Origin of the sequence: Acetitomaculum ruminis DSM 5522 (genome assembly GCF_900112085.1) — a bacterium.
In the GTDB taxonomy this organism is placed as follows: domain Bacteria; phylum Bacillota; class Clostridia; order Lachnospirales; family Lachnospiraceae; genus Acetitomaculum; species Acetitomaculum ruminis.
In genome coordinates this window covers 57672-173014 of the sequence record NZ_FOJY01000004.1, presented here as the reverse complement: position 1 = coordinate 173014, position 115343 = coordinate 57672, and the positions used below count along the sequence as shown (strand labels likewise).

Here is a 115343-nt window from a genome sequence, read left to right as displayed (position 1 = left end):
TATCCGTTACCCTTTTAATGTTTGGTTTAAGCTCTATATCCGCAGGTGATGCTGCCAGGGTAATGGCAGAAAAGGTTTATAATCACCCTACACAAAAGCAAATTGAAGAAATAAGACATGAGAATGGATTAGATTTGCCCCTTGCCCTTCAGTATGCGAACTGGCTGAAAAAAGCTGTAAAAGGTGACTTTGGTAAGTCTTTATCCACAGGAAATCCTGCATTTTATGAATTAAAAAGACATTTTCCCGTCACTGGAAAGCTGGCATTAATGTCCATAATACTTTTGCTTATATTATCAGTACCCTTGGGTATTTTATCAGCAGTTTTTAAAAATTCCATTTTGGATAAAATAATAGAGGTTTTCTCATTTATAAGTGTGTCCATGCCTAATTTCTGGATAGGATTAATGCTTTTATATCTGTTTGGAGTAAAGTTTAAACTTATTTCTGTTATAGGAGGAACCCATGGAGATGTACCCTGGATAGCAGCTTTCGCCATGGATGTTGGATATTTTGGAATACTCATAAGACTAATAAGAACAAATTTAAGTGAAGTACTTTTAAGTGATTTTGTAAAAGCATTAAAAGCAAAGGGACTTTCATCTTTAAATATTATTTTAAAACACGGAATGAAAAATTCCATGCTTCCGGTTATGACCAGGATTGTCAGCATGATAATAGGAGTATTATGCGGTTCTGCAGTTATAGAATCTATTTTTTCTTTAAATGGAATCGGAGCCTTGGCTCTTGAGGCCGTTATAAGTAAGGACCTTCCTGTTTTACAGTGTTTTATTGTAATCTTATCGGCTTTTGTGGTAGTAATGAATCTTTTAGTGGACATTTCATATTCTGTTATTGACAGAAGAATAGAGCTTAAGTAGGTGAATAAAATGGTGAAAAAAGTAATAGATATAGAAAATGTATTTTTTTATAACAGGAAAAGTAAAGTAGAAAAATTAGAAAATAAAGTCATATCAAATTTTGGTTTAAAGAGATTTTTAGAAAAAACAAGCACAAAAGCAGGATTTTTAATAATAATTATTTTTATAACAGTAGCGTTATTTGCACCTGTACTAGCACCTCATGATCCCCTTTTGGTAGATGTAACAAACAAACTAAAAAATCCTTCCCTTAGTTATCCCTTCGGAACAGATCAGCTGGGAAGATGTGTTTTGTCAAGACTTATATGGGGAGCCAGAAATTCCCTTTTGTATAGTTTTACTGTACTATTTGCAACCTTAATGATAGGCGTACCTATAGGACTTGTATCAGGGTATCTTGGAGGTAAGGTTGACAGTGTAATAATGAGGATAATAGATATTTTTATGGCAATGCCTTCATTTATAGTGGCTCTTGCTATTGCAGGAACATTAGGTGCCAGTGGGAAAAATCTGGTATTTTCCATGTCTTTGGTTTACTGGGCAGAGTATGCAAGATTATCAAGGGCTCTTACTATGCAGATAAAAGAACAAAGTTATGTAATGGCTTTAAAAGCTGGGGGATGTAATGATTTTCAGATTTTATTTAAACATGTGTTAAGAAACATTGCTTCCTCCATAATAGCCCTGGCAACCATGGAAATAGGTTCGATTATTTTATCAATAGCTGGATTTTCCTTTATAGGCTTGGGAGTTCAGGCGCCTACACCGGAATGGGGAATTCTATTAAGTGACAGTAAGGAATATATTCAGACATTTCCAAGTCTTATGATATACCCTGGTGTGGCAATTGTTATTGTAGTAATGGCATTTAATCTTGTGGGAGGAGGTATCCAGGATGGACTCTCAGCAAAAAAAAGATAGGCCTAAAAAAATTGTGGTGAAAAACTTAAGTATAGATTTTGATTGTGAACAGGGAAAAATACATGCCGTTAAAAATGTGAGTTTTGAGATTTTAAAGGGTTCTATAACAGCACTTGTAGGAGAAAGCGGAAGTGGAAAATCCGTTACCTCCATGTCATTAATGGGACTTTTGGATTCTAATGGAAAAGTTACCGGGGGAAATGTATTCTGGGAAAAAAATGACCTTTTAAAGATGAAACCAAAAAAAAGAATGGCTTTAAACGGAAATCTTTTTGGAATGATTTTTCAAGATCCCATGACCTCTTTAGATCCCCTGTTTAGTATTGAAACACAAATGGTTGAAGGAATCAGATATCATAGCAGATGCTCAAAAAAAGAGGCATATGAAAAAGCAGTTAAAAACTTATTTGACATGGGATTTGATGAACCGGAAAAGTTAATGAAAAAAAGACCTTTTGAACTTTCCGGAGGAATGTGTCAAAGGGTAATGATAGCTATGATGATTGCCTTAGAACCTCAGTTTTTGATAGCGGATGAGCCCACAACGGCTTTGGATGTTACAGTTCAAAAGCAGATACTTAAAAAGATATATAGGATTTGCCATGAAAAAAATGTAGGAGTATTATTTATTACCCATGACTTAGGTGTTGTTGGGGAAATCGCTGACAAGGTCTATATTATGCAAAAGGGTGAGATCGTTGATAAGGGCAATGCTTTTGATATATTTGATAGACCCAACCATTCCTATACCAAAAAACTCATAGCTTCAATTATCAATTAAAAGGGTGCAGTATGAAATATTTATTAAAGACTGAAAATTTAAAAAAATACTATGGAAAAAAAGAAGTGGTTAAGGCATTAGACGATGTCAGCCTGGCCATTGAAGAGGGAAAATCCTTAGGACTTATAGGAGAAAGCGGAAGTGGAAAATCCACCCTGGGAAGAATTATTTCCTGCCTTGAAAAACCCACTTTTGGAAAAATATCTTTTATGGATCAAAGAATAGATAATCTTTCTGAAAAGCAGTTTAGATCTTTAAGAAAGGATATGCAGATTATTTTTCAAAGTAGTAAAGGGGTTTTTGACCCCACATATACCATTGGTGATTCCATAAAAGAAGTTTTAAAAAATTTTGAAAAATTATCAGAAAGAGAGTATGAGGAAAGGATAGATGAAACCCTAAAAAGTGTGGGACTTGATCCTGACTTAAAATACAGAAATGTAAATCAGCTTTCCGGAGGACAGTGTCAGCGGGCAAATATCGCCAGAGCTCTTATATTAAGACCTAAATTTGTAATATGTGATGAACCGGTTTCAAGTCTTGATTATTCTATTAGAAAGCAGATTTTAAATCTTTTAAATGAAATTAAGGAAAAATATGGTATCACCTATCTCTTAATTACGCATGATCTTTCAAATGTATCTTATGTGTGTCAGGCTGTAGCCATAATGTATAAGGGGAAAATAGTAGAATACCTTGATGACACAGAAAAAATAGGTGAAAAAGTAATTCATCCTTACTCAAAAATACTTTATGCTTCTATACCCAAGGCTAATCCCCATAATAGGAGTATTGTTTATGATAAAGACAATGAAAGAGTAAGTGAATTAAATCAAATAATAAAAGGCTGCTCTTTTTGGGACAGATGTGAAAAGTGCAGTGAAATTTGTAAGAAAAATATACCGGATTTGAAAGAAATATACCCGGGACATAAAGTGGCATGTCATTTAGTATAAAAATACGAGAAAACATGTAAAGTTTTTTGACAACAGGCTTTACAGTTAAAAATTTTTTAAACACAGGAGGAGTGAAAATATGAACTATAAAAAAACAGTGAAAAAATTTCTGGCAGCGGGACTTATAATGTCCATGCTTTTAACAGGATGTGGAGCTGGGGAAAATAAAGGGGCTTCATCTGCATCTGAGGGACAAAAAACACAAAGCACAAGCAAAGAAAGCACAAAGGAAGATACCATAACAGTTCTAACAGCATCTAACATTGATCCGGAAATCGCAGACACAATTGATACTTCTACAAATGCCTTTCAGCTTTATGAAATGGTATATGACCCATTGGTTCGTTACGGAGAAAATGGTGAAATTGAACCTGCTTTGGCTGAGTCTTATGACGTTAGCGAAGATGGAAAAGTTTATACTTTCCATTTAAGAAAAGATGTTCAATTTTCAGATGGAACAAACTTTAATGCAGACAGCGTAATTTATAATACCAACCGTTGGGATGACAAGGTAAAAGGTAATTTTTCTGCAAAACTGGAAAAAGTTGAAAAAGTGGATGATTATACAGTTTCCTTTACCTTTGACCATGCAGCTTATCCTATAATAATAGAATTTACATATCCAAGACCTTTTAGAATGTGTGCTCCAAGCAGTCTTGATAAAGATGGCAAATTTGTTTTGGGAGTAGGAACAGGTCAATGGAAAATCGAAAGTTATGAAGAAGGACAGGAGGCAGTCCTTGTAAAAAACGAATATTATTACGGAAAACAGCCATCTTATGAAAAAGTTGTTCTTAAATTTGTAGATGATGGACAATCAAGAGTAATGGCATTACAAAGTGGAGATGCGGATATCTGCCTTGCTGATGTACCTGTAGAGTCTGCCGGTGTATTAGAAGATGACACAGATGTTTCTAGTGTAAAGGATGTATCTACACTATCATTTTTCTTTGGATTAAATTATGATAACAAGATTTTTTCAGATATAAAAGTCAGACAGGCTCTTAACTATGCTACAAACAAAAAAAGCATGGTGGAAGACATAATGAATAATGATGCAACTGCAGCAACCGGTATATTTTCATCATCTGTTCCTTTCGTAACAAAAGAAAACAGTAAAGGTTATGACTATAATCTTGAAAAAGCAAAGGAATTATTAAAAGAAGCAGGATATGAGGATACAAACGGTGACGGAATTGTTGAAAAAGACGGAAAAGACCTTACTTTAAATCTTGTATTTCAGACAGAAGAATATTCAAACTGGAAAACAATCTGTGAGTTTATACAGTCAGAATATTTAAAGATTGGCGTAAATATAGAGCTTAAAGAAATGGAAACAGCAGCATATTATGATGCAATCTGGACTACAAGGGATTACGATATTATAATTTATCGTTCCTATGAAGATTCCTGGAATCCACATGGTTTTCTTTCAAGTGTATTTTATCAAAGTAAAGATCAGCCTTCCGTATTCTGGTATGACGAAAAACTCAACACAATGATTGGGGATGTAATTGCACAACCTGACATAACAAATGTTCAGGAAAAATATGATGAAATATTTAAGTATATGGATGAAAATGCATTTACAATTCCTCTTTATTATCCAAACCAGACTTACTACTATAATGCTAGATTGAGCGGTGTAGATAAAGCTGCTACAAGCTATCAGGGAATAGTCTGGGAAGATATAAGTATTAATTAATAAAAATTTTTGGAGAGAATATCAATGTACAAAGAACTTGCAAAAACCTGGACAGAAGATTCAAAAGATTATGATGACATAATAAAAAAGCAGCTTTTGGATAAGAAAAGCGTTGACTACTGGATGCGTGAATTAGAAGAAATTTGCGGAAAAGAAAAACTAAACATACTAGATGTAGGATGCGGTCCCGGATTTTTAACAATAATGTTAAATCGCCTGGGGCATAATGTAAAACCTATAGATGCAGCCATAGGAATGGTGGAAAAAGCCAATGCAAATTTTAAAGCTGAAGGAATTGATGTAACAGCAAAAGTAGAAGATGCAGTTTTACTGCCTGAGGAAGAAATTAACAGCTATGATTTGATTATTTCAAGGGATGTAGTATGGACTCTTTACGACCCGGAAGAAGCCTTTCAAAGATGGAATGATGTATTAAAAGATAATGGAAAAATAGTATATTATGACAGTATTTTTAGGGATTATAAAAAATCCTTAAGGCTTGGAATCTGGCATAAAATAAGTGTAGGGCTAATCTGGCTTACAGAACACAAAGTCTATAGACAAGACATCGACAGGCCTGTGGGAGCATTTGCCAATCTTCCATTTTTTTCGGGAGACAGGCCTGAACTTGATAAAAAAGCTATCCAAAATGCTGGTTTTAAAAGGATGAATTTTACAAAAGACCGTTTCAGAAACAGTTTAAGAAGAATGGAACGGTGGAAATATGGCTATTCGGGAGTATCTTTCAGAATTATAGCCTATAAAAATTAATAAGAATCTTAACCTCTCTATTAGGATTACTCAAAATACTCTTTAATAAGAGTTTGCTTAAAAAACTAATTTTTAAGCCCAAATTTTGTACCGCCCCAAAAAGTTAGACCAAAATTCTAACGATTAGGGGGCGGTATTTTTATGGCAAAATATTCTTTTTAACAGCTTGATTACAATGGTCAAAATTACGAGAATATGTTATTATTTAGATGTTTTTTTATTAAAAAATGATTTGTTAATCTACATTAGATTAGTATTAATAATGTTTTTAGGAGAAAGAAATGAATTTTGATAATATTATGTTCGCCCTTGAAATAATAGGAACCATAGCCTTTGCTATTTCAGGGGTAATGGTTGCAAAAGAGGGGAAAATGGATATTTTTGGCGCCATAGTTTTAGGCTGTGCAACAGCAGTAGGGGGAGGGGTTATAAGAGATTTAATATTGGGAAAAACTCCTCCGGATATGTTTAAGGATCCAATTTATGTAATAGTGGCGGTAGTGACTTGTGTAATGGATTTCATTATAGAAAAAATAAGAATAAAAAAGGGCAAAACAGATTCAGGATATAAACTTAACGAAATCAACAATACAATTTTAAATATTGCAGATTCTGTGGGACTTGCAGCTTTTGTGGTAGTGGGATGCCAGGCTGCAATCCGGGTAGGTTTTAATGACAATTATCTTTTAATAAGTTTTGTCGGTGTAGTAACAGGTATAGGTGGTGGGATTTTTAGAGATATGTTGGCAGGGCAGATGCCTTTGATAATGCGTAGGAGAATATATGCAATGGCTGCCATAGCAGGTGCCGTAATATACTGTTTTGCCACAGCGTATTTTTCAGAAATCCTATCAGCCGTAGTATCCATGGCAGTAGTAATAATTATAAGATTTTTGGCAATATATTTTAAATGGAATCTCCCGTCATTTTAAGAATTTTTATTCAATAGTAAAAAACAGCTAAAAAGGTAGGATTTTGTAAAAAAATATGACACGAAATAAATAATACCTTTTGTCAATAATTTTTTTCTTGTAAAATTATATAAAATTTTTAAAGAAAATGAAAAAAAGTCTAGCAATATTTGAAAAAAACATTTATAATGTATTCAGGACGTAAATTATATTCAGATGATGGCATGAAAGTTCATACCGTGACCCCTTAGGCGGATGTGATAATGTATCAGCTATGACACCTGCCCAAGGAGATAAACTTTTATATTTATAAGATTAAAACAGAGCAGTGGATGCTCTGTTTTTTATGCAAGAAATAAGCTATTTTTTACATAATGATAATAAATTAACAAATAAAAAACGTTAGTTGTGCATGGTTTTAAGAAAATAAGAATAAAATCACAAAATAGCAAAAGAAATAATTTATTTGCAAATTAATTCTTGAAATATTCAGTCAAAATATTATAATTAATGTATAATGATTAAAAAGACTTTTCAAAGAATGGAGGAATCTAAAAAATGAAGAAAAATCTTGGAGTATTACCTGCAGTATTTCCTATGCCTGTACTTATGATTGGAACCTATAATGAAGACGGAAGCATTGATGTAATGAATGCTGCATGGGGAATGATTTGTGGACAAAACAAAATTGCACTTTTTATTAACAAGGCCCACAGGACTACAGAAAATATCTTAAGAAACAAAGCATTCACAGTAAGTATTGCTGACAAATCTCATGAAAAAGTAGCTGATTATTTTGGAATTGCATCAGCTAAGAAGTTTGCAGACAAATTTGAGCGTTCAAACTTTAATGTAATGAGGTCGCCAATTGTAAATGCACCAATAATTGATGAATTTCCGGTATGTATGGAATGTGATTTGGCAGAAGAAGTTCAGACTGACAGTTTTTACTGCATAGTAGGAACAATCCGCAATACATCAGCTGATGAGAGAGTTCTTACAGAAGATGGAAAAATTGATACTGTTAAGGTTGAAGCTTTAGTATTTGACCCATATCAGGCAGGATACTATGAAGTAGGCGCAAAAGTTGGTCAGGCATTTAGCGATGGAAAAGAACTTTTAAAATAGTTTAATTTTAAAAATAAAATTTATGAAAGATTATTTAAGGTCTCTGAGACAATCGGAGACCTTATTTTTTGGAATATTTTGATAATTTAAAATATTTTAGTCAAAAATTTTCGTATATGCTATAATTTTATCATTGGTAAAGTTGTTAAAATTTATAGTAGAAAAGGAGAATGCGAATTATGACAAGTACAGAAATCTGTTTGCTAATCGCAATCATCGCCTACCTGGGGCTTACTGTTTTAATCGGGGTTTATTACAGTAAAAAAGGCAGTGCTTCAAGTACGGCAAACTTTTATCTGGGAGGCAGAGGGCTTCATCCTGTTGTAACAGCCATGAGTGCTGAAGCATCGGATATGAGTTCATATCTTTTAATGGGCCTTCCGGGACTGGCATACCTTTGCGGTGTGGCAGAAGTAGGCTGGACTGTTTTAGGTCTGGCAGTTGGAACATATTTAAACTTTTTATTGGTGGCAAAAAGGCTTAGAATTTATTCAGAAAAAATCGGGGCAACCACCATACCAGATTTTTTTGCCAAAAGATATGAGGATAAAAAACATACTTTATCCTTTATAGCTGCCATGGCTATTTTGATTTTTTTCATTCCTTATACTGCTTCTGGATTTAAGGCAGTGGGAACTTTGTTTAACAGTCTTTTTGGCTGGGATTATCATATGGCAATGATAGTGGGTGCCATAGTTATTATAGGTTACACTGTTTTAGGAGGATTTTTAGCAGTTTCCACCACTGATTTAATTCAATCAGTAGTTATGTCAATTGCCTTATTGATTATTATTTTATTTGGTATAGGTCAGGCAGGAGGTCTTTCATCAGTGATTGAAAATGCCGGTAATCTTCCGGGTTACTTAGACCTGACAAAGGGCTATGACATAAGTACAAATTCTGCAGGAAGTTTTGGAATATTATCTATTGTTTCAACCCTGGCATGGGGACTTGGATATTTTGGAATGCCTCATATTCTTTTAAGATTTATGGCAATTAGAAATCCTAAAGAGATTAAAGTGTCAAGGCGTATTGCAGCAGTATGGGTTGTATTATCCATGGCCATTGCGGTATTTATTGGAATTATCGGATTAAGTATTTCAATTGTAGGAAAAGTTCCTACATTTCAGACAAGTGCCGAATCAGAGACAATAATTGTTTCCATAGCCCACTTAATGAGTCAGAATGGAATATTTTTTGCAATAGTGGCAGGAGTAATTATGTCAGGGATTTTGGCGGCAACCATGTCCACAGCGGATTCACAGCTTTTGGCAGCTGCTTCAAGTATGTCAGAAGATATTTTGCATGAATTTTTTGGAATTAATCTGGATCAGAAAAAATCTATGCTTGTGGCCAGACTTACTGTAATAGCCATTGCAATAATTGGTATTTTACTTGCCTGGAACCCACAAAGCAGTGTATTCAGGGTAGTTTCCTTTGCATGGGCAGGTTTTGGAGCAGCCTTTGGCCCGGTAATGCTTTTGGCTCTTTTTTGGAAAAGAAGTAATCGTCAGGGGGCAGTTGCAGGTATGATAACCGGGGTACTTATGGTATTTGTCTGGAAATATCTTATAGCTCCAATGGGAGGTGTTTTCTCAATTTATGAACTCCTTCCTGCATTTATTATTGCACTTCTTGTTAATGTTACGGTTTCACTTTTAACCAAGGTTCCGTCAGAAAGCATAAATAGTATTTACGACGAAGTAAAAAGTGAATGTGAAAAAAAGGACGAAGATAATATTGAAAAAAAGGCTGCCTGATTAAAATATTTTAAATTAAAACACTGTTTATTTGGGATGTATATAAGAGGAGAAGAAAAAAAGCTTTTCTTCTTATACATCCCTTTTTTAAAGAAATATATATATTATTAAAAATGCAAGTACAATCAAAAAAAGAATTCATTGGAAGATAGAAAAAAGAATACTAAACTAAAGAGGCAAAAAATGAAAGAATATATAGAAAAAAATATAAGAAAAGATTATGAAAAACTCACAAAACTTTTAATTGAAAAAAACTGGACTATAACCACCATGGAAAGTGCTACTTCAGGACAGATAGCCAGCCTTATTACTGATACAAGCGGGGCATCTGCTATATTTAAGGGAGCCTTTATAACTTATTCAAATGAAGCTAAAATCTTAAATGGGGTGGATGCAAAAGTTATAGAAAAATATTCAGTATATTCAAAAGAAACAGCTATAGAAATGGCAAAGGCCTGTAAAAAAGCCTATAATTCAAAAATTGGAATTGGAGTAACAGGCACAATGGGAAATATAGATCCTGCAAATAAAGAGGCATCTATACCAGGTGAAGTGGATTTTGCATTTGATATTGATGGGAAAATTACAAATTATCATATAAGCCTTAAGCCCCAGCCTACAAGACTTTTATATAAAATGGCCGTGGCAAAAGAAGTATACGATAGCCTAATGACAGATTTAGGAAAACTTATCTAGATGATTTTTTACTTTTTTTCCCAGGTCAAAGACTGCCCAGACACCACTCATGCCCAAAGTTAAGCCAAGGGCAGTTACAAAGGCAGCTTTCCCATAATCTGATGCAAGTTTTTCATTGCTGTTTACAATGTTTATCATGCACCTGTAAAGCATGGCTCCGGGGATTAAAGGGATAACGGCAGGCAGGGAAAAAATGCTGGCAGGAGCCTTTAAAAGCCTTGCCATTATTTCTGAATAAAGAGCACATATAAGACCTGCCATTAAATTTGAAATAAACAGGGATTTTGGGGTAAAAATATTATTAAATACTGAAAAAACAAGCCAGCCGATTAAACCTCCGGCAACAGCTAAAAACATAAATTTATGTCTTATATGAAAAATCAAAGCAAAACCGGCAGTACCGATTATAGCTGTAAAGGTTTGTATAATAAGTGTTTCCATTTTAAATACTCCATTTTATAAGATTATCCCTATCAGCCAGATGGCAAAAATAAATCCTATACATAAGAAAAAGGTTTGTAATACGGCTTCCACAAGTCGCATGGAACCTGAGATGGTATCTCCAAGTAACAAATCCCTAAGGGCATTGGTAAACATAATACCGGGGATTAAAAGCATAATATCACCGATAATAATGTAATCCCTGTTGATAAAGAAAAGAAATTTTGCTAAAAAGCATATTATTATTCCTGTTATAAATGCGGATAAAAACTGATAAACCAGGGTATTCATACACAAAGGAAAAAGATAAAGGGACATTAACCAGATTAAAACCCCTATTAAACCGGCTACAAGGGCATCATAAAAAGAGCCACCAAAAAAAATGGAAAAGGCGGAGGCACCTAAAATATAGCCTATAAGAGTTTCTTTCCTACTTGCTTTCTTTTTTGATATGTCTTGTACTTTTTTATCCAACTCATCCAAAGGAATGGGATGGTAGCAAACCTCCCTGCTTAATGAGTTTAGCTTTTCCAATTTGTGAAAGTCGGTAGAAGAGCCTTCCCTAAGTCGTCTGGTCTGGGTAATATGCTCATCTCCAGGAAGTTCAATGGTGATTACAATACTGGAGGTTATTACAAAAACATTCATATTTGTAGCACCGTAGGCATAACCAATACGATTTAAAGTGTCTTCGATTCTATAAACTTCCGCACCTGCTTTAAAAAGAGCTTCTCCCATATGCAAAAGCGTCGAAACTAATTTATTTTTTGTGAAAATTTCAAAATACATATGGACTCCCTTCGAAAGTATGTCTGAATGTAGTTTTTATCCTTCTAACCTAAAGTATAATTCATAGTAAGACTTTAAACAAGCCGATAAAAAAGTCCCGGAAATAAATCCGGGACAGTTATTTCATTTTTATTTATTTAAAAAATCAACAAACCAGAGAGGAACGCTTGGAACTACATAACCTTCTTTTTCAGTTGTTTTAATCTTAATAAAAGGTCTGAATGTTTTGTATTCAAAATCTTCCTTTAACTCAAATAAAGCTTCAAAAACACTTGTCTTGCTTTCATCCTCTGTTAATGGATTTGTCTTATCAACTTTGGTGTTTTTTATAAAGTCCATCTTATCAGAATATTCTAAAGAAATCTCCTGGATAGCTTTGCCGTTATTTTCTAATGCGTAAGTTGCACTGGCAGTGGAATCTTCGGATACTTGAGAAAAAAATGCTGAGCTTGTTACTGAAAATTCATCTTCTGTGAAAGTCTCTTTTTCCTCTAAGATATAGTTATCAAAAGAATATTCCTTTTGTGAATCGCTTGTTTTAATAGTGATATCTGATATATTTGTAGGACCATCTAAATTTAAAGCCCCAACATCTGGCTGCAATTCAATGTTTATATCGTATTTATTCTTATCATTCTTTCCTACAGAAATAATAGGTTCTTTTTCTACATATAATTCCTTACTGTCACTTTTCATAGAAATAGACTTAATTGAATTATATAATGATTCTTCAACATCTTTTTCGTCTAAGTCCTCTTTACTTTCATAAGAAAAGAAGAAAAATATCCATCTGTTGTAGCCCTTTTTTTCGTTTTTACTTATAGCCATATAGGTATTACTTTGAGTAAGCTTTAAGTTTTCAAGATCAAATGCTTCTTCTTTAGTAGTTTTAGCATTTTTGTTATCACTGGACTTAGAATCACTATTTCCAGAACAGCCCACACATACCAAAATGACAACCGTTAGAAGAATAATTATTTTCTTTATCATTTTTTTTAGTTCCTTTCCTTCTAAATAAGATGTATTTTTTGTAAGCGCTTACTCTTTATAAACATTATAGAATAAGATAAATATTCTGCATAGTAAAAAAAATTTGCAGGGGGTGTAAAAAAATTTTGCACCCCCTGCAAATTTTGTCTCCTCAATTATTCATTTTTAATCTTTTCTTTCAGATAATTACCAAACTTCATACAGATATCCTTGTTATAAGCCTTATTATTCCCGATAAGAGAAATGTGCCAAGCAACCCCTTTTAATTTAATGGCTTTTAAATATTCGTATTCAGCAGGAATATCTATAGCTAGTGTACTTAAATGAATAGCATCTTCATTTGTGATTAGAAAATGATGTGCTTTAAAAATTTGTGGTTCCACGAAGGCATGGATTTTTTTGTTTAATCTTTTTAAAATATCATAAAAAGGTTTGTAAAAACAATTAATATCTCCATTAAAAATGATTGGATATTTTAATAATTTTTCAATATCTAATTCATCATAAGAAGCCAAAGGATGGGTCTTTGATAAAATTGCATAAACAGGTATCTTAAAAAAAGGAACAGACCAAAATCCCGGTATTTCATTTAAAAACATGGCAAAACCACAATCAATATCCCCGGAACTTAAATCTGTTTTTATTTTATTTTGATTATCAGTATGTTTAAGTTTAAAGGAAATATTTGTATCTTCTTTAATATAACTAAAAAACATTTTTTTTAATTCTGGAAACAAATGAAAAATAATACTGTTAATACCTAAAGATATATCTTCTGATATGTTGTTATTAATTTCATCCATAAATTTATCAAATGAATGTATTAAATCTTTGGCACCGATGTAAAATTTCTCTCCTTTTGGAGTAAGTTGAAGCGTTTTAGTGCCATCGTTATATGAAAATATGAGTTTGGTATTTAGCTTTGTTTCTATTTTATTTAAGGTATAGGAAAGGGTTTGCCTAGAGATGAATAACTTTTCAGCAGCACTTGAGAGATTTCTACAGTTTACTGCTTCAACAAAGTAGAGCAATTCTTTGTAATCAATCATATCTACCTCCCGATTTTATTTTTAGAAAAAGGAAACAATCAACTAAGTTGGAGAAATAAAACCTAAGTTTACATTATATTATGCACATCTAAGGTTTTATTTCTCCGACTTATGTAAATTTATAAATTTTTTGCTTGCTGATTATTTAGCGTGAGCCTTGTCATGTACAGACATTTTTACATGTTCCATGGATTTTGCAATGCCTACCATCATTGCAGTAAGGATAGGAACCATAATAAGTTCTTTTGGTAAACGACCGATTAAAAGTGCTGTATAAGTCTTTGTTCCATACAAAAGTGTAAGCCAATAGGAATTTATTAAAAGATTTACAACAATGGTATTTACTGCCTGAGCCAGTAAAACTCTCTTCCAGGTCAAAGCTTTCTTGTATAAAAAGATTCCAAAAATAATACCGGTTATAATACCGCTAATTGTAAAACCGGGAAAATACGGACCGGTAGGTCTTACAATAAATCCACCAATGTCTGAAAAGGCACCGATAACTGCAGCTATGCCAGGACCAAATAATGCCCCCCCGATACAAATCGGCAATGATGCAAATCGAATCTCAATAAATTGATTTATTGGCAATTTAAAAAGACCTAATAATATGCCTAATGCTAAAAGCATGGCAGCGGTTGTTAATGTGAATGTGTTTTTGAGTTTACTCATGAAATGTACCTCCTTTGAAGCCCCTAACTACAGCGGAGATGTAAATCTGCATCTATAGGTGTAGCAGCGGGATGCGATTTCGAAATCGTAGATTAACCTTTGTACCATCGACAACTCCCTGTTCAATGGGCACTTGACGCTTCGAAACCTACTCTGCTTTTTTTATTGAGTTTTTACCCTCTTTCCACCAAATATAGTACAGGAATTTTATTGTATAATCAATAGATTTTATTTTGTGAATATATAAAAAATTTATATTTTGATTAGTTAATTTTAATAAATTATTTGTGTTAAGTGACCAATTGACTGTTTAGACAATTGAAAAAAACAAGCCTTTTTTTAGAAAAAACAAAATATTTAAAGGGCAGAAGAAGCAAATGATTATTAATCAACAAGTTTTACAAAAAAATCGCTATTTTATCTTTTTTTTATGGAATATTTTCTTAAAAAATGTTATTATCAATAAAATATTACTAAAAAGACTTATACATTTTAAAGGAGGAAGTTTATATGGCTGACAATAAGTATAAGGGAACAAAAACCGAGAAAAATCTTTTAGAGGCATTTGCAGGAGAGTCTCAGGCGAGAAATAAGTACACTTATTTTGCTTCAGTAGCAAAAAAAGCAGGCTACGAGCAGATAGCAGAGCTGTTTTTAAAAACTGCTGAAAATGAAAAAGAGCATGCAAAACTTTGGTTTAAAGCTCTTGGAGGAATAGGCGATACAGTTGAAAATCTTACAGCTGCAGCAGAAGGTGAAAACCATGAGTGGACAGATATGTATGTAAGAATGGCTAAAGAAGCTGAGGAAGAAGGATTTACAGCTTTAGCAGAGCAGTTTAGAGGCGTTGCTGAGATTGAAAAGAAACACGAAGAAAGATATCGTGCACTTCTTAAAAACATTGAAACCATGGAAGTATTTAAAAAGAGTGGTGTTACTATCTGGGAATGCAGAAACTGTGGACATATTGTTGTTGGTACAGAGGCTCCAAAGGTCTGTCCAGTATGTAAACATCCACAAAGCTATTTTGAAGTAAGAGCAGAAAATTATTAATAGAAAATTATTTTTGTAAATAAAATTAAAAGCAGGTTATGATAATTGTTTCAGGATCTGCTTTTTTTATGGGACAAATAAGTGAATAAATAGATAATGTATAGTTATATTACTGTTAATTAGCTGATATTTGCTAAAATTATAAGGAAAATCTTAAAAATACCTCAAAATATTTTTACACTTGCTTAAATAAATATTTATGGTATAATTTGAGAATACCAATTAATTGTGCAAAATATAACTTTGCAAATCATTTATTATTTTAAGAAAGGAAGTTGTAAAATGAATGAAGTTATTAAGGCCATGAAAGAAAGAAGAAGTATCAGAAAATTCAAATCAGATATGGTTCCTTTAGAGGAAATAGATAAAATTATTGAGGCAGGCTTATATGCAGCTAATGGAATGGGAAAACAGGCAGTAAAAATAATTGCAGTTACAAATAAAAAAGTTCGTGACGAATTAAGTGATTTGAATCGTCAAATTGGTGGATGGAAAGCTGGATTTGACCCGTTTTATGGTGGTCCTGTAGTACTAATCGTACTAGGAAACAAGGACGTTGCTACACAAGTTTATGATGGTAGCCTTGTAATGGGAAATCTGATGTTAGCAGCAGACAGTCTTGGCATAGGAAGCATCTGGATTCACAGGGCAAAAGAAGAATTTGAACATGAATATGGAAAAAATCTTTTAAAAGATTTAGGAATAGAGGGAGAATGGGAAGGAATAGGACATTGCGTTTTAGGTTATGCTGATGGAGAAAAACCAAAAGCCCATGAAAGAAAACCGGACAGAGTGCATTATATCAAATAAATTATAATCGTAAAGCGGACATTCGGAATCCGCTTCGCTACTTCCTCATGAACGCAGTGGCACTTTGTGCCACTGCGTTCAAAATATGTTTTAGCACAACTTTTTTGATAGTGTAGTAAAAGTTAGATAATTGCATGAAAAAAAGACAGATAATTCATTTTATGTAATTAAAACACTCTTGGAATAAAAAAAATATAAAAAAATGAAAAATTGTGTTATTTGTTATTTCAAAAATCAATAAATCTTTAACATGATGATACTTTACTACTTTAATTCATCAATTTTGAAATTGTTTCTGCTTGTGTTTAGTGTTATAATGAAGCAGTTGTGTGAAAGTAGTGTTCATAAAGAAACATCAAAACATATTCTGAATGAATGCTCTACTAAAAAGGCGTCTGAACCCTTAGTTTTAAAGGATTTAAACGCCTTGAACGTATTTTGGAGGAAAAAAAATTGAGTGAAAAAAAGAGGAGTAACTTTTCAGGCAAACTGGGCTTTGTTCTGGCAGCTGCCGGTGCCTCAGTAGGTCTTGGAAACATATGGAGATTTCCATATTTGGCAGCTGAGTACGGAGGAGGTATTTTTCTTCTGGTTTACATTATCCTGGCTTTAACTTTTGGTTATACCATGATAATTTCAGAGACTGCCATTGGTCGTATGACCAAGAAAAGCCCGGTTGGTGCATTTAAGCATTTTGGAAATTCAGCAGGATTTAAATTCGGAGGCTGGATAAATGCCATTATTCCAATACTGATTGTACCTTATTACGCAGTAATCGGAGGATGGGTTATCAGATACCTGTATGAATATCTTGTAAGCGGAACTAAAAATCAGGCAACAGATGAGTTTTTTACATCATTTATTACAGACGGTGCTTCATCTGAGATATGCTTTATTGTATTTGTTTTAGCTACAGTTATTGTTATTTATATGGGTGTTCAAAACGGTATTGAAAGAGTTTCAAAAATTATGATGCCTATTCTTGTGGTTTTGGCTTTCGTAATTACTATTTATTCAATTACCCGTCCGGGAGCAATAGAAGGAGTTAAGTATATGCTTATTCCTAACTTTAAAAAGTTTTCCTGGATGACAGTTGTAAGTGCCATGGGACAGATGTTTTATTCTTTATCCATTGCCATGGGTATTCTTATTACTTTTGGTTCTTACATGAAAAAAGACAGCTCAATAGAAGAAAGTACGGAGCAGGTTGAAATATTTGATACCGGTATTGCCATTATGGCAGGTCTTATGATTATCCCGGCAGTGTTTGCTTTTTCAGGTTCTGAAGCAGGACAAAACTTAAATGCAGGCCCGTCACTTATGTTTATTACAATGCCTAAGATTTTTGATTCAATGGGTATAGGAAGAATTATAGGAATTCTCTTTTTCCTACTAGTATTATTTGCAGCTATTACATCCTCAATAGCCCTTGCAGAAAGTGCAGTTTGTACCCTGGAAGATGAGCTTAAATGGGATAGAAAAAAGGCTACTGTTCTTGCAGGTATTTTCATAATTGCCATTGGTTCACTTTCAGCTTTAGGTTATGGTCCTTTGGCAAATGTTACTATTTTTAATATGCAGTTTTTGGATTTCTTTGATTTCATTACAAATTCCGTAATGATGCCTATCGCAGCTATGGCGATATGTATTTTGGTAACAAGAGTTATCACAGTTGAAGAAATAACAAAAGAAGTTACAGTTGACGGACATAAGTTTTCCCGTAGATTTGTTTACTATTTTATGATTAAGTATCTTTGCCCGTTTTTTGTAGCAATTATTCTTATTTCAAGTGTAGCAAATGTATTAGGATTTATTTCCATGTAAAATTAAAATTTAACTAAGGCCTCTTTGTTAGATATTAACTATCTGACAAGGAGGTTTTTTTATGTGTTTTTCCTTTGCAAAAGCCAATAAAGAAGATTAAATGCCTAAAAATAAGAATCAAATAAAATTAATAAAAAGCCGAATAATATTTAAGAAAAAAATATGTAATATGCTGAAATTATTAAGCAAAAAGCTGTTTTTAGCAGGAAAAGGAAATTTATTAAGGTTATTTGTAAAGGAGAGGGGCATGAAGAAAGAAAAGATTATTATTCCTTTATTGTTGATGTTTATTTTTCTAAATGGGTTTTTTTGTAAATCTGAAGCTTATGCTCTTGATGGAGAAAAGCTTTCTTTAAAAGCCACTGGTTCAGAGTATGGTGACTTATCTTATGAAATTATATCTGACAAAGATCATAATAAAACTGTTACTATTACAGGCTGTGATAAAAATGCTAAATCCGTTGTTATTCCGGAAAAAATCGAAAACTATACCGTTACAAAAATAGCATCAGGGGCTTTTTTATCATGTAGTAAAGTAATCTCCATAAAAATACCTGAAAGTGTAAAAGAAATAGGAAGCAAGTCCTTTTCTAACTGTACAAGTCTTGAAGAAATCAATATTCCCACTGAAGTAAAAGATTTACAAAGTGGAGCCTTTTCAGGATGCAGTTTACTTAAAAACATTAAATTGCCGGAAGATCTAAAAACTGTAGGTGCTATGGCTTTTTATGAATGTAAAAGTCTTGAATCCATAATTATTCCGGAATATGTAACATGGATTGGTGATTCGGCATTTGCAGGTTGTGAAAGTTTAAAAAGTGTAACACTTTCAAAAAGGCTAGACACTCTGGGAGAATATGTTTTTGAAAGATGCATAAATCTTTTGGATATTAATGTAGATGAAAAAAATCCTAAATATCTAAGTATTGAAGGGGTTTTATACAGTAAAAATAAAGATACTCTTTATAAAGTACCTGCGGCTAAAGAAGGAGAGTTTGAAGTAAATGAGGATGTCAAAAATGTAGAACCCTATGCTTTTTATGGCTGTACAAAACTTACAAATATTATTCTTACACCTAAAATTGAAAATATAGGTTTAAGTGCTTTTTATGGTTGCGCCAGCCTTGATACCGTTTCCATTCCCTCATCTGTAAAATCTATTGGAGAAAATGCTTTTTTTAACTGCTCAAATCTTTCGGAAATTATTGTTAATGAAGGAAATGAAAATTATACTTCAGCTGAAGGTGTGCTTTTTAACAAAGATGCAACGACACTTATTATTTGTCCTCCTGTAAAAAGTGGTGCTTATACCGTTCCGGAAACTGTTGAAAATATTTCAAAGAATGCTTTTAATGGCTCTAAACTTAGTGAAGTTATAATTTTAGAAGGAGTAAAAAATATTTCTAACAGCGCTTTTATTAATTGTTCTAATCTTAATAAAATATCTGTTAGTGCTGAAAACACAGCATATTGTTCAGAGTCAGGTGTGCTTTATGATAAAGATAAGAGTACCCTTATTAAAATACCGGAAAAAAAGACAGGAGGATTTACAATCCCTTCAAGTGTTGTAAAAATTGAAGCAAATACTTATTCCGGTTGCAATATTACCTCTATTGCAATATCTGCGAGAGTAACTGAAATTGAAAGCGGTGCTTTTGATAACTGTAAAAATCTGCTCTCTATCAATGTTGATAACAATAATCCGGCCTATAGCAGTTTAGAGGGAGTATTGTTTGATAAATTAAAAACCACACTTGTAAAATACCCGGAAGGAAAGGCAGGAGCTTATATTGTTCCTTCTTCAGTTAAATCAATAGCTGATGCATATATGATTGGTGGAACTGCTATAACCAAACTTACTATTCCGGCATCTGTTAAAGAAATCAAAAAAAGTGGACTGGTTATTGATAATGCCAAAAATATGGAAATTATTGTAGTGCATGGTTCTAAAGGTGAAGAATTTTGTAGAAATAATGGTTTAAACTATAAAGTCTATGGAGAAGTAGATCCAGGAGAAGAGAGCGAAGATCCTGTTCTTGTTTTGGCTGATAAAGTTGCTCCTTATACAGGAAGTCCTATTGAAATAGACCCTATCTGGGCATCAGGGGTTTCAAATATTACTTATAAATATTACACTGACAGTAATTGCCATATTCTTACTTCAAGTGAATCAGGTGCAGCAGGGGATGGAGAAGCACCTGTAAATATCGGGGAATACTATGTTGTTGCCAGCGGAGAATTTACCAATGCCAGTGGAAATAAGGAAAGTCTGGCCTCAAATATTGCAAAACTTACCATAGAAAAAGGGGACACCATCGTAAGTTTAAGTGATTTTGTAACAGGCTATACCGGTGAAGCTGTGGAAATGACAGGGGCAGTGGTTAAAGGAAGCAGCGGTGCAATCAGCTATAAATATTTTTCAGACAGTCTTTGTAAAAAAGAAATATCAGCTCCTGTAGAAATGGGAACCTATTATGTAAAAGCCTATGTAGAAGAAGATGAAAACTATAAGGCTGGTGAGTCAAATACGGCAAGACTTATTATAGATAAATACGCCACAAAAATAACCCTAAATGATAAGACTGAAACTTATACAGGAAGCGAACTTTCTATTGACCCTGCAGTGGTGGAAGGAAGCAGTGGAGCTGTAAGTTATATTTATTATATGGATAATAAATGCAGCCAAAAAACTACAACGCAAAAAACGGGTACTTCTAAGGAGGGAGGAGCTCCCGTAAAACCCGGAGTTTATTATGTAAAAGCTTTTGTGGAAGAAGATGAAACCTATAGAAATGCAGAGTCAAATATTGCAGTTTTAACCATTGAAAAGCTGGAAAGTACTGTCACTATAGAAGATAAGACCCTTACCTATGACGGAAATCCTGCAATAATTGATGAGGCGGTAGTTACGGGAAGTACCGGCAGTGTTTCTTATGAATATTATAATGATGAAGAATGTCTTATTAAAACAAATGAAAAAGACAATGGTTCGAAAACCCCGGGGGCTGCTCCGGTATATGGGGGAACCTATTATGTAAAGGCCTTTGTAGAAGAAGATGAACTTTATAAAAGTGCCCAGTCAAATGTTGCAGTTTTAACTGTGGAAAGACTTGAAAGTACCATTACCATTGAAGATAAAACCGTAATATATAACAAAAATCATGTCACGATGGACAATGCAGTAGTTACCGGAAGTACAGGAAGCATAAGATATGAATATTATAAAGACCAAGAGCTTAAGGAAAAAACAAATCCTCTTAGAGACGGCTCTAAAGATATGGGAACTGCTCCTTCATATGGCGGAACCTATTATGTAAAGGCATATGTAGAGGCAGATCATTGTTACAAAGAAGCTGAGTCAAATATTGCCCTATTACAGGTTGATAAAGCAGAGACTATTATTACTTTTTATGATATGACAACTGTTTACACAGGAAGCAGTGTTGTATGCCAAAAACCTGTAGTGGATGGAAGTACCGGAAGAATCAGCTATTATTTTTACTTGGATGAAGAATGCAAAAATGAGATTGCACCCCCTATAAATGCCGGAGTTTATTACGTAAAAGCTTTTGTGGAGGCGGATCAAAATTACAATGAAAAATTATCTGACAAAGCAACCGTAACCATTGAAAAGTCCAAGTGCAGAGTAACATTAAGGGATAAAAGAGCGATTTATACGGGAGAAATTATAAATATAAATGACCCAGAGATAATTGGAAGTTATGGTAATCTTCGTTTTGAATATTATTGTGACAAAGATTTGAAAATTAAGACAACTCCTGATAATAATAAATCTGCAAGTGAAGGCGGTGCACCTGTTAATGCCGGAGAGTATTATGTAAAAGCTTTTGTAGATGAAGATGATAATTATAAAGCTTCAGAGTCTAATGTTGCAGTATTGCTAATAGAAAAAGCTAATACAAAGATTACATTAAATGATACAATGGTATTATATACAGGAGGAGCCATTACTTTAGATGCTGCCATAGTGGAAGGAAGCAGTGGCAAGGTTACATATAAGTTTTATAAAGATGAAAAGGGAGAGAATGAATTAAGTCAAGTTGTAGAGACAGGAAATTATTATGTACAGGCCTTTGTAGAAGAAGATGAAAACTATAAGGCGGCCTCTTCTAAAATCGTAAAATTGATAGTCTCTAACAAAATCACTACAATTACTTTAAATGCAGATGCTAAATTGTCAAAATATTATGATAAAGAACCCTTGGAACTTTCTAAAGATAGCATTACAATTATAGGAAGTGTTACAGAGCCTGATTTTAAATATTTTAAGGATGAAAAATGTAAAATTCCTACAGATACTGAAAGTGGATCTTTAGTTACAGGAACAGCGCCCGTAAATGCAGGTAAATACTATGTAAAAGTATATGTAGATACTGATATGGAATTTGTGGGAGCTGAGTCCGAGCCTATAGAAATAAATATTTATAAAGCAGCCTCCAGTATAGAAATAAAAGACGATGTCAAAAGGGAGAGAAATTTTGACGGTGTGGGATTTTATTTATCAAAGTCAGAGTTTGATATAAAAGGAAGTAGTGGAAATGTTACCTTTACTTATTATAAGGATGAAAAAGGCATTAATCTTACCTCTAAATCTGACGGAGCAAGAAGTGACGGAGAATTTCCGGTTAATGTGGGAACTTATTATGTAAAGGCTTTTTTGGAAGAGGATAATAATTATGAAGCAGCCACTTCAAAAATAATTGAGATACAGATTGTTAATCCTGACAGGAAAAAAACTACAATCAGCCTTTCTGATAAAACTGTATTTTATACAGGAAAACCTGTAAGTATAGGAAAGGCTAGTGTTAAGGGCTCTACAGGTGAAGTTACTTATACCTATTACACGGATAAAGCCTGTAAAAAACTAACAACAAGTCAAAATTCAGATTCAATTACAAAAGGAAGTGCCCCAGCAAAGGTTGGAATATATTATGTAAAGGCAACAGTAGCAGCAGATAACAATTATCTGTCAGCCCAGTCAAATATTGCCAGACTTACAATCAAATCAGTGGGAACAAAGGCTTCAAGTATCACTTTGAAAGCAAAAACCACAGCTTTTACCGGAAAAAATATCCAGGTGGATAAGGCTGTAGTTAAGGGAAGTAAGGGAAAAGTTACCTATACCTACTTTACAGATAAAAACTGTAAGAAAAAGACTGCAAAATCCACACATGGAGCAACAAGTGCCGGTGGGGCACCAAAATATACAGGAACATATTATGTAAAGGCAAGTCTGGCGCAAAAAGATGAATATAAAGCTGCTACCTCAAATGTGGTAAAACTGGTAATAACAAAGGCTAAGCAGGTATTTTCCAAAGTTACTGCGAAAAAAGAGGTGAAATTAAGAAGTCTTAAAAAAGCTTCTGTCAGCTTTAAAATATCTGCAACTGTTAAAGAAAAGGCAAAAATCACCTTTAAAAAGGTAAGCGGAGACAGCAAAATAACCTTATCTTCTGCCGGTAAGGTTACCGTAAAAAAAGGCCTTAAAAAGGGAACTTATAAGATTAAAATTAAAATAAGTTCAAAGGCTACCAAAGATTATAAAGAAGGCAGTATCACAAAAACTGTTAGTATAAGTGTGAAATAAACAGTAAAAGAAGAAAAGAGTTAAAATGAGTGAAAAAGTGTTTAAGGAAGTAAAAAAACCGGAAAAAATCAGCTCCTATTTTAAAATGGAGCTGCCGGTTTTAATAGTTGTTACGATTTCCGGAATATTATACAATGCCGGAATCGGAGTAGGACCCTACTATGAAGGTCAGTTGGCAGGAAAGCTGTATGAGGTTTTTAAAGGATACAGCACTTTTTTTGATGTTTTAAAATTGGCAATTACCTATGTGGTGGTTTTGACTTTTGTTCAGGGTATGAGAGCTATAAAAAGATATAGCGTAAGGGTTTTTTCCAATGATGTGGGACGGTTAATGAGACATACTCTTTATTCTTGTCTGATTAGGATGGATAAAGAAAAGTTAAATAAGGAGGGACTTGGGGCATTAATGACCAAGGCCATCGCTGATGTGGATATCTGTTCAGAGGGCATGAGAAAGTTTACCACAGAGGTTTTTGATACCGGTGTAGCAATGATAGTTTATATTTCAATGCTTTTGTTTTATGATTTTAAGCTTACTTTAATAGCAGGTATTTTTACTCCTTTTGCGTATTTTTTGGCCAATCGTTTAAAAAAACAGGTTGTTAGGGCAAACAGAAGGCAAAAAATGAGTGCTACACTTTTAAATCACAAAACCATGGATAGGGTTTCAAATGCCATAACCTACAGGATTTTTGGCAGGGAGGAGGCCAGAAATGAAGCCTTAGAGGAGGCTCTTAATGATTATGAGAAAAATAGTATTAAGGCTAATATCTTTGAAGGCAGTATGACACCTTTATATAATTCCCTAACCATGGCAGGAACTGTAATAATTATCTATATAGGTTCTAAAAATGTAGCCGGAAGCGGTTTTACCAAATGGGATATTGCAAGCTTTACCACCTATCTTGCGGTTTTTACCAAGTTTGCAGTTAAGGTAAGCCGGGCCGCAAAGCTTTTTAATGCAATTCAAAAGGCGGAAGTTTCCTGGGGCAGAATAAAGCCTTTGATGAAGGAAATTGAAATCAAAAAATCCCTTCTTTCACAAAAAGAAATCCAAAAAGTTAATATTGAATTTGAAAATGTTTCTTTTGGACATTTTGATAATGATAATAATTTTAAGGCATTGGCTAAAAGTCTTTCCTTTAGTGTAAAGCCCGGTCAGATAGTTGGAATTACCGGAATTGTGGCTTCAGGAAAAAGTTCTTTGGGAAAGATTTTCATAGATGAAAGTTGCTATGAGGGAAGCATTAGAATAAATGGAGAAGAATTTAAGAGTTTATCTTCGCAACAAAAACATGAATATGTAAGTTACATGGGACATGAGCCGGAACTTATGAGCAATTCAATCTATGAAAATGTGGCATTGGGAGATGAAACTGATGTGGATAAGTGGCTTGACATGGTTTGTTTGTCAGAAGAAGTTTTTGAAATGTCAGATAAAAAAGAAACTTTAGTTGGAGATGGGGGAGTAAAACTATCCGGAGGACAGCAGGCAAGATTAGCCTTGGCTAGAACTTTATCTCATTCAAGGTCAGTTATGATACTTGATGATCCCTTTAGTGCAGTAGATAAACTTACAGAGAAAATTATACTTAATAACATAAGAAAGGAATTTAAAGATAGAATCATACTTTTAATATCCCATAGACTTTATCATTTTCCGGAGTTTGACCATGTATTGTTTTTACATGATGGAAAAGGTGAGTTTTCAAATCATAAATTGCTTATGGAAAATTTTAATGATTATAAAGAACTGTTTGATAAGCAGGTTAAGAGGAAGGATTTAGATGAGGGAGATAATTAAAAAAATACTGAAAAAAAATATGGGAATTCTTATTCTTATGACTATATGTATAGTGGCTTCTGTGTTATTATCACTTTTGCCTCCACTGGCTTTGGAAAAAGTGGTCAATACCCTGACAAGTAATCAAAGAGTAGGTCTAGAACTGGCTTTTTTATATTTTGGACTTACTGTTATTTCTAATATTTGTGAGTCTGCAAAAAACAGCTCAATAACAATTGTGGGACAAAAAATTACCCATGGAATAAGAAGCATTTTAGGCGAAAAGCTAAACAGATTACCTACGGATTATTATATTAAACACGGAAGTGGAAAAGTGACTTCTGTATTTGTAAATGATGCAGATACTATTGATACACTTTTTTCTGATGGTATAGTGGGGATGTTTGCAGACGGATTTAAATTATTTGGAATTTTATTTATTATTACTTCCAAAAGTCTGGGACTTGGTATAATAATTTTTCTTTTAATGCCTTTTATTTATTTTCTTACAAAACATTTTCAAATGAAAACCCTTTTGGCCCAAGTGGATAACAGAAAGGCCATAGCCAGGGTAAATAATCATGTACCGGAAACCATTAGAAATATCAGGATGATACATGTTTTTGAAAAAGAAAAATACATGGAAGATAAATATGATGATTATATACTAGAAAGCTATAAGGCTGTAAATCGTTCCAATACCTATGACAGCTTGTATTCTCCCATTATTCTTATTATCAAGGCTATTGTAATTTTAATAATGATGACAACAGCGGCAGCAGGAGAAGATTTTCAAAAATTTTTTGGCATTAGCGTAGGTTCGGCAGTGGCAATTACCGCCTATGTGGGAAAAATATTTACACCTATAGAAGCTATTGGCATGGAGATACAAAATGTTCAATCTGCACTGGCAGGTATAAAAAGGATAGAAGAATTCTTAAAAGAAGAAGAGATATCAAAAGAACCGGAAAAAACAAAGCTTGATTATGTAAAAAAAGACTATGAAAACTGTGAAATTGTATTTGATAATGTTACTTTTTCCTACAATGATGATAAACAAATACTGAATAATTTTTCTTTTTCCATTAAAAAAGGGGAAAAAGTTACATTACTAGGAAGAACCGGTGCAGGTAAGTCCACAGTTTTTAAATTACTTTTAGGATTATATTTTCCAGATGAAGGTGCTATATTAGTAGAAGGAAAACATCCTGGGGAAATAAATTTTAAAGAAAGACGGAAAATTTTTGGTTGTGTTGAGCAGGATTTAAAGGAGGTTTTGGGAAATCTAAGGGAACAAATCACTTTATTTGACGAGGATATTACAGATGAAATGATTTGGAAGGCTTTAGATACGGTAGGTTTAAGAAATGTAGTGGAAAAACTTCCTGAAGGGCTTGAAACAAAAATGAAGGCAGGATTGTTTTCAAGGGGGCAGATACAGCTTTTATCAATTGCCAGGGCGATAGTTACTTCTCCTTCTATATTGCTGTTGGATGAAATAACTGCAAATCTTGACAGTGATACGGAAAAGCAGGTCATTGATGCCTTAAATAATGCTTCTAAAGGAAAAACAGTTTTGTCAATTTCCCACAGATTATCTACCTTTATGGAAAATGAAAAACTGATTTACCTGTAATATTTACAAATATAATAAAAAAGGATGATTTAAATGGAAAAATATTTTGACATAAACGAAAAAGGTTTCAGCGTTCGTTGTAAAATGTTTTATGCTAAAGACTTAAAAGATGTTGAATACATAGTAATAGCTACCCATGGTTTTGGTGGCAGTAAAGAAAACAAAACCATTGAAAAATTTGCTCAAAAGCTTTATTCAAAACATAAAAACTATGGGGTATTATCCTTTGACTGGCCTTGTCACGGAGCTGATGCCAGAAAAAAACTTCTTTTAGAAGAATGCATGGAATACCTTTCTTTTGTAATAGCCTATTCAAAGGAAAAACTTAATGCTAAAGATTTATATATCTATTCCGTAAGTTTTGGAGCTTATCTTACCTTAAAATACATTGTGGAAATTAATAATCCTTTTAAGAAAATAGCCCTTAGGTGCCCTGCCTTAAAAATGTATGATACCATGATAAAAGGTATCTCTAAAGAAGATATGTTAAAGCTATCAAAGAAAAAAGAGGTTTTAGCAGGGCATGATAGAAAAATGAAAATAGATCAGGAATTTTTAGAGGGACTTAAAAACAGTGATGTAATGAAATATGACTATATGGATTACGCAGATGATATTATTCTTATTCACGGAACTAAAGATGAAATGGTAAATATAGAAGACTCCAGGAAATTTTCCCAAAATAATGTAATCGAAATGTTAGAAGTTGAAAATGCTGATCACAGATTTTCAGATCCAAAGACAATGGATATTGCAATTCATACTATAGTGGAATTTTTTTCATAAAAAAACCGGTCAGTATGATATGTATCCTTTTTAACGGGCACATATCATACCGTGATCGTTTTTTTATCTGTGTGTTTTTTCGTAAGATACGTTTTCTACGGCTTTTTCTTCGTGCTTAATAAATTTGGTTTCATAATCTTTTAAATAAAAAACCGCTTCCTTAGACATTGGAATCAAGGCTATTACATTAAATATTGTCATAAGTCCGATTCCCACATCTCCAAGATCCCATACGAAAGTATAGGCAGCAAGGCATCCTATAAAAAGATTAATTAAGGCTATTGCCTTATAAATAGTCTGGCTTGTCCAGGAATCCCCAAAAACATAGGCTATGTTGGAACGGGCATAAAAGAGTATCCCCAAAAAAGTGGAGAAGGAGAAAAACCAGAGGGTAATGGCAATAAAAATAACTCCGGCATTTCCAAAATGATAAGACATAGCCTTTTGTAAAAGGTCCATTCCACTTAGACCTGATAAAACATTTTCCGGAACAAGTAACATTACAAATGCGGTACAACTGCAAATAAGTATTGTATCTATAAACACTCCTAAAGATTGTAAAAGTCCTGATTTTGCCGGATGATCCACATCTGCTGCTGCAGCAGCACAAGGAGCAGAACCGCTACCTGCTTCATTGGAAAAAAGGCCTCTTTTTACACCATTCATAAGTATGGCTCCAAATCCACCGGAAACTGCCTGTCGAAGTCCAAAAGCTTCATTGAAAATCCTGGCAAAAACCGAAGGAATCAGGGAAAAGTTGTTTATAATTACAAATAATGTCAATAATATATAAAAGCCGGCCATTAAAGGTACTATAAAATCCAAAACTTTTACGGTAACATTCTTTTTTAAAACAATGTAGGCTCCCGGAAGACAAAGAACTATTGCAGTTATAAGGGGCGGTACATTAAAGGCATTTTCAAAAGCTGATGATACAGAATTTCCGATTACCTGACTGATTCCACACCAGCAAAGCAGTCCGGAAAGGGAAAATAAAACAGCCAGTATGCTTTTGTTTTTATTTTTTGCAAAAAGCTTGTGAAGATAATAGGCAGGACCACCTCTAAAGCCACCGTATAAAGGGTCTTTGCTTTTATGAACCTGTGCAAGAGTAGCTTCTATAAATGCAGTTGATGAACCAATAATAGCAGTTATCCACATCCAAAATACCGCACCGGCACCTCCTGCTGAAACAGCTGCTACGACACCTACCAAATTTCCCATACCAACTCTTGTGGCTGTGGATACTATAAGGGCTTCAATACCGGAAACACTGCTTCTTTTATTGGAATTTCCACCTTTATGAGCTGCCACTTTAAGCATTTCAGGAAATAATCTGACAGGTAAAAATCTTGTAATTATAGTTGAAAAAATCCCCAGGGGAATTAGAATAATGATTAATAATGATAAACCAAGGGACGAGCCGTTTAAAAGCGGGATTGTAATTAAATCTCCCCATAAAAAATCATAAATCGCTTGTAATACTTTCATAGTTACCTCTCTTTTTGAACAATATCCTTTTATTATATAATGAATGGGATAATTTGTAAATTAATCATTCTTAAGAAAAAAACTCTTTAAAGTTAAAAAAAGTATTGTAGAATTATAAATAAGAAAAAATACTTGTCGATTTTACTAAAAAGATTAAGGGAGGAATGTTATGAACAAAACAATGAGAAAAATTCTTATTTTAGCCGGATTTGGTATTATTTCTTTAAGTTTATTTTCCTGTGAAAAAAAAGAAGATAAAGAATGCAGTGACACATCCATAAGTGAGGACATTGGAGTGAGAGAAAACGATGTAGACGTAGTTCAGGTCAAAAAACCTGTAATTTATCTATATCCAAAAGAAGAAACAAAAGTGTCTGTAAGCCTTGATTATAAAGGAGATTTTTCCTGTATCTATCCTGCATTTGACCATGATAATACCTGGGTTGTTACAGCTACACCTGAAGGAGAAATAAAAGATAATAATGGACAGCTTTATAATTATCTTTACTGGGAGGGAGTTTCCAAAGAGGAATACGACTTTTCAAAAGGATATTGCATAAAAGGAAAAGACACTGAAAAATTTTTGGAAAAAGAACTTAGTAAACTAGGCTTAAACAGAAAAGAAGCCAACGAATTTATAGTATACTGGCTTCCACTAATGAAAGATAATAAATATAATGTCATATCTTTCCAAAAGGAGGCTTATACAGATAGTGCAAAGCTTATTTCAAGTCCCAAGGCAGATACTCTTATAAGAGTATTTATGGCCTGGTATGCCAGTGATGAATTTGTAAACATTAACGAGCCTGATGATGACAAAACCCCGATACGACAAGGTTTTACCATAGTTGAATGGGGCGGAAGTAAGGTTAAATAATGAGAGAAAGGGTGAGAAAATGAAGAAAAAAATTTTTATTACATTATTTTTAATTATGATTTTTATGATGTTTTCTTTAACGGCTTGTCAAGAAACTAAAATAAAAGAAGAAAAGGAATATAAGCCTGTTATTTATCTTTATCCAAAAGAGGAAACTGATGTATCGGTAAGTCTTGATTATGCAGGAGATTTTACCTGCCTTTATCCGGAATTTAGTCAGGATAATACCTGGAAAGTAAGAGCTTATCCAGATGGAAGCTTAAAAGATGCTAGTGGAGAAACCTATAATTATCTTTTCTGGGAGGGAGAATCTGATATAGAATATGATTTTTCAAGGGGATATTGCATAAAAGGAGAAGATACAAAAGATTTTTTGGAAGACGAACTAAAAAAACTTGGTTTAAACAGAAAAGAAGCCAATGAATTTATAGTATTCTGGCTTCCAAAAATGAAGGACAACAAATATAATGTAATTTCCTTCCAAAAAGAAGCCTATACCGATAATGCCAAATTAAAAACTACACCTGAAACAGACAGTCAAATCAGGGTTTTTATGGCTTGGTATGATAGCGACACATTTGTAGAGATTAAAAAGCCAAAAGAAGAAAATTGTCCCCAAAGAAAAGGCTTTACATTAGTTGAATGGGGCGGATGTAAAGTTAAATAATTAATAAAGAGGTTAATAAATGAAAAAAAGAAAACTTATTTTAGTAATTTTAATGATTGTAATTGAAGCAAACCTTTTAACGGCATGTAGATTTTTTATAGACCCTAATGAACAGGAGGAAGTGGCAAAGCCTGTAATTTATCTCTATCCAAAAGAGGAGATGGATGTGTCTGTAAGCCTTGATTATATAGGAAAATTCACCTGTCTTTATCCGGAATTTAGTCAGGATAATACCTGGAAAGTAAGAGCTTATCCAGATGGAAGCTTAAAAGATGCTAGTGGAGAAACCTATAATTATCTTTTCTGGGAGGGAGAATCTGATATAGAATATGATTTTTCAAAGGGATATTGCATAAAAGGAAAAGACACAAAAGATTTTTTGGAAAAAGAACTAAAAAAACTTGGTCTAAACAGAAAAGAAGCCAATGAATTTATAGTTTACTGGCTTTCAAAAATGAAGGATAACAAATATAATGTAATTTCCTTCCAAAAAGAGGCTTATACCGATAATGCCAAATTAAAAACCACACCTGAAACAGATAGCCAAATTAGGGTTTTTATGGCATGGTATGATAGCGACACATTTGTAGAGATTAAAAAACCAAAAGAAGAAAATTGTCCCCAAAGAAAAGGCTTTACATTAGTTGAATGGGGCGGATGTAAAGTCAGATAGATATATATATAAAATAAACTTATGAAAAAAGAGATTCAGATACCATTAAAAATGGGCATTTGAACGCAGTGGCACTTTGTGCCACTGCGTTCATGAGGAAGTAGCGAAGCGGATTCTGAGTGTCCGCTTTACTCTTTTTTTATTATAAAAAATCTAAAGAAAAAAATAATAGACTGACTTATTTAAAGATGCCTTTAAAATGCTATATAATATTTATTTTTAAAGTGACGATAGAAAGGTATAGGAAATATTTCCCATATAGGATATCATATCCTTAATAAAGGAGGGACATAAATATGATATTGTTACAGGAATCAGTCAATTCTTTGACGATGGATATGTTAAAAATATATACCACCATAGGTTTGTTGTGCATAGCATTACTTTTCTTTGTGGCATACAAGGAGCAATGTTCTTCGGTTTATACCATAGCCAGAGTATATGCTGTAAGGGTGTGCGTATTCAGTATTCTTTTAATGATTGATAATATGGTATGGAAATGTTTTGACCTTGGTGTAAAAGACATGACAGAAGATATGCAGATGCTGATTAATGCCTTTTATTTTATTTTTGATGTAATGATTTATTATAATCTGGTTTTATATTTTGACTATTCCTGTGGAAAAATATACAAAAAGAAAGAAAAATTCCTCTTGTTTTTACCCTTTGGATTTACTATTCTTTTGCATATTTTAAATCTTAAATACAGATTTTTATATACAGTAGTGGAAGTAGATGGTTTGCTGGATTACAGGAGGGCACAGTATTATTTTTTAGGAAATATTTTGCCCTACGGAATAGTGGTAGTGAATGCTTTAATCAGGTTGTCTAATTATTTGAAAGCCAAAATAAGTACCGGGAAAGCAGATAGCAAAAATACTTTGTCAATATTGATATTATCCAGCAGTATTTGCATCGCCAGTATAAAAAATGTGGATTTTGACCCGGTTCCCATATATGTAATTGTATTAGCAGTGGGATTTTTCCTTTACTATTTCCATGAAGTGGAATTTCAGGTTTCTTTGGACCCTCTTACAAAACTTATGAACAGGAGAGAGTTTAATTTTAATCTGGATAGGTTGATTGCCAATTATAAAGCTTATGAAAAAAATAAAATATATCTGATTATGATAGATATAAATGACTTTAAAGAAATAAATGATAAATATGGTCATGATGCAGGAGATGAAGTTTTAAGCAATATAGCTGAAGAAATGAAAAAAACTCTTGGTAAAAACAGGGATAATAAAAGCTATATTTACAGGTTTGGTGGAGATGAATTTTCTATAATTTTACTATGTGAAGGGGAAGAGGAAATAAAAGCTCTTTTGAAAAAATTAAATGAAAGAATGGGCAATATAAAATATAGTGATGAATCGAAATTAAATGTATCCTTATCCTATGGTTTTTACGCCTACGAAAGTTGGATGCAAAAAAATGATTTAATAAATGCAGCTGATAATGAGCTTTATAAAAACAAGAGAAAATATCATGCAATGAAGGATAGCAACGCCGGGAAAAAAATAATTCTTAAATCCAAGGAATTAAAATTTAATACATAAAGCTTTAACTATCTAAAATAATATGCCGCCCTTAGGGGCGGTTTTGTTCATATTTTTCTTTTTAACCCAATATTCTAAGAGATGTCATTGGTAAAAATGTAGAAAAACAAAAAAAATATGGTTTTTTACGAGAAATTTGCATATATCCTTTGCAATTTAATCAAAAATATGTAAAAATTAAACGACCCCTTAAAGTTTACATTCATTTAATAAAATGTTTATCGGAATTACAGGTTTTCTAAGTATAATGAACTAAGCAAATAAATTAAACCGGTATTCTAAGAAAAATTTAAGAAATATATTGTATAATGTTAATTTTTTTATCTGATAATGGTAAGAAATGAAGACAGTTCTTGTCTGGCTTAAAAAAGCCGATTTTAGATTCGGGGATTAAATTGACATTAAAAAAAATAGGTACATATAAGATTGAGGAGACAATTATGCAAAAATTTGAGTTATTCGTGGATGTCGTTTGGACAATATTAGAAATTGCGCCAATGCTAGTTATGGGATGGCTTGCTTTTATATTGGTCTTTGGCTTAATAAAAAGAAAAGCCCTGGTCAAAGCTTTTTCAGATTACAAAAACCGTTTTGCAATTATAGTCTGTGCACATAATGAAGAAAAAGCTATTGGAAGTTTGCTTTCAAGTTTAGGTGACCTGGATTATGATAAAGATAAATATCATGTATATGTTATATGTGATCATTGTACTGATAAGACTGCTGAAATAGCAGGAAGCTATCCTTTTGTAACCGTAATGGAAAGAAATGAAGGGCCTACAACAGGAAAAGGTGTTGTTTTATCCTGGGGACTTCCAAGGATATTAAAAATGACAGAAAAAGACAGTTGTGATGCTTTTGTATTTTTTGATGCCGATAATGTAGCCAAGGCAGATTTCCTTACGGAAATGAGCAAGAAAATGAACCAGGGTAATGATATTATCCAAGGTAACCGTTTAGGAGGAAGACCATACAATACCTATGTTACAAAATGGTATACATTATATTGGGCTTCATATACAACATATTTTTCCTATGCCAGAGAAAAACTTAATCTTTCGGCTTTCCTTACAGGAACAGGATTTGTGGTAAAAAGAGATTTGATAGAAAAAGAGGGCTGGGATACTTCAACTATTACAGAGGATGTGGAATACAGCATCCAAAACTGCATCAAAGGAAGAAGAGTTGCATTTTGCATCTCCGCTATATGTTTTGATGAACAGCCTTCAGAGTTAAAAGTAATGATGAATCAGCTTTCCCGTTGGACAACAGGAAGCTATCAGATTTTGAATAAGTATTTTTACAGCATAATTAGAAGTAAAAACGAAAGATTTTTACAAAAACTTGACAGTTTGATGTTTTTATTAATGGGTCCATGCTCATGGCTATCGGCTATTATAACAGCATTAAACATGCTCATAATTCTTTGGAAGCTTCCGCTTTATGCATGTCTTCCGGCAGTCATTCTTGGTGTTGTAGGGCTTATGACAATGTATATAGCAGTTTATGGAGCTGCAAGGTACAATAAAATTGAAAGTGAAGGAATGTTTTTTGCATTACTTACATTTCCTTTATTTACATTTGCCTATATGATTTGTTCAATAAAGACATGCTTTAAACCAAGCACAACATGGGTTAAGATTGAGCATAAATCATTAGACAGAGCGCAGGTGTAAGAAATGACCGAGAGTAATTTAAATAAAAAAATAAAAAAAATAATAAAGAGGATGACCGTTTTGGAAAAAGCGGTCATTCTTAGTGGGAAAAACTCCTGGGAAACCCATGAGATACCCGCATTAAATATACCATCCATCACCTTTAGTGACGGACCAAACGGAGTAAGAAAGCAGGCAGGAAAAGGAGATCATTTAGGACTTAATGATTCTCTTCCATCTACCTGCTTTCCTACTTTGGCAACATTGGCAAATAGTTGGAATACCGAATTGTCTTTCGAAGTTGGAAAGGCCTTGGGCCAAGAGGCTAAGGCTTTAGGAGTAAATGTTTTATTGGCTCCGGGACTTAACATAAAAAGAAGCCCTCTTTGTGGTAGAAATTTTGAATATTTTTCAGAAGATCCTTACCTTTCGGGTAAAATGGCAGCAGCTTTTGTAAGGGGAGTACAATCCCAAAAGGTATTTGCCTGTCCAAAACATTTTGCCGTAAATAATCAGGAAAATCAGAGAATGGCAAAAAATTCCGTGGTGGATGAAAGAGCCTTAAGAGAAATTTATTTAACAGCCTTTGAAATTGCAATTAAAGAAGGAAATGCCCATTGCATAATGACCAGTTATAACGAGGTGAACGGTGTCTATGCCAATGAAAATGCCCATTTATTAAGAGATATTTTAAGGGGAGAATGGAAATACAAGGGTATGGTTGTAACTGACTGGGGCGGTTCAAATGACCATATTTCAGGGGTAAAAGCAGGTTCTACAGTAGAAATGCCATGTCCCGGTTTTGATTCGGCAAGAGCTTTGTTAGAAGGACTTAAAATCGGAAAAATTATTGAAGAAGAGATAGATGAAAGAGTTGAAGAATTATTACATGCCATTTATCATCTTACAGATTTTAAAAATAAAGAGGAAAAATCAACAAGTCCCAAGCTTTCAAAAGAGCTTATAAACTCCCACAATGAACTTGCCGGAAAGGTCTTAGAAGAAAGCATTGTCCTGTTAAAAAACAAGGATAATATATTGCCTCTAAAAAAAGAGACAAAAGTTGCAGTAATAGGAGATTTTGCAATTTTACCTCGTTATCAGGGGGCAGGATCTTCTAAGGTAAATGCTACAAAGCTAGAAAGCATAAAAGATGTGGTTTACAATTATTTTCCTGAATGTACCGGAATAAAAAGGGGATATCAAAGATGCAGTCTTGTGGATGTTAATAATGAAAATGAGGCTTTAAAGCTGGCAGAAAAATCTGATGTATTGCTGTATTTTTTCGGGCTTGATGAATCCAGTGAAATAGAGGGAATGGACAGGAAAACCTTAGGAATTCCTGAAAACCAGATTTCTCTTTTAAATAAACTTTTTATGACTAATAAGCCTGTAGTTGGCATACTAAGTGCCGGTTCAGCTGTAAAAATGCCCTGGCTTGATAAATGTCAGGGGCTTATTCATACCTATCTGGGTGGACAAAACAGTGCAAAAGCCATTCTTAAGGTTTTGTGCGGTCAGATAAATCCTTCAGGGAAATTAAACGAAAGTTATGCCAAAAGATATTGTGATTCTCCGGCAGCCTCCTATTGGCATGCCAAAGGAAGAGATTGTGAATATAAAGAGAGCATATTTGTGGGTTACAGATATTATGACAGGGCAAAAAAAGACCTGTTATTTCCCTTCGGATTTGGCCTTTCCTATACAGAATTTGAATATTCAAACCTTAAAATAAGTCATGATAAAGTAAGCTTTACACTTACAAATACGGGAAAATATTCAGGAGCGGAAATTTCCCAGCTTTATATAGGACTTTCTGATTCAGAAATTTTCAGACCATTAAAGGAGTTAAAAGGTTTTTCCAAGGTGTTTTTAGAAGCAGGTCAGTCAAAAACAGTTACTATAAAGCTTGATGATAAAGCTTTTAGATACTGGAACAGTGCTACTTCTTCCTGGGAAATAGAAGAAGGCTATTACCAGTTTTACATTGGAGCCAGTGTAGAGGATATAAGACTTTCTGCTTTGTATTATGTAAAGGGAACAAGTCAGACATTTCCTGAAAAAAATCCGACTCTTTTGCCTTATTACAAAGCTCATATTAAAAAAATCAGCGATAAAAGCTTTAATGCCCTTATGACAAGGGAAAATGGCAAAGGAATTGTTATAAATAAAAAGCATAATCATAAAAAGCACAGAAGAAAACTGGATATCAATGATGCCCTTAGTCAAATGGATAAAGCACAAAGCGTATATGCAAGAATGTTTCACAGATTTCTGGTAAACAAAATGATTAAGGCACAAAGAAATAATAATCCTGACTTAAATACATTATTTATTTATAATATGCCCTTTAGGGCAATGGCCAAAATGTCCGGTGGAGCAATTGACATGAACATGGCTCATGCCATTTTGGAAGTAGTAAATGGAAATTTATTTAAGGGTAGTTTCAGACTAATTAAAGAGCATTTGAAAAATCACAAGAAAAATAAAAAAGTAGAGCGTCTTCTTAAAAAGAGAAAATAAAGCCTTTGTTTTGGGGGTCACCTCATTTACAAGGGCTTTTTTCTTTTGGAAAAAATCTAAAAAAATCATTAACGGATAACAAATAAAAACGATAAATACAATAGGATATTTAGTAAGAGTAAATATTGCAAGGAGGAGTCAAATGTATCTGGGAATCGATTTGGGAACCAATAATACGGTGGTGGCCTATACATATGCAGACAGTGATGACAAATTGATAACAAAGGTTATACAAATGGGTCAGATCTTTAACGACAGTTGGGAAAAATTTCCTATGCTTCCTTCTGCGGTTTTTTTTGGCAATATGGGCATCGTAGTGGGAAAAGAGGCAAAAAAATATAAAACTGTCTATAAAAACAGGGTTATTTTTAATCCCAAGCAATTTGCAGGTACAGTAAAAAAATGGAATATTGGTGGGAGAGATTACGAACCCAAAGATATTTTAGGTATGATTTTGAAGCATTGCAAGATAAATATAGATAAAGAAGAGGATGTAGACTACGAATTGGTTGTATTAACTGTTCCAGCCTCTTTTGGTCCCGAACAGATAAGCGATATTTTAGCAGCAGCTAAACTTGCAGGTTTTGATGAAGTAAATATTGCTATAAAACATGAACCTGTTGCGGCACTTTTAGCATATTTGTATGATAATTCAGAAAATATCATTGAAGATGATATTTTGGATTTTTCAACTGAAAAAAGAATAATGGTTTTTGATCTTGGAGGTGGAACCTGCGATACATCTATAATTGATGTTATTATTCGGGACGACGAAATAAATTTTAAGGAAATAGGAATCGGGATATATCAGGAACTTGGTGGAATGGACTTTGATGACAGGTTTGCAGTGGGACTTTTAAATGATTTTATGGAAAAAAAGGTAAACAGGGAGCTTAGTAAGGATGAGATTATGGAATTGTTCTTAAAGCTTCGTTCTGCAGCAGAGGTTATAAAGGAAAAAATTTCCGCAAAAATAGAAGCGGCTACTTTGGCAGATGAAAATATTGATCCGGAAAAACTTGAAATAAGACATGTCATAACTTCTTTTTTTGAGGGGGAAACATATAGAATTCGTATGACAAAGGCTAAATATGATGAATATACCAGGGACTTTTACAATGATGAAAATGTCAATTATAAAAAATGTGAGGAAATGGAACAGCATAAAAATATCATTGGTGTAATAAGAAAGACTTTGGATGATTATGCTATTGACAAAAATTCTATAGACTATGTTTTTGCCACAGGGGGCATGAGTCAGCTTAAGACGGTTCAGGATAAACTTAAGGAATATCTTGGATGTGAGATTATTGTTCCAAAAGATCCAATGGAAATCGTAGCCAGGGGAGCCTCCCTTTATCCTTTTTTTAATACAATGGAAAGAAAGGAAGTTGGCCATGTTATTGAAGACGGATTTAAAAATCTTGATATAGAAAATGAGTTTGAAGAAGAAATAGACTTAAAAAAAGAAATAAAAACGAAAAAAAACAGAAAGAAGAAAAGAAAAATGGAAGACAATATGATGATGGCAGAAGCCATAATGCTTGATATGCAACAGGGTCTTCCAAAGGTAATTATTCCAAGAAAAACGGAAGTGCCTTTTGAATCGGAAATTTTAAATGAGTATAAAACTACATCTCCTTCAGGGATAAAATTAAATATTTATACAGGACAAGATCAATATGATTCCTCCATGAGAATTCAAAAAAGCTTTGAAAAGAAATTTAAGTATCCGGTGTCTAGTGGTACTCCTTTTGATATTAAATATAAAATAAATTCCAATAAGGCCATAGAAATTACAATAGTTATACATGATGAGAAAGAACAGGTTCTTGAGATGTATATAGACAGTGATTTAAAGATTGAACGCAGTGTAAGCAATCCCCCGCTTCAAAAGCGTAAGCTTTAAGCGGGGGTATAAGCTTACTAGTGTCAGAAGGGGTTAAAGCCCCTTCTGACAGGTGGCACAAAGTGCCACTGCGTTCATGAGGAAGTAGCGAAGCGGATTCCGAATGTCCGCTTTACGAGGAAACATTTGAGATAAAGATGGGAGAAGAAAAGTGAATGGATTAAATTTATTGGATAATGATAATAAACTTAAGGACAACTGTTTGTTTATCTGGCAATTTAAGGAGGAAGACCTTAAAGACATGTGTAAAATCTTTGATGCATACAGACTAGATGTAATAACCGAAAATTCCAAGAAACATTTACAGGTTGACATTAACAAAATTGAAAATCGTATGTTAAAAGAGGGTTTTAATCCTGTGGAATGTATGCTTTATGCCTCCAAAATAATTAATTTAAGGCTGTCCAATGACAACAACATGATAGAGATTCTTGCTAAAGAAATTTTTAATATCTGCAAGTTTCACGAAAAAGACACCACAGATATATTGATACATATTATTAATAAATGGAGCTGGATACCCCAGTTAAAAGTTGTTATAGAAGTGTGCGGATTTCTTGGTGAAAATGACCTGTTAATGGATCTTATCTTAGAAAAATTTGCAAAATCAAAGGATCTTAAGTCCCATGTTTTTAATGCAATAATGAAAGTAAAAACCCAAAAAAATCTTGAAAGGGCCTTGAAAATAATATCAAATATAGGAACAAATGAAGAAGACAGGCTTATAGTTAAAAAATTTAATGGGGAAATAAGGGATTTTAGAAAATTTTCCAAGGTGCTTTTATTTTTGACAGAATACAAAAAAACTCGTCCCATGAGTAAAGCCGGGCAAAATGCCATCAATCAGCTTCTTTTAGATAATGGAGTAGTCAGGGTGAATGTGGGAGACATGGATTATATGCGAAGTCTTGCTGAAAAATCCGTAAATGACGAAGAGGCTTTTATAGAATTTATGACTTTTTGTTATAAAAAGTTCGACGAAGAAGCATGTTATCTAAGTAGGTTTTCCAGACCAGAGGCGGGGGAATTTTTAAGAACTATTTTAGCTAATATTAGTAAATTAAAAAAGAGAACTTACAATAATGCTGTTATCTCCCTTGGAATATTAGGAAGCAAAGGCTATAAGGAGGCAGAGAGTATAATAAGTGATTTGTATGTACCGGGTTTAGAATTAAACAATTATCCGGTTTTGGTTGCTCTTATGATATTGATGGATGGGGAATCAATGGAAGAAATAATCGATTTTTTTGTAGAAAAAAAGGAGTATAATTTATCGGATTTGTTTTTTTTATTAAAAATGGCGGATTTTAATTCGAAACATGAGGTTTTAAAGGAATTCCAAAGAAGATTATATCTTAGATATATAAAATTAATATCCACAGAAGACAGACAGGGCATTATAAAAATGACAAAAAACCTGCAAATGTTCTGGAGCAGAGAAATATCTTACCTAATACCTGTAAATCTTTTGAGATATATCTGTGAGATATTAAAGGTATATTCTAAAGATTCAAATGTATTTCCTCTTGAAGTATCAGTGGTTATATCCATGATGGATATCGTTTCTCATAACTGGAATGCTTTGGTAGAGGATACAGTATTTAGTATTTACAAAAATTCTGATGACATAAAAGTAGTACAAAGATCTAAGAGCATATTATTAAGCAAGGAGATTATGGCTCCGAACTGAAAAGAAAGGGTTCAAGAAGTAATATGGTTGTTGAAGATATAGAAGAAATTGAAAGAAAATATTTTGTAGATTATGATATCAGTGACATCCCGGATATGTTATGCACATATTATGAAAACAAAGAATTTGAGCTGGTTTATTACTTGTCTGAAAGGTATCGGACAGATTTTTTTCAATGTGAATTTTATCTTATGATGTCAATGATGGAACTGGGGCTTTATAAAAGGGCATACAAATGCTATAAAAAGCATGAGGGTGACTGGTTTCAAAGCTTTAAACAATTTAATATTTACTGGAAACATGCTGCTATTTATTCCCTGTATTTTAAAGATATGGAAATAAGTGACTATTATTGGGATATTTTCAACGAGTATTTTGAGTCTAAAATCGTACAAGTAGTGGAATTAATCTATGATGGCATGTCAGAAAGCATACAAAACACAGAACTTTTTAAAAATCTGTCTAAGGATTATCCATTATTAAATAAAGTGTGGGATAGGGGAAGTCAAAAAGAATTACAGGGGCTTAGCGTGAAATCGGAAAAATGGCAATACTACACTGATTATAATTTTCAGATTAGTGACGGGGACGAGTATGGAATAGAACTTGTCTATATGGAAAATGATCTTGAAATATACAGTTATAAGCCTAAAAATGTAGCTGCATCCATGCATATTTTAAGGGACAAAGATTGCACAATAATACTTGATTGTGGAAGTGAAATGTCACAGGGCAGGGTGATGAACATACCTGTAAGGAGTATTTTAAACAGATTAAATATACAACATGTGGATTTTGCTCTGGTATCTCATGCTCATTTAGATCACTATGGAAGTTTAAGTGAACTAAAAAAAACAAAGGTGTTTATGACAGAGGAAACAGGAAGAATTATAAAATGTGTTACCAATGATGTAAGATTTAATAATATACAGTTTGTTGAAGCCTATTCATATCTGGAATTTGATGATATCTGGATACAGTTTATCCCTAATGGACATATTTTAGGTTCTGTTTTATTTGATATAAACTGGAAAGATAAAAAAAGAATTATATATACAGGTGATTTTTCCCTGTCAGATCAGTGTACTGTAAGAGGTCTTGATCTTAAAGATATTACAAAAAACAAGACAAAAGTTGATGTTCTTCTTATGGAAACCACCTATGGCGATAAAACAGATATGTTGACACTGGAAAGTTATGAAAAAATATTCATTTCTCTTTGTGAAAAGTATTTAAAATACGGCAATAAAATATTCATTCCTTGTTTTGCTGTGGGAAGAACCCAGGAAACAGCAATACTTTTGGCTGAAACTGTAAGAAAGGGCGGCTACAATATAATGATTGACGGTCTTTCTATAAAGGTTACAAAATTATATAAAAAGATAATTGATTCCAAAAGAGATATTTTAAACGGAAGAGTTAATTCCTGCAATGGAATTCGTGACATTGATGGAAAAATTGACAATAATGATGTGATTTTGGCAAGCTCCGGTATGATGCAACCGGGCTCTACAGCTGCAAAATATGTGGAACGACTCTTAGAAAGAGAAAATGTATGCATTATGAAGGTTGGTTATATCAATGAAAGTCAGGGTATGCTAAATGTTATCAAAAACAGGCAGTATGATGAAATACATTTTGAAGATATTTCCCTTTCTGCCCATGCAGGATATTTAGAACTGATAGAAACAGTTGAAACCATTAATCCGGATACAGTGATATATGTTCATGGCAGGGGAATTGTTATGGATGAAATTTAAAGGTGGGGCTATGGTGGATTCAGTTGAAGAAGTAAAGAAAATAAGGTTTTCCATTGAAGAAAACGGAGATTTTTTAAATGCCCTTAAGGTTTTAAAAAAACTGATTGATACTACGGATAATGAACTTGATAAAGTCAGATATTACTGTGAAAGCCTTAGAACAGCTTATCTGATTAATTCTGATGTCTCCGCGGGAATCTGCATTAAATTACTATATAAATTAACTGCCATAAGTAAAAGAGAAGATAATAAAAAAGAAATAGCACAAATATTGCTGGAATTTATGGTTTTTTGTGCCAGGGAGGAAAATCTAGTCTTATTTAAGGAATTGGATAAAATATATCAGGGATTGGGACTTGAAAAAAATAATCCTTCCGGTCTTTATATGCTGGGAAAACAGATTATAAAAACCATTGAAAACGGAGATTTTCATCCTGCCATAAGAATTTTTTTGTCTGCAAATTTTTCTTCAAAAAAGAAAAATGAATTGAATGGTCTTATGATAATAGATGCAGAAGGCATTGTAAGTCGCATAGAAAGTATCCGAAAAAATTCATATTTATTTTATAAAGAGGGGGAAAAAACCTTTAAAGCTCTTTATGGAAGAACAAGTCGTGATTATGAAGCTAAGCTTGAATACAAGCTTTTGAAAAGAGATGACAGTATAAAAAAGGAATTGAAAAAAATTATATTTATACTTTTATCCTTCTCAAATGATATAATAGACAAAAATAATCTTAACAATATTATCAAAAAACAAAAAGATATATTTATTGGCAGCAATACAAAATCAGATATTAAAGATGAATTATTGATTTTAGAAAAAAATTATCCTAAGTGTTATGGAAAGGTTTGTAAAAGCTTTATAGAAGATGCCAAGGTCTCAAAAAAAGAGCAGGGCAATAAAAAACTGGATGAAAGAAAAATAGAAATGAAAGAAAAAGAAATCAAAAATTCAGACATTAATATTGTTAATATAATTGATTTTCCAAAGGAAGAAGACTTAAAAGAGCTTAAGCCTGAGGAGGTAATGGATGTGTATTATGATGAAGAAGCCTTTGATGACAGCATTTTTGGGAATTTTCTTGAACCTGATGATATAGCTCCCTCAAAACATGAATTTTCAGAAAAGTTATATATAATATCAATATTAATAGCTGTGATAATGGTCTGGTTTATTTGTGCCGGTGTAATATGCCATTATTTTCCCTTAAAAATATTTTGACAGTCATTTAATCTGGTTATTTATATAAGGGCAGATTTATCGGAGGATTATTATGACTAATAAAGAAAATGAAATAAACAAAAGAAAAACCATAGTGCATAAAAATAAACATAAAACAATAGAATCAGTTCCTGCAGTTATGCCAACACCAAAGCTTGACAGTGCAAAATCTTTAGAGCCTTATGAAGTTGAAAAGGTAAAAGAAATAGAAAAATACGATTGTCCCGAAAGTGAACAGGACTTTACTAAACTTGATAGTGATTTACTTTCTACAGACCTAAATCTTGAAAAAGGAATAGATTTTAAGGTAAATAAAGATCTTTTAAGCGAAGAAGAAGTTAATTTGGAGATAGATTGATTATTTTTGGCATCTTAAAAAATGATAAATATTTCTCTATAATATCTAAAAACAAATAGTTTTTCTTATATTGAGTGTATAAATGCCCCTATGGGTATGGGCATTTACATAAAATGTGAACTGTGATACACTCATTTTCACGTATTAACTTAATATTAATATTGCAAGGAGGAAAAGCAATGAAAAAAGTATTAAAAAAAGTTACAGCACTTGTATTATCAGCCGGAATCATTCTTTCGCCAGCATATAATACAATGGCAATGGAAACCGGAGTGGTTGAAAATACCCAGAATGCTACTTTGCAGGATGGTATTTACACTCCAACTAATTTTTCTTTTTCAGGTGGAAGCGGTAAGGTTACCATTACCTGTAGTCAGGTTGAGATAAAAAACGGTGAAGCTTTCGCAACTATCAAATTTTCCAGTACGAAATATACAAATGTAAAAGTTTCTGATACAGATTATGCTCCTACATCAAATACTGATGGAAGTATATTTGTTATCCCTGTAAATGCAAACGGTGAAACAGCTATTGTAGCTACAACAGTAGCTATGTCAAAGACTAGTGATGTAGAATATACATTAACTTTGGCAGTTGATAAAAGTGGTCGTGTCGAAACTTATACAGACGGATATTATACAAAAAATGTAACAATCCCAATGGATCTTAAAAACCCTAAATATTCAGACGGAAGAGTGTTTAGTTATCCTAAAAATCCATACAGCTTTAATGTAACAACCACCATTAAAGATGGAAAGATTGTGGCTGTTGATTATACAGACGGAGTAAATGTAGCAGCTTCCGGAAGTGATAGAAACTACCTTATCTGGGCTATGGATGGTCATGTAGTTACTAATCCGGGATATTATTACATAGACCCTGAAACACCAAAGACAGCAGAAGATGTAGTAGAAACAGGTATAGAAGAACAGGTTATTGCCCATAACGGTGTAGATGGAGTAGATGTTGTAACAGGTGCTACTATCACATCAAAAGCTATTATTGAAGCTGTTGAAGATGCTGTTGAAAGAGCAAAAACAGGTGACAAAGATGACCCAGAACCAACTATATATGCTGAACCTGCTACACCAGATGTAGTTCCTGAAGACGGTGTTTATACAACATTTGCAGAAGGTGACAGTCTTTCAATCGATTATGAGCCTGTAGTTCTTAAAGTGGAAAAGGGGATTATGAAAGCTGATTTTGTTATTCAGCAAAGACAGTCTTCTTATCCATATATCTATACAGGAAGTGAAGATGATGCAATAAAAGCTGGAGAAACATCCTGGTATTATCCGGAGGATTTTGATTATGGATATAAAAATCCGGGAAGTTTATTTAAAAATGTTATTATAACATCTCTTGATAAGAATCTTGACTTTGTAAACTTCGCTTCAGGAAGCGGAAACTGGTTTAACAGACAAATCTATTTTGGAAGTAAATATCTGCGTAAAGTAGATGACAGGGTTTTAAAAGACGGAACATATACACCTGTTGATGCAGAATATATTACCGCACCTGATTTTAGTGAACCAGAAGAAAATACAGAAGATGAAGTTGAAAGCAAAAAAGATTTAGTAGTTACATTTGGAAAAGTTACAGCCCAAAATAAGGTAAATACTGTAGAGCTTGTATTATCTTCAGAAACAGATGCTAAAGTGGCTGAATCCATAATGGTTGGTGACACTGTTTATACTGACCAGGATGATAACGCTTTGACAGCTACATTTAATGTACCATTTACATTAAATAAATGGACAAGAGCTTCATATGTAGAAAATGGTAAAAAGGTTGTTGATGAAGGATTTAATTTTGTTTTAGATGTCCATGTTCATGACTATGAAAAAGTTGTAAAAAAAGCTACTTTAACAAAAGACGGAGAAATTAAATATATCTGTTCTTGCGGTGATGTTGAAAAAACAGAAAAAATCTACGCAGCAAAAACAGTACAATTAAACAAAACAAGTCTTGTATATACAGGAAGAGCCCTTAAACCGTCTATAGTTATTAAAGATAGTAAGAAAAAAACTATTTCAAAATCCAACTATACGGTAACATATAAAAACAATACTAATGTTGGAAAGGCAATTGTTGTAGTAAAAGGAAAGAATAATTATAACTTTACTAAAACCTTAACCTTTACCATTAATCCAAGTAATACAGCTATTTCAAAAATTACTGCTGAAAAGAAGGCTTTCATAGTAAAATGGAAGGCATTTAATTCAAAGAAGGCAAGCGGATATCAGATAAGATATTCAACAGACAAAAATATGAAAAAAGCTAAATTAGCAACAATTAATAAAAATACTATAACTTCAAAGAAGATAAATGCTATTTCCAAAAAGAAATACTATGTGCAGATTAGAACTTATAAGACTGTAAATGGAAAGAAATATTACAGTAGCTGGTCAAAGACAAAATCTGTAACAACAAAAAAATAATTAATATTCTAAGTTAAATAAAGACATTGAAGGGAAGCACCTTTTTAAACTTAGGTGGCTTCCCTTTTTTTGCCCTAAAAAGTCTTGCCAAGTTTACTTAAATTGCTATAATTAGAAACGGACTTGTTTAACTGTAGTAGAAAGGAAAATATTTTATGGAAAATTTTAGCGTAAAAACAAAGGGAATCTGCTCTAGTCAGATTGATTTTTCAATAGAAGATGGAAAACTTCACAATATTAATTTTCATGGAGGATGTCCCGGAAATTTAGCAGCTATAGGAAAAATTTTAGAAGGAACAGATGCTAAAAGAGCAGTAATGCTTCTTAAAGGAAATGATTGTGGAGGAAAAAATACCTCCTGTGCCGACCAACTTGCAAGAGGAGTTGAAAAGGCCTTAATGCAGTTAGAAGCTAAGGCTTAAATAAATGGAAAATACTAATGTGCAGGCCTTAAGGATATTACCATAAGAACCTGCACATTTACTGCGTTGTATGAAGAAATGAATTAAAAACTTTTATTCGATTTAATATTTAGACTTCCGTTTATATTTTCAGTCACATTTTTATTGGAAGAACTGTTTGAATCTCCGACTTCACTTATTTTTTTCAAAGACTCTTCTGACACATTAAAGTCGTCATCCATAGTATCATCTATTATTTCTCTTAACATTTTTATCACTCCAATTTCTCGTAATTTGTTTATATATTTTTATTTTTAACCTATCCTAGCTTAGATTATAATATATAGAAATTGTACAAAAATAGCAATAGATTACATAGTAAAATAATGAAAATTAACCAAACGTTTATATGAGAAGTTAAATATTTAATCTTTTTTTATATGTATAATAAATGTATTTTGTACGATAAACTAATTATAAATTTGTTCTATGGTATAAAAAAACTATGTAAATTTATGGTAATCTGACAAATAATCCCCCCTCGTTTTAAAGTATAATCAAGCAATGAGGATTTAATACAGTATCCAAATAAATATTAATTCATATATTAAGATAAGGAAGGAGAACAGGAATTTATGTTTGATGCATTATTTTCAAGTGTAAAAATCGGAACCATGACTGTTGACAACAGAACGGTGTTTACAGCTATGGGAAATTTGCTGGCAAATGGAGATGGAACTGTTTCTGATAAGGATATAGCTTTTTATGCAGAAAGAGCTAAAGGAGGAACAGGACTTATTATTACCGAATGTACTGCGGTTGACCCTAAGACTGGCCTTGGAAATCAGAACGAAATAGTAACGGGTATTGATGAGGTTATACCGGGATTACAAAAGATGGCAGATGAAATTCACAAATACGGCAAAAAGCTTTGTGTTCAGATTTATCATCCTGGAAGACAGGGTATTGCGGCTATTAACGGCGGTATTATGTTGGCCCCAAGCCAGACTGAATGTCAATGTGTTCATCAGCCAACTCGTGCCATGACCCTTGAAGAAGTGGAAGACATGGTTCAGAAATTTGTAGACGCTGCTGTAAGAGTTAAAAAGGCAGGATGTGACGCAGTAGAAGTACATGGAGCTCATGGATATCTTATTACACAGTTCTTATCACCATATACAAATCTTAGAACTGACAAATATGGTGGAACAAGAGAAAAGAGATTCCAGTTCTTAAGAGAAATTGTAGAAGGAATCAAAAAAGAATGTGGAGATTTTCCTTTACTTGTAAGACTTAGTGCTAATGAATACATGGAAACAGCGGGAAAACCGGGTGAAGGTATCACTTTAGAGGATACAATTTATTATTGTAAAGAACTTGAAAAATTAGGAGTAGATGCTTTAGATATTTCTTCTGGAAATTATGAGACAATGAATACTGCATGGGAGCCAAGCGGATTCGATCAGGGATGGAAAAATATTAATCCAAAAACCATTAAAGAAAATGTTTCAATTCCGGTTATTGCTACTTCAGTTCTTAGAGACCCTGAATATGTAAATAAGCTTATAGAAGACGGTGTTATTGACCTGATGGGTTCAGCAAGACAGTTTTATGCTGATGCTTACTGGGCTAACAAGGCAAAAGAAGGCAATGTTAAAGATATAAGAAAATGTATATCTTGTCTTTACTGTATGGAAACTCTTATGACAGGACCTAACCAGAAATGTAATATCAATGTTCGTGGTGGAGCTGAGCTTGAGTATCCTGAACCGGCTAAAGACGGCGAAAGAAGAGTAGTAGCCATAGTTGGTGGAGGACCAGCAGGTATGGAAGCTGCCAGAATCCTTGCAAAAAGAGATTTTAAGGTAGTTTTATTTGAAGAAAAAGATAAACTTGGTGGACAGCTTAATTATGCCAATAAACCACCTAAAAAAGAAAAAATAGATTATCTTATAGATTATCAGGTAAATCAGCTGGAAAAACTTGGTGTTGAAGTAAGATTAAATACAAAAGCAACACCACAAAGCGTTAAAGAAATCAATCCTTATGCCGTATTTGTGGCTTTAGGATCACTTCCAGTAATGCCTGCATCTATTAGTGGACTTGATGGGGACAATGTTTATGATCCTGTAGAGATTCTTACCGGTAAGGCTAAATTACAAAACCAGAAGGTGGCAGTTATAGGTTCAGGTATGACCGGTATTGAAACAGCTGAATTTCTTAAAAATCAAAATAATGATATTGAAATATTTGAAATGGCTGATGACATTGGACCGGGACTTTTCTTCCAGAACCTTATAGATGTTCTTTCAAGACTTGGCAATGTAGCAATGCATCCGAAACATCAGTTGTTGTCCATTAATAAAGACACAGCTACCTTTAAAGATACAACTACAGGAAAAGAAGAAGAATATAAGGCTGATTCTTTTGTAGTTGCCCTGGGAACAAAACCTGATACAGGTTTTGTAGAAGAATTCAAAAAAGAATTTGACAAAGTTTGTGTTATTGGTGATGCTGCCAAGTCTGGTAGAATCAGACAGGCTTTGGAAACAGGCTATAAAGCTGCTTTAGAATTAAAATAATATATAAAAAAATTGACTTTAAAGACTCTTTAAAAGATTAAAAAAAATCATTTAAAGGGTCTTTTTTTGTCAGAAAAAAAGCATTATAGATACTTTTATTCATGGAAACAGGTCATTTGCCGATAAGATAAGTGGAGAGGTGCAAGACTTTGTAAAATGTGAATTGGTTTATTGATTTGAGGAAGAGACTTATGAGTAAAAACAGGTTTTTTGATGCGGACAATGGAAAAAAATATTTTTCTAATGGCCTTATCAGTATGCCGGGAGGATTCTTTGTGTATAAAGCTGATTGGGACAAGGAGGAGATTCTTTATGCCAATCAGGATCTTTTTGACATTTTTGAATGCGAAAATGAAGAAGAGTTTAAAGAATTCACAGGTGGCTCATTTAAGGGAATAGTTCACCCTGATGATTATGACTATGTAGAAAAAAGTCTTTATGCCCAAATTTATGAATCAGAGGATTTTTTTGTTCAGGCTCATTACAGGATAATAACCAAAAAGGGAAATGTAAAATATATAGAAGATTATGGAAGATTCAGTAACGACCCTGTAGATGGTGCTATTTTTTATGTATTCGTTTCGGCTGCTCATGTAAAAATAGATCCCCTCACCGGTTTGCCAAATAGAAAATTCTTTTTGCAACAGGCTAACAAAGAAAAGCAAAATGCCCTTGAAAAAGGTTATAAAATTGTGGTTGTGGCATTTGATATTGTAGATATGAAAGGCTTTAATTCCAAATTTGGAATGGATGAGGGAGACAGGTTGTTATGCCGATTTGCAGATATTTTATCTGAGTTTTATGGAAATAAGCATTGTGGAAGATTTGGTGAAGACCATTTTTATTCAGTTGCAAAAAAAGACGGAATAGAAGATACAATAAAGACTATTAATAAAAGAGTGGAAGAATGTATATCCGGAGTTGAGGTTTATATAAGAGTAGGTATTTCGGAATGTGAACCAAATATCAGCGCAGAAGCTGCCTGTGACAGAGCAAAGCAGGCATCGGACACCATTAATAATTCTTCCGCTAGCAGTATGGTATGGTACGATGAAAAAATTTCAGAACATTTGTCAAGAAGAGAGTATATATTAAATCACATAGATGAGGCTATTTCAAAGGCATGGATAGAGCCTTATTATCAGCCGGTTTTTCGTACCCTCACCAAAAGATTGTGTAATTTCGAAGCTTTGGCAAGATGGATAGATCCTGAAAGAGGTATGATTTCTCCGGGAGATTTTATTCCTGTTTTAGAGGAAAACGGTCTTTCCTATAAACTTGATATGTACATAGTAAGCAGGGTTGTTAGCATGCTTCAGGGACGCATTAGACAGGGACTTCCTATAGTTCCGGTATCTGTAAACTTTTCCCGTTCTGATTTTTTGTATTGTGATCTGGTAGAATTCTTATGTAAGACCTGTGACAGCCATAATGTCAGAAGAGAATTAATTTGTATAGAAATTACGGAAACCGCTCTTATGACGGATACCGGTTTCATCAAAGAAATTATAGATCGTTTTCACAAAGAGGGATTTGAAGTCTGGATGGATGACTTTGGAAGTGGTTATTCTTCATTAAATGTATTAAAGGACTTCGAATTTGATGAAATAAAACTTGATATGGATTTTTTGAAAAATGTAAATGAAAAATCCAAAACCATTGTGACAATGGCAGTTCGTATGGCTAAATCCCTTACTATTCATACTCTCGCAGAAGGAGTAGAAACTAAAGATCACTTTGAATTCTTAAAAAGCATAGGTTGCGAAAGATTACAGGGATATTATTTTGGAAAACCCATGCCTTTGGCAGAAGTGGTAGAACATATCAAAAAGAATAATATTGAATTTGAAAGTAGGGAAATTTCTGCCTTGTATCAAAAGACAGGTCTTGTGGATATTGCAAAAAACAGTCCTATTGCCCTTGCCTTTTATGACAAGGAAAAGAAATTTAAAATTATATATGTAACAGACAGTTTTCAAAGAGAAATTTCAAGAAACGGTGAAAAGATTGATATTTTAAAAGAAGGAAAACTAAACCCGGATGATAGCATTATTGACTCTCATTTTATGGTCTTAGTAGAGAAAGTTCTTAATACCAAAAAAAGAGAAAATATGACTTTGGTAAGTGACAGTCAATACTATAATTTATCACTGCAGATAGTTGCACAATCTAGCGAAGGCTATATGATGGAAGTATCTGTTGATGGCAGGGTTTATGAAGAACAAAAGAGAAATTTTGAAAGAGATGCTGTTATCAGGACTTTTATGTCTGTTTACAATAGCGTTTATATAATAGATTTTGAAAATGACACAAGAACAGTCATCATTTCTGATGTTCCCGGGGAAAATGAAGGTGATGTGGTACAAGGAGTGCACGAGTTTTATAAAAATTATCTGCCTAAGGGAATTTATGAAGATGATATTGAAAGATGGAGAGAGTTTTGTTCCAAGGAATACATTTTAAAGAAGGCTAAAGAAACCGGAAAAGGATTTTTCTCAGAAATTTTTTGTATAAAAAGAGATGACGGTTCATATCATTGGGACGAAATTATCATTGTTGACATTAAAAAAGATGATGAGTGGCAATGTATATTAGTTGGAGTAAAAGAATCTGCCATAGAAAGTCAAAAGGATAAGGCTGCAGTCATAAAAAGGATTATTGACTACAATTATTTAAAAGTAGACGAAAGCCGGGATTTGGGAAATTATATATGGCTTTCTTTAATGGATTTCGGAAATTTAAAGTTTTTCTGGAAAGATAAAGAAAGAAGATTTCTTGGTGCCAGCAGGGCATTTTATGATTATTATGGCTTTAAGTCAAAATATGATATTTTAGGCAAGACTGACGAAGATATGGGGTGGCATTTAAACGATACTCCTTTTAAAAATGATGAATTAAGAGTTCTTACTAAAGGTGATATTATTCGTGTAGCAGCAAATACAAATGTTGTTGACGGCATTGCTCATAATATAATTGCCAACAAATTTCCAATATATAAGGACAATAAAATAATAGGTCTGGTGGGCTATTTTGTAGATGTTGAAGAAGAAATCTGTGGGCAAAAATGTCTTAGGGATGAAGTAGTAAAGGATACAGTTACAGGGCTTATGAATGCCCAGGGATTTATGGTAACTTTAATGGAACTGGATAATAATTACACCATTAATGATGAAAACTATATTTATGTATCCATTTCCGTATCCGGCTATGATGAATTTAACAAAAATTACGGACAAAAATCAGGTGATGAACTTTTATGTGAAATTGCCAGAATAATAAAAGACTTCTTTGGAGATATTGCAGTAATTTCAAGAAATGCCGGTGCCATGTTTTCAGCATGTGCCAGAAATATTGATTTTGATAAGGTTTATAACCTTTTAAACAGGTGTAAAGAAGAAATTGAAAGTATAAGAAGTATAGAAGGAAAGAACTGTCAGTTACATGTAAGTTACGGTACGGCAGCAGGTTCAGAAGCAGACGATTTTCAAAATGTAATAGACATTGCCAACAGAAGGCATAAATTTGGTCAGGGTGGCTGGAATGGACTGAATAATTATGAAGTAATATTGCCGGATCAATATAAGGATTTGCCGGTTCCTTATCTGGTTGTATATCCCAAAATGAATGGTGAAAAAGTTAAGGATATGGTGTTTATTTTTGCCAACCGGGTATATTGTCAAATGACAGGTAAAAGCAGAAGCAATCTTATAGGAAAGGGATATATGGAGCTCTTCCCTAAATCAGATTTTAAATGGGTTGAACTTACCTATCGTGCTTCTAAAGGAGAATATATCCACTTAAAGATATATGACGGTTCTACAAATCACTGGGTAAGCATGACTGCGGCACCTTCATCCATATCAGGAGCCTGCAGTGTTATTTGTGATGTCATTGATGAGGAGAGAAAAAAACAGCAGCCATTTTACGGGGATACTGCAACAAATGATGCCATTATTGAAATAGCAAAAATACTTGATGGCGAGGATGACATTATCAGTGCCATAAATCAAACTGTGGAAATGATGGGAAAAGTTTCTAACAGTGATATTTCTTTTGTTATAAAAAATATAGAAGAAAAATCTGCTGACTTTTTTGTATGGATAAAGGAAGAGCTAAAATGCGTAAATGAAAGCATTAATTGTGAGTATGTAGAAATAATAAAAAGCCTTACAAAGAATAGTATTGCAGTTGTGGAAAATATTGAACAACTAAAAAAAGAATTTCCAGATTTTTATGACTATTTAAAAGAAAGAGATGTATCCGGATTTGTGACAGCTCTTATAATGAGTAAAGGAAAGATAATAGGCCTGGTGGGCTTTTGTGATTGTAGAAATTCAGGTGAAATCGATATAAAAAAATATCTTGAATCCGTCAGCTATTTTCTTGCATCAAAGATGCGGTTTGACAGGGAAGAAATGGTTATACAGCAGGATAAAATAGGTTATAAGGACTCTCAAACTAAAGATGCATTACAACTTGATGACACAGTTTTGCAGGTTTGCGATGATTATGATAACAAAAAAATTATTAATAGTGTCCTGTGTAAAATGGATCTTTATAAGGATATACCTATCGCTTATGCAATTTACAAGCCTTTATATGATGAAGAAAAAGATATTATAACAGATGTAAAATTTATATTTGTTAATGAATGGTTTTGTAAATTGTGCGAAAAAAGCAGCAAAGATTTTATTGGACATACTTACCTTGAGGTCTTTAAGGGGGGAGATGTATCCTGGTTTAAGATTGTTTATGATACAGCTATTAGAGGAAAAAAGAAATATTACATACATATTTACAGCAAGGAAATTAACCACTGGCTGGAAATGAGTGCTGAACCACTTTCCATAAAGGGATATGTGGCAATGACTTTTGCCAAAGTGGACAGATATGTAGAAAGTTATGAGCAGGTAAAAAAAGATTGGACTACTGGGGATGTTATCCTAAAGGTTGTAGAAACTTTAAACGGCGAGGAAGATTATGAAAAAGTAATGAATCTTACTCTTGAAAAAATCAGTCAGTTTATTTGCGCAGACAGAATATATGTTATAGAAAAGGGAGAGCAAAACCAGCATAATATCTATGAATGGTGTGATGAAGGTGTTTCATCCAAAAAAGGTATTTTCACCAATCTTTCAAGTGATTATTTTGCAACCTGGGATTATCTGTCCTATAGAGAAAATGTGGTTCTTATAACTGATGCCGGGGAGTTAGAAGAATTTGATAAGAAAAACTACCATGATATGATTTATGAAAATATAAGCTGTATTCTGGCAGTGCCACTTTTTAATAATGATAAGATTATAGGCTATCTTGCAGCAGATAATTTTGAATTATATGAAACCTTTGATGTAAGAAAGGTATTGGAAACAGTGGCAAGTTTCATTTCTTCTAAAATTATTGCAAGACAGGAATACAGGTTGTTAAAATATGAAAGCTGTCACGATCCCGTAACAGGACTGTTAAATAAAAAGGGACTTGATATATACATAAGAGAATATATTGAAAAAAATCCTGATACTTCATCAGTAGCGGTAATTATAGACATTGATAATTTTAAGATGATGAATGATCTTCTGGGACTTCGTGCAGGTGACATGACTTTAGTGGAGTTTTCTAAAAAACTTGTTAAATACTTTGACAAGGGGGCAATTTTGGGAAGAAATGTGGGAGATGAATTTTACATTTTCCTAAAAGATGTAAATATTGAAGAAGTAGCAGAAAAAATCAAAAACTTATGGAGGGAAAAACAAAGCTTTATTTATAATGACAGGGAATATGTATTTTCAGTTTCTATAGGTTATGCCCTTTATCCTAAACAGGCTCTTACCTATACTGCATTGTTTGCAAAAGCGGGAGCTGCTCTTTATTATGGAAAGCGCTCCTCCTTAAAACATGGTTGCAATATGTATTCAGATGAGATTGAAAAAATAAACCGGGAGCAGTTAAGATTTGCAACCAATGATATGATGTTAAATATGCCGGGAGCTGTTTTGGTATATAGGGCTAAAGGTGAAGAAAAAATATTATATGCCAATGATTGTATGGTAAAGCTTTTTGAATGTGAATCCTTTGATGAATTTATGGAGTTTACAAAAGGCCATTTTAAAGGTGTGGTAGATTCTGAGGATTATGAAGAAACAAAACTAAATATCTGGAATCAGATAAATTCAGGAACAACGGATTTGGTTTATGTTGATTATAGAATAAGAACCAAAAACGGAAAAGTTAAACATGTTTGTGATAATGGAAGATTTGTACATAATCAATATTTTGGCTCAATATTTTATATGGTGATTATAGATAAAGATGAAAGAGCACCTCATATAAAAAACAATTCTTAAAAAAGTTTTCTGAAAAAATTAAACATTTCAGAAAACTTTTTTTAATGTTTTTTTGTTATAATAAAAATAGTAAAAATTACCTCTTATTTTAGTATTGACATTATTGCGATTTAGCGATAAAGTGAACAAAGCTTCAGATGAAATCTTGTTCAAGTGGAGGAGAAAATGAAGAATAAATTAAAAGAATACAGAAATAAGAAGAAAATGACTCAAAAGCAGCTAGCAAAGGATTGTAATGTAACTAGCAGGTCCATAATTTCTATTGAAAAAGGAGATTTTAATCCATGTCTTCTTTTGGCCTACAAAATATCCAGAGTATTGGATATTAGCATGGAGGAGTTGTTTTGCTTAGAAGAAAACAGTCTTGATGAAATAAAAAAAGGTGAGGGAACGTTGAAATGAGGGAAAATACAGTAGAGGGAAGTATTAATAATGAAATGCCTGGGAAAAAATCTTCCCATAAAAAAGCTTTTAGAATTGCCATGATTATTTTGGGGGTTATAGTTGTTGTAATTGCAGGTGTTTATTTAAAAATAGCTATTGATTACAACACACATTTTTTCAAGGGAACCATGATAAATAATATAGATGTTAGTGGCATGACCCTTGAGGAAGCAGAAAATGAATTAAAAGCAGATGCAAAAAAATACAGCATAACCATAAATTTCAGAGGTGGAGTAACAGATACTATCAGTTCATCAGATATTGATTACAGATATGAACATGTTAAAGAAGTTACAAATGCCTTAGAAGAACAAAATATCTTTTCATGGCCTGCAAATTATATTACCGGCAATAAAAACGAAATAAGTGTTGATATGGTTTACAATGAGGAAATGCTTACAAATCTTTTAAATTCCTATGATACCATGAAGGCAGAAAATATGATTCCGCCTACAAATGCCTATGTTTCCAATAAAGACGGGAATTTTGAAATCGCAGAAGAAACCTATGGAAATCAATTGGACACTGAAACAGTAATAAATGCCGCAAAGGAGGCTGTTTCAAATTCACTTGCAACCATAAACATTGAAGATGTTGAAAATGCCTACGCAACACCTAGCGTATATAAAGATGATGAAGGACTTACCTCCACATTATCTTTAATAAATACCTTTACAAGCGCATCCATCACCTATGACCTTCCTGGAGGAAATGAAGTTTTGGACAAGGCAACTACTATTGACTGGCTTATGGTTGATGAGAATGGTGCATATACCTATGATGAAGCCAATATAGATTCAAAAGCGGATGAATATATTACCCAGATGAAGGCAAAAGTTCAAAAACATACCTTTAAGACTTCTAGTAGTGGAGATATAAATATCGGCTTTACCGTAAGGGGATACAGTTCTGATTGCGGATGGTGGATTGATAAAGCTTCTGAAGTTTCACAAATGCTTTCAGAGCTTAAATCAGGTACCGTAACAGAAAGACAGCCTGTATGGGGAGTAGCTCCTTTTACCCTGGAAAACAACGGATATGGTTATGATTATGTAGAAATAGACATAAGCAGTCAGCATCTTTGGGTGTACAAATCTTCTAATCTGGTATTTGAAACAGATATTGTATCCGGAGCCATGGTAAAGGAAAGATATACTCCTACAGGAATCTATAAAGTTGCATGGAAGGAAAGAGATCATGTCCTTAAAGGTGATAGAAGACCGGATGGTAGTTATGAATACGAAACAAAAGTATCTTACTGGCTTCCGTTTATAACAGATATTGGAATAGGAATGCATGATGCCACCTGGCAGTCTTCTTTCGGTGGAGACAGATATATGACAGGAAACGGTTCCCATGGCTGTATAAATCTTTCAATGTCATCTGTAGCAAGAATTTACAGTCTTGTAGAAAAAGGAACACCGGTAATAGTATATTACTCAAAGGGTTGTCCGTTAGAATAGGAAAAAATATAATAAAAAAAATTCCCGTAGACTTAAATCTACGGGAATTTTTTTTATAAGGACATATTTTTGACCATATCAATTACTACTTTAGCACCTTCTTTAACAACTTTTTCCTGATATTTTGCAAAATCACTACTGCTGTCGGAATTATCGGACATGGCTCTTATAACCACAAAAGGTATATTATTTAAGTAGCAGGTTTGTCCTACGCTGCCACCTTCCATTTCCACACAGTCAGCATCAGGATAGTTTTTCATAATTAGATCTTTTTGGCTTTTTTGCTCAATAAACTGGTCTCCGGAAACAACCTGTCCTACAATTAATTTTCTGTAGGCAGCCACATTTTTTATGGAATCTGATGCCAGACTAATAAGTTTTTCATCAGCTTCAAAAAAGACTTTATTTGTATAAGGAATTTCTCCCGGTTTAAACCCTACGGCACTTGCATCATAATCATGCTGGGCAACCTTGTTAGAAACAACGAAATCGCCTATTCCGATTAAATTGTTAAGATTTCCGGCACAGCCTACATTTATAATATAAGAGGCATTAAACTCATTTATTAAAAGCTGGGTAGCTATGGAAGCATTTACTTTTCCGATACCGCATTGAACCACCACCACATTCTTATCAAAAATACTACCTATACAAAATTCCATTTGCGCCATTGTTTTCTTTGAATCAAGCTTCACAGCTTCTTTGATAAGCTCAATTTCAGACTCCATAGCAGCTACAATACCAATAATATTTTTACTCATAAAATTATTCCTCCCAAATATATTTATATAGATATTTTATCTTATGAGCTTAACCTATTACAAGAATTTTTTCTGAAGGTATAAGCTGGGTTTTTCTTAAGTGTTTGGTAAAACAGATAAATATGTTAAAATGAAAAAAATGACTTTTGGAGGCTTGTATGGGTAAGGATTATTTAGATGTGGAAAAAGTAAAAAACTTTCTTGAAGAATTGATAGTTGAGTATCCTATTTGCGAATATGCCTATGGTGATGCAAAAGACATACCTTTCTCAGATAAAATATTTACAGTGTGCGAAACTGACTGTGTCAGATACAATAAAAGCTGGGCATGTCCCCCTCATGCCGGCACAATAGACGATAATATAAAAAGAATAGGAAAATACAAACAATTCATGGTATTTTCCACAGTCTGGGAGGTTTCTGATTCCATGAATTATCAGGCATGTCTTTTTATGAAAAAAGAGCATGAAAGCCTTACCAGGGATTTTAGAAAGAAACTCTTAAACCATTTTGACCTAGAAGAACAGTCTTTGGATGAGGATTCAAATCCACCAATATATATACTTTCATCAGGATGTACAATTTGTGATGAATGTACCTGTCCAAAAGAACCTTGTAGACATCCAAAAGAAAGATTAATGACAGCGGAAAGCCATGGAATACTTTTGGTGCAGGTATTAGAGGATTTGGGGCTAACATCTTCTTATGATGGAACTACGGTTGTATATTTTACAATGGTATTATTTGGAAAAGAAGATGAATAAAAGATTTTTTTGTATTACCGATATATAAAGTGTTGGCAGTTTTTATGTATAAATAATTAATTTGCCAGGGCAAAAGAAGGAGAGTTAAAATGTTTTGTACTAATTGTGGTAAAAAATTACCTGAAAACGCAGCTTTTTGTACAGCGTGTGGACAGGCGATAAAAAAGGATTCTAAAAACGAAAATATAAAAAAAGTTCCGGTAAAGACAAATGAAGATGATGTGTCTAAATATTCAGGTGCGAAGGATAAGACTAAAGTTCAGAATACTTCTACAGATAATCAACAATCTTCCGGCAAAAAAAGCGTAGTAATAGTGGCAGTTGTATTAGTATTTTTACTTGTAGGTGCTGCAGCCTTCTACTTTGCAGGAGGTTCACAGATGATAAAGGGATTATTTGACAAAGAAGTTTCTGACAACTCAAAAACGGCAGCATCAGATGAAAATGAATTGGATATAGTTTCAAAAACCCTTGATAATGTATGTCAGCTTTTAAAAAAGAAAGAAACAGATTTATCTGATAACTTCAGTGAGGCTGATGACATATTTATTAAAAATTATTACGAAACTACAGCTGATGATTACTCCACCCAGTATATGGCAGCTTTTTATCAGAATCTGGAAAAAGCCTGTGGAAGTATAGAGGAAATTAGTTATGTGCTTACAGAAAACGAGAAAATGGAAAAGGACGATGTTGAGAAAATCAATGACAAACTATCCTCTTTGACTTCTTCAAATAATGCTTTGGCAGATGATATTTATGAGATAGACCTTACCTTAACGGTTAAAGGCTCAAAAGCAACAAAAGATATTGATTTTGATGATTTGTATATTCTGGTAAATGAAAAAGGTTATTTAAGCTTATTTTTAGATGCGGTAACAGAAGATGATGATTTTCCTAAGGTGATTTTTAGGGAATATTTTAATCCGCTGGTTAATGGTGAACTGAAGGTGAAGCTTTCCAGAGGGGTAGATAAGATATTTTATGATTATTACCTTGAAGATTTGAAGGAAGTTATAAACTATAAATTTGACCACTCTCCTTTCATAGATTATGGTGCAGTTTTAAATGTAAATGTAGAGGTAAAAGGAGAATCAGAATTTTTAGATAAGGATGTTAAGGAAAAGAAAAAAGAGTTAATCAGCCAGATTGGAGGGGGAGATAAAAAAAATCTCCTGAATAATATAGAAAGTATTAATGAATATGAATTAGAAATCAATCTCAACGGTGAAAAGAAAGAAGGTACAATTAATTATACCGGCATATATCTCACAAAGACAGGTGATTGTTGGCTGGTAAGTGATGAAATAGACTATATTGAAACGTTTAATAAAGAAGATGGTAATGACTCACAGTTTAGCAACGATGATGATTATGTTATTCCTTACAGCAGTTACGAAAAAATATCTGAAGAAACAGCCCAATCACTGTCACAAGCAGAACTTCGTATTGCAATAAATGAAATATATGCCCGTTACGGAAGAAAGTTCGATGATGCAAATCTTCAAAGCTATTTTGATTCAAAATCTTGGTATTATGGAACAATTGAACCTGAAGCATTCGATTCTTCTATTTTAAACGAAACGGAACAATACAATATTCGTCTTTTAAGCAAATACAGACAATAACATATTTAAAAGCAGGAGGGATTAAATGGAAATTACAAATGATATAAAATATGTTGGAGTAAATGACCATAAGCTGGATCTTTTTGAGGGACAGTTTATTGTTCCTGAAGGGATGGCTTACAATTCCTATTGTATATTGGATGAAAAAATTGCAATTATGGATACTGTAGATATTAACTTTAAAGATGAGTGGTTTCATAATCTTGAAAATATTTTAAAGAATAGAAAACCGGATTATCTTATCATACATCATATGGAGCCGGATCATTCAGCAAATATCGCCAATTTTTTGGAAAAGTATCCTGATACAACCGTAGTAACCAATGCCAAAGCCTTTAAAATGATGGATAATTTTTTTGAGCTTGATTCAAAAGTTAAAAGGCTAGAAGTAAAAAACGAAGAAGAATTAAGTCTTGGAAAGCATAAACTAAAATTCATTTTTGCTGCAAATGTTCATTGGCCGGAAGTAATGGTAACCTATGACAGCACAGATAAGGTTTTATTTTCAGCAGACGGCTTTGGAAAATTTGGAGCCAATGATACGGATAATGATGAGTGGGACTGTGAAGCAAGACGCTATTATATTGGAATTGTTGGAAAATTCGGAAATCAGGTTCAAAAGCTTTTAAAAGCAGCAAGCAGTCTTGATATAGAAATAATATGTCCTTTACATGGTCCGGTATTAAAGGAAAATCTAAGTTATTATATCGAAAAATATGATATCTGGTCTTCCTACAGACCGGAAACAGAGGGGGTTTTAGTTGCATATACATCAGTTTATGGAAATACAAAAGAAGCAGCACTTCTTATTGCAAAAAAATTAGAAGAAAAGGGATGTCCTAAAGTTGCCATAGCAGATTTGGCAAGAGATGATATGGCAGAGGCGGTAGAAGATGCCTTTAGATACAACAAAATGGTGCTTTGTACCACTACCTATAATGGAGATATTTTTCCTTTTATGAGAGAATTTATTACTCATTTGCTGGAAAGAAATTTCCAAAACAGAACCCTTGCTTTTGTGGAAAATGGCTCCTGGGGACCGGCTGCTATTAAGGTAATGAAAAAAATGCTTGAGGAGGCGAAAAATATTACCTATACGGCAAATAATGTTACCATTAAATCTGCCTTAAAAAAAGATACTTACCAAGCCATTGAAAAACTTACGGATGAATTGTGTAATGATTACAGATGAAAGGATAAACTTAAAAAAAGATAATTTTTAAAAGAAAAAATATTCGGATGAAGTGTATTGTATACAACTTTATCCGAATTTTTTTTTTATTGTAAAATAATTGTTTACAACGAAGTGGTTTCATAGTACTATAGCACTAGAGAGTGAAAAAGTGTATACAGGTGAATTATATTCATCTGATTAAAGGTTTTACAATATGAAAGAAAAATTAAAAAAGTATTTTGAGAAGGTCAAAAGTCTTTTATATCCTCAGCTTGATGAAAGATCAAAAGAGTGCATAGACAAAGATAACATTGACAACCTTTATCGTATGGGACGTTACACATCTGTTTGTCAGCTGATTCTCCTTTGTGTTTTTTTTATACCCGGATTAACACAATTAGATGACAGAATAAGTCTTTATATTAGTCTTTTTGGTTGTGTAATTATGTATTTTGGATGTCATGACATAATCAAATATTATTCAAAATTAAATAAAAAATGGTGTGAGATTTTTGTAATTATAATTTACTTTTACATGAATACCTGGGCTGTTGGCATGTCTTTATGGAGTTATGCTTTAGATAGACAGATTATGCTTTTGTATGTGGTTCAGATTTTTTCAGCCTGCTTTTTATTATTCCATCCTTTGGTGACAATAATTATAACAAGCATTGTTTATCTGGAATTATTTGTGGGTTTATGCATAATAGACAGCGGTATTTTACCGGGCTTTGAAACAAGAGCACCTCATTATCACATAGTAAACTTTTTGGCAGTTGCCTTTATAACAGTTGTGGGCAGTGTTATGAGATACAGGAACAATCTTGAAAAGATTAACAGAATCTTTGAGAATGAAGAGCTGAACAAAAAGCTTATGGAAATGTCCTGTTTCGACTTTTTAACCGGTTTAAAAAACAGATACTCTTTAAAAGAAGATGTTTGTAAGCTTGAGAAGGAAGAAGTTTATATCATGATATCAGATATAGACGATTTTAAAAGTATAAATGATTCCTATGGTCATGATGCGGGAGATGTGGTTTTAAAAGAATTTGCCCGGATTTTAGAAAATACCTTCGGTTCTGAAAATTGTTATCGTTATGGTGGAGATGAATTCGTTGTAATGTTAAAAAAGGATGAAACCAGGGATTTCGAGTACAAGGTAAAAAACTGGCAGCATACTTTCAGAAATACCATATTTTTAAATGAAGGTGTTTATTTTACCTGCAGCGGAGGCTATATCACGGGACGCATAAACCATATCGACGATTTAAGAAAGCTTATTAAGCTGGCAGACCAGAATTTATACAGAGCAAAGCTTTGTGGTAAGGACAGCGTAATACATTAATTGATATATACATACTAAAGAAGGAATCGGAATTACATTTCTGGTTCTTTTTTTGTCAAAATATAATTATTTATGCACAATTATGAAAAATTGTGATACTATTTCTTTATATCAGCAAAATATTATTATTGTCTGATTATTTATTTTTAAGGAGGTATTTTTATGTCGTATTTAGGAGAAGAGGTAAAAAAACTGGGATTTGGACTTATGAGACTTCCAAAAAATGGAGAGGAATTCGATATCGAACAAATCAAAGAAATGGTAGATTTGTTTTTAGAGGCAGGTTTTACATATTTTGACACTGCCTGGGCTTATCCGGGAAGTGAAGAGGCCATAAGAAAGGCATTGGTGGAGCGTTACCCAAGGGACAGATTTACCCTTGCCACAAAAAATGCTGCCTGGAGGGTAAACTGTACCTGCAGGGAAGATGCCATAGGTCAGTTTGAAACATCTCTTGAAAGAACCGGAGCAGGATATTTTGACTTTTATCTTCTCCATAATCTGGGAGAGGGAAGAACAAAATATTATGAAGAGTATGATATGTGGAATTTCATACAGGAAAAGAAGAAAGAGGGACTTATAAAACATATTGGTTTTTCTTTCCATTCTACACCGGAAGAACTTGAAGAAATATTAAAGGCTCATCCTGAGGCAGAATTTGTCCAGCTTCAGATAAACTATGCCGATTGGGAAAACCCGGCCATAAGATCAAGAGAATGTTATGAAGTTGCTAGAAAATATAATAAACCTGTTGTTATAATGGAGCCTGTTAAGGGAGGCAACCTTGCAAATCCTCCGGAAACCGTAGCAAATGTCTTTAAAACTGCGAATCCAAATATGTCTGTGGCTTCATGGGCTATTAAATATGCAGCAAGCCTTGAAGGAATCATTACCGTACTTTCAGGAATGAGCACCATAGACCAGATGAAAGATAATCTTTCTTATATGAAAGATTTTAAGGGACTTTCAAAGGAAGAAATGGAAGTTGTGTATAAAGCCCAGGAGGAAATGGCTAAAATCCCTATAATTCCATGTACCACCTGTAATTATTGTGCCAAGGCCTGCCCAAATAACATAGGAATCTCAGGTTCCTTTAATGCTATGAATATGTACACTTTATATAAGGATTTAAACGGGGCAAAATTTCAGGAGATGTGGCTGGTTAAAGACCATGGCTTTACATCTGCCACAGAATGTGTCAAGTGTGGTGAATGTGAGGAAGTATGTCCTCAACATATTAAAATCAGGGATGAACTGGAAAAAGTTGTGGAAACATTACTGAAATAGTTAAAAAAATTGGATTATTCTTTAGATTAGCTGTATCAGGATAGTTTATTAAAAGTAAATTATCCTGAGGCAGCTTATTTTTTTATTATTAATGAATTTTATACAAAAGAAATAATTCTTTATTAATTGACTGATTAATGCTATTATAAGAGTGTTGTGTAAAAATGTATTTTTGGGGAGGAAATATCTTTTAAAAATCTAGGAAAGGAAAAAAATATGAGGACTTGGAAAGTTAGTAGTGTGACCTTATCTGTATTATCAGTTTTGTTGGGTATCGTTGTTTTTGTATATCCCGGTGCGACTTTAAGAATAGTTGCTCAAATGCTTGGCATCGGTATTCTTGCCCTTGGACTTAGCACAATGATACCTCAGCTTCTTGATAAAGAAAACACCAAAATGCCTATGGTATCTGCCGGTGTCCTTGCAACAATCGCAGGTATATTCATAATTGCCAAACCGGGATTTATAGTTTCCATTATACCCTTTATAGTTGGTGTAGTAATTCTTGTAAACGGCATTATTAATCTTAGAACAGCTCTTGTTTATAAGGATTCTTTATCAGATAAAACGAGCTATTCTATGATTTTGGCAATACTTACTGTCATAGGCGGAATAGCGATTATTTTCAACGCTTTTTTAGCAGCAAGTTTTATATTACAGATAATTGGTGCTGTTTTAGTATATAACGGGGTTTCAAATCTAATCGTAATGTTTTGGCAAAAAGCATAATTTGATTAGAAAAATGACAGATAAACATGTGAAGAGTTTAAAAATAATCAGGTAAAAGATAGAACAAAGATATAAGGTAAATTTGTTCGTAGTAAAAGTTTAGCAATTTCAAATGTTGACCTAAAAAATTTTGCTATACTTAAGGCAAACGTATTATTTAATAATTATAATCAGGAGGATTTATATGAGCATATTTTCTCTGTTTACATTCATTGGAGGATTGACATTATTTCTTTTTGGTATGAATGTAATGGGTGATTCCCTTACCAGGGTCTCAGGAGGAAAGCTTGAATATATATTGGAAAAGCTTACCTCAAATACCTTTAAAGGTGTGTTTCTTGGTCTGGCTGTTACGGCAGTCATTCAATCATCTTCAGCAACTACGGTTATGGTTGTAGGTTTTGTTAACTCTGGAATTATGAGACTTTCACAGGCTGTGGGTATCATAATGGGAGCCAATGTAGGTACCACTGTAACCTCATGGATACTTTCTTTAACAGGAATTGAAAGTGATAACTTTTTTATTTCTCTTTTAAAACCAAGCTCTTTTGCACCGGTTTTAGGTATTATAGGTATGGTGCTTTTAATGGTTGCAAAAAATGAAAAGAGAAAAGAAGTAGGAAAAATATTAGTAGGTTTTTCCGTTTTAATGATGGGTATGGATATTATGTCCGATACCATGGAACCTTTAAAAGATGTTCCGGAATTTACTAATATTTTATTGATGTTTAGTAATCCTATATTTGGAATGCTGGTGGGTATGGCAGTTACAGCCATTATACAAAGTTCTTCCGCATCAGTTGGTATTTTGCAGGCTTTATGTTCAACAGGAGCCGTAACCTATGGAGCTACAATTCCTATTATCATGGGACAAAATATCGGAACCTGTATTACAGCACTTTTATCCTCTGTAGGTACTTCAAAAAATGCAAAAAGAGCAGCTATGGTTCATCTTTATTTCAATGTAATCGGTACATTGGTGTTTATGGTAGGTTTTTATGCAATTAATTCCTTTATGGATTTTGGATTTTTGAAAGAATCTGCAAGTAAATCCGGTATAGCTCTTATTCATAGTGGATTTAATATTGCAGCTACAGTACTCTTATTACCATTTGCAGGTGTCCTGGAAAAACTTGCTTATCTGACTGTAAGAGAAGATGAAAAAGAGCTTGCTGAAAAAAGACAAAAAGAAGACAGAAAACTTAAGGCTTTGGACCCACGATTTTTGGAGACTCCGGGTCTTGCTTTGGAACATGCTCAAAAGGCTGTTCAAAAAATGTCCTATATATGTTATGACAGTTTAGAAAAGGCATTAAAAACTCTTGACTACTATACGCAGGATTTAGCTGACGAAGTCTGGGAACTGGAGGAGACCGTAGACAGATATGAGGACAAATTAGGAACATATCTTTTGCAGATTTCTAACAAGGGACTTTCTGAGGTAGAAAGCAAAGAATTAAATGTCCTACTCCATTGCATAGGAGATATTGAAAGAATCGGAGACCATGCTGCCAATATTGTAAAAAGTGCCAAGGAAATGGAAGATAAAAAGCAAAGAATGTCGGAAAAGGCCAATACAGAAATAAAAATACTTGGAGAGGCATGTCTGGAAATATTTGATTTATCAATAAAAGCCATGAAGGAATCTGACAGGGAAATTGCCCTTGAAATAGAGCCTTTAGAAGAAACTGTTGATGATTTAACGGATAGAATAAAGGATAATCATGTAGAAAGACTCAGACAGGGAAATTGCAGTATAGAAATGGGATTTGTACTCACTGACCTTACTACTAACTTAGAAAGAATTTCAGACCATTGCTCTAATATCGGAGTTACAATTTTAGAAACAGATGTAAATTCCCCGGGAAGACATGCTTATATGGATCTTGTAAAACAGGGTGAGTTTTCATCCTTTAGAGAAAGATATGAATTTTACAAGCAAAAATACAGAATACCAGATAATTAAAAATAAAGCAATATAATAAATACAATAATAAAGTCTTAATCCGTTGGGATTTAAGGCTTTATTGTTTATATAGTAAACTTAAGAAAAAAAGGAGATTATTATTATGAGTATGAATAAAGTAAGAAATTATTTTGAGCGTAAAAACCTTAAATATGAACTTGTAAGCGAGGATGGATTAGACAGTATCGATTTTGAACACAGAGGACTTATTTATCATATTTGGGAGTTTGAAGACAACGATGAAAAAGGGGCTGAAGCAAACCTTAAAAGCGTAGATAGGATGGTTGATTATTGTGGAGATGATTTTGAAGAAAAGATAATTGAACTGTTAACAGCATTAAAATAACTAATAAAATTTTTCTTCGAAATAAAAAATCCTATAGTAATATTAAACAAAATTACAAAAAAATTTAATAAGATAATAATTAATTTATATAATCTTGATTTACATCTAATTAATGTATTATGAGCCGAAAAAATAAATAATAAATTTAATTTTGCTTAATAAAGTTAATAGAAAATTTATTATAATAAAATTATCCAAAGAATTATAGATTTTTTTGATTTTTTTTAGTATCATAATTCCTAAAGAAACAATAAACTATTTATAAAAATAGTCAAAATTACCTATAAAGTTATTGATAAATGGATTCGATAACCTATGTGTAACAAGAAAAAAGATTCATTTGAGCAAGAAACTCGACCGAATTTGTTACAGGTAAAAATCGGTATTTTATTTACAATTTGTACTATAAAATTTATCAATTGTTTATAAATGTTAATTATCAGCCACAATTGACAGAAAAATAAACTGAAAGTGTTTAAAAGATGAATTTTTTAATGGTATGTAAAGTATGCTGAAATAATACCGATATTTGTTATAACAAGAGTTGAAGAGCTTGTTATATGAAGAAATGAAGAAATTATGAAGGAAATTAATTGAAGAAAGAAAAGGAAGGTGAGTGTCATGCGTATAGATGCATTATCACAGGTTAGCGCTGCTTATAAAGTAAACAGAGCTAAAAGCGTTTCAAAGACACAGTATAATAACATTAAGGATCAGGTTTCAATATCTGATTTTGGTAAGGATTATCAGATTGCCAGAAAAGCTGTAGCAGAGGCATCAGACATTAGAGAAGATTTAGTTTCTGAACTTAAGAATAAAATTGATAATGGAGATTACGAAGTAAGTGCTGACGATTTTGCTACAAAATTGTTAGAAGCTATGAAGTAATTTGTTAAGATTCCTCTTAAGAGGTTTAAAAATTGAAAAGTGAGGATAACTTGTGGCTGGGTTGATGGATGAACTGATTACAGTTTTAACGAATGAATGTGAAGAGTACAGGAAGCTGGCTAAGCTTTCTGAAAAAAAGAAAGCAATAATTATTAAAGGCGATATCATCAGTCTGCAGGAAATTACCGATAAAGAGCAGGAAATTACAAGTGTAATTCTTAATCTTGAAAACAAGCGGGAAAGCATTACTGAGGATGTCGCTATTGTTTTAAATAAAGACAAAAAAGACTTGAAATTGGACAATCTGATAAAGCTTTTGGAAAACCAACCTAAGGAAAGAGAAGCTTTATCTCAGGTTCAAAGAAATCTAAGAAGTGTATTATATGATATGTCAAGACTTAACAAGCAAAATGAGATTTTGATTGCCAGGTCTTTGGAAATGGTTGAGTTTGACATAGAATTATTTAAAAGCATGCACCAGGCTCCGGAAACAGCCAACTATGACAAGCACGCTGAAAATGCAGGGGTTCACTTGAGAGAGGGTAGTTTCGATAGTAAGAGCTAGACCATGCGTTATCATTATAATTTCCCAAAACATGATGTTAGGAAAATAGTTGAATTTTGAAGTTTCAGTTATTTGGCAAAGGAATGCGAAAATGGCTGGTTTATTAAGTTTACTTTTTTTTACTGGAGGTGTGAGGTATGTCTATTTTTGGAAGCTTATATGTGGGAACTTCAGGGCTGAAAACCAGTCAGAATGCTTTAAATATTACGTCCCACAATATAGCAAATGTAAACACAGAGGGATATACTAGACAACAGGTTTACCAAAGTGACCTTACCTATATTAAGTTTGGGGAAGCCGGAAATGGCCAAATGCAAAAAGGACTTGGTGTACAGGTCGCTGAAGCGGTACAGGTTAGAGATTATTTCTTAGATAAGAATTATCGCGAGGAATATGGTAGAAAGAATTTTTATGACAGCACTTTAGATGCAATGAGTGAGGTTGAGACTTTATTTGGAGAACTAGAAGGAACAAGCTTTTCTGATGCCTTGAAGGAATTTAGGACGGCTTTTGACGAACTTGATAAAGACCCGTCAACTTCAGAATATCAAAGCCTTGTAATTTTAAAGGGCTCTCAGATAGTTGACAGGGCAAAAAGTATTTATGACGGACTTGTAAGTTATCAGACTCATATAAATAAAAGGATAACAGAACAGGTTGACAGAATAAATGAAATTGGCAAGAAAATTACAGAACTTAACCGTGAGATAATGAAGGTCGAAGCCGGAGGCGTGGAAAAAGCCAATGACTTAAGGGATACCAGAAACATTCTTTTAGATGAACTTTCAGGATATGTTAGTATTGATTTTAAAGAAAATGTAGACGGTGTTATAACTGTAAGTATAGAAGGGGTAGAATTCATTACCGAGGCAAGATATAACAAAATGGATATGATTAAAGATCCAATTACTGATTTTGCCACACCGATATGGCCACACCTTTCAGACGGCACATATTATGAGGAGGTATTTGACCTTAGTAAAGGTGTTTCAACAAAGGCAAATACAGATATAGGTTCCTTAAAGGCTCTTATTTTAGCAAGGGGTGAAGAACCGGCGGATTACTCCTATATAGAGGGCATGGATGCAGCAACCTATGATAAAACCACCGGTCTTTCAGCAATAGTAAACTCTGAGGCAGAGTTTGACCAGCTTATACATAATCTGGTGGTAGCAATAAATGATATTTTGTGTCCTAATAAGACCATTACAGATGATTTGGGAAATACCTATACTGTGTGGGATGCTGAAAATGGACATGTGGGAAGTGACGGTCAGGGACCTGGAAAAGAATTGTTTTCCAGAAAAACCGTACCAAGATATAATGCTGTTGAACTTACGGTAAATGGGGAAACATCGACTTATTATGTATACAATGAGGAAGATACAGAACAGGAAAGTACAATGTATTCCATTAAATCCATAGTTATAAATGAGGAATTATTAGCTGATGAATCTCTATTTCCTCACAGGACAAAATCAGGAGAAATTGATTATGGATTTACCGAAAGTTTATGCGATGTGTGGGATAAGGCTTTTCTTACCTTAAATCCTGATTCCATAGCACCTTTGAATTTCACTGACTATTATTCTCGTATGATTGAGTCTTTTTCTACTGATATGAAAACAGTAAATACAATGGCAAATACTTTACAAAATGAAGTAGATACTATTGAAAATAAAAGACAGCAGATTGTAGGAGTTTCATCTGATGAAGAGCTAACAAATATGATTAAATTCCAGAATGCATATAATGCATCAAGCAGATATATTAACGCGGTAAACGACATGATAGAAGTGTTGTTAACACAGGTAGGAGCATAAAGGAGGTAAGCAGCCATGTCATCAACATTTTTTGGCTTAACTATTGCAGGCTCAGGCTTAAGTGCTTACCAGACGGCACTTAATGTCACAGCAAATAATATTTCAAATGCAGATACTGACGGTTATACAAGACAGACCACCACAAGGGTTACAGGAGAACCTTTAAGAGTTCACGAAAGATACGGACAGGCAGGTTCAGGTGTTGTAACTACTGCCATTACCCAGTTAAGGGATGAATTTTATGACCTTAGATATTGGAATAACAACGGTGGAGTAGGAGAGTATGAGCAAAAAAATTATTATATGTCTCAAATAGATACTTTCTTTAATGATACAGACCAGATAAAGGGATATTCTTCAATTCTTACGGAAATGTTTAATTCTCTTGAAACTTTGAAGAACAATCCTTCAGACTTAAATTTTAGAAATCAGTTTATTAACTATACACAGTCACTTTGTGAATACTTTAATTCAACGGCGATTACACTGGAAAAAATGCAAGAGGATGCCAACAGTGTAATGTATACTAAGGTTCAAAGAGTAAATGCCATTGCAAAGGAAATAGCTTGCTTAAATAAGCAGATAAATATCGTTGAGCAGCAAAGTCCTTCTAAGGCCAATGAATTAAGGGATAACAGGGCATTACTGGTAGATGAGCTTTCTCTTTTTCTTCCGGTGGAGGTTTCAGAGGAGGAGGTTGCTAATTCAAACTATCCTGAGGATAAAACAGGGGCAACCTACTATACCATTAAGGTAAACGGACACAATCTGGTTAATAATTACAATTATGATACTATTGATTGTATCCCAAGAAAGGATAAGATAAATCAGTCAGATGTAGAAGGTCTTTATGACTTTAAGTGGAACTCTGATGAATCAAATATTGGTTTTGCAAGTAATGCTCTTACAGGTGAATTAAAAGGTCTTTATGACATAATAAATGGAAATAATTCAGCTAATTTTAAGGGAATTATTACAGCTATAGAAACAAACGAAGGTAAAGATGCCAACGGGGACCAGTATTTTTATTCAACAGTTACAGTAAGCGATACTAATATGGCTGAAGAAAAAGACATGACTCTTTATCCTGAAGGAACAATTACTTTAGGACTTAAAGAATACAAATACACCGGTTATGTCGTAAATGATGATGGAAGTTTTACCTTTACTCTAACAGAAAAAGCCACAGACACAGCTAAGCTTATTAATTCAAAGGCTGCAGCTACTGTGGGAAAATCCGTTGACTATATGGGAATTCCTTTTTATCAGCAGCAGATGAATGAATTTGTAAGATGTCTTGCAAAATTATTTAATGATATTCATACAAAGGGAATAGATTTAAACGGTGATGAAGCCGGCATCTTCCTTACCGGAAAAGATCTGATTACAGGTGCGGATCTTACATTATCAGATGAAGATGTTACATCTACTTCTGATTCTTATAATCAGTTGACAGCCAGAAATTTAAAGGTTTCTGATGTAATAACAAAGGATCCGTCAAAGCTTGCTACATCATCTGATCCTACATTGGGAGTGGAATATAAAGATATACTTGAAGAGATGGCGAAATTATATGATAAGGTAGACATAACGGCTTCAGGTTCAGCTAAAAATTTCCTTACAAATATGCTTTCAGACATAGCTATTGAGGCACAAAAGGCAAGATTGTTTTCGGAAAATTATACTAATGTATCAAAAGTTATTGAAAATAAAAGATTATCGGTTTCAAATGTTGACTTAGATGAAGAAGGAATAGAAATGGTTAAATTTCAAAACGCATATAACCTTTGTTCCAGAATGATACAGACTATGTCAGAATGTTATGACAGACTTATTACTCAGACAGGGGTATAATCAGGAGGTGAGAGTATGCGTGTTACGAATACAATGATTCAAAACAATTCCAAGACAATGATTGGAAACAACAAGTTTAATGTTGATAAATATAATACTCAGTTACAGACTCAAAAAAAGATACAGACTCCTTCAGAAGACCCGGTAGTAGCAATCAGGGCTTTAAGGCTTAGAAGTACCGTAAGCAGAATAGAACAATTTTACGATAAGAACATACCGGATGCTACTTCTTGGATGGAGGTTACCGAAACTGCTCTTATTAACATGGAAAAAATTATTGAACGCTTATATACCCAGTGTGTAAGCGGATCAAATGATCCTTTAACAGACGATGAAAGAAATGCTATTTTAAAAGAACTTCAAGGTTTTCAATATCAGATATATGATGAATTAAATGCTGACGATGGTGGAAGAACTCTTTTTACCGGTTATAAAACAGATACAAAATTCACCTTTGATGATAATGATGGTAAATATACCAATTATGAGATAAAAGAAACCTTTACAGGTGAGGATATAAGCCACGAATATTACATAACAAATAATCAGCAGGTAACTTATGGAACTATCAAAGACAGTGTAGAAAATCCTGAAATGCTTACAGTTGAAAGAATTAGACTTGCCTATACTGATCTTGAATGTAATCTGGATAGTTCAGGAAGTACTACAGATTATGTGGACAGGGACGGTCAGACAGTTTCTATAGAAAACTACGAAAGCATGACATTAAATTATGTGGACGAATCCGGTAATTCCCAGGTTTTGGATGTTGAAACAATGTCAATAAATACATTTGAAAAAAATAATGTAAATTCTGACCTGATATATCAGCCGCCTGCAGGAAAAGCATATTTTATTCCGGAAACAGGAGAGATTGTTCTGGCATCTGATGTGGCTACAACATTAAAATCTGCTACATCCATAGAATTTACTTATTCTAAGACCGGATTTAATGACGGAGAGGTAAGACCGGAGATGTATTTTGACTGTACAAAGACAGAATATGATATAAATGGCACCCAGGTAGGGGATCCGGTGGAGTATACCAAGGTTGAAAATGACATAAATTATTCAGTGGGATTTAATCAGAAAATGACCATAAATGTTGAAGGCTCCAATGTTTTTGCGGCAGATATGGAAAAAGATATCGATGAGCTGATAAATGCGCTAACCTACTCTTATGCTGCAGAAAAAAAGGTTAACGATATTAAAAAAATGCTTGAGGATAATGATTATGCATCTGAAGAGGATCAGCAAAAATTAAATGAAATGCTTTCAGCAGCCAAAAGAGAACAGGATTATGCTGATGAAAGAATGCATAAAATGTTTTCAGAAGGCGTGACAAAATATCAAGAATACTTAAAAGATGTAAATATAGCAGTTACAGATATAGGAAGCAGGTCAAAGAGGCTTGACACCACCAAGTCCAGAGTATTAAGTCAAAAGGAGGTTTATAAAGAGCTTCAGACAAAGAATGAAGATAGAGAAATAAGTGATATTATCATTGACTATACTGCATCTTATACAGCTTATCAGGCTTCATTGCAGGCAACAAGCAAGGCATTGAATACCTCACTTTTGGACTATATCTAAATAAAAAATAAGGAGAGCTATAAATGAAGGCACAAACAAGATTATTTGGGGAAATTGACATAGGTGAAGACAAAATCATTACATTTAAGGATGGAATGATAGGTTTGCCGGAATACAAAAGATATACATTGATATATGACCTGGATAAAAAAGATACAGGTATGATTAAATGGCTTCAGTCTTTAGATGATAAGGATGTGGCATTTCCGGTAATAGATCCTTCGCTTGTTATAAAGGGTTATGAACCGTTTTTAGACTTGGATATTCTTTCTGACGATGAGGATGTGAAAGCGGATAATATAATAGTTTTAGTTACATTAACAGCACCAAAGGATATTACAAAACTGTCTGTAAATCTGCGTGCTCCAATATTTATTAATTCCAGTACTTTAAATGCTGCCCAATGCATACAAAATGACAATTCTTTCCCAATTAAGTATTATATATATGATATAATAAAGCCTGAAAGTAAGACAGAATAATTACTGATTGAGAAAGGTGAAAACGATGCTTGCATTAACTAGAAAAAAGAACGAATCTATAATAATTAATAATAATATAGAAATAACCGTGCTTGAAATAAAAGGGGATCAGATAAAAATAGGAATTAAGGCACCAAGAGATATACCGGTATATCGTAAAGAAGTTTATTTACAGATTCAGGCTTCTAACAAGGATTCTCTTGAACAGGAAGGACTTGACGATCTTAGAAATCTTTTGGGATTAAAAGGATAATTTAGTTATAAAGATTAAAAACAAATTAAATCTTTTGGTCACACGGAGTTGTAACTTAAGAAGTTGCGTCAAAATGCCGATACTAACGATAGAACGTTAATAATAGTCAGGCACATGGAGGTGGTGATAATGGAAATGGAGACCCTTAGTATGTTAAACAGCCGGGTTTACAATACTGATACGGGTTCGAAGTCTTCAAAATCAGTTGAAAGGCCAGCTCATGGTAGAAAATATGAAAAAGAAACAGGAACTTTTAATCTTTTGGATACTATAGAGCAAACGGTCATCGACAGGCAAAATGAAGGAAAGACAACTAATACCAATGATGTTTTAAAGAAAGCCGTTGAAAAGATAAACGAGAGCATGGAGAATACACAGACAAAGACTGTATTTAGTGTTCACGAAGAAACTGACAGAATATCTATTAAGATTGTAAATAAAAAGAGTAATGAAGTCGTCAAGGAGTATCCGCCTGAGGAACTACTAGACATGTACGCTAAAGCTCTTGAGTTGGCTGGTATAATCGTTGACGAGCAGGGATAGGAGGATACATATGTCTCAGATACGTGTGACAGGACTGAATTCCGGACTTGATACAGAAAGCCTGGTTCAGGCTCTGGTTTCAGGATATAGTTACAAGAAAACCAAATATGTTAAGGCACAGACAAAGCTTTCCTGGAAGCAGGATGCGTGGAAGTCCTTAAATACTGAAATATACAGCTTTTATTCAACCAGCTTAAGTAATATGCGTTTCAGTTCTGCTTATAATTCCAAAAAAGCATCGAGTTCAGATTCTACAAAGGCTTCTATTTCAGCAAGTTCAAATGCTGTAGTTGGAACTCATACACTGGATATTATAAATACAGCAAAGACAGGATACTTAACTGGTTCAAAACTTGATTCATCAATTAATGAAAATTCTACCTTAAGCGATCTGGGTTATACCGGTTCAACTACAGAACTTACAGTTAAAATCGGTGGTGAAGAGAAAAAAATAGCTTTATATGCATCAAACAAAGTCAGTGATGTAGTTGCAAGCTTAAAGAATCTTGGATTAAATGCATCCTATGATTCAACAAACAACAGATTTTTCATAAATTCAAAAGAGTCAGGCGAAGCTGCCAACTTTGAATTATCATCAGACTCCCTTGAGGGAAATAAACTTCTTAGCAAATTAGGACTTTTATACGGAGTTGATGATGATACAAAAGCGTGGTCTGCATATACAGATGATGAACTTGAAGACATGGTTACAGCAGCAATAGCTACTGATAATACTCTTGATCATGATGAATTACTTGAAAGCTATAAGGCAAGGCGAGATGAAGCAAAACAAAAAGCAGATCTTGTTAACGAGGATGCAGCTAAAATAGATGGTGAGGATGCAAAAATTGTTTTGGATAATGCAACTTATACCTCATCCACAAATGCATTTTCTGTTAACGGACTCACCGTTGAAGCTACAGATGTTACCACAAGCACATTGAAAATTAATGTTGGACTTGATACAGATAAAATTTATGATTCAATAAAATCATTTATTACATCCTATAATACTCTTGTAAATAAGATGGACAAGCTTTACAATGCTGCATCATCAAAAGATTACGAGCCTTTGACAGATGAAGAAAAGGAATCTTTATCAGATGATGAAGTTGAAAAGTGGGAAACAAAAATCAAGGATGCTTTATTAAGAAGGGATTCAACTCTTAATGGTGTAACTCAGGCCATGACTATGGCTATGGCAAAGACATACGAAATAGATGGAAAAGAATATTCTTTATCAAGCTTTGGTATTTCTACAATGAGTTACTTTACAGCAGCTGAGAATGAAAAACATGCATTCCACATTGATGGTGATGCTGATGACTCTTCTACATCAAATAATCAGGATAAATTAAAAGCAGCAATAGCTACTGATCCTGAAAAGGTTTCATCCTTCTTCTCACAGCTGGTTAAAGGATTGTATTCAGCCCTTGATGACAAGATGAAAAAGACAGAGCTTAGTAGTGCTTATACCGTCTATAATGATAAAGAGTTGGATAAAGAATATACAAATTATACTAAGTTGATTGACAAGTGGGAAGACAAGATTCAGTACTATGAGGATTATTATTACAGCAAGTTTACGGCTATGGAAAAAGCCCTGGCAAAACTGAATTCAAATTCATCCTCATTAGCAGGTCTTTTGGGTACTGGTAATTAAAATGTTCTATGGGGGTTATGAAGAACTCATATGTGCTTTCGAAGCTTGTAGTTAAAAACGGAGGTACTAAACAAAATTAGGAGGTTTTATGATATGGCTAAAAACCCATATGCAGCATATAAAAATAATCAGATTCTCACAGCTTCTCCAAAGGAGCTTACCTTAATGCTTTACGAAGGAGCAATCAAATTTACAAATATAGCTATTAAGGCTATAAATGAGAATGATATAGAAACAGCACACAATAATATAGTAAAAGTAGAAAACATCATTGGGGAATTTGTAGCTACATTGGATCACAGATATCCTGTAGCCAAGGACTTTGAGAATGTCTACAATTATCTCATGGAAAGATTACTACAGGCAAATATGAAAAAAGATGTAGAGATTTTAGAGGAAGTTTTAAGACACTTAAGAACCATGAGAGATGCCTGGAAGGAAGTTATGAAGGCAAATACCAATTCCGTTTCCCAGGTATCATAATAAAAAAATAAGTGATATAATATGGGAAAGTTCGTCAAAAGACGGACTTTCTCTTAATTTGAACGCAGTGTAAGCAATCCCCCGCTTCAAAAGCGTAAGCTTTAAGCGGGGGTATAAGCTTACTAGTGTCAGAAGGGGTTAAAGCCCCTTCTGACAGGTGGCACAAAGTGCCACTGCGTTCATGAGGAAGTAGCGAAGCGGATTCCGAATGTCCGCTTTACTATATTCCGTTTTCATACAGAAAGTAAAGCGGATTTCGAATATAATTTAAAAAAATAAGGAGGTTTTTTATGGCAGGGGATGTTAAGACTTATCTGAACATTTTAATTGACAGTTCAAAAAAGAAAATCAATGTATTAAATAGCATAATTGATATGGAGGAAAAGCAAAAAAAGATTTTTAAGACAGATCTTTTTGATGAAGATGCCTTAAGCGAGAATCTTAAAGAAAAAGAGAATCTCATTGCGGAATTAAACATTTTAGATGCCGGCTTTGAAGATGTATATGACATAATAAAAGACGAGGTAACTACAAATCCACAAAATTATGCAGATTCCATAGGCGAGTTAAAGCAACTTATTAAAGATATAGTGGGAAAGATAGTAGAAGTAAGGGCACTTGAAGGAGAAAATAAAACAAAGGCTGAAGAGCATTTTTCAAAAATGAGAACAAGAGTTAAAAAATCAAGAATGAGTAAAAATGTCGCATCACATTACTATAAAAGTGCCTCAAAATTAAAAAATGTAGACTCTCAGTTTATAGATAAATGGAAATAATAAATTATAAAAAATAGTATATCCAAGAAATAATTTCCTCCCTGATATAGACTTTTTTTCCTTTAGAGATTATACTAATTGATATGTCAGTGAAGGAGGAAATAAAAATATATGTGCGGAATTATTGGATATACAGGCACAAGACAGGCCGCCGGTCTTTTGATAAAGGGTCTGGCAAGTCTGGAATACAGAGGATATGATAGCGCCGGTGTTGCTATAGCAGGCGGCGATTCTAAAGATATAAATATTTATAAATGTGTAGGTAAAGTTGCAAATTTAAGAGAAAAAGTTGAAAATGCAGCACCAAAAGGTACTTGTGGAATCGGTCATACAAGATGGGCTACACATGGTGGTGTTACGGATGTGAATGCACATCCTCATCGAGTAGGAAAGGTTACCGTAACTCATAACGGTATTATCGAAAATTTCAAAGAACTTATAAAAGCATATAATTTAGCAGACAAATTAGTATCAGGTACAGATACTGAGGTAGCCTGCGCTGTAATAAATAATTTTTACAACGAAACAGAAAATATAGAAGAAGCTTTAGTAAAAGCGGTAGATGAATTCAAGGGAACCTACTCTTTTACGGTTTTAGTAGAGGATGAGCCAGGAGCTATCTATGCTGTCAGAAATGTAAGCCCGGTAGTTGTTGCAAAGGGCGAGGACGGCTGCGTATTGGCATCAGACATTACTGCATTGACACCTTTTTCAAAGGAATATTTTGTATTGCCTGAAGAAACAGTGTTAAAGCTTACAAAAGATGAGATTACAGTAAAAGACTTTAATGGAAATGAAGTTGAACCGGAATATTGTGAAATTGACTGGGATGTTAATGCAGCAAGCAAAAACGGCTATCCTTTCTTTATGGAAAAAGAAATAGCAGAGCAGCCAAAAGCTATTAAAGATACCATTGAGGCCAGAATTACAGACGATATTGTGGATTTTTCAAAGGATGGAATACCTGAGGAGGTATTTAAGAATTTCCAGAGATTATATTTTATTGGATGTGGTACTGCTATGCATTCAGGTCTTGTAGGAAAAAGCCTTTTACAGCAGTTTGCAGGGGCATATTCCAATGTTGAAATAGCATCAGAATTTATCTATGACAATCCTGTTTTGGATGAAAACACTTTAGTTATTGCTATTTCCCAGTCGGGAGAAACAATAGATACTTTAGAGGCGGTTAAGATGGCTAAAAAGATGAAAGCCACTACCATTTCTATTATAAATGTCAGGGAATCTTCCATTGCCAAGGCTTCTGATTATGTCATTTATACAAATGCAGGCCCGGAAATCGCAGTTGCCAGCACAAAGGCTTACTCGGTTCAGGTTGCGGTTATGTATCTTTTAACAGTTCAAATCGCTATGATAAATGGAAAAATGACCTTGGAAGAAGGAAAGGCATTTATCAAAAAATTAAGAAAAATACCGGATGTAGTAGAAGAAGCAGTTAAAAACAGAGAGACAATACATAATATTTCAAGAAAAATAATTGAAGCAAAAGATCTTTTTATGTTAGGTAGAGGCCTTGATTATTCTGCAATACTAGAGGGCTCTTTAAAATTAAAAGAGATTTCTTACATTCATTCAGAGGCTTATTCCTCAGGAGAAATAAAACATGGAACCATTGCGCTTATTACCCAGGATACACCGGTAATAGCAGTGGTAACCCAGAACAAATTAGCTTCAAAAGAACTTTCAAATGCTATTGAGGTTCGTTCTCGTGGAGCTAAGGTTATACTCTTTGTCAAGGATGGAATCAAACTTGAAAACGAAGAAGAATGGTATGAAGTAGTACGCTTAAGGGATGTATCAGATGAATTTATGATTTTCCCTGTTACAGTGGCTTTACAGCTTCTTGCTTATTACACATCTTTAGACAAGGGACTTGATGTAGACAAACCAAGAAACCTTGCTAAAGTTGTTACAGTAGAATAATTAATAAAAGCAAAGAATTTTAAGAGTTTTTTGCAAAGATTTAGGTCTGCCAGCAGTCTGCAAAAAAGCATACTTGTTGGCAGCTTGTAGTTTATTATCGGAGGAGAAAAAATGGGAAAAATAATATTAACAGGTGACAGACCTACAGGAAAACTCCATGTTGGACATTATGTAGGCTCCCTTAGAAGAAGAGTAGAACTTCAAAATTCAGGAGAATTTGAGAAGATATATATAATGATTGCGGATACTCAGGCTCTTACGGATAATGCTGAGAATCCTGAAAAAATCAGACAAAATATTATAGAAGTTGCCCTTGATTATCTTTCAGCGGGACTTGATCCTGAAAAATCAATCCTTTTCATTCAGTCACAGGTTCCACAGCTTACAGAACTTACAATGTTTTATATGAATCTGGTAACAGTTTCAAGACTTCAAAGAAATCCGACAGTAAAAAGTGAAATTCAAATGAGAAATTTTGAAACAAGTATTCCGGTAGGATTTTATTGTTATCCTATAAGTCAGGCTTCAGATATTACCGCATTTAAGGCAACTACCGTTCCTGCCGGGGAAGACCAGGAGCCAATGGTAGAGCAAACCAGAGAAATAGTCAGAAAATTCAATTCAGTATATGGGGAAACTTTAGTCGAGCCGGAGATTCTTCTTCCGGATAATGATGCCTGCTTAAGACTTCCAGGAACAGATGGAAAAGCCAAGATGAGTAAATCCCTTGGAAACTGTATATATCTGTCTGAAACAGCAGACGAGGTTAAGAAAAAAGTAATGTCTATGTATACAGATCCTGACCATTTAAGAGTGGAAGACCCGGGAAAAGTAGAAGGAAATACAGTATTTACATATCTTGATGCCTTTTGTAAAGATGAATATTTTGAAGAATTTTTACCGGATTATGCAAATCTTGATGAATTAAAGGCTCATTATAGAAGAGGTGGACTTGGAGATGTTAAGGTAAAAAAATTCCTTATAAAAGTTCTCAATGCTGAGCTTGAGCCTATTAGAAAAAGAAGAGCAGAATATGAAAAAGATATTGCATATGTTTATGAAATTCTTAAAAAAGGAAGCGAAACAGCAAGAGAAGTTGCCCAAAAGACTTTGGATGATGTAAAAGCTGCAATGAAAATTAATTACTTTGAAGATGAGGAACTAATTGCTTATCATATTAAAAAATATCAGTAAAATTGAATTATTTTGTGAAAAAGGTATTGACACACTAAAGCGTTAATGTTAATATAAGTCAAGATAGTTGACCAATATTAATTAAAGACTACGAAAGGGAATATTAGAATATTTTTAAGTTACAGAGAGCTGTTGGTTGCTGCGAAACAGTACGATGAAATATTTGAACTCGCCCCGGAGTTTCCGGTTGAATTACAGTAGATTTGGACGGTTTCCCACCGTTATATGGGATAGACATGAAGGTGTCTTATAAGAGCGTGTTTTAGAGCACGAAAACAGAGTGGTACCGCGGATTATTTCGTCCCTGTATAAAAGTATTTTTATGCAGGGGCTTTTTTATTTTTGAAAACGTAAAAAAGGAAGGAGAAGAAAAAAATGAACAGTTACGAAAAATACCAGATATCCTATTTTATGCCTGAAAAACCAACCTATGAGTGGGTGAAAAAAGACCATATAGACAAAGCTCCAATATGGTGCAGTGTAGATTTAAGGGATGGAAACCAGGCACTTATTGAGCCAATGAGCTTAGATGAAAAATTGGAATTTTTCAAAATGCTTGTAGAAATAGGTTTTAAGGAAATAGAAATAGGATTTCCTGCTGCATCGGATACAGAGTACAAATTTGCCAGAACTCTTATTGAAAACAATATGATTCCTGATGATGTTACAATACAGGTTCTTACCCAGGCAAGAGAGCATATTATTAAAAAGACCTTCGAAGCAGTTAAAGGTGCGCCTCATGCTGTTATACATCTTTATAATTCCACCTCGGTAGCCCAAAGGGAGCAGGTATTTAAAAAGAGTAAAGAAGAGGTAAAACAAATTGCCATAGACGGGGCAAAACTTTTAAACGATTTGGCACAAAAAGCAGAGGGAGATTTTTCCTTTGAATATTCACCGGAAAGTTTTCCGGGAACTGAAGTAGAATATGCAGTGGAGGTTTGTAATGCGGTTTTGGATGTATGGAAACCTACAAAAGAACATAAGGCTATTATAAACATACCTACAACAGTAGAAATAGCCATGCCCCATGTATTTGCAACTCAGGTAGAGACCATTAACAAAACTCTTAAATACAGAGAGGGAGTAGTATTATCTCTCCATCCACATAATGACAGAGGATGCGGTATAAGCGACGCGGAGCTTGGTTTACTGGCAGGAGCAGACAGAATAGAGGGAACCTTATTTGGAAACGGGGAAAGAACCGGTAATGTTGATATAGTAACCCTGGCTATGAATATGGTTTCTCACGGCGTTGATTCAAAGCTTGATTTTTCAGATATTACAAAAATAGGTGAAACCTATGAGCGTTTAACCAGAATGAAAATATATGAAAGATCACCTTACGGTGGAGCACTGGTATTTACAGCTTTTTCCGGTTCACATCAGGATGCTATTTCAAAAGGATTTGCCTACAGAAAAGAAAATATGGATAAGCCATGGTCTGTTCCATATCTTCCGATTGACCCTAAGGATTTGGGAAGAGAATATGACGGAGATGTTATAAGGATTAATTCTCAATCAGGAAAAGGCGGAGTCAGCTATATTCTTGAGCACAATTTTGGTATGGCAGTGCCAAAACAGATGCAGTCAGATGTTGGATATACAATGAAGGGTGTATCCGATAAAGAACACGCAGAACTTGATCCTGAAAGAGTATATGAAATCTTTATGGATAAATATGTTAATCCTGCTACAACCTTTACTATTCCGGAGTTTCACTTTAAACAGGTGGATGGTATTATAGCAGATGTTACCATTTTAAATGATGAGCATAAAATCAATGTATCCGCTAATGGAAACGGTCGTCTTGATGCTGTAAGCAATGCCATAAAACAATGCTTTAATATAAGTTACGAGCTTTCAATTTACGAAGAACATGCTCTTACAAAAGGTTCATCCTCCAAAGCCGTAACTTACGTGGGAATAAGCTATAAGGGTACAAAACACTGGGGAGTAGGTATTGATGAAGATATTATTAAATCATCAGTTAACGCTCTTTGCGTAGCGGTAAATCAGATTCCTGATCTTAAAAGCGGTGAGGCAGGAGATGAAAGACTTATTGAAATGATGAATTATATTCAGGAAAACTATAAAACCGTTACATTAGAGGATGTAGCTGAAAAATTCGGACTTTCAAAGCCATATATTTCCAAATACATAAAGAAAAAATCAGGAAATACATTTGTGGAAAATGTTCAGAAAATTCGCCTGAAAAAAGCCAGTACAATGCTTAAAAACGGAAATATGAGTGTTGAAAAAATAGCAGAAGCAACAGGTTATCCAAGTGCAGAACACTTCACCAGAGTTTTTAAGAAAAAATATGGTATGACACCTATTTCATATAGAAATTTTGATGAGAAAAAAGCTAATTAAAAAATAACAATGGGTCTACTCTTAATTTAAAGGGTAGACCCGTTTTAGTTGTTACATATATCAGAGGATTACCTAAAACACTAAAACAACAAACGATGGATGTGTATATACGGTAGATATGGATTTAGAGAAAAAATATGACACAGTAAGTGTATTAGAGCTTTTTATCGAAAAATATAACTAATCATCGAAGATGGAAGAGATATTTCAATCATCCATAAATATCTTAACGTGTGAGTGAATAATAATCTTGTAAGAAAATATAAAAAACATACAAGGAAAAAGCTTGACAATATATATAATAAAAAATAATACAATTTAATATGATCATAAAACAATGTATTCCTGTACAATGAGAATGGATTAATACAGTACTATTTGAAAAAATGTGACAGTGATTATTGCGACAAAACAGAGTCAAGAAAATGTTGTGAGTACGATTTTGCTTTATTGATACTCGATGTTGTAGTAGAATTAAAAAAGAATGTATAACCGTTATTGGTTAAGATAAGACGTATACATTGTTATCTGTTATAGAATAATAATTAATAGATCACTTATTCAAATTAATAAAAGAACATGACTGATTTTTGCAACAAAATTTCTACAAAAAAACATAAAAATTTATACATATATATAACATTAATGACACAGGTGTTAAATTTAAGCGGAGTATCAACATTTGCTTAATGATTTTCTATATTATAATAATTGTAGATGAAATTTGTTGATGAATTAAACCATGCATTGATTATGTTACTGTGATGTTGTGAGATTTTATTAAAAAATATTTTTGATTGTTGACGAAATAAAGACGGAGTGTTATACTTAGAAAGAAAAATGGAGGTGAATAAAATGAAGTTTAACTTTGATTGGAATTACGTGTCATCAGGTGCTCCATATGTAACGATTAGCGAGTTGAGTTTGGGGTGTAACACACCAGCTATATCGATGTTGGGAAATCCAGAAGAGGTTGTTGTTGGATTTGATGAGCAGCAGCTAACGATTGGAATAAAAGATGCTAAAGGAATGGAAGGTGCAAAACCTTATAAGTTCTACAGCAGAATAAAAAATGGATGGGTACGCATTGGGTGTAAGGATTTTATAAAATATCTTTCAACGATTACAGGTATTAGTTTTTCACCGGCGAAACGATATGTTGCTCAATTTGATCTAGAAGAACAGATTTTATTTATAAAGATAGAAAAGGAGGGAGAATAAAAAACGATAACGCAAAGCAAAATAAATAAAACAAAAGCACATCAGTAACTACGGCAATAGTTATAATGCGCTTAAGTCTTGTGCTATAATGAGCACCACATACACATTCATTATAGCACATCCTCGGCTTATTGCAAATATTTTTGAAGTCTAGGGTGTATTTTTGTACCCTAATTTAAATAAAAAGGAGATGGTTATAATGAATTTATTTGAATTGTCAGAATATTTATATTCTTATCTTTTAAATCAAGGAGTAAAATTTTCGGATGAAGGATATCCTATAATTACAGAAGATATGATTATAAGAGAAATGCCGGATGAAGTATGTCCTTTGGGCAAAACATCGGCTGTAAAGAATAAAAAGAGGTCAATGTTAGTTTCTTTTAATAATGATGAAGAGATTTATAAAAAACTACTATCATTAGATAAGGATATAGACAAATACTTAGAATTTAAGGCTTTTGGTGGCTTTGATTTAAGTCCAAGAATAAACTGGGATTTAAACTTGCAAAAATTTAATATTGCTTTAAACATGATGGCAGATGTGTATTTAGCTCTTCATGGTGTGAAGCTTATACCAAACTTTAGGACTGGATGCCTTGATACGGTGGATATGTTAGCATTGTATCCAACAAATTCATGGTTTACAGTTGGAGTTTTGGGCTGCAGTAACGGTCATATTAAAATCAATGAAATGTATTTGCGTACAAAACTAATTATTACAAATCCGGAAATGTTAATTTTCTATGGAAAATTAAAGAAGGAATATTCAGATATATTAGATGAATATGGAGTACAATATAAAGTGTTTACCGACTATCAACGAATTAGTCGAGGAGAGAAGGTGAAATAATGTCAGATGCAAAAACAGACTACTCTAATTTAGTTGCTTTTCAAAAAGATGTATCAACGAGAGATTCTATTATCGCAGATTTAATCCAGCAAGGCTACGCTAGGAAATCTTTATATGGAGATCAGTGGGAAACCGTGGATATTAATGATGTTGTTTCTGTAGTTGCTCCAGGTGCAAAACCAGTGATTGCTGGAGGTAAAATTATTTATTATAGCAAAGATGGAACAAAAGCGGTTGTTGCGGATATAAGTGGATATCTAAGAGTGCAGGATTTAACACATAAAGGCAGAAAACCTAAATATTTAGATAAAAATGGAAAAGAAGCATACAATAAAATTACTGATAAGGGTAAAATGGTTGGAAAAACAAAGACTGAATTTAATAGGACAACACATTATATTATCAAAAAAAGAAAATGAGGTGGTTGGAATGTTTGTATACTATATTAATGTACCTCTAAATGAGGAAGGCGTGAGAGAATTAGACAATCTAGATAAAAATATTTCAAATGTTGCTACTTTTGAATTGAATGAACAAGAGTATAATTATCTTCGCAAACCGTTAGGTCTGTTCTCTAAATTTGACAAGAATTTTGGAACAATAATTGATGTGTGTGAAGAAGAGAGAATTATATATGATGATCTTGACAAAGCTATTGGTTTAGTACAGAAAGAAAGAAAAAAATTAAAAGAGCCGGAAGAAAAAAAAGCTTTAGATATTGTAGAAGATTCTCTAAAATTGGCTCAAAAATCGAAGACATTTTGGGAAATAGATATATTTCTTGGAGGATATCAAAATGAGTAAATACATATATCAAAAGTTTCTACTGAATTGTGAATATGAAAAGATAAATTTGTCAGATTATCCAATCACAACAAAAAATCTTATGGAAGTTCCAAATTTTGGAGAAGATTATTGTATATTTGATATTGGAAAAGAGATTGTGCGTAAAATTTCATTGAGTACTATGGATGAAACGATAGATACGGAAGATGACTGGAATAATTTTGAAAAGAAGTTGGAGAATATAGATTTACTTATTATAACCGGCATAAGCAAAAAATATAATAATCCAATAGTTCAAGCATATCGTGTTGCAACCGTAAAGGCATACCTATTTAGATTTTCGATGCTATCGATAAAAGTAGAGATTTGTTAATACAAATGAGAAAAGATGCAATAAACTTATATCAATAAAGTGAAAGTAGCAAACTTAGACGCCCCGTATTCACAAATTCATGTTAAAAAAATGTGATAATTTGAGAAGCGGTGTATACGGAGCTGTATGTACAGTGTTGTGGGTAGGAGGTAGATAAAATTATTATCTACCTCCTACCCGTTTAAATTATTTTTCTAAAGTCTCATTCATACTTCCTGTCCTGTAACCTAAAAGGTCCATAGCTATGTAGGAAAAACCATATTCTTTGAATTGTTTGTAAATATTTTCCCTGTATTTAAGCAATGCTTCAAATTCAGAAGGAAGAATTTCAATCCTTGCCAGTTTATCGTGAATCCGGACTCTGACCTGACTAAAACCATAATCCAACAAAAGCTGTTCAGCCTTATCAACCATTGAAAGCTTGCTTTCAGTTATTTCCTCGCCATAGGCAAAACGGGAAGAAAGGCAGGCAAAGGATTGTTTATTCCAAGTAGGAAGACCAAAAACATGGGAAATATCCCGGATTTCCTTTTTATTAAGTTTTACATGTCTTAATGGACTTAATACATGTAATTCAGCTATGGCCTGAAGTCCTGGTCTGTAATCCCCCAAATCATCCATATTTGAGCCCTCAGCCACATTACTGATATTGTTTTTTAGGGCAATAGTTTGTATTTTTTTAAAAAGCTCATATTTACAAAGATAGCATCTGTTTACGGGATTTTTGGAAAAACCTTCAATCTTAAGTTCTTCGGATTCCACAGTTACATGTCTGATGCCTTCTTTTTTACAAAAATCAATGGCTTCATTAAGCTCTCGTTTAGGAAAAGTATGGGATGTGGCAGTAACTGCCAGCACATTGTTTCCCAAAACAGTATGAGCTGTCTTTAATAAAAAAGTAGAATCAACACCGCCGGAAAAGGCAATGGCGACACTTTTAAGGCTTTTGAGATATTTTTTCAAATCTTCAAACTTATTTTTTTCATCTTCTGATATGGCTATTTCTTCTAATAGGTCAGTCATACTTCCTCCTTTTTTTATGTGCTAAAAACGCAGGACCAAGACGACTTAATCCTGCGTTTTAAATTCTAGCATGCCTTATTTGTAAATAAATCTAGTTTAAAGGACATTAATATATATTCTCTGATTTTTGACTCATTAAAGTCATCATCAGAAATTTCTTTTATCTTTTTAAGACGATAAAGAAGGGAATTTCGGTGAATTCCAAGACTTTCCGCCGTTTTAACAAGGTTTCTTTCATGAACCAGATATTGATAAAGAGTGTTATAAAGGTCAGCCTTGTTGGCAAGGTCATATTCCTTTAGGGAATTAACAATAGGGTGCATAATTATAGTATTTGAATTAGTACGGATAATGTCATAGATATAATCCATGATATAATCCTCGCAAAATACTATATCTCCAACCTTTCTTCTACTGTATTTAATGGCAATACTTGTTTGATTATAGTATTTTCTAAAATCCAAAATATCTTTAAAAGTAGAACTTACACCGCAGCAGTAGTTAGAATTTTCAATAATCTGATTCAGCTGGGTTTTTAAGGTTTCCATAGGTGTAATTCTTAAATTGGCAATGAGAACTATGGAAAATTCATGTATTATAAGATATGAATCCGGAACAGTAAGACCTATATTGTTTAACTGCTTCATTAAAATATTGGCAGAACTGTTTGGAACGGATAATCTTGCTACAATCTTATCATCAGATTCTCGCCAGCCAATCTGATTAAGATGTCTTACCGCATCTTCTCTTGAAATATTTTTGTTTTCAATAAGATCTTTAAAGATAGATGCCTCGGCTCTCATGGAAATATGTTCGGAATTATATCTTATCCAATAGGCAACAATATCTCCTAAAGTAGAAGCAAGCTGTAAGCGTCCTTCTGAAATCTTATGATGCTGTTCCACAACCAGTACCTGACCTAAAAACTTTTTGAAATTAAAGACATTAGAAATAATAAGCCTGTTTTCGAAATCAGGGAAATTCGCTATAAATGCGGCATTAACGCTGTCATTATTTTGAAGACCGGTGCGGACACAGGTAAATTTGGAAAGAGAATTCTGTCTTTCCATAAGAATTGATTTTAAGTCCTTTGAAAAAGGCTCCTTTTCAAAATTGGCTGAATATGACAAAACCTTATAAGAAGCATCACAAATAATAACGGACTCATCGAATAATTCTGAACTAATGTCAATGATTTCCTGTAAAGTACTGTTGTGCTCAATGGAACCGGTAAGATCATCTGCCCATTTATTATAAAAATCAAAGGCTGAAAAAATCTCATTTAAAACCATATCAATGTCATTAGTATCCAGCAAAAGCATGTCGTGCTCATGAACACAAATAACGCCATCTCCACCGCTGCCAATAAAATCCTGGGCGCGTCCAAGATAAACATTTTGTTTTTCCATCTTTTGCTCCGGATGATACAACCTTACCCCTCTTAAAGATTGTTCACCGTGTTTGATGTAAATTATCGGATTGTACTTCCAAAGCCAATCAGCTAAAATCCACATGCTAAGTTTCATACTGATACCCTCCACCATATTAAATTTACTAAATTTTTTATCAATTAATTTAACTATTATTACTATAGTATCTTTAGCACAAAATGTCAAAAGAAATCGTCAAAAAATGCAAAAAAAACAAAAAAAAATACAGAATAAGCAGAATTGTAAAATTATGTAAATTTTTTAGTGGTAAATATGTTGAAAAAAAGATGCTAAATGAATAAAAATAATCAATTTTTTTGGAAGGGAATTTGTACTCAAAGTCTAAAAATCAAATAAAAATAGGTACAATGAGTACAAAAAATAATAATTGTAATTAAAATGCCCCGTATAGTAAAAAAATATTCTACACAGAAAATGTTAAAGAAAATAAAAAATTACCCGATGAGTTTTCGCTTAAAAGAGGATTCTTTACAGGATTTATAATTTACTTTAAAATTAATTTACCATAAATAAAACCGGAGGATAAAGAAATGTATTTAAAATTAATTTCCTGCAAGATAATTACAAGAGAAATATCATCCCTTGTGGCAGGGTCAAAAAATGTCATAGATATAACCTATATTAAACAAGATTTTCATAATAAACCGGCTGTTTTAAAGGATATTATTCAGGCAGAGATAGACCGTATTGATGAGGATGCAGACTGTCATACCAATGACCTTAAAGAAAATGATTTAAAGGCCATTCTTATAGGATATGGACTTTGCTCAAATGCCACAGTAGGTTTAAAAAGTAAAAAATATCCTTTGGTTATTCCAAAGGCTCATGATTGTTCAACCTTTTTTCTAGGCTCAAAGGAAAGGTATAAAGAATATTTTGAAAATTGTGGTGGTTCATATTTTTATTCTCAGGGATTTTTGGATATGGGAGCCACGAATAATGACGAAAAGCATTTAGCGATGTTAAGAGAAGAATATATGGAAAAATTTGAAGATGAAGATACTGTGGAATATCTTATTTCCATGGAAAAAGATATGTTAAAAAACTATAATTGTGCTACCTATGTATATTGGGATGAAACCCGGCTTGAAGGATCTAGGGAAATAGTGATGGATATAGCTGCAAAAAAAGGCTGGGATTTTCGTGAAATGAAAGGCGAAAACACTTTATTAAAAGCTTTAATCGAAGGTCCTTGGGATGAAGACAAATTTGTTATTGTCCCTCCTGGAAGTGAAATGACCCCTTCGTTTGATGAAGAAATTATGAAACTTAAAGAAAAATAAGATATAGACAAAAAACAGACGATACTCTTAATGTAGGAAAAATACCTGCATTAAGAGTTTTTTGTGGAATTATCAGGTTTAATATAATTGGTTATTAAAGAAAATCGCTATATAATATATTAAAGAAAAGACGGTGAAATTTAATAATTTTTACTATGAGTTTCGTCTTATTTTCTGATAAATCATGCATTGCCAAATGGTGTAATATGATTTAGTATAGTAAAACGTAAGCAAAATAATAACCGGATAAAGTGGAGGATAAAAATGAGTAAAGTAAAAAGACTCTATGTTGAAAAAAAATCACCATACGCCGTTATGGCCGGAAAACTCTTCGGACAGATCGAGGATTTTTTAGGACTTCAAAACGTTGAAAGCGTAAGAATTCTTATTAGGTATGACATTGAAAATGTATCGGATGAGGTTTTTGAAAAGGCTAAAAATTCAGTCTTTTGTGAACCGAATGTTGATTATTTATATGAAGAAAAATTTGATTACGATGGAAAGATTTTTTCCACAGAATATCTTCCTGGTCAGTTCGACCAGAGGGCTGATTCAGCCATGCAGTGTGTGAAACTTCTGGATGAGAACGAAGATCCGGTTATCAAAACTGCTACAACTTACGTAATAAAGGGTGATGTCAGTGATGAACAACTGGAAAAAATCAAATCCCTTTGTTTAAATCCTGTTGATTCAAGAGAATGTGGCGAAGAAAAGCCTGAAACATTAATTACCGTATATGATGAGCCTGAGGATATTAAATATCTTGAAGGTTTTAATGACAAATCTGAAGAGGAACTTAGAAAATTATATGAGTCCCTTTCTCTGGCAATGACCTATAATGATTTTGAATATATAAGAGACTGCTTTAAAACGGTAGAAAAAAGAGTGCCAACTATTACAGAAATAAAGGTGCTTGATACTTATTGGTCAGACCATTGCCGACATACAACATTTTCCACAGAAATTATAGATGTATTTTTTGGTGAAGGCGATTACAAAAAGCTTTTGGTAGAAGCCTTTAATAATTATATGAAAGACAGAGATGAAATCTACAAAGACACAGATGGTAAATTTATCTGTCTTATGGAGATGGCTTTACTTGCAGCTAAAAAGCTTAAAAAAGAGAACATCTTAACAGATGTGGAAGAATCAGATGAGATAAATGCCTGCAGTATTGTTGTTCCTGTAAAGGTTGACGGAGAAGAAGAAGAATGGCTTATAAGCTTTAAGAATGAAACCCATAACCATCCGACAGAAATAGAGCCTTTTGGTGGTGCTGCTACTTGTCTTGGAGGTGCCATAAGAGATCCTCTCTCAGGAAGAGCATATGTATATCAGGCTATGCGTATTACAGGAGCCGCAGATCCTACATTACCAATGGAAAAGACTCTTGAAGGAAAGCTTCCTCAAAAGAAAATCGTACAGGATGCTGCTCATGGATACAGCTCCTATGGAAATCAGATCGGACTTGCAACAGGTTATGTTAAGGAAATTTATCATCCTGGTTATGTTGCAAAAAGAATGGAAATCGGTGCCGTAATGGGTGCTTCCAGAAGAAAAAATGTAATGAGACTTACCTCTGATCCGGGGGATATTATTGTATTACTTGGTGGAAGAACAGGCCGTGATGGTATCGGAGGAGCTACCGGTTCTTCAAAGGTACATACTACATCATCTATTGAAACTTGTGGAGCAGAAGTACAAAAAGGTAATGCTCCTACAGAAAGAAAACTTCAAAGATTATTCAGAAGAAGCGAAGTAAGCCGCATAATTAAAAAATGTAATGACTTTGGTGCAGGTGGTGTATCTGTTGCCATTGGCGAGCTTGCTGACGGACTTGAAATTGATCTTGATAAAGTTCCTAAAAAATATGCAGGACTTGATGGAACTGAGCTTGCTGTTTCAGAATCCCAGGAGAGAATGGCAGTTGTTATTGCCCCTGAAAATGTTGATGAATTCATGAAATATGCTGCCCAGGAAAACCTTGAAGCTACAATAGTTGCAAAGGTTACCCAATCTCCAAGACTTGTTATGAAGTGGAGAGGAAAAGAAATAGTAAACTTAAGCAGAAGATTTCTTGATACTAACGGAGTTCATCAGGAAACAGAAATTTTTGTTGACATTCCATCAAGAAAAGACAGTATTTTCTACAACGGTAAAAAAGAAATTACTAAAGAATATTTCTTAAATGCTGTTTCAGACCTTAATGAGTGTTCACAAAAAGGTCTTGTGGAAATGTTTGATGCCTCTATTGGAGCAGCATCAGTAACCATGCCTTATGGAGGAAAATACCAGCTTACCCCTACTTTGGCCATGGTAGCAAAATTACCTATAGATAAAGGAGAGTCAGATACAGTAACCATGATGAGTTACGGATTTGACCCGTATATTTCATCTTGGAGTCCATATCATGGTGCAATTTACGCAGTTACAGATTCAATTGCAAAAATTGTGGCAACAGGTGGAGATTATAGAAAAATTCATTTCTCCTTCCAGGAATATTTTAGAAGCATGACAGGAGACCCTGAAAGATGGAGTCAGCCATTTACAGCACTTTTAGGTGCCTATGATGCTCAGATAGGCTTTGGACTTGGTGCAATAGGTGGAAAAGACTCTATGTCAGGAACCTTTAATGATATAGATGTACCGCCGACTTTAGTTTCATTTGCAGTGGATGTTGCAGACAAAAACAATGTTGTAACTCCTGAATTAAAAGGTGTTGGACATAAATTAATGCTTTTCACCTTTAAGAAAAACGAGTTCGATGTTCCTGTATATGAAGATGCTAAGAAAATGTATTCAGAGTTTTTCGAACTGGTTAAAAAGAAAGTTATCAAGGCTTCGTATGTACCGGACAGAAACGGAATTACACCGGCTGTTTTTGATATGGCAATCGGAAACAAAATCGGTGTAAAATTTGACGAAGATATAGATGAAAGTCTATTTTACAGTCCTTTAAACGGTTCTATAATCGCTGAAATTGAAGAAGAGGGAATTAATGAGCTTAATATTCCATTTATTGAAATTGGTGAAACAATTGAAAAACCTGCTCTTATTTATAATAATATAGAGATTGCTTTGGAAGAGGCTATTTCTTCCTGGAAAAAACCTCTTGAAAAAATATTCCCTTCTATTTCTCACAAGGCAGAGGATAAGAAGATAGACATTCCGGTTTTTGAGACAAAAGATATTTACATTTGCAAAAATAAAGTAGCAAAGCCAAAGGTATTTATCCCAGTATTTCCTGGAACAAACTGTGAATATGACAGTGCAAAGGCATTTGAAAACGCAGGCGCAGAGGTTTCCATAAATGTATTTAAAAATCTTTCAGCAAAGGATATAAGAGATTCTGTAGAAGCATTCTCAAAGGGAATAAAAGAAGCTCAGATAGTAATGTTCCCTGGAGGATTCAGTGCAGGAGATGAACCGGAGGGTTCAGCAAAATTCTTTGCCACAGCCTTTAGAAATGAAAAGATTAAAGAGGCTATAGAAGGACTTATAAATGAAAGAGATGGTCTTGTATTAGGTATATGTAACGGTTTCCAGGCACTTATAAAATTAGGCCTTGTTCCTTTTGGAAAAATAGTTCCACAAAGTGCTGATGCACCTACACTTACTTACAATACCGTAGGTCGTCATATTTCAAAAATGGCATACTTAAAAGTAGTTAGCAATAAGTCTCCATGGCTTAAAAATGCTACAAACGGTGGTGTTTATGTAAATCCTGTTTCCCATGGAGAGGGAAGATTTGTAGCAAATGATGAATGGCTTAAAAAGCTCGTGGAAAACGGTCAGGTTGCAACAGTTTATTCAGACCAGACAGGAAATGTTTCAATGGATGAGGAATATAATGTAAACGGTTCATACCTTTCAATTGAAGGTATAACAAGTCCTGACGGAAGAATTTACGGAAAAATGGCACATTCCGAAAGACGCGGTGATAGCGTTGCTGTAAACATCGAAGGAAATCAAAATCTTGAGTTATTTAAATCAGGAGTTGAATATTTTAGATAGTTTTATAAAAGCACATCTTGCGGGAATATTCATTACATATTAATGTTCAAAATGGCCATACTTTAAAAAGTATGGCCATTTTTCTTGCATTTTAAAAAAGAGATAAAGAAAATTGTCGAATCATCTACCAGAAAAAGGCGTGTGTTTTTTACGAAACAGTATTGTAAAAAGCTTAAGAATGTCCATTTTATTACAAGTGGATTAAGAAATAAAAAAAATATAAAAATGCTTGACAGAATATAAATAAAAAGTATATAATAGCAAGGCAGTCGTCAGTGACTGATGAAAATGATGGACATGGGATCTTAGCTCAGCTGGGAGAGCATCTGCCTTACAAGCAGGGGGTCACAGGTTCGAGCCCTGTAGGTCCCATCATTTTTCAAATGAATATGGCGGAATAGCTCAGTTGGCTAGAGCACACGGTTCATACCCGTGGTGTCGAGAGTTCAAATCTCCCTTCCGCTACTTTAAACCTTAGCATTTGCTAAGGTTTTTTTGTGAGAAAATATTTTTGTTATCATAGAATGAATAAAAAACGGATATAATGAAGTAAAAGGTTTTGCCGAAAAATTTGTAATAGAAATCAAAAAGAAGTTAAATATCTATATAGAAAAAAACAGGCAGATAAACAATGATTTAGAAGTGTCGTTTACTTTATTAGAGGAAATGTTTAAATGAATCATGGATATTCGTATTTTTTTACAAAAACTACAGCGGAAAGGATATAATATGAGAATTGGAACAGGTTATGATGTACATCGATTAGTAGAAGGAAGAGATTTAATAATAGGTGGAGTTAAAATCGACTATAAAATGGGGCTTTTAGGTCATTCAGACGCAGATGTTTTATTACATGCCATTATGGATGCTTTATTAGGGGCAGCAGCTTTAGGAGATATTGGAAAACATTTCCCTGATTCTGACGAAAGATACAAGGGAGCAGACAGTATAATGCTTTTAAAGGAAGTAAAAAAAATATGCCAAAATAAAGGATACAAGGTAGGCAATGTAGATGCCACCATTATTGCCCAGGAGCCAAAGATGGCCCCACATATTGAAAAAATGAGAGAAAATGTGGCAAAAGCCTTAGAAATAGAAATCGACTGTATAAACATTAAAGCCACCACAGAGGAACATTTAGGATTTACGGGGGAATTATTAGGGATTAGCGCCCAGGCAGTGGCCTTATTAGAAAAAATTTAAAAAAGTACTTGCATTATAAAAAATCCTGTAGTATAATTCATTTTGTTGTCGCGAAAGACAGCGAAGAAATGGCGGAATAGCTCAGTTGGCTAGAGCACACGGTTCATACCCGTGGTGTCGAGAGTTCAAATCTCCCTTCCGCTACTACAAAAGACCTTAGTTTTTACTTTGGTCTTTTTTCTTTTTTACCGTACTTGACAAAAAATAATTTTTTTTTTATTATGGGGAAAGTGTAAGCTAAATAGAAAATGCGTTGAATGGGAAATAAGATTTTTATTTATTAGAGATACAGAGATTCGGTGTTGCTGAGAATCCGGAATTCTATAAAAGATTTAGTGCGCCCTGGAGCAGACAGAAGGAATTAAGTATTTCTGTACGTGTACAAGCGTTAATTGTATTGAGGGAAAGATTTATTATTAAAAATTAATGATAGATTTCTTTAAATAGAGTGGAACCGCGGATATATTCGTCTCTTATTGTAAAATAAGAGGCTTTTTTTGTGTTTAGACATAAAAACTATCTTTAATTCATTTATGGAGGTTGAAATGAGTTTAGCCAGTTTTATCAGGGAAGAAATCAAGGTAATAAGAGAGCGTGATCCTGCCATAAAAAGCAATTTAGAAGTGCTTCTTTATCCAAGCTTTAAAGTTATATTAAGTTATAGAATTGCTCATAAACTTTATCTTAATAAGCATTATTTTTTGGCAAGATGGATATCCCAAAGGGCAGTAAGAAAAACCGGAATCGAGATACATCCCGGTGCGACTATAGGCAAGGGGCTGTTTATTGACCATGGAAGTGGAGTAATTATCGGAGAAACAGCAGAACTTGGAGATAATGTTACCCTGTATCAGGGAGTGACTTTAGGTGGTACGGGAAAAGAGTCCGGAAAGCGACATCCTACCCTTGGAAATAATGTTATGGTAAGTGCAGGAGCTAAGGTGTTAGGCTCATTTAAAGTAGGAGATAATTCAAAAATCGGAGCAGGCTCTGTAGTAATAAGAGAAGTTCCACCAAATTGTACCGTTGTAGGGGTTCCGGGGCAGATAGTAAAAATAAATAACAAAAAAATGCCTTCTGTGGATTTGGAACAGACAGATTTGCCGGATGTGGTAGAAGAAGACATAAACAAGCTTTATAAGGTAATTGATGAATTAAATTTCAGGATAATGAAGCTTGAAAGAAAAGCAAAGAAACAAAAGGATGGAGGAAAACAATAAATGAAAATTCTTAATACTCTCTCAGGAAAAAAAGAGGAATTTAAACCAATAAAAGAAAATGAAATAAAAATGTATGTCTGTGGTCCGACAGTATATGATTTTATTCATATAGGAAATGCCAGACCAATGGTTATTTTTGATACCTTTAGAAGATACATGACCTATAAAGGATATGAAGTAAATTTTGTATCAAATTTTACGGATGTGGATGACAAAATTATTAAAAGAGCCAATGAGCAGGGAATTACTGCAAAAGAACTTTCTCAAAAATATATAGAAGAATGTAAAAAAGATATGGATGGCTTAAATGTTCTTCCTTCAACTAATACACCTTTAGCTACAAAAGAAATAGATGGAATGATAAAGATGATTTCAGATCTTATCGAAAAAGGCTATGCTTATGAGGTAAATGGTACAGTATATTTTATAACCAGAAATTTTAAGGAATATGGAAAATTATCAAAGAAAAATATAGAAGATCTTGAGTCAGGAAAGAGAATAGCGATAGAAGATCAAAAGAAAGATCCTTTGGATTTTGTGCTTTGGAAGCCTAAAAAAGAAGGGGAGCCTGCTTGGGATTCACCTTGGGGTGAAGGACGTCCTGGCTGGCATATTGAATGTTCAGTAATGGCTAAAAAATATTTAGGAGACACTATTGATATACATGCCGGAGGAGAAGATTTGATATTCCCTCATCATGAAAATGAAATTGCCCAGTCTGAGGCCTGTAATGGAGTACCTTTTGCAAATTATTGGATGCATAACGGATTTTTAAATATTGACCATGTAAAAATGTCAAAATCCCTTGGAAACTTCTTTACAGTAAGACAGATATCAGAAAAATATGATCTTTTGGTATTGAGATTTTTCATGTTAAGTGCTCACTATAGAAGTCCTCTTAATTTTAGTGCCGATTTAATGGAATCTGCCAAAGCTTCTTTAGGAAGAATTCAAACTGCAGATGAGACATTAGAGAGAATATTAAAAGCAAGTACATTAGAAAATATTACAGATGATGAAAAAATAATTTACGAAGATTCAAAAGAATTTGTAACAAAATTTGAAGAAGCCATGGAAGATGATCTTAATACCGCTGATGCAGTTTCTGCTATTTTTGAATTAGTTAAATTTATTAATACAAAAGTAAACTCTGAAAATTCAAAAGAGCTTATAAAGCTTCTTAAGGAGCGTTTGGAATCATTATGCTTAATATTGGGAATTGAATTTAAAAAAGAAGATGAACTTTTAGATTCAGATATTGAAAAACTTATCGAAGAAAGAAATCTTGCAAGAAAGGCTAAAAACTTTGCAAGAGCAGACGAAATAAGAGATGAGCTCTTAGCCAGAGGAATTGCTCTTAAAGATACTAGAGAAGGAGTAACATGGACAAGAGTATAAATAATGAAATTGCAGGCTATTTTGATATAGAATTAAAGCCGTTAGAGACTTATTCCCCTCTTACATTGGCATTTTTGGGAGATGGGGTATTTGAGATGGTTATAAGAAGCATTTATGTAAACAAGGGAAACAAAAGCGTAAATAAGCTTAATAAAGACACCAGCGACATAGCAAAAGCAGTTACCCAGTCAAAAATGATTGAAGGACTGGAAACATTTCTTACAAAAGAAGAAGAAGCCGTTTACAAAAGAGGAAGAAATGCAAAATCTGCCACCTCTGCAAAAAATGCCCCTATAGGTGATTACAGGAAAGCCACCGGATTAGAAGCTTTAATGGGGTATCTTTATTTAAAAGGTGATAATAAAAGAATATTAGAGTTAATAAAAAAGGGACTTGAGATAATAGATAAGGCTTAAATACGGGGAGATTATTCTCCCCTTTAAAATAAGATTAGGAGAAAAAATGAGATACGAAGAATTTACTATTGAAGGGCGAAATGCAGTAATAGAAGCCTTTCGTTCAGGTAAAACCATAGATAAATTATTTGTTTTAGACGGCTGTCATGACGGCCCTGTTCAGACAATATTAAGGGAAGCAAAAAAACATGATACCATAGTTAGTTTTGTAAAAAAAGACCGTCTTGACAATATGAGTCAGACCGGAAAACATCAGGGAGTTATCGCCTATGCAGCAGCCTATGAATATGCTTTGGTTGAAGATATTCTTGAAAATGCAAAAAACAAAGGGGAAGATCCTTTTATTATACTTCTTGACCATATAGAAGATCCTCATAATCTTGGTGCAATAATAAGAACTGCAAATTTAGCAGGTGCTCACGGTATTATTATTCCAAAAAGAAGGGCAGTTTCCCTTACAGCTACAGTAGCAAAAGCCTCGGCAGGAGCCATAAATTATACACCTGTTGCCAGGGTAAATAATCTTTCAGATACAATCAAAAAGCTTAAAGATGAAGGAATCTGGTTTGTTTGCGCCGATATGGACGGGGAAATAATGTATAGGCAAAATTTAAAAGGACCTATAGGTTTAGTTATAGGAAATGAAGGAGAAGGAGTAAGCAGACTGGTAAGAGAAAATTGCGATTTTACCACTTCAATTCCTATGAAGGGAGATATTGATTCATTAAATGCTTCCGTAGCTGCAGGAATATTGGCATTTGAAATAGTTAGACAAAGGATGCAGTAAATTGGAAAATTATGAAGAATTTAAAGATAATGATTTAATAAGCATGCTTAGAAATGGAAATTCCGGGATAATGGATTTTCTCCTTGAAAAATATAAGCCCATTGTAAAAAAACAGGCAAAGGCAATGTTTTTAATAGGGGGAGAGAATGACGATCTTATTCAGGAGGGAATGATTGGACTATTTAAGGCAGTCAGAGATTATAATGAAAACTTAAATGTTCCCTTTGAAAGCTTCGCAAGAATTTGCGTTCAAAGACAGATGATGACTGCCATAAAAATTTCCAACAGAAAGAAAAATGTTCCTTTAAATGACTATGTTTCCTACAACAGCGAAAAAATAGAATCAGATGAAAAAATACATTTAAACGAGGAGCTAAATCCTGAATATCTGATGATTACCAAGGAAAACTTAGAAGGCATGGATGATTTTGTAAAAGAAAAACTAAGCAATTTAGAGTATCAGGTTTTAAAATATTACATGGATGGAATGAATTATAGTGACATAGCCAAAAAACTGGAAAAGCCACCAAAATCCATCGATAATGCAATCTCCAGAATAAAAAACAAATTGAGAAAGGAATTTTCAAAAAAAGGCAACATTTTTTAAAATTAATGCTTGACTAAGTGAATTAAAAATAGTATAGTTGTTTAGTGTGATTGAAACACAAGCTGGCATGGCACAGATGGTAGCGCGCAACATTGGTAGTGTTGAGGTCACGGGTTCGATTCCCGTTGCTAGCTTTTTTTGGTGGTATCAGCGTTTATGCTGATTTGAGCCACGAACCGCTGAAAATAGCAGGTTTGGGGCTCTTTATTTTTTGTAAAAAATAAAGGGAAACTATACATAATAAAGCCATTTTTTACAAATTTTTTGCCCAAGATTTTGCCCAGGATATTTAAATGAAATATAATGTTTATAATCCGATACTCAATAGGTTTTAAAACAGCAACTAGTAGAAAATTGACTGTGCTTGTGCATAGTCTTTTTTCATTTAAAAATACTATTAATTGCATTTTGTTTTGCCTCCAGGTCCTTATCTAACATACTATGCCTATATACTGCCTTCATGACATGGGGAGTTGCCCAGCCACCTAAATGCATAATGTCTGCTTCTGGTACTCCGTTTTTGCTTAAAGTACTTGCAAAGTAATGTCTTAATGCATGTAGCTTAAAGTGGTGTATATGTAGTTGGTCTTGAGTTTTGGCCAACCACTTATTAAGGGATTCTATGGGCATGTTCTTAGGAACAATGAAACCTTTATCCTTGATAAGACAAGCAACATACTCAGGAATAACAATAGTTCTATTACTTGATGTGGTTTTAGTTGTTTTAATCACCTTCTCATTTTCAGAGTTTAGGACAACAGCTTTATTGAGCGTTAAGATATTGTCTTTTAAATCATCTAAAGTAAGGGCAAAAATTTCAGATCTTCTTAATCCACACATGGCAAGATATAAAGGTATTTCATAACGGGTATCTTTCGCTTTGGCCATGAGCTTGTCTATCTCATACTTAGAAGGAATGTATATATCTGGTTTTTCCTTTTGGGGTAAAGTAGTAGTAAGTACCAGACCGGGAATATACATTTTTATAACTGCTGCAATAAAGCCATGCAGGTTTCTGGTTGATTTTGGCGAATGATTTTCAGCGTAAAGATTAATTTCTTCCTGGACTAAAACAGCAGTAATTTCACTTTTTCTTGTTTCTTTAAACTCATCAGAAATATTCTTTAAGATGCTCCAGTAGTTTCTGATCGTGGAAGGACTCAGGACATTTTCTTTGATGGCAATATACTTTTTGGCCATAGTATTAAAAGTAAAATGGGGGTCGGGAAGTCTGTCCTTAGTGACAGCTTCAGCCAATAGCTGCAAAGCTTCTTTGTTTGTTGGCTTGTAATCCACAGTTACACGATACATTTTCCCGTCAAACATTTTTCGTATCCGGTAACCGTTACCTCGTTTTTCAATTTTCATAGTGCGTTGTTCTCCTTTTTTAATATATATACAAACATATATTCGCAAATTTGTTAAAAATAACAATAGAATATATGTTCTATTAAGGTGTAAAATAAAAGCACCGTTCAGATTCCCACAGAAAGAAGGGGAAAGATGAAAGAAGCTTTTATAAAACTTATCCAGGAAACGGATAAGTTTGACATGCTGGCAATTCTCTACAAGATGGCACAAAAGCTTTTGTAAGGGGGGCAGCAGTTCATCATTAAAGACCATGATATTACTCGTGGTCTTTTTCTTCTTGAGTAAATTTAGCTCGTGCTTCTGATTCCTTAACAATTTTCTTTGTAATTTTTTCCAGGGCTGCCCAATCATCAGCATCAAATGTAGCGATAGCAGATAGTAATTGAAGCTTAAATGATTCATTATCCGCTAGAACATCCGCAAAAAAGTCAGCTAGGAGTTCTTTTTTTTCTTTATTAACAAACATTTCACCTTCACCGGTTCTAAGCCAATGTTCATCAACGTTATATACTTTGCAAATAGAAGCAATGATAGCATCAAGTGGTGTGCTTATACCTTTTTCATACTGACTTAAGGTATTTTGGGCAATGCTTATTGACCGAGCGAATTTTACTTGAGTCATTTTAAAGTATTTTCGAATTTCTTTAATCCTTTCATTCATTTAGTAAATCACCTCTTTTCTGTACTTATGATGTTAGCATGTGTTAGATAAAATTACAAGAAAAATATCTATTTAAGATAAAAAACTACTTGACAATCAACTATACTAGATATAATATTATCTAAACAAGATATAAGCGAGGTGAAACATATGAAACCTTTACCTGAAGGAATATTGACCCAAAAAGAATATGACTTAAAAAAAGCAATAAAAAGAATGGATTCTCAAGGCCTTGCCTGTTTTAACGCATGGCTAAGCGGTTACGAAGCTCATCGAGCCATGATTAATAGGAGAATAAAAGAATCCAAAAAGGAGCCCCAATGATTATTACCAAAACAGTACCAGCCTACAGAAGCTGCATAACTTGTGGCCACAAGGATACAAATGTAAATAAAGACTATTGTTCAAAATGTGGAACTTACATGTATCTCTATAGCAGTTATTACAGCCCGAAAATTAAAAAAGAATGCAGTAGCAAGTAGGGATAAAAACAGGGGATTTTAAAATGAGAAAAATCATATAAGCCCTTATAGAGTGTCAAAGCTCTATAAGGGAATCTCCGGGACCACCCCCCCGGATTGCAATTACAATATCCCCCTTAATATAAGCCCTTGCAGGGTGTCACAGTCTTGCAGGGGAATCGCCAGGATATGCAGCCCTGGAACTCCAGTAATTATTATTTTTCAATCACAGCCCTTGCAAGGTGTCACAGCCTTGCAGGGGAATTGGAAGCATATTAAAAGGCCTTCTCCTTACACCTAATTATATAAGCCCTTGTAGAGTGTCACAGCTCTATAGGGGAATATCCGGGAAGTAGTTCCTGGAGAAGATACCTCAATTTTTTTATGTGCAAGCCCTTATAGAGTGTCACGGCTCTATAGGGGAATATCCGGGAAGCAGTTCCTGGTGCTCCTTATTCAATAGTACAGCCCTTGCAGGGTGTCACAGCCTTGCAGGGGAATCAAAAAGAAAAGAATAAAGCAAAGACATAAAAGAACAAAGAAAGAATAGAAAATAAGGAAGAAGGTGAAAAACATGCCAAGAGTTAAATTAGGGGAGAATCCAAAAGACAGATTTAGGATAAAACTGGCAGAGAGAATAAGAATAATGCTAAGAAGAAATTCTAAACGGCAGCAGGATTTAGCTAATATGCTAGATGTTAGTCCCCAGGGCATTTCCTACAAACTAAAAAAAGGTGCTTTTTCTGTGGAAGAGCTAAAAGAAATAATAGATGAGTTTGGAACTTCGGAAGATATACTTTATATCTTTGGCAAATAAGCTCTTATAGGGTGTCATAACTCTATAAGGGAATCGCCGGGGCTATTACTCCCCCAGTCCCGGCTCCTTAAACTTCCTTACAGTCCAACACATATATACTTATCAACGAAGTGCAGCTTATGGTTAAGCTTGTCAGGGTTCGATTCCCTGACTGCACAATCGGATTAATTCGAAACGGAAAAATTAAAGACCTTGGAAAGGGTCAAAAACTAAACAAAACAAGGAGAAAATTTAAATGATAGAAAGATATTTATGCGACATTCTAAAAGATATAAGCATTGAACGCTTATTAATTCTATTAGAAGACAACAATATGTACGTCACCATTGATAACGGAGCTATAAGCAGTGTGGGATTTTATGATGAAATTTTAAAGGAGAGAGCATAATGACAAATATTAAAGGAGTTGATGAGCTGGCAGTGGCTTCAAAGCTTCTATCAGCGGATAGCGGAATTTATTACCAGGTAAATTATGATACCAACAAGAAGGAAGTACATACATCTTGGATATTTGATGAATGGAAAATGTCCAGGGTTAAAAGCCCAGATCCCAATGTAATTTATTGCGGAATAGTAGACAGACCTATGTCAGAAGAAGAAATTACAAAAATCGTTGAAAATGGATTAATACGCTGGAGCAAGCAAAAGCAAAGAATGTTAATGTCTTAAAAAATTAAGCACATATGGTGGAACAGCCTTTTAAAGCTGTCCGTGGTTCGATTCCCGGGATGTGCTCTTTCGGGCCCGAAAAGAAACTATAAAAACATTTTTTGTGCATACAAACGTAACTTAATAACAGACACAGTTAAAATATTACATTTATTACAATAACACAAATAGAAATATTACTATGAAGATTTTCCATACTTAATTAGTCAATTTTATTGAATTTAGCAGTTTAAAATTAGCTGTGTCATTTACCAGTAACCTCTTAAGTTATAAGAGATAAATTAGAATCGTCAAAAAAACATAAGAGCTGTCAAAAAAGAAAAAACTTACATTCATGAACGAATCCATATTTTGCCTATCTATAATACCTAAGGGTAGGCAAGAGCAATTTCCATAGCTTAAGAGGTAGGAAGGAGAGGCTTATAAGAAATTAAGGATAAATCTTTAGGGAAGAATTGCAAAAAGCAGTTCTCTCCTAAAGATTATTTTTAGGAATCAAAACATAAGTTTTAGATTTTTAAAACTAAACGAATAAAAATCCTTTGGTTTCCTGTGAATTTCAAAGGATAAAATCCAGAAATTTCTTAAAATTACAAAACGGCTTAAAATGCCCTTTTGTAACACTATAAGTATATTAAAGTTACGACACAAAAAAGTTATCAGTCAAAATTAAAAAGAAAAAATATAAAAAAATAATTAAAGAAAATAAATTAAAAATTTAAGGTTAAAAATTTTAGAATATAAAGTTTAAAAATTTAAAGATAGATGTGGAAACCCAAAATGAGTAAAAAATGTCAAAAGGAAATGGATAGATGTATTGGAAAGATACATGGACTTTTAAAGAATCAGTTGAATATGAATTTAAGTGGGCTGGTCAGTATGGAGCTAAGGGAGAAAAAAGGCAAAAGAAGTTAAAAGCCACTCCTGATCAAATAAAAAAACAAAATCAATACCAGAAGGAAAAGAAGATTAGAAGATTAATCAAAGCAAATTTTAAAGAGCATGACTTTTGGTGCTGCCTAAAATATCCAAAAGGCACTAGGAAACCACTTGATGAAGTAAAAAAGGATTTAGCAAAATTTTTAAGGCGATTAAGAAGAGATTACAAAAAGAAAGATAATGATTTGAAATTCATATATAGAGTCGAGATAGGAAGCCGTGGTGGAATCCATATACATTTCTTATGCAATCGAACAAAAGGGGACCCGGCAACAGATATAATAATACAATCTGCCTGGGAATATGGAAGAGTGAACTTCCAGACCTTATATGATTCCGGTGGATATGACAATTTAGCCAAATATATTGTTAAAAAGCCAAATGATGAACAGGATGAACAGATGTCTATGTTTCCTGAAGAAGAGAAAAAGGAACTTGTTAAATATTCTTCTTCCAGGAATCTAATCAGACCTGAACCGGAAAGAAAAATATATAAAAGATGGACTCTTAAAAAAGTAATTAATGAGGGAATAAAGCCAAGAGAAGGCTATTACATAGATAAAGATTCCATAGTTCAGGGAGTTAATCCATATACAGGATTTTCATACCTGCAATATACGGAAGTCAAAATAAAAAGTGGATAAATAATAATTATTATCAAAAATATATTCAAAGAAAGGAGTTCAGTAATATGAACAAAATTATTTTAATGGGTCGATTATGTAGAGACCCGGATGTCAGATGGTCAAATGGAGAAGAACAAACTTGTATAGCAAGATTCTCCCTGGCCGTTGACCGAAAGTTTAAAAGAGAAGGTGGAGCTGCTGCAGACTTCTTTAATTGCACTTGCTTTGGCAAGCTGGCAGAGTTTTGTGACCGGTATCTAAACAAAGGTACTAAAATCCTTTTAACGGGTCGTGTCCAAAATGATAACTATACAAATCGTGATGGGCAAAAAGTATATAGTGTTCAGATTATTGTGGAAGAAATAGAATTTGCTGAAAGTAAAAGCCAGGATAGTAGCAAAAGCTACTCTGAAAATACAGGAAACAGTCAGCCAGGAGCTAATAATTATTCCGGAAATTATTCCGGTAATTCATCAGGCAGCAGTGGAAGCGATTTTATGATGATAGATGATTCTCTAGTTGATGAGCTACCTTTTTCTTAGGAGTTCGATATAGCTTAAAGCTATACCTCTAAACAGGAAGGAGTACTTATGAAAAAAATTAATAGCTTGGATGCAAGTGAAGATTTGGAAGGGAAAATCTGGGAAGCTTATTTTTCGTATGAGTGGACAAAAATCTGTAAAAAGATTCAAAAAGGCACATTAAAGACAATATGCACCAAGAAAAGGGGGCATATTCCCTGGATTGAAATGAGAAATGTATATATCAACTGGAAAAAAGGAGTAGCAAATGCGACTTGACGTAGTTAATGACATAATTAAAGGCCAGCTTATTTTTAAGAATCTTACAAAAAAGAGATTTAAAAATACAGAGGAAGCTAGACTCAACGGTGCAGCCTGGGCTCTAAAAAGAATTGATGAAGAAGGAATTGAAAACTTTAGAGAAGAGCTTGTAAGAAGGAATGCCTGCTATATCCCTTTAGAGTTAAATTTGAAAGCTGTAAAAGAGATACTAGAAGAGTTTGCAGCAGAAGTTGAGCAGACAACTCTGGATACTTATATGATCATGGCATTTTGTATACTAATAGATGGCTGGGGATGGGATAAAGAAGAACTTACAGCCTTCTATGGATTGTTCGAGGGTAATACCCACAGAATGGCAGAAGGTATGGTGTCATGGGATGAGCTGATAAACAAGGTCAAAGAAGAAAGACAAATTGAAATGAGTATTAACTGGGGTAAAAGAATTGACCCTACTAAAGATTTTAAAAAGGCAGATGAAGATGATTAATTTTATTATCCCAGGGCAACCCGTGGGAAAAGCAAGACCAAGAGTTACTAAATGGGGAACATATACCCCTAAAAAGTCAAAAGAGTATGAAAAGAAAGTAATTGCATGTTTTTATGATGCCGGTGGGTGTAATTTGGGAGCTGAAGCAATTATTGAAATTGAAATCAAAGCTATTTTTGCTATACCCAAAAGTACATCCAAAAAGAAAAAGGTTTTGATGCTTCAAGGAGCAATAAGACCTTGTAAAAAGCCTGACTTTGATAATATCGCTAAATGTGTGTGTGATGCACTAAATAATCATGCATATGAAGATGATAAGCAAATCATAAAGGCAGCAGTCGAAAAAACCTATGGAGAAGAGCCAAGGGTAGAAGTAACAATTACACAGAATCCAAGTTTAATTAAAGGTTAAAAGTAAAAAAGGAGCAAATATGTTTAAAGAGATTACTAAGAGTGAAATTATTGAGAATATTGAAAAAGAAATATTAATTGCGGAAAAACTTGATAAAAATATAAATCTGATACAACTTTCAAAAATGAACTTTGAAAATAAAATACTCCTGGTTATGGAAGCAGAAAAAAGTGATAAATACCAGAATCAGAATTTAATAGAGATTAAATTAGATCCTGAAGATATGACTGTAGAAAAGGAAGAACCTTCCAAAGAAGAAAAAGAGCTTGTGAAGGAAGAAGTTTTGGAAGAAAAAAAGCCTGAAAAGAAAGAAGAAATAAAGCTTCCTTCTGATGAAGAGTTTAAAGAAAAGGTAAATACGATTGCCAAAGGTATTAAAATGCTTCAAAAAGGTGTTAAGCTAGATGAAATTCAAGATAAGCTAAATATAAATAAAAAAGTAATGTCTAAATATTGGGCAGACCTTCAAAGAAGAATCCTTCCGGCAATTAATAAGGGAGAACCTATAGAAGAGGCTGTAAAAAAAGGAACCGGAGCAAAGCCTATTTATAAAGCGGTAATTAAAAAGCTGGGGCTTGATTGGATGCTTGTAAACATGTTAGAAGATGCTTCCCCAACAGTTACAGAAGAAAAGAAAGAAGCTAAAGAAAAAGAGCAGGCAGCAGCCAAAGAAGAGAAAGTGACAGCCAAAGAAGAGAAAGTGACAGCCAAAGAAGAAAAAGTGACACCCAAAGAAGAAAAGACGGCAGTTCAAAAAATAAATGTTGCAGCAGTAGAAGATAGCATTAAAGACAAAGTTATTAAGGCAGCAAAAGAAGGAAAGAGCTTTAATAAAATAGTAAAAATTACAAAATTATCAAGGGTTAAGGTGGCAGACATCTTGATTCAAAGTGGTCATTCAGATAAGTTGCCCAAAACAGTATGTGATATAGGCATCAGTTGGTCAGAGCTTGTAAGCCTAAGGAAACAGGGAAAGAAAAATTATGACCTGGCTAATGAGTTAGGAGTTTCTTTAGATGCTTTAGTTGGAGCAGAGCAGACTTTAGATATATAGGAGGGGGAAGGAAATGGGATTAAGCATAGTAACATTAATTCTAATGGTATTAGTTGCATTAATGATAATAATTATTGCAAGGGCTTTAGGTTTTGCAATATATATGACTAAACAGATTTTTGTAGAGATTAAGCTTTTAAGATATGACATTCAAAAAAAGGAGTTAGAAAAAAATAGTGGATGTTGAAAAAGACAAATTCATGAAAAGCTATATAAAAGCCAAATCTAATGAAAGAGCTCTCAAAAAAGCTTTAATTGATATGGATAATTTTACGCTGCAAGACCTATACAGGGCTAAAGGGACAGAGATGTATATGATAAAAAAAGAAGGCTTACAGGAAAAATTAAAGAAACAAAGAGAAGAATGTTATCTGGCAAAGAAGAAGGTACTTACAGCAATCTCCAAATTACCTATGTGTCCTGAAAGGTGCGTTTTATATGTGTATTATATAAAAAATATATCTTGGTATAGGATAGCAAAAGCCCTTAACATAACAGAAAGAAAGGCATATAAGATAAGAGCTGCCGGTTTGGAAATGATAGAGTTACCAAAGACAAATTAATATTTTATACATGGCAGCAGGACAATCTAGCCAAAAGAGCGAAAAGCATCCTAAGGAAGGGGTGCTTTTTTATTGCTATTACGGCAGCAGGATAAATTCCGATAGGCAGCAGGATACAAAACCTAAAATTCACACTAAAACTTTTGTTCGTCTTAGTGTATTATGTATGGGAAATAAAAAATATATAAGTTGGTCATTTCTTGACTGACTTGGAAAGCGAGGCAAATGAGAAAAAACAGCAAAGACTACTGGAGAAAAAGATATAAAGAAATAGAACAGGCTGCAAATAATTTATCTGTGGAATATATCACAAATCTTGAAGAGAAGTATCGAAATTGCGAAATGGCCATAAATAACAAAATAGAAGCCTGGTATGGAAGAGCAGCAGAAAATAATAATGTATCCATAGAAGAAGCCAGAAGGCTTTTAAATTCGGATGAATTAAAAGAGCTTAAATGGAGCGTAGAGCAATATATAAAAGCAGGAAAGAAAAATGCTGCTTCAAAGAATTTCATGAAAGAGCTTGAAAACGCATCTGCAAAGTATCATATAAACAGACTTGAAGCCTTAAAACTTGAAGTAAGAGCTCAGATAGAACTTGCCACAGGTGGTTTAGTGGATGATGTGGATAAAGTAGTTAGTGATGTGTATAAAAACACCTTTTACAAAAGTCTTTTTGAAATACAAAGAGGTGTCGGTATAGGTTTTGATGTTTCAAAGCTTGATAATAATTACATCCAGAAGATTATAAGTAAGCCCTGGTCTGTGGATGGTACAAATTTTTCTTCAAAGCTATGGGGAAATAAGCTTTTGCTTATTAATACCATAGATAAAGAGCTTACAGCAATGGTTCTTTCTGGAATGGGACCTAAAAGAACAATAAAAAATATAGCAAATGTATTAAATACATCAAAGTATGCAGTAAAAAGACTTGTATTAACAGAGCAAGCTTATTTTACTACCTTGGCAGAAAAAGACAGCTATAAAGAGCTTGGGCTTGATGCATATGAAGTGCTGTCTACCCTTGACAATCGTACCTGTGAAGTGTGCGGTGACATGGATAGACAGCATTTTTATGTTAAAGATATGGAAATAAGTGTGAATGCTCCACCTTTTCATCCCTTCTGTAGATGTACTACCATACCATATTTTGAAGATGATGATATGCAGCAGGATACTTTGGCCAAAAGAGCTTCCAGGGATGGAGATGGAAAGACAGTATACGAACTGCCGGAGGATGTGACATATAAGGAGTGGAAGAAGGGATTTGTTGAAGGGGATAAAGAAGTAAAAGAAAAATTAGATGAGGGTCTTGATAAAAATGTGGTAAAAAAAGGTCATAAGACCCAAAAGGGTTCTTCGGTAAATAAAGATACAGAAGATGTATCTGGAGTTGAAAAAAATAATAAAGCTGATACAATGAAACTAAGTAATTTAGAAGTTCGAAAGATTTATTTGGAAAAAGTATCAAAGATAAAGGACAATATCGATTCGTCACTTCCGATGATAGATCAGGCAAAGCAGGCATTTGAGGCAAGAAATAGAATTAGACTAGAAGCACGTGCCATGATGGCAGATGAGGAAAAAAAGGCTGAAATAGAAAAAAACCGTCCAAATAAAACGTTTGAAGAGTTATTAATCGATAAAATGAATAGAAAAAATATAAGCAGAGATGAAGCTGTACAAGATATATATAATACGGCAACTAAAACAAATGAAAAAGTTAATAAAAGTTTAGGATTGGGAGGTGATTAAATTGAAATCTTACACAGTTTCTTTAATACCAAGTGAAGAAAAATTTGAAAAAACTTGTAAAATGATAGAGGATAGATATCCGAATGCTGAAAAGAGTAAATTATTACATGATGTAGATGATACAAAGATTCAAATTTATATGCTACCAGAAGGTCAAATAAAAGTGTATAATGATTTTGAAGTATATGCACTTTATGTTGATTCAGATGTGAGCCTTGAGGAAAGCATAGATTATTTATTTGAAAGTAAGAATATGCAGTAATAGAACAATTCAGTATGTTTTTCAGATTGCAGTCTGAATGAACTGATAGCAGAAGTACTTTTACAAGATGAAAGGGAATGTTATATGCAAAATAAAAGTAAAAGAGAAATTTTAATAGATGAGTATCTTAGCTTATTAAAAAAGAGCAACGAATCATCAACAGAAGAGGAAAAACAAAAATATAGCGATTTAGCACATGAAAAACATCAGGAAATATTAATGGAACAATTTGGAGGAGATAAGAATATTGGGAGATTTAATACGTTTTAGATTAGCAAAATATTAAACGTTATTTAACAGGCTTGAGTATAAGTTAGAATTAATGAGGGGGTGTTTCGAATTATGATATTTGCGACAGAATATGATGTTAAGATGATTGATGAAATGGTGAAATGGCTAAATGTTGATAATTTGAAACAGGGAGAACCGGCACCTTTAAGAGAAGATGCTCCGGATGAAATTAAGGAATACTATAAAGATATTCACAAAAGAATGGCTATGTTTGATGGATTTTAAAATATGCAAAGTATTCACGAGAGATAAGCATACATAACAGCTAAAGCACTCTAAACAGGGTGCTTTTTTAGTGGGAGAAAATATGAAATGCATTCACAAAACACTAAAATCATTTCATCCTTCTTCAGGAGCCTTAGTGTGGCATAATTGGTGCAAAAAAAGAAAAGAAATATGCCCATGTGGGGAATGCCTGAAAGAAAGATGGAATAAAGGTAGCAGGAAAAGCAACAGGACACCTTAAAGGGTGTCTTTTTTGGTGGTTCAATTCCACCATGCCTTTTCATGAAGAAAACATGTAAAAACAAAACCTTTAAATCAGTGGACTAAACCACGTAAAAAATGTAAGAAAGGAAAGAAAAAAGCCATGAAAAAAGAAGATTTATTGAAACTTGAAGGGATGAGCGAACAACTGGCAGAAAAGGTAGCAGAGCTGTCAAAAGAGGAATTAAAAGAATATATTCCAAAGACACGCTTTAATGAAGTCAATGAAGCTAAAAAGAATGCTGAAAAGCTCCTTAAAGAGCATGATGAAAAGTTAGAGGCATTAAAAGAGGACAATGCCGACAATGAGGAACTTAAAAAGCAGATTGAAACCCTCCAGGAAGAAAATACGAAGATGGCTAAAGCCCATGAAGATGAACTTAAAGCCTTAAAGGTAAGTGCAGCAGTAGAAAGTGCCCTTACTAAAAATGGAGCAAAGAATACAATTGCGGTTAAAGCATTGTTAGACCTTAAGGATGCAGAGCTTTTAGAAGATGGAAGCATTAAAGGTCTTGCTGATCAGATTAAAAAGCTTAAGGAAGAGGAAGATACTTCATTTTTGTTTAATGTATCTGATGGCCAGACTAAGCTTAAGGGAAGCTCCCCGGCTAACAAAGGAAGTAAAATAACAGGTGAAATAACAAAGGAACAGTTTAGGCGTATGGGCTACAAAGAAAGAACAGAATTATTTAACACAAATAAGGAGTTATATGACTCCCTTACAGAAAGGAATGAATAGGAATGGGATTAACTAAATTAACAAATCTGATTAACCCGGAAGTAATGGCGGATATGGTTTCTGCGGCTCTTCCAAAGAAAATTAAATTTTCACCAATTGCAAAAATTGATGATACTCTTGCAGCACAGCCAGGGGACACAATTACAGTACCTAAATATGCATACATTGGAGATGCAGAGGATGTAGCAGAAGGTGTTGCAATGGGAACTACCGTCTTAACGGCTTCCTCCACTCATGCAACCGTTAAAAAGGCAGGAAAGGCAGTAGAGCTTACAGATGAATCTGTATTATCCGGCTACGGTGATCCGGTAGGAGAGGCTACAGGTCAGCTTACTTTATCTATCGCTGCAAAAGTAGATAACGACTGTTTAACAGCTCTTGAGGGTTCTTCACTTGTCTATGATGGTACTGCTGCAAAAATTGCTTATGCAGGCATTGTAGATGCCTCATCAACCTTTGAGGATGAAGTGGATGAAGGACTTGAAAAAGTATTATTTATTAATCCAAAGCAGGAAAGCACCATAAGAAAGGATGCAGACTTTATTGATAAGTCAAAATCCGGAATGGATGTTCTTGTATCCGGTACAATCGGAACTATTGGAGGTTGCCAGATAGTAAAATCCAAAAAGGTTAAAAAGATTGAGTATGAAAAAAGTGAAAATGGAGCCACTACCATTACCGCAGAAAACATTGATACCTACAAAGCAAAAACTCTTGGAGCTTTGGCCGTAGGAGATAAAGTTGATGCAGTAGCAGCAGCTTATTATGCTTGCCCTATAGTGGTTGTGGATTCGAATGATCCAAATGAGGCATCAGAAGCAGATGGAGTAGCAAATGAGGCACCGGCTATTACCATTTATCTTAAAAGAGGTGTAGAAATGGAAAGCGACAGAGACATCCTTGCAAAGACAACTGTACTTTCAGCGGATGAACATTATACGGCTGTATTATCCAATGAATCCAAGGTAGTAATGGCCAAATTTAAAGCGTAAGGTGATGAAATGTTATTAAGAAGACATAAAAGAAGCCTTAATGGCATAAATAAAGAAAATCCGGCAGTAAAAGAGCCTGTAACAAAGGTAGAACTGGAAAAAGAGCCAGCTATAGAAACAGACCAGAAAGAGTCTGTTTCTAAAAAGGCTACCAAAGAAGAAAAGCCGGAACCCCCGAAGAAGAAAACAACAAAAAAGAAATCATAGTCAGGAGAGGAGAAAATGGCATTATCAAAAGCAGAAATAGACAGCTTAATTGCACTGGTTAAAGACCAGGTGGAACGATTTACACCTATAGATACAAATTATCTGGATTTGATAATATTAAGGCTTATAGGTTTTGGTTTAAAAATAACAAAAGATGATGCTTTTACCATAGCGTTTGCTAAGCAGTCAGTTAAAAATGATATATTAAGCTTTTGCAATATCAAAAATATAACGGAAGAGATGTCAGAACTTTTTGTAGATATGGTATGCGGTGAAGTGCTTTATGGTGAATATTCATCCGGCAGATTAAACCTTAAGGAGCTTAATCTTGATGGTGCCATTAGCTCTATGTCTATGGGTGATACTTCCGTTTCATATGATACGTCAAAAAGTGATGAAGCAAAGGTAATTGACTTAATAGGAGCATTAAGAAATAAAAGGAGTAAATTAATATGTTATCGAAAAATAAACTGGTGAAGTTTAAAAAGGCATTGAAAGGTTTTTATAATGGAAAATGCCGGATAACATGCTCCAAGGAAATAGAAGATGTTTATGGCATTACAAAATTTATAGATGAAGTGATACTAGATGATGAGCCTTGCAGGCTGTCTCATTCTTCGGTAACGATTCAAACACCTGGAGAGGTCAGTGCAAAAACAAATC

At 33.7% G+C, this 115343-nt stretch carries 103 protein-coding genes, 4 tRNA genes, 1 riboswitch and 2 other annotated features (2 of these 110 cut by a window edge); of the genes, 95 read left to right on the top strand and 12 right to left on the bottom strand.

Features of this window, described 5'->3' with window-relative positions:
- The 10 genes from BM153_RS03865 to BM153_RS03820 all read left to right on the top strand — a co-directional run.
- Positions 1 to 881, top strand: the 3' portion of a protein-coding gene (locus BM153_RS03865; protein ID WP_092870956.1) for an ABC transporter permease. 49 nt of this gene lie to the left of the window's left edge; 881 of the gene's 930 nt are visible here — the last part of the coding sequence; its start codon lies off the left edge, out of view; it ends in the stop codon at positions 879 to 881.
- Positions 882 to 890: 9 nt separating this feature from the next.
- Positions 891 to 1802: a nickel transporter permease gene (gene nikC / locus BM153_RS03860; protein ID WP_092870953.1), complete on the top strand. Its 912-nt coding sequence runs from the start codon at positions 891 to 893 to the stop codon at positions 1800 to 1802.
- Entirely contained in the window at positions 1777 to 2583 is an 807-nt protein-coding gene (locus BM153_RS03855; protein ID WP_092870951.1) for an ABC transporter ATP-binding protein, read from the top strand. Before nikC ends, BM153_RS03855 begins: the two co-directional genes overlap by 26 nt.
- An 11-nt stretch (positions 2584 to 2594) precedes the next feature.
- Positions 2595 to 3539, top strand: coding sequence for an oligopeptide/dipeptide ABC transporter ATP-binding protein (locus BM153_RS03850; protein WP_092870949.1), 945 nt, complete (start codon positions 2595 to 2597; stop codon positions 3537 to 3539).
- Between the two features lie 79 nt (positions 3540 to 3618).
- The gene (locus BM153_RS03845) at positions 3619 to 5244 is read left to right on the top strand and encodes an ABC transporter substrate-binding protein (protein WP_092870947.1); all 1626 of its coding nucleotides are present in this window, start codon (positions 3619 to 3621) and stop codon (positions 5242 to 5244) included.
- A 24-nt stretch (positions 5245 to 5268) separates the two neighbouring features.
- Complete coding sequence (locus BM153_RS03840; RefSeq protein WP_092870944.1) at positions 5269 to 6015, top strand: class I SAM-dependent methyltransferase; 747 nt, start codon at positions 5269 to 5271, stop codon at positions 6013 to 6015.
- A gap of 281 nt (positions 6016 to 6296) precedes the next feature.
- Positions 6297 to 6947, top strand: a complete 651-nt coding sequence (locus BM153_RS03835; RefSeq protein ID WP_092870942.1) for a trimeric intracellular cation channel family protein — start codon at positions 6297 to 6299, stop codon at positions 6945 to 6947.
- Between the two features lie 537 nt (positions 6948 to 7484).
- Positions 7485 to 8054 (top strand): flavin reductase family protein, encoded by a 570-nt coding sequence (locus tag BM153_RS03830; RefSeq protein ID WP_092870940.1) that lies wholly within the window; start codon positions 7485 to 7487, stop codon positions 8052 to 8054.
- A gap of 179 nt (positions 8055 to 8233) precedes the next feature.
- Complete coding sequence (locus BM153_RS03825) at positions 8234 to 9814, top strand: sodium/proline symporter (protein ID WP_092870938.1); 1581 nt, start codon at positions 8234 to 8236, stop codon at positions 9812 to 9814.
- 183 nt (positions 9815 to 9997) lie between these two features.
- Positions 9998 to 10510, top strand: a complete 513-nt coding sequence (locus tag BM153_RS03820; RefSeq protein ID WP_092870936.1) for a CinA family protein — start codon at positions 9998 to 10000, stop codon at positions 10508 to 10510.
- Here BM153_RS03820 and BM153_RS03815 read toward each other — a convergent pair.
- The 5 genes from BM153_RS03815 to BM153_RS03795 all read right to left on the bottom strand — a co-directional run bounded on the left by BM153_RS03815 (position 10493) and on the right by BM153_RS03795 (position 14451).
- Positions 10493 to 10951 (bottom strand): threonine/serine exporter family protein, encoded by a 459-nt coding sequence (locus BM153_RS03815; RefSeq protein ID WP_092870934.1) that lies wholly within the window; start codon positions 10949 to 10951, stop codon positions 10493 to 10495. The two genes, BM153_RS03820 and BM153_RS03815, sit on opposite strands and share 18 nt — an antisense overlap.
- A gap of 15 nt (positions 10952 to 10966) precedes the next feature.
- Positions 10967 to 11740, bottom strand: a complete 774-nt coding sequence (locus tag BM153_RS03810; RefSeq protein ID WP_092870932.1) for a threonine/serine exporter family protein — start codon at positions 11738 to 11740, stop codon at positions 10967 to 10969.
- A gap of 129 nt (positions 11741 to 11869) precedes the next feature.
- The gene (locus BM153_RS03805; RefSeq protein ID WP_092870930.1) at positions 11870 to 12730 is read right to left on the bottom strand and encodes a hypothetical protein; all 861 of its coding nucleotides are present in this window, start codon (positions 12728 to 12730) and stop codon (positions 11870 to 11872) included.
- A 155-nt stretch (positions 12731 to 12885) separates the two neighbouring features.
- Complete coding sequence (locus tag BM153_RS03800) at positions 12886 to 13779, bottom strand: LysR family transcriptional regulator (protein WP_092870928.1); 894 nt, start codon at positions 13777 to 13779, stop codon at positions 12886 to 12888.
- Positions 13780 to 13920: 141 nt separating this feature from the next.
- The gene (locus BM153_RS03795) at positions 13921 to 14451 is read right to left on the bottom strand and encodes a folate family ECF transporter S component (RefSeq protein WP_092870926.1); all 531 of its coding nucleotides are present in this window, start codon (positions 14449 to 14451) and stop codon (positions 13921 to 13923) included.
- Between the two features lie 62 nt (positions 14452 to 14513).
- A riboswitch (THF riboswitch) is annotated at positions 14514 to 14609 on the bottom strand.
- Between the two features lie 352 nt (positions 14610 to 14961).
- Between BM153_RS03795 and rbr the strand changes: the two genes are divergently transcribed.
- The 7 genes from rbr (at position 14962) to BM153_RS03760 (ending at position 27951) form a co-directional block, all read left to right on the top strand.
- Positions 14962 to 15504, top strand: coding sequence for a rubrerythrin (rbr, locus tag BM153_RS03790; RefSeq protein ID WP_092870924.1), 543 nt, complete (start codon positions 14962 to 14964; stop codon positions 15502 to 15504).
- A gap of 282 nt (positions 15505 to 15786) precedes the next feature.
- Positions 15787 to 16314 (top strand): nitroreductase, encoded by a 528-nt coding sequence (locus BM153_RS03785; RefSeq protein ID WP_092870922.1) that lies wholly within the window; start codon positions 15787 to 15789, stop codon positions 16312 to 16314.
- Between the two features lie 438 nt (positions 16315 to 16752).
- Positions 16753 to 18138 (top strand): sodium-dependent transporter, encoded by a 1386-nt coding sequence (locus BM153_RS03780; protein WP_334293884.1) that lies wholly within the window; start codon positions 16753 to 16755, stop codon positions 18136 to 18138.
- A 247-nt stretch (positions 18139 to 18385) separates the two neighbouring features.
- Entirely contained in the window at positions 18386 to 23746 is a 5361-nt protein-coding gene (locus BM153_RS03775; RefSeq protein WP_177205567.1) for a leucine-rich repeat domain-containing protein, read from the top strand.
- Between the two features lie 25 nt (positions 23747 to 23771).
- Positions 23772 to 25550 (top strand): ABC transporter ATP-binding protein, encoded by a 1779-nt coding sequence (locus BM153_RS03770; protein ID WP_092870916.1) that lies wholly within the window; start codon positions 23772 to 23774, stop codon positions 25548 to 25550.
- On the top strand, positions 25534 to 27165 hold the full coding sequence (locus BM153_RS03765) for an ABC transporter ATP-binding protein (protein ID WP_092870914.1): 1632 nt from the start codon (positions 25534 to 25536) through the stop codon (positions 27163 to 27165). Before BM153_RS03770 ends, BM153_RS03765 begins: the two co-directional genes overlap by 17 nt.
- Positions 27166 to 27198: 33 nt before the next feature.
- A complete protein-coding gene (locus BM153_RS03760; RefSeq protein WP_092870912.1) occupies positions 27199 to 27951 on the top strand; it encodes an alpha/beta hydrolase family protein in 753 nt (250 codons plus the stop codon).
- Positions 27952 to 28014: 63 nt separating this feature from the next.
- Here BM153_RS03760 and BM153_RS03755 read toward each other — a convergent pair whose 3' ends face one another.
- Positions 28015 to 29442 carry an alanine/glycine:cation symporter family protein gene (locus tag BM153_RS03755; protein WP_092870910.1) on the bottom strand — a complete coding sequence of 476 codons (1428 nt, stop codon included), beginning with the start codon at positions 29440 to 29442 and terminating at the stop codon, positions 28015 to 28017.
- A gap of 169 nt (positions 29443 to 29611) precedes the next feature.
- Here BM153_RS03755 and BM153_RS13920 point away from each other — a divergent pair, with 169 nt between their 5' ends.
- From BM153_RS13920 to BM153_RS03690, 13 genes are all read left to right on the top strand, one after another.
- On the top strand, positions 29612 to 30319 hold the full coding sequence (locus BM153_RS13920) for a hypothetical protein (protein ID WP_092870908.1): 708 nt from the start codon (positions 29612 to 29614) through the stop codon (positions 30317 to 30319).
- Positions 30320 to 30338: 19 nt separating this feature from the next.
- Entirely contained in the window at positions 30339 to 30986 is a 648-nt protein-coding gene (locus BM153_RS13915) for a hypothetical protein (protein WP_092870906.1), read from the top strand.
- Positions 30987 to 31005: 19 nt separating this feature from the next.
- On the top strand, positions 31006 to 31659 hold the full coding sequence (locus BM153_RS13910) for a hypothetical protein (protein ID WP_092870904.1): 654 nt from the start codon (positions 31006 to 31008) through the stop codon (positions 31657 to 31659).
- Positions 31660 to 31955: 296 nt separating this feature from the next.
- Positions 31956 to 33221, top strand: coding sequence for a GGDEF domain-containing protein (locus BM153_RS03735; protein WP_092870902.1), 1266 nt, complete (start codon positions 31956 to 31958; stop codon positions 33219 to 33221).
- A gap of 440 nt (positions 33222 to 33661) precedes the next feature.
- Positions 33662 to 34897, top strand: coding sequence for a glycosyltransferase family 2 protein (locus BM153_RS03730; RefSeq protein ID WP_092870900.1), 1236 nt, complete (start codon positions 33662 to 33664; stop codon positions 34895 to 34897).
- 51 nt (positions 34898 to 34948) lie between these two features.
- Positions 34949 to 37399 carry a beta-glucosidase gene (locus BM153_RS03725; RefSeq protein WP_242949067.1) on the top strand — a complete coding sequence of 817 codons (2451 nt, stop codon included), beginning with the start codon at positions 34949 to 34951 and terminating at the stop codon, positions 37397 to 37399.
- A gap of 142 nt (positions 37400 to 37541) precedes the next feature.
- Positions 37542 to 39308, top strand: a complete 1767-nt coding sequence (locus BM153_RS03720; RefSeq protein ID WP_092870896.1) for an Hsp70 family protein — start codon at positions 37542 to 37544, stop codon at positions 39306 to 39308.
- Positions 39309 to 39459: 151 nt separating this feature from the next.
- Entirely contained in the window at positions 39460 to 40998 is a 1539-nt protein-coding gene (locus BM153_RS03715; RefSeq protein ID WP_092870894.1) for a hypothetical protein, read from the top strand.
- A gap of 23 nt (positions 40999 to 41021) precedes the next feature.
- The gene (locus tag BM153_RS03710) at positions 41022 to 42758 is read left to right on the top strand and encodes an MBL fold metallo-hydrolase (RefSeq protein ID WP_092870892.1); all 1737 of its coding nucleotides are present in this window, start codon (positions 41022 to 41024) and stop codon (positions 42756 to 42758) included.
- Positions 42748 to 43983 carry a hypothetical protein gene (locus BM153_RS03705; RefSeq protein WP_092870890.1) on the top strand — a complete coding sequence of 412 codons (1236 nt, stop codon included), beginning with the start codon at positions 42748 to 42750 and terminating at the stop codon, positions 43981 to 43983. The genes BM153_RS03710 and BM153_RS03705 overlap by 11 nt, the downstream gene beginning before the upstream one ends.
- A 52-nt stretch (positions 43984 to 44035) precedes the next feature.
- The gene (locus tag BM153_RS03700; RefSeq protein ID WP_092870888.1) at positions 44036 to 44341 is read left to right on the top strand and encodes a hypothetical protein; all 306 of its coding nucleotides are present in this window, start codon (positions 44036 to 44038) and stop codon (positions 44339 to 44341) included.
- A 179-nt stretch (positions 44342 to 44520) separates the two neighbouring features.
- The gene (locus BM153_RS03695) at positions 44521 to 46782 is read left to right on the top strand and encodes an FMN-binding protein (RefSeq protein WP_092870886.1); all 2262 of its coding nucleotides are present in this window, start codon (positions 44521 to 44523) and stop codon (positions 46780 to 46782) included.
- A 155-nt stretch (positions 46783 to 46937) separates the two neighbouring features.
- Positions 46938 to 47204, top strand: a complete 267-nt coding sequence (locus BM153_RS03690) for a TIGR03905 family TSCPD domain-containing protein (protein ID WP_092870884.1) — start codon at positions 46938 to 46940, stop codon at positions 47202 to 47204.
- Between the two features lie 83 nt (positions 47205 to 47287).
- On the opposite strand, the gene BM153_RS13650 is transcribed toward BM153_RS03690, so the two are convergent.
- On the bottom strand, positions 47288 to 47452 hold the full coding sequence (locus BM153_RS13650) for a hypothetical protein (protein WP_177205566.1): 165 nt from the start codon (positions 47450 to 47452) through the stop codon (positions 47288 to 47290).
- A gap of 366 nt (positions 47453 to 47818) precedes the next feature.
- On the opposite strand from BM153_RS13650, the gene BM153_RS03685 reads away from it, so the two are divergent.
- The 4 genes from BM153_RS03685 (at position 47819) to BM153_RS03670 (ending at position 58016) form a co-directional block, all read left to right on the top strand.
- Positions 47819 to 49765 carry an oxidoreductase gene (locus BM153_RS03685; protein ID WP_092870882.1) on the top strand — a complete coding sequence of 649 codons (1947 nt, stop codon included), beginning with the start codon at positions 47819 to 47821 and terminating at the stop codon, positions 49763 to 49765.
- Between the two features lie 191 nt (positions 49766 to 49956).
- Entirely contained in the window at positions 49957 to 56109 is a 6153-nt protein-coding gene (locus tag BM153_RS03680) for an EAL domain-containing protein (protein ID WP_092870880.1), read from the top strand.
- Positions 56110 to 56274: 165 nt separating this feature from the next.
- A complete protein-coding gene (locus BM153_RS03675; protein ID WP_092870878.1) occupies positions 56275 to 56511 on the top strand; it encodes a helix-turn-helix transcriptional regulator in 237 nt (78 codons plus the stop codon).
- Complete coding sequence (locus BM153_RS03670) at positions 56508 to 58016, top strand: L,D-transpeptidase family protein (protein WP_092870876.1); 1509 nt, start codon at positions 56508 to 56510, stop codon at positions 58014 to 58016. The genes BM153_RS03675 and BM153_RS03670 overlap by 4 nt, the downstream gene beginning before the upstream one ends.
- Before the next feature lie 53 nt (positions 58017 to 58069).
- Here BM153_RS03670 and BM153_RS03665 read toward each other — a convergent pair whose 3' ends face one another.
- Positions 58070 to 58777 carry a 5'-methylthioadenosine/adenosylhomocysteine nucleosidase gene (locus BM153_RS03665; protein ID WP_092870874.1) on the bottom strand — a complete coding sequence of 236 codons (708 nt, stop codon included), beginning with the start codon at positions 58775 to 58777 and terminating at the stop codon, positions 58070 to 58072.
- 158 nt (positions 58778 to 58935) lie between these two features.
- Here BM153_RS03665 and BM153_RS03660 point away from each other — a divergent pair, with 158 nt between their 5' ends.
- From BM153_RS03660 to BM153_RS03530, 27 genes are all read left to right on the top strand, one after another.
- Entirely contained in the window at positions 58936 to 59541 is a 606-nt protein-coding gene (locus BM153_RS03660; RefSeq protein ID WP_092870872.1) for a DUF2284 domain-containing protein, read from the top strand.
- An 89-nt stretch (positions 59542 to 59630) separates the two neighbouring features.
- Positions 59631 to 61169, top strand: coding sequence for a YARHG domain-containing protein (locus BM153_RS03655; RefSeq protein ID WP_092870870.1), 1539 nt, complete (start codon positions 59631 to 59633; stop codon positions 61167 to 61169).
- Positions 61170 to 61194: 25 nt separating this feature from the next.
- On the top strand, positions 61195 to 62361 hold the full coding sequence (locus BM153_RS03650) for an FprA family A-type flavoprotein (protein ID WP_092870868.1): 1167 nt from the start codon (positions 61195 to 61197) through the stop codon (positions 62359 to 62361).
- 196 nt (positions 62362 to 62557) lie between these two features.
- A complete protein-coding gene (locus BM153_RS03645; RefSeq protein WP_092870866.1) occupies positions 62558 to 63688 on the top strand; it encodes a GGDEF domain-containing protein in 1131 nt (376 codons plus the stop codon).
- Between the two features lie 162 nt (positions 63689 to 63850).
- Entirely contained in the window at positions 63851 to 64975 is a 1125-nt protein-coding gene (locus tag BM153_RS03640; protein ID WP_092870864.1) for an aldo/keto reductase, read from the top strand.
- Positions 64976 to 65191: 216 nt separating this feature from the next.
- The gene (locus BM153_RS03635) at positions 65192 to 65704 is read left to right on the top strand and encodes an HdeD family acid-resistance protein (RefSeq protein ID WP_092870862.1); all 513 of its coding nucleotides are present in this window, start codon (positions 65192 to 65194) and stop codon (positions 65702 to 65704) included.
- Positions 65705 to 65888: 184 nt separating this feature from the next.
- Positions 65889 to 67670, top strand: coding sequence for a Na/Pi cotransporter family protein (locus BM153_RS03630; RefSeq protein ID WP_092870860.1), 1782 nt, complete (start codon positions 65889 to 65891; stop codon positions 67668 to 67670).
- Between the two features lie 103 nt (positions 67671 to 67773).
- Entirely contained in the window at positions 67774 to 68016 is a 243-nt protein-coding gene (locus BM153_RS03625) for a hypothetical protein (protein WP_092870858.1), read from the top strand.
- Between the two features lie 621 nt (positions 68017 to 68637).
- Positions 68638 to 68904, top strand: coding sequence for a flagellar biosynthesis anti-sigma factor FlgM (gene flgM, locus BM153_RS03620; protein WP_092870857.1), 267 nt, complete (start codon positions 68638 to 68640; stop codon positions 68902 to 68904).
- A gap of 52 nt (positions 68905 to 68956) precedes the next feature.
- Positions 68957 to 69469: a flagellar protein FlgN gene (locus BM153_RS03615; RefSeq protein ID WP_092870855.1), complete on the top strand. Its 513-nt coding sequence runs from the start codon at positions 68957 to 68959 to the stop codon at positions 69467 to 69469.
- A 137-nt stretch (positions 69470 to 69606) separates the two neighbouring features.
- On the top strand, positions 69607 to 71292 hold the full coding sequence (gene flgK / locus BM153_RS03610) for a flagellar hook-associated protein FlgK (protein ID WP_092870853.1): 1686 nt from the start codon (positions 69607 to 69609) through the stop codon (positions 71290 to 71292).
- Between the two features lie 15 nt (positions 71293 to 71307).
- Complete coding sequence (gene flgK, locus BM153_RS03605; protein WP_092870851.1) at positions 71308 to 73146, top strand: flagellar hook-associated protein FlgK; 1839 nt, start codon at positions 71308 to 71310, stop codon at positions 73144 to 73146.
- A gap of 15 nt (positions 73147 to 73161) precedes the next feature.
- Positions 73162 to 74739: a flagellar hook-associated protein FlgL gene (gene flgL / locus BM153_RS03600; protein ID WP_092870849.1), complete on the top strand. Its 1578-nt coding sequence runs from the start codon at positions 73162 to 73164 to the stop codon at positions 74737 to 74739.
- 23 nt (positions 74740 to 74762) lie between these two features.
- A complete protein-coding gene (fliW, locus tag BM153_RS03595; RefSeq protein WP_092870847.1) occupies positions 74763 to 75221 on the top strand; it encodes a flagellar assembly protein FliW in 459 nt (152 codons plus the stop codon).
- Between the two features lie 25 nt (positions 75222 to 75246).
- Positions 75247 to 75474: a carbon storage regulator CsrA gene (gene csrA / locus BM153_RS03590; protein WP_092870845.1), complete on the top strand. Its 228-nt coding sequence runs from the start codon at positions 75247 to 75249 to the stop codon at positions 75472 to 75474.
- 129 nt (positions 75475 to 75603) lie between these two features.
- On the top strand, positions 75604 to 76017 hold the full coding sequence (locus tag BM153_RS03585; protein WP_177205565.1) for a flagellar protein FlaG: 414 nt from the start codon (positions 75604 to 75606) through the stop codon (positions 76015 to 76017).
- A 10-nt stretch (positions 76018 to 76027) separates the two neighbouring features.
- Entirely contained in the window at positions 76028 to 77680 is a 1653-nt protein-coding gene (gene fliD, locus BM153_RS03580; protein WP_092870841.1) for a flagellar filament capping protein FliD, read from the top strand.
- A 93-nt stretch (positions 77681 to 77773) separates the two neighbouring features.
- The gene (fliS, locus tag BM153_RS03575; RefSeq protein WP_092870839.1) at positions 77774 to 78163 is read left to right on the top strand and encodes a flagellar export chaperone FliS; all 390 of its coding nucleotides are present in this window, start codon (positions 77774 to 77776) and stop codon (positions 78161 to 78163) included.
- A gap of 290 nt (positions 78164 to 78453) precedes the next feature.
- A complete protein-coding gene (locus tag BM153_RS03570) occupies positions 78454 to 78939 on the top strand; it encodes a hypothetical protein (protein ID WP_092870837.1) in 486 nt (161 codons plus the stop codon).
- Between the two features lie 111 nt (positions 78940 to 79050).
- Positions 79051 to 80880 (top strand): glutamine--fructose-6-phosphate transaminase (isomerizing), encoded by a 1830-nt coding sequence (gene glmS / locus BM153_RS03565; protein ID WP_092870834.1) that lies wholly within the window; start codon positions 79051 to 79053, stop codon positions 80878 to 80880.
- A 111-nt stretch (positions 80881 to 80991) separates the two neighbouring features.
- A complete protein-coding gene (gene trpS / locus BM153_RS03560; protein ID WP_092870833.1) occupies positions 80992 to 82074 on the top strand; it encodes a tryptophan--tRNA ligase in 1083 nt (360 codons plus the stop codon).
- Positions 82075 to 82155: 81 nt separating this feature from the next.
- Positions 82156 to 82383: a binding site (T-box leader), on the top strand.
- 66 nt (positions 82384 to 82449) lie between these two features.
- Positions 82450 to 84450: a 2-isopropylmalate synthase gene (locus tag BM153_RS03555; protein WP_092870831.1), complete on the top strand. Its 2001-nt coding sequence runs from the start codon at positions 82450 to 82452 to the stop codon at positions 84448 to 84450.
- Positions 84451 to 85305: 855 nt separating this feature from the next.
- Positions 85306 to 85671: a hypothetical protein gene (locus BM153_RS03550; RefSeq protein ID WP_092870829.1), complete on the top strand. Its 366-nt coding sequence runs from the start codon at positions 85306 to 85308 to the stop codon at positions 85669 to 85671.
- A gap of 199 nt (positions 85672 to 85870) precedes the next feature.
- Positions 85871 to 86524 (top strand): DUF4417 domain-containing protein, encoded by a 654-nt coding sequence (locus BM153_RS03545; protein WP_092870827.1) that lies wholly within the window; start codon positions 85871 to 85873, stop codon positions 86522 to 86524.
- Complete coding sequence (locus tag BM153_RS03540) at positions 86524 to 86943, top strand: hypothetical protein (protein WP_092870824.1); 420 nt, start codon at positions 86524 to 86526, stop codon at positions 86941 to 86943. Before BM153_RS03545 ends, BM153_RS03540 begins: the two co-directional genes overlap by 1 nt.
- Complete coding sequence (locus tag BM153_RS03535) at positions 86882 to 87328, top strand: hypothetical protein (RefSeq protein ID WP_177205564.1); 447 nt, start codon at positions 86882 to 86884, stop codon at positions 87326 to 87328. Before BM153_RS03540 ends, BM153_RS03535 begins: the two co-directional genes overlap by 62 nt.
- A complete protein-coding gene (locus BM153_RS03530) occupies positions 87321 to 87683 on the top strand; it encodes a hypothetical protein (protein WP_092870820.1) in 363 nt (120 codons plus the stop codon). Before BM153_RS03535 ends, BM153_RS03530 begins: the two co-directional genes overlap by 8 nt.
- Before the next feature lie 186 nt (positions 87684 to 87869).
- Here BM153_RS03530 and larE read toward each other — a convergent pair whose 3' ends face one another.
- The gene (gene larE, locus BM153_RS03525) at positions 87870 to 88706 is read right to left on the bottom strand and encodes an ATP-dependent sacrificial sulfur transferase LarE (RefSeq protein ID WP_092870818.1); all 837 of its coding nucleotides are present in this window, start codon (positions 88704 to 88706) and stop codon (positions 87870 to 87872) included.
- Positions 88707 to 88771: 65 nt separating this feature from the next.
- Positions 88772 to 90232 carry a PucR family transcriptional regulator gene (locus tag BM153_RS03520; RefSeq protein WP_177205563.1) on the bottom strand — a complete coding sequence of 487 codons (1461 nt, stop codon included), beginning with the start codon at positions 90230 to 90232 and terminating at the stop codon, positions 88772 to 88774.
- A gap of 455 nt (positions 90233 to 90687) precedes the next feature.
- On the opposite strand from BM153_RS03520, the gene BM153_RS03515 reads away from it, so the two are divergent.
- The 12 genes from BM153_RS03515 to BM153_RS03460 all read left to right on the top strand — a co-directional run bounded on the left by BM153_RS03515 (position 90688) and on the right by BM153_RS03460 (position 101219).
- A complete protein-coding gene (locus tag BM153_RS03515; protein WP_092870814.1) occupies positions 90688 to 91440 on the top strand; it encodes a DUF1638 domain-containing protein in 753 nt (250 codons plus the stop codon).
- A gap of 264 nt (positions 91441 to 91704) precedes the next feature.
- Positions 91705 to 95454 (top strand): phosphoribosylformylglycinamidine synthase, encoded by a 3750-nt coding sequence (locus BM153_RS03510; RefSeq protein ID WP_092870812.1) that lies wholly within the window; start codon positions 91705 to 91707, stop codon positions 95452 to 95454.
- A gap of 299 nt (positions 95455 to 95753) precedes the next feature.
- Positions 95754 to 95826: transfer RNA gene (locus BM153_RS03505), tRNA-Val, on the top strand.
- A gap of 19 nt (positions 95827 to 95845) precedes the next feature.
- Positions 95846 to 95919: transfer RNA gene (locus BM153_RS03500), tRNA-Met, on the top strand.
- Positions 95920 to 96183: 264 nt separating this feature from the next.
- On the top strand, positions 96184 to 96657 hold the full coding sequence (gene ispF, locus BM153_RS03495) for a 2-C-methyl-D-erythritol 2,4-cyclodiphosphate synthase (RefSeq protein WP_092870810.1): 474 nt from the start codon (positions 96184 to 96186) through the stop codon (positions 96655 to 96657).
- Positions 96658 to 96727: 70 nt separating this feature from the next.
- Positions 96728 to 96801 (top strand) — tRNA-Met (locus BM153_RS03490).
- Between the two features lie 100 nt (positions 96802 to 96901).
- Positions 96902 to 97134 (top strand) — a binding site (T-box leader).
- 68 nt (positions 97135 to 97202) lie between these two features.
- A complete protein-coding gene (epsC, locus tag BM153_RS03485) occupies positions 97203 to 97877 on the top strand; it encodes a serine O-acetyltransferase EpsC (protein ID WP_092870808.1) in 675 nt (224 codons plus the stop codon).
- Positions 97878 to 99275, top strand: coding sequence for a cysteine--tRNA ligase (gene cysS, locus BM153_RS03480; protein ID WP_092870806.1), 1398 nt, complete (start codon positions 97878 to 97880; stop codon positions 99273 to 99275).
- Positions 99260 to 99691 carry a Mini-ribonuclease 3 gene (locus BM153_RS03475; RefSeq protein WP_092870804.1) on the top strand — a complete coding sequence of 144 codons (432 nt, stop codon included), beginning with the start codon at positions 99260 to 99262 and terminating at the stop codon, positions 99689 to 99691. The genes cysS and BM153_RS03475 overlap by 16 nt, the downstream gene beginning before the upstream one ends.
- A 46-nt stretch (positions 99692 to 99737) precedes the next feature.
- Positions 99738 to 100478 (top strand): 23S rRNA (guanosine(2251)-2'-O)-methyltransferase RlmB, encoded by a 741-nt coding sequence (rlmB, locus tag BM153_RS03470; RefSeq protein WP_092870802.1) that lies wholly within the window; start codon positions 99738 to 99740, stop codon positions 100476 to 100478.
- 1 nt (position 100479) lies between these two features.
- Complete coding sequence (locus tag BM153_RS03465) at positions 100480 to 101085, top strand: sigma-70 family RNA polymerase sigma factor (RefSeq protein WP_092870800.1); 606 nt, start codon at positions 100480 to 100482, stop codon at positions 101083 to 101085.
- Positions 101086 to 101146: 61 nt separating this feature from the next.
- A tRNA-Thr gene (locus BM153_RS03460) sits at positions 101147 to 101219 on the top strand.
- Between the two features lie 247 nt (positions 101220 to 101466).
- Here BM153_RS03460 and BM153_RS03450 read toward each other — a convergent pair.
- Both BM153_RS03450 and BM153_RS03445 read right to left on the bottom strand, forming a co-directional pair.
- Positions 101467 to 102453: a site-specific integrase gene (locus BM153_RS03450; protein WP_177205562.1), complete on the bottom strand. Its 987-nt coding sequence runs from the start codon at positions 102451 to 102453 to the stop codon at positions 101467 to 101469.
- Between the two features lie 259 nt (positions 102454 to 102712).
- On the bottom strand, positions 102713 to 103117 hold the full coding sequence (locus BM153_RS03445; RefSeq protein WP_092870794.1) for a helix-turn-helix domain-containing protein: 405 nt from the start codon (positions 103115 to 103117) through the stop codon (positions 102713 to 102715).
- A 150-nt stretch (positions 103118 to 103267) separates the two neighbouring features.
- On the opposite strand from BM153_RS03445, the gene BM153_RS13645 reads away from it, so the two are divergent.
- The 22 genes from BM153_RS13645 to BM153_RS03355 all read left to right on the top strand — a co-directional run.
- Positions 103268 to 103441, top strand: coding sequence for a hypothetical protein (locus BM153_RS13645; protein ID WP_177205561.1), 174 nt, complete (start codon positions 103268 to 103270; stop codon positions 103439 to 103441).
- Entirely contained in the window at positions 103438 to 103599 is a 162-nt protein-coding gene (locus BM153_RS13640; protein ID WP_177205560.1) for a hypothetical protein, read from the top strand. Before BM153_RS13645 ends, BM153_RS13640 begins: the two co-directional genes overlap by 4 nt.
- 553 nt (positions 103600 to 104152) lie before the next feature.
- Positions 104153 to 104395 (top strand): helix-turn-helix domain-containing protein, encoded by a 243-nt coding sequence (locus BM153_RS03440; RefSeq protein WP_092870792.1) that lies wholly within the window; start codon positions 104153 to 104155, stop codon positions 104393 to 104395.
- A gap of 235 nt (positions 104396 to 104630) precedes the next feature.
- On the top strand, positions 104631 to 104783 hold the full coding sequence (locus BM153_RS13635) for a hypothetical protein (protein ID WP_177205559.1): 153 nt from the start codon (positions 104631 to 104633) through the stop codon (positions 104781 to 104783).
- Positions 104783 to 105064, top strand: coding sequence for a hypothetical protein (locus BM153_RS03435; RefSeq protein WP_092870790.1), 282 nt, complete (start codon positions 104783 to 104785; stop codon positions 105062 to 105064). Before BM153_RS13635 ends, BM153_RS03435 begins: the two co-directional genes overlap by 1 nt.
- Before the next feature lie 812 nt (positions 105065 to 105876).
- The gene (locus tag BM153_RS03430; RefSeq protein WP_092870788.1) at positions 105877 to 106647 is read left to right on the top strand and encodes a rolling circle replication-associated protein; all 771 of its coding nucleotides are present in this window, start codon (positions 105877 to 105879) and stop codon (positions 106645 to 106647) included.
- Positions 106648 to 106694: 47 nt separating this feature from the next.
- Positions 106695 to 107171 (top strand): single-stranded DNA-binding protein, encoded by a 477-nt coding sequence (locus BM153_RS03425; protein ID WP_092870786.1) that lies wholly within the window; start codon positions 106695 to 106697, stop codon positions 107169 to 107171.
- Between the two features lie 48 nt (positions 107172 to 107219).
- A complete protein-coding gene (locus BM153_RS03420) occupies positions 107220 to 107429 on the top strand; it encodes a hypothetical protein (RefSeq protein ID WP_092870784.1) in 210 nt (69 codons plus the stop codon).
- A complete protein-coding gene (locus tag BM153_RS03415) occupies positions 107419 to 107919 on the top strand; it encodes a hypothetical protein (protein ID WP_092870782.1) in 501 nt (166 codons plus the stop codon). The genes BM153_RS03420 and BM153_RS03415 overlap by 11 nt, the downstream gene beginning before the upstream one ends.
- The gene (locus BM153_RS03410; RefSeq protein WP_092870781.1) at positions 107912 to 108331 is read left to right on the top strand and encodes a RusA family crossover junction endodeoxyribonuclease; all 420 of its coding nucleotides are present in this window, start codon (positions 107912 to 107914) and stop codon (positions 108329 to 108331) included. Before BM153_RS03415 ends, BM153_RS03410 begins: the two co-directional genes overlap by 8 nt.
- 19 nt (positions 108332 to 108350) lie before the next feature.
- Positions 108351 to 109385 carry a hypothetical protein gene (locus BM153_RS03405; RefSeq protein ID WP_092870779.1) on the top strand — a complete coding sequence of 345 codons (1035 nt, stop codon included), beginning with the start codon at positions 108351 to 108353 and terminating at the stop codon, positions 109383 to 109385.
- A gap of 13 nt (positions 109386 to 109398) precedes the next feature.
- Positions 109399 to 109572 (top strand): hypothetical protein, encoded by a 174-nt coding sequence (locus BM153_RS13630; RefSeq protein ID WP_177205558.1) that lies wholly within the window; start codon positions 109399 to 109401, stop codon positions 109570 to 109572.
- A complete protein-coding gene (locus BM153_RS03400) occupies positions 109562 to 109948 on the top strand; it encodes a hypothetical protein (RefSeq protein WP_092870777.1) in 387 nt (128 codons plus the stop codon). Before BM153_RS13630 ends, BM153_RS03400 begins: the two co-directional genes overlap by 11 nt.
- A 225-nt stretch (positions 109949 to 110173) precedes the next feature.
- Complete coding sequence (locus BM153_RS03390) at positions 110174 to 111703, top strand: minor capsid protein (protein ID WP_092870773.1); 1530 nt, start codon at positions 110174 to 110176, stop codon at positions 111701 to 111703.
- A gap of 1 nt (position 111704) precedes the next feature.
- Complete coding sequence (locus tag BM153_RS03385) at positions 111705 to 111965, top strand: hypothetical protein (RefSeq protein WP_092870771.1); 261 nt, start codon at positions 111705 to 111707, stop codon at positions 111963 to 111965.
- A gap of 84 nt (positions 111966 to 112049) precedes the next feature.
- Positions 112050 to 112235 (top strand): hypothetical protein, encoded by a 186-nt coding sequence (locus BM153_RS03380; protein WP_092870769.1) that lies wholly within the window; start codon positions 112050 to 112052, stop codon positions 112233 to 112235.
- 72 nt (positions 112236 to 112307) lie between these two features.
- Positions 112308 to 112481 carry a hypothetical protein gene (locus BM153_RS13625; protein WP_177205557.1) on the top strand — a complete coding sequence of 58 codons (174 nt, stop codon included), beginning with the start codon at positions 112308 to 112310 and terminating at the stop codon, positions 112479 to 112481.
- Positions 112482 to 112845: 364 nt separating this feature from the next.
- On the top strand, positions 112846 to 113481 hold the full coding sequence (locus BM153_RS03375) for a phage scaffolding protein (RefSeq protein ID WP_092870767.1): 636 nt from the start codon (positions 112846 to 112848) through the stop codon (positions 113479 to 113481).
- A 2-nt stretch (positions 113482 to 113483) separates the two neighbouring features.
- Positions 113484 to 114473, top strand: a complete 990-nt coding sequence (locus BM153_RS03370) for a N4-gp56 family major capsid protein (protein ID WP_092870765.1) — start codon at positions 113484 to 113486, stop codon at positions 114471 to 114473.
- Positions 114474 to 114482: 9 nt separating this feature from the next.
- Positions 114483 to 114680, top strand: coding sequence for a hypothetical protein (locus BM153_RS03365; protein ID WP_092870763.1), 198 nt, complete (start codon positions 114483 to 114485; stop codon positions 114678 to 114680).
- Between the two features lie 15 nt (positions 114681 to 114695).
- Complete coding sequence (locus BM153_RS03360; protein ID WP_092870761.1) at positions 114696 to 115157, top strand: head-tail connector protein; 462 nt, start codon at positions 114696 to 114698, stop codon at positions 115155 to 115157.
- Positions 115133 to 115343, top strand: partial view of a hypothetical protein gene (locus BM153_RS03355; protein WP_092870759.1) — the 5' portion only. Its footprint extends 164 nt past the window's final position; the window shows 211 of its 375 coding nt (coding positions 1-211); its start codon is at positions 115133 to 115135; its stop codon lies off the right edge, out of view. Before BM153_RS03360 ends, BM153_RS03355 begins: the two co-directional genes overlap by 25 nt.

What these genes read in the sequence shown, in the direction of transcription:
- nikC (WP_092870953.1), top strand. Translation starts at nt 891, where the DNA reads ATGGTGAAAAAAGTAATAGATATAGAAAATGTATTTTTTTATAACAGG.
- BM153_RS03855 (WP_092870951.1), top strand. Translation starts at nt 1,777, where the DNA reads ATGGACTCTCAGCAAAAAAAAGATAGGCCTAAAAAAATTGTGGTGAAA.
- BM153_RS03850 (WP_092870949.1), top strand. Translation starts at nt 2,595, where the DNA reads ATGAAATATTTATTAAAGACTGAAAATTTAAAAAAATACTATGGAAAA.
- BM153_RS03845 (WP_092870947.1), top strand. Translation starts at nt 3,619, where the DNA reads ATGAACTATAAAAAAACAGTGAAAAAATTTCTGGCAGCGGGACTTATA.
- BM153_RS03840 (WP_092870944.1), top strand. Translation starts at nt 5,269, where the DNA reads ATGTACAAAGAACTTGCAAAAACCTGGACAGAAGATTCAAAAGATTAT.
- BM153_RS03835 (WP_092870942.1), top strand. Translation starts at nt 6,297, where the DNA reads ATGAATTTTGATAATATTATGTTCGCCCTTGAAATAATAGGAACCATA.
- BM153_RS03830 (WP_092870940.1), top strand. Translation starts at nt 7,485, where the DNA reads ATGAAGAAAAATCTTGGAGTATTACCTGCAGTATTTCCTATGCCTGTA.
- BM153_RS03825 (WP_092870938.1), top strand. Translation starts at nt 8,234, where the DNA reads ATGACAAGTACAGAAATCTGTTTGCTAATCGCAATCATCGCCTACCTG.
- BM153_RS03820 (WP_092870936.1), top strand. Translation starts at nt 9,998, where the DNA reads ATGAAAGAATATATAGAAAAAAATATAAGAAAAGATTATGAAAAACTC.
- BM153_RS03815 (WP_092870934.1), bottom strand. Translation starts at nt 10,951, where the DNA reads ATGGAAACACTTATTATACAAACCTTTACAGCTATAATCGGTACTGCC.
- BM153_RS03810 (WP_092870932.1), bottom strand. Translation starts at nt 11,740, where the DNA reads ATGTATTTTGAAATTTTCACAAAAAATAAATTAGTTTCGACGCTTTTG.
- BM153_RS03805 (WP_092870930.1), bottom strand. Translation starts at nt 12,730, where the DNA reads ATGATAAAGAAAATAATTATTCTTCTAACGGTTGTCATTTTGGTATGT.
- BM153_RS03800 (WP_092870928.1), bottom strand. Translation starts at nt 13,779, where the DNA reads ATGATTGATTACAAAGAATTGCTCTACTTTGTTGAAGCAGTAAACTGT.
- BM153_RS03795 (WP_092870926.1), bottom strand. Translation starts at nt 14,451, where the DNA reads ATGAGTAAACTCAAAAACACATTCACATTAACAACCGCTGCCATGCTT.
- rbr (WP_092870924.1), top strand. Translation starts at nt 14,962, where the DNA reads ATGGCTGACAATAAGTATAAGGGAACAAAAACCGAGAAAAATCTTTTA.
- BM153_RS03785 (WP_092870922.1), top strand. Translation starts at nt 15,787, where the DNA reads ATGAATGAAGTTATTAAGGCCATGAAAGAAAGAAGAAGTATCAGAAAA.
- BM153_RS03775 (WP_177205567.1), top strand. Translation starts at nt 18,386, where the DNA reads ATGAAGAAAGAAAAGATTATTATTCCTTTATTGTTGATGTTTATTTTT.
- BM153_RS03770 (WP_092870916.1), top strand. Translation starts at nt 23,772, where the DNA reads ATGAGTGAAAAAGTGTTTAAGGAAGTAAAAAAACCGGAAAAAATCAGC.
- BM153_RS03765 (WP_092870914.1), top strand. Translation starts at nt 25,534, where the DNA reads ATGAGGGAGATAATTAAAAAAATACTGAAAAAAAATATGGGAATTCTT.
- BM153_RS03760 (WP_092870912.1), top strand. Translation starts at nt 27,199, where the DNA reads ATGGAAAAATATTTTGACATAAACGAAAAAGGTTTCAGCGTTCGTTGT.
- BM153_RS03755 (WP_092870910.1), bottom strand. Translation starts at nt 29,442, where the DNA reads ATGAAAGTATTACAAGCGATTTATGATTTTTTATGGGGAGATTTAATT.
- BM153_RS13920 (WP_092870908.1), top strand. Translation starts at nt 29,612, where the DNA reads ATGAACAAAACAATGAGAAAAATTCTTATTTTAGCCGGATTTGGTATT.
- BM153_RS13915 (WP_092870906.1), top strand. Translation starts at nt 30,339, where the DNA reads ATGAAGAAAAAAATTTTTATTACATTATTTTTAATTATGATTTTTATG.
- BM153_RS13910 (WP_092870904.1), top strand. Translation starts at nt 31,006, where the DNA reads ATGAAAAAAAGAAAACTTATTTTAGTAATTTTAATGATTGTAATTGAA.
- BM153_RS03735 (WP_092870902.1), top strand. Translation starts at nt 31,956, where the DNA reads ATGATATTGTTACAGGAATCAGTCAATTCTTTGACGATGGATATGTTA.
- BM153_RS03730 (WP_092870900.1), top strand. Translation starts at nt 33,662, where the DNA reads ATGCAAAAATTTGAGTTATTCGTGGATGTCGTTTGGACAATATTAGAA.
- BM153_RS03725 (WP_242949067.1), top strand. Translation starts at nt 34,949, where the DNA reads ATGACCGTTTTGGAAAAAGCGGTCATTCTTAGTGGGAAAAACTCCTGG.
- BM153_RS03720 (WP_092870896.1), top strand. Translation starts at nt 37,542, where the DNA reads ATGTATCTGGGAATCGATTTGGGAACCAATAATACGGTGGTGGCCTAT.
- BM153_RS03710 (WP_092870892.1), top strand. Translation starts at nt 41,022, where the DNA reads ATGGTTGTTGAAGATATAGAAGAAATTGAAAGAAAATATTTTGTAGAT.
- BM153_RS03705 (WP_092870890.1), top strand. Translation starts at nt 42,748, where the DNA reads ATGAAATTTAAAGGTGGGGCTATGGTGGATTCAGTTGAAGAAGTAAAG.
- BM153_RS03700 (WP_092870888.1), top strand. Translation starts at nt 44,036, where the DNA reads ATGACTAATAAAGAAAATGAAATAAACAAAAGAAAAACCATAGTGCAT.
- BM153_RS03695 (WP_092870886.1), top strand. Translation starts at nt 44,521, where the DNA reads ATGAAAAAAGTATTAAAAAAAGTTACAGCACTTGTATTATCAGCCGGA.
- BM153_RS03690 (WP_092870884.1), top strand. Translation starts at nt 46,938, where the DNA reads ATGGAAAATTTTAGCGTAAAAACAAAGGGAATCTGCTCTAGTCAGATT.
- BM153_RS13650 (WP_177205566.1), bottom strand. Translation starts at nt 47,452, where the DNA reads ATGTTAAGAGAAATAATAGATGATACTATGGATGACGACTTTAATGTG.
- BM153_RS03685 (WP_092870882.1), top strand. Translation starts at nt 47,819, where the DNA reads ATGTTTGATGCATTATTTTCAAGTGTAAAAATCGGAACCATGACTGTT.
- BM153_RS03680 (WP_092870880.1), top strand. Translation starts at nt 49,957, where the DNA reads ATGAGTAAAAACAGGTTTTTTGATGCGGACAATGGAAAAAAATATTTT.
- BM153_RS03675 (WP_092870878.1), top strand. Translation starts at nt 56,275, where the DNA reads ATGAAGAATAAATTAAAAGAATACAGAAATAAGAAGAAAATGACTCAA.
- BM153_RS03670 (WP_092870876.1), top strand. Translation starts at nt 56,508, where the DNA reads ATGAGGGAAAATACAGTAGAGGGAAGTATTAATAATGAAATGCCTGGG.
- BM153_RS03665 (WP_092870874.1), bottom strand. Translation starts at nt 58,777, where the DNA reads ATGAGTAAAAATATTATTGGTATTGTAGCTGCTATGGAGTCTGAAATT.
- BM153_RS03660 (WP_092870872.1), top strand. Translation starts at nt 58,936, where the DNA reads ATGGGTAAGGATTATTTAGATGTGGAAAAAGTAAAAAACTTTCTTGAA.
- BM153_RS03655 (WP_092870870.1), top strand. Translation starts at nt 59,631, where the DNA reads ATGTTTTGTACTAATTGTGGTAAAAAATTACCTGAAAACGCAGCTTTT.
- BM153_RS03650 (WP_092870868.1), top strand. Translation starts at nt 61,195, where the DNA reads ATGGAAATTACAAATGATATAAAATATGTTGGAGTAAATGACCATAAG.
- BM153_RS03645 (WP_092870866.1), top strand. Translation starts at nt 62,558, where the DNA reads ATGAAAGAAAAATTAAAAAAGTATTTTGAGAAGGTCAAAAGTCTTTTA.
- BM153_RS03640 (WP_092870864.1), top strand. Translation starts at nt 63,851, where the DNA reads ATGTCGTATTTAGGAGAAGAGGTAAAAAAACTGGGATTTGGACTTATG.
- BM153_RS03635 (WP_092870862.1), top strand. Translation starts at nt 65,192, where the DNA reads ATGAGGACTTGGAAAGTTAGTAGTGTGACCTTATCTGTATTATCAGTT.
- BM153_RS03630 (WP_092870860.1), top strand. Translation starts at nt 65,889, where the DNA reads ATGAGCATATTTTCTCTGTTTACATTCATTGGAGGATTGACATTATTT.
- BM153_RS03625 (WP_092870858.1), top strand. Translation starts at nt 67,774, where the DNA reads ATGAGTATGAATAAAGTAAGAAATTATTTTGAGCGTAAAAACCTTAAA.
- flgM (WP_092870857.1), top strand. Translation starts at nt 68,638, where the DNA reads ATGCGTATAGATGCATTATCACAGGTTAGCGCTGCTTATAAAGTAAAC.
- flgK (WP_092870853.1), top strand. Translation starts at nt 69,607, where the DNA reads ATGTCTATTTTTGGAAGCTTATATGTGGGAACTTCAGGGCTGAAAACC.
- flgK (WP_092870851.1), top strand. Translation starts at nt 71,308, where the DNA reads ATGTCATCAACATTTTTTGGCTTAACTATTGCAGGCTCAGGCTTAAGT.
- flgL (WP_092870849.1), top strand. Translation starts at nt 73,162, where the DNA reads ATGCGTGTTACGAATACAATGATTCAAAACAATTCCAAGACAATGATT.
- fliW (WP_092870847.1), top strand. Translation starts at nt 74,763, where the DNA reads ATGAAGGCACAAACAAGATTATTTGGGGAAATTGACATAGGTGAAGAC.
- csrA (WP_092870845.1), top strand. Translation starts at nt 75,247, where the DNA reads ATGCTTGCATTAACTAGAAAAAAGAACGAATCTATAATAATTAATAAT.
- BM153_RS03585 (WP_177205565.1), top strand. Translation starts at nt 75,604, where the DNA reads ATGGAAATGGAGACCCTTAGTATGTTAAACAGCCGGGTTTACAATACT.
- fliD (WP_092870841.1), top strand. Translation starts at nt 76,028, where the DNA reads ATGTCTCAGATACGTGTGACAGGACTGAATTCCGGACTTGATACAGAA.
- fliS (WP_092870839.1), top strand. Translation starts at nt 77,774, where the DNA reads ATGGCTAAAAACCCATATGCAGCATATAAAAATAATCAGATTCTCACA.
- BM153_RS03570 (WP_092870837.1), top strand. Translation starts at nt 78,454, where the DNA reads ATGGCAGGGGATGTTAAGACTTATCTGAACATTTTAATTGACAGTTCA.
- glmS (WP_092870834.1), top strand. Translation starts at nt 79,051, where the DNA reads ATGTGCGGAATTATTGGATATACAGGCACAAGACAGGCCGCCGGTCTT.
- trpS (WP_092870833.1), top strand. Translation starts at nt 80,992, where the DNA reads ATGGGAAAAATAATATTAACAGGTGACAGACCTACAGGAAAACTCCAT.
- BM153_RS03555 (WP_092870831.1), top strand. Translation starts at nt 82,450, where the DNA reads ATGAACAGTTACGAAAAATACCAGATATCCTATTTTATGCCTGAAAAA.
- BM153_RS03550 (WP_092870829.1), top strand. Translation starts at nt 85,306, where the DNA reads ATGAAGTTTAACTTTGATTGGAATTACGTGTCATCAGGTGCTCCATAT.
- BM153_RS03545 (WP_092870827.1), top strand. Translation starts at nt 85,871, where the DNA reads ATGAATTTATTTGAATTGTCAGAATATTTATATTCTTATCTTTTAAAT.
- BM153_RS03540 (WP_092870824.1), top strand. Translation starts at nt 86,524, where the DNA reads ATGTCAGATGCAAAAACAGACTACTCTAATTTAGTTGCTTTTCAAAAA.
- BM153_RS03530 (WP_092870820.1), top strand. Translation starts at nt 87,321, where the DNA reads ATGAGTAAATACATATATCAAAAGTTTCTACTGAATTGTGAATATGAA.
- larE (WP_092870818.1), bottom strand. Translation starts at nt 88,706, where the DNA reads ATGACTGACCTATTAGAAGAAATAGCCATATCAGAAGATGAAAAAAAT.
- BM153_RS03520 (WP_177205563.1), bottom strand. Translation starts at nt 90,232, where the DNA reads ATGAAACTTAGCATGTGGATTTTAGCTGATTGGCTTTGGAAGTACAAT.
- BM153_RS03515 (WP_092870814.1), top strand. Translation starts at nt 90,688, where the DNA reads ATGTATTTAAAATTAATTTCCTGCAAGATAATTACAAGAGAAATATCA.
- BM153_RS03510 (WP_092870812.1), top strand. Translation starts at nt 91,705, where the DNA reads ATGAGTAAAGTAAAAAGACTCTATGTTGAAAAAAAATCACCATACGCC.
- ispF (WP_092870810.1), top strand. Translation starts at nt 96,184, where the DNA reads ATGAGAATTGGAACAGGTTATGATGTACATCGATTAGTAGAAGGAAGA.
- epsC (WP_092870808.1), top strand. Translation starts at nt 97,203, where the DNA reads ATGAGTTTAGCCAGTTTTATCAGGGAAGAAATCAAGGTAATAAGAGAG.
- cysS (WP_092870806.1), top strand. Translation starts at nt 97,878, where the DNA reads ATGAAAATTCTTAATACTCTCTCAGGAAAAAAAGAGGAATTTAAACCA.
- BM153_RS03475 (WP_092870804.1), top strand. Translation starts at nt 99,260, where the DNA reads ATGGACAAGAGTATAAATAATGAAATTGCAGGCTATTTTGATATAGAA.
- rlmB (WP_092870802.1), top strand. Translation starts at nt 99,738, where the DNA reads ATGAGATACGAAGAATTTACTATTGAAGGGCGAAATGCAGTAATAGAA.
- BM153_RS03450 (WP_177205562.1), bottom strand. Translation starts at nt 102,453, where the DNA reads ATGAAAATTGAAAAACGAGGTAACGGTTACCGGATACGAAAAATGTTT.
- BM153_RS03445 (WP_092870794.1), bottom strand. Translation starts at nt 103,117, where the DNA reads ATGAATGAAAGGATTAAAGAAATTCGAAAATACTTTAAAATGACTCAA.
- BM153_RS13645 (WP_177205561.1), top strand. Translation starts at nt 103,268, where the DNA reads ATGAAACCTTTACCTGAAGGAATATTGACCCAAAAAGAATATGACTTA.
- BM153_RS13640 (WP_177205560.1), top strand. Translation starts at nt 103,438, where the DNA reads ATGATTATTACCAAAACAGTACCAGCCTACAGAAGCTGCATAACTTGT.
- BM153_RS03440 (WP_092870792.1), top strand. Translation starts at nt 104,153, where the DNA reads ATGCCAAGAGTTAAATTAGGGGAGAATCCAAAAGACAGATTTAGGATA.
- BM153_RS13635 (WP_177205559.1), top strand. Translation starts at nt 104,631, where the DNA reads ATGATAGAAAGATATTTATGCGACATTCTAAAAGATATAAGCATTGAA.
- BM153_RS03435 (WP_092870790.1), top strand. Translation starts at nt 104,783, where the DNA reads ATGACAAATATTAAAGGAGTTGATGAGCTGGCAGTGGCTTCAAAGCTT.
- BM153_RS03430 (WP_092870788.1), top strand. Translation starts at nt 105,877, where the DNA reads ATGTATTGGAAAGATACATGGACTTTTAAAGAATCAGTTGAATATGAA.
- BM153_RS03425 (WP_092870786.1), top strand. Translation starts at nt 106,695, where the DNA reads ATGAACAAAATTATTTTAATGGGTCGATTATGTAGAGACCCGGATGTC.
- BM153_RS03420 (WP_092870784.1), top strand. Translation starts at nt 107,220, where the DNA reads ATGAAAAAAATTAATAGCTTGGATGCAAGTGAAGATTTGGAAGGGAAA.
- BM153_RS03415 (WP_092870782.1), top strand. Translation starts at nt 107,419, where the DNA reads ATGCGACTTGACGTAGTTAATGACATAATTAAAGGCCAGCTTATTTTT.
- BM153_RS03410 (WP_092870781.1), top strand. Translation starts at nt 107,912, where the DNA reads ATGATTAATTTTATTATCCCAGGGCAACCCGTGGGAAAAGCAAGACCA.
- BM153_RS03405 (WP_092870779.1), top strand. Translation starts at nt 108,351, where the DNA reads ATGTTTAAAGAGATTACTAAGAGTGAAATTATTGAGAATATTGAAAAA.
- BM153_RS13630 (WP_177205558.1), top strand. Translation starts at nt 109,399, where the DNA reads ATGGGATTAAGCATAGTAACATTAATTCTAATGGTATTAGTTGCATTA.
- BM153_RS03390 (WP_092870773.1), top strand. Translation starts at nt 110,174, where the DNA reads ATGAGAAAAAACAGCAAAGACTACTGGAGAAAAAGATATAAAGAAATA.
- BM153_RS03380 (WP_092870769.1), top strand. Translation starts at nt 112,050, where the DNA reads ATGCAAAATAAAAGTAAAAGAGAAATTTTAATAGATGAGTATCTTAGC.
- BM153_RS13625 (WP_177205557.1), top strand. Translation starts at nt 112,308, where the DNA reads ATGATATTTGCGACAGAATATGATGTTAAGATGATTGATGAAATGGTG.
- BM153_RS03375 (WP_092870767.1), top strand. Translation starts at nt 112,846, where the DNA reads ATGAAAAAAGAAGATTTATTGAAACTTGAAGGGATGAGCGAACAACTG.
- BM153_RS03370 (WP_092870765.1), top strand. Translation starts at nt 113,484, where the DNA reads ATGGGATTAACTAAATTAACAAATCTGATTAACCCGGAAGTAATGGCG.
- BM153_RS03365 (WP_092870763.1), top strand. Translation starts at nt 114,483, where the DNA reads ATGTTATTAAGAAGACATAAAAGAAGCCTTAATGGCATAAATAAAGAA.
- BM153_RS03360 (WP_092870761.1), top strand. Translation starts at nt 114,696, where the DNA reads ATGGCATTATCAAAAGCAGAAATAGACAGCTTAATTGCACTGGTTAAA.